The organism is Pseudomonas sp. JAI115, from assembly GCF_014200835.1.
Lineage (GTDB): Bacteria > Pseudomonadota > Gammaproteobacteria > Pseudomonadales > Pseudomonadaceae > Aquipseudomonas > Aquipseudomonas putida_A.
On sequence record NZ_JACHCY010000003.1, the window covers coordinates 230686 to 344489 of the forward strand.

General features: G+C 60.7%; 102 protein-coding genes and 4 tRNA genes (2 of these 106 only partly in view). 53 read left to right on the forward strand and 53 right to left on the reverse strand.

Annotated elements, in window-relative coordinates:
- The 10 genes from HDC30_RS09005 to HDC30_RS09050 all read right to left on the reverse strand — a co-directional run.
- On the reverse strand, nt 1-221 hold the 5' end (the start) of the coding sequence (locus tag HDC30_RS09005; RefSeq protein WP_183782440.1) for a sigma-70 family RNA polymerase sigma factor. It extends 313 nt beyond the left edge of the window; only the first 221 of its 534 coding nucleotides appear in the window; it begins with the start codon at nt 219-221; its stop codon lies beyond the left edge, outside the window.
- 228 nt (nt 222-449) lie between these two features.
- Nucleotides 450-971 (reverse strand): DUF3455 domain-containing protein, encoded by a 522-nt coding sequence (locus HDC30_RS09010; protein ID WP_027613866.1) that lies wholly within the window; start codon nt 969-971, stop codon nt 450-452.
- A 117-nt stretch (nt 972-1088) separates the two neighbouring features.
- Nucleotides 1089-2774 carry an ABC transporter ATP-binding protein gene (locus tag HDC30_RS09015; RefSeq protein WP_183782443.1) on the reverse strand — a complete coding sequence of 562 codons (1686 nt, stop codon included), beginning with the start codon at nt 2772-2774 and terminating at the stop codon, nt 1089-1091.
- Nucleotides 2775-2788: 14 nt separating this feature from the next.
- Entirely contained in the window at nt 2789-3811 is a 1023-nt protein-coding gene (locus HDC30_RS09020) for an ABC transporter permease (protein WP_134785930.1), read from the reverse strand.
- Nucleotides 3811-4875 (reverse strand): microcin C ABC transporter permease YejB, encoded by a 1065-nt coding sequence (locus tag HDC30_RS09025; RefSeq protein ID WP_183782446.1) that lies wholly within the window; start codon nt 4873-4875, stop codon nt 3811-3813. The genes HDC30_RS09020 and HDC30_RS09025 overlap by 1 nt, the downstream gene beginning before the upstream one ends.
- Before the next feature lies 1 nt (nt 4876).
- Nucleotides 4877-6742: an extracellular solute-binding protein gene (locus HDC30_RS09030; protein WP_183782449.1), complete on the reverse strand. Its 1866-nt coding sequence runs from the start codon at nt 6740-6742 to the stop codon at nt 4877-4879.
- Between the two features lie 229 nt (nt 6743-6971).
- Nucleotides 6972-9683, reverse strand: a complete 2712-nt coding sequence (locus HDC30_RS09035) for a TonB-dependent receptor (protein ID WP_183782452.1) — start codon at nt 9681-9683, stop codon at nt 6972-6974.
- Nucleotides 9684-9888: 205 nt separating this feature from the next.
- Nucleotides 9889-10290 carry a biopolymer transporter ExbD gene (locus tag HDC30_RS09040; protein WP_115990253.1) on the reverse strand — a complete coding sequence of 134 codons (402 nt, stop codon included), beginning with the start codon at nt 10288-10290 and terminating at the stop codon, nt 9889-9891.
- Nucleotides 10290-10997 (reverse strand): MotA/TolQ/ExbB proton channel family protein, encoded by a 708-nt coding sequence (locus HDC30_RS09045; protein ID WP_007966644.1) that lies wholly within the window; start codon nt 10995-10997, stop codon nt 10290-10292. The genes HDC30_RS09040 and HDC30_RS09045 overlap by 1 nt, the downstream gene beginning before the upstream one ends.
- 51 nt (nt 10998-11048) lie before the next feature.
- Nucleotides 11049-11873, reverse strand: a complete 825-nt coding sequence (locus tag HDC30_RS09050) for an energy transducer TonB (RefSeq protein WP_183782455.1) — start codon at nt 11871-11873, stop codon at nt 11049-11051.
- A gap of 1093 nt (nt 11874-12966) precedes the next feature.
- On the opposite strand from HDC30_RS09050, the gene HDC30_RS09055 reads away from it, so the two are divergent.
- Nucleotides 12967-13590 (forward strand): glutathione S-transferase N-terminal domain-containing protein, encoded by a 624-nt coding sequence (locus HDC30_RS09055; RefSeq protein ID WP_096797379.1) that lies wholly within the window; start codon nt 12967-12969, stop codon nt 13588-13590.
- A 155-nt stretch (nt 13591-13745) separates the two neighbouring features.
- Here the strand turns inward: HDC30_RS09055 and HDC30_RS09060 are convergent, their stop codons facing one another.
- Entirely contained in the window at nt 13746-14186 is a 441-nt protein-coding gene (locus tag HDC30_RS09060) for a CBS domain-containing protein (protein ID WP_027613875.1), read from the reverse strand.
- Nucleotides 14187-14515: 329 nt separating this feature from the next.
- On the opposite strand from HDC30_RS09060, the gene HDC30_RS09065 reads away from it, so the two are divergent.
- Nucleotides 14516-16876, forward strand: a complete 2361-nt coding sequence (locus HDC30_RS09065; protein ID WP_183782458.1) for a DNA polymerase II — start codon at nt 14516-14518, stop codon at nt 16874-16876.
- On the opposite strand, the gene HDC30_RS09070 is transcribed toward HDC30_RS09065, so the two are convergent.
- The 3 genes from HDC30_RS09070 to HDC30_RS09080 all read right to left on the reverse strand — a co-directional run bounded on the left by HDC30_RS09070 (nt 16841) and on the right by HDC30_RS09080 (nt 19488).
- The gene (locus HDC30_RS09070; RefSeq protein ID WP_007966638.1) at nt 16841-17311 is read right to left on the reverse strand and encodes a DUF1810 domain-containing protein; all 471 of its coding nucleotides are present in this window, start codon (nt 17309-17311) and stop codon (nt 16841-16843) included. The two genes, HDC30_RS09065 and HDC30_RS09070, sit on opposite strands and share 36 nt — an antisense overlap.
- 28 nt (nt 17312-17339) lie before the next feature.
- The gene (locus HDC30_RS09075; RefSeq protein WP_183782461.1) at nt 17340-18161 is read right to left on the reverse strand and encodes an aldo/keto reductase; all 822 of its coding nucleotides are present in this window, start codon (nt 18159-18161) and stop codon (nt 17340-17342) included.
- Between the two features lie 178 nt (nt 18162-18339).
- A complete protein-coding gene (locus HDC30_RS09080) occupies nt 18340-19488 on the reverse strand; it encodes an aldose epimerase family protein (RefSeq protein ID WP_183782464.1) in 1149 nt (382 codons plus the stop codon).
- A 234-nt stretch (nt 19489-19722) separates the two neighbouring features.
- Here HDC30_RS09080 and HDC30_RS09085 point away from each other — a divergent pair, with 234 nt between their 5' ends.
- The 3 genes from HDC30_RS09085 to HDC30_RS09095 all read left to right on the forward strand — a co-directional run bounded on the left by HDC30_RS09085 (nt 19723) and on the right by HDC30_RS09095 (nt 22879).
- Nucleotides 19723-20472: a hypothetical protein gene (locus HDC30_RS09085; RefSeq protein WP_097087767.1), complete on the forward strand. Its 750-nt coding sequence runs from the start codon at nt 19723-19725 to the stop codon at nt 20470-20472.
- 176 nt (nt 20473-20648) lie between these two features.
- Nucleotides 20649-21863, forward strand: coding sequence for an MFS transporter (locus HDC30_RS09090; protein ID WP_183782467.1), 1215 nt, complete (start codon nt 20649-20651; stop codon nt 21861-21863).
- A 230-nt stretch (nt 21864-22093) separates the two neighbouring features.
- Entirely contained in the window at nt 22094-22879 is a 786-nt protein-coding gene (locus tag HDC30_RS09095) for a sulfite exporter TauE/SafE family protein (protein WP_064586898.1), read from the forward strand.
- An 80-nt stretch (nt 22880-22959) separates the two neighbouring features.
- Here the strand turns inward: HDC30_RS09095 and HDC30_RS09100 are convergent, their stop codons facing one another.
- The gene (locus tag HDC30_RS09100) at nt 22960-23433 is read right to left on the reverse strand and encodes a GNAT family N-acetyltransferase (RefSeq protein ID WP_183782470.1); all 474 of its coding nucleotides are present in this window, start codon (nt 23431-23433) and stop codon (nt 22960-22962) included.
- A 209-nt stretch (nt 23434-23642) separates the two neighbouring features.
- On the opposite strand from HDC30_RS09100, the gene HDC30_RS09105 reads away from it, so the two are divergent.
- Nucleotides 23643-24215 (forward strand): DUF4174 domain-containing protein, encoded by a 573-nt coding sequence (locus tag HDC30_RS09105; protein ID WP_027613884.1) that lies wholly within the window; start codon nt 23643-23645, stop codon nt 24213-24215.
- A 139-nt stretch (nt 24216-24354) separates the two neighbouring features.
- Here the strand turns inward: HDC30_RS09105 and ampC are convergent, their stop codons facing one another.
- Complete coding sequence (gene ampC / locus HDC30_RS09110) at nt 24355-25521, reverse strand: class C beta-lactamase (RefSeq protein ID WP_183782473.1); 1167 nt, start codon at nt 25519-25521, stop codon at nt 24355-24357.
- Between the two features lie 160 nt (nt 25522-25681).
- Between ampC and HDC30_RS09115 the strand changes: the two genes are divergently transcribed.
- The gene (locus HDC30_RS09115; protein WP_183782476.1) at nt 25682-26554 is read left to right on the forward strand and encodes a LysR family transcriptional regulator; all 873 of its coding nucleotides are present in this window, start codon (nt 25682-25684) and stop codon (nt 26552-26554) included.
- A 132-nt stretch (nt 26555-26686) separates the two neighbouring features.
- Here HDC30_RS09115 and gudD read toward each other — a convergent pair whose 3' ends face one another.
- Entirely contained in the window at nt 26687-28030 is a 1344-nt protein-coding gene (gene gudD, locus HDC30_RS09120) for a glucarate dehydratase (RefSeq protein ID WP_096797760.1), read from the reverse strand.
- Nucleotides 28031-28064: 34 nt separating this feature from the next.
- Nucleotides 28065-29411 (reverse strand): MFS transporter, encoded by a 1347-nt coding sequence (locus HDC30_RS09125; protein WP_115990242.1) that lies wholly within the window; start codon nt 29409-29411, stop codon nt 28065-28067.
- A gap of 375 nt (nt 29412-29786) precedes the next feature.
- On the opposite strand from HDC30_RS09125, the gene HDC30_RS09130 reads away from it, so the two are divergent.
- Both HDC30_RS09130 and HDC30_RS09135 read left to right on the forward strand, forming a co-directional pair.
- A complete protein-coding gene (locus tag HDC30_RS09130) occupies nt 29787-30500 on the forward strand; it encodes a FadR/GntR family transcriptional regulator (protein ID WP_027613889.1) in 714 nt (237 codons plus the stop codon).
- Nucleotides 30501-30592: 92 nt separating this feature from the next.
- Complete coding sequence (locus tag HDC30_RS09135; protein WP_007965409.1) at nt 30593-30823, forward strand: hypothetical protein; 231 nt, start codon at nt 30593-30595, stop codon at nt 30821-30823.
- 136 nt (nt 30824-30959) lie between these two features.
- Here HDC30_RS09135 and HDC30_RS09140 read toward each other — a convergent pair whose 3' ends face one another.
- Nucleotides 30960-31853, reverse strand: coding sequence for a DMT family transporter (locus HDC30_RS09140; protein ID WP_103369506.1), 894 nt, complete (start codon nt 31851-31853; stop codon nt 30960-30962).
- Nucleotides 31854-31954: 101 nt separating this feature from the next.
- On the opposite strand from HDC30_RS09140, the gene HDC30_RS09145 reads away from it, so the two are divergent.
- A complete protein-coding gene (locus tag HDC30_RS09145; RefSeq protein ID WP_183782893.1) occupies nt 31955-32818 on the forward strand; it encodes a LysR family transcriptional regulator in 864 nt (287 codons plus the stop codon).
- A gap of 44 nt (nt 32819-32862) precedes the next feature.
- Here HDC30_RS09145 and yegQ read toward each other — a convergent pair whose 3' ends face one another.
- On the reverse strand, nt 32863-34197 hold the full coding sequence (gene yegQ, locus HDC30_RS09150; protein ID WP_183782479.1) for a tRNA 5-hydroxyuridine modification protein YegQ: 1335 nt from the start codon (nt 34195-34197) through the stop codon (nt 32863-32865).
- 192 nt (nt 34198-34389) lie between these two features.
- Here yegQ and HDC30_RS09155 point away from each other — a divergent pair, with 192 nt between their 5' ends.
- Complete coding sequence (locus HDC30_RS09155) at nt 34390-35076, forward strand: cysteine hydrolase family protein (RefSeq protein WP_183782482.1); 687 nt, start codon at nt 34390-34392, stop codon at nt 35074-35076.
- A 117-nt stretch (nt 35077-35193) separates the two neighbouring features.
- Complete coding sequence (locus HDC30_RS09160) at nt 35194-36255, forward strand: AI-2E family transporter (RefSeq protein ID WP_027613894.1); 1062 nt, start codon at nt 35194-35196, stop codon at nt 36253-36255.
- Here the strand turns inward: HDC30_RS09160 and HDC30_RS09165 are convergent.
- The 3 genes from HDC30_RS09165 to HDC30_RS09175 form a co-directional block, all read right to left on the reverse strand.
- Nucleotides 36252-36434, reverse strand: coding sequence for a hypothetical protein (locus tag HDC30_RS09165; RefSeq protein ID WP_027613895.1), 183 nt, complete (start codon nt 36432-36434; stop codon nt 36252-36254). The two genes, HDC30_RS09160 and HDC30_RS09165, sit on opposite strands and share 4 nt — an antisense overlap.
- A gap of 102 nt (nt 36435-36536) precedes the next feature.
- Nucleotides 36537-36731 carry a hypothetical protein gene (locus tag HDC30_RS09170; protein WP_047597446.1) on the reverse strand — a complete coding sequence of 65 codons (195 nt, stop codon included), beginning with the start codon at nt 36729-36731 and terminating at the stop codon, nt 36537-36539.
- Nucleotides 36732-36960: 229 nt separating this feature from the next.
- Complete coding sequence (locus HDC30_RS09175; RefSeq protein ID WP_007965394.1) at nt 36961-37311, reverse strand: hypothetical protein; 351 nt, start codon at nt 37309-37311, stop codon at nt 36961-36963.
- Nucleotides 37312-37568: 257 nt separating this feature from the next.
- On the opposite strand from HDC30_RS09175, the gene HDC30_RS09180 reads away from it, so the two are divergent.
- A complete protein-coding gene (locus HDC30_RS09180) occupies nt 37569-38387 on the forward strand; it encodes a shikimate 5-dehydrogenase (protein WP_183782499.1) in 819 nt (272 codons plus the stop codon).
- 216 nt (nt 38388-38603) lie between these two features.
- Nucleotides 38604-39122, forward strand: coding sequence for a cupin domain-containing protein (locus HDC30_RS09185; RefSeq protein WP_183782502.1), 519 nt, complete (start codon nt 38604-38606; stop codon nt 39120-39122).
- Between the two features lie 116 nt (nt 39123-39238).
- Here HDC30_RS09185 and HDC30_RS09190 read toward each other — a convergent pair whose 3' ends face one another.
- The gene (locus tag HDC30_RS09190; RefSeq protein WP_183782505.1) at nt 39239-39883 is read right to left on the reverse strand and encodes a YceH family protein; all 645 of its coding nucleotides are present in this window, start codon (nt 39881-39883) and stop codon (nt 39239-39241) included.
- 125 nt (nt 39884-40008) lie between these two features.
- Here HDC30_RS09190 and HDC30_RS09195 point away from each other — a divergent pair, with 125 nt between their 5' ends.
- Complete coding sequence (locus HDC30_RS09195; protein ID WP_007965386.1) at nt 40009-40518, forward strand: DUF1993 family protein; 510 nt, start codon at nt 40009-40011, stop codon at nt 40516-40518.
- A 241-nt stretch (nt 40519-40759) separates the two neighbouring features.
- Here HDC30_RS09195 and sstT read toward each other — a convergent pair whose 3' ends face one another.
- On the reverse strand, nt 40760-41992 hold the full coding sequence (gene sstT / locus HDC30_RS09200) for a serine/threonine transporter SstT (protein WP_098968087.1): 1233 nt from the start codon (nt 41990-41992) through the stop codon (nt 40760-40762).
- Between the two features lie 337 nt (nt 41993-42329).
- Here sstT and HDC30_RS09205 point away from each other — a divergent pair, with 337 nt between their 5' ends.
- Nucleotides 42330-43493, forward strand: a complete 1164-nt coding sequence (locus HDC30_RS09205; RefSeq protein ID WP_027613900.1) for an MFS transporter — start codon at nt 42330-42332, stop codon at nt 43491-43493.
- On the opposite strand, the gene nhaR is transcribed toward HDC30_RS09205, so the two are convergent.
- A complete protein-coding gene (gene nhaR, locus HDC30_RS09210; protein WP_097087795.1) occupies nt 43488-44387 on the reverse strand; it encodes a transcriptional activator NhaR in 900 nt (299 codons plus the stop codon). The two genes, HDC30_RS09205 and nhaR, sit on opposite strands and share 6 nt — an antisense overlap.
- A 153-nt stretch (nt 44388-44540) precedes the next feature.
- Between nhaR and HDC30_RS09215 the strand changes: the two genes are divergently transcribed.
- Together HDC30_RS09215 and HDC30_RS09220 are read left to right on the forward strand one after the other, a co-directional pair.
- Nucleotides 44541-44783, forward strand: a complete 243-nt coding sequence (locus HDC30_RS09215) for a hypothetical protein (RefSeq protein ID WP_007965379.1) — start codon at nt 44541-44543, stop codon at nt 44781-44783.
- A 29-nt stretch (nt 44784-44812) separates the two neighbouring features.
- On the forward strand, nt 44813-45562 hold the full coding sequence (locus tag HDC30_RS09220) for a TerC family protein (protein WP_183782508.1): 750 nt from the start codon (nt 44813-44815) through the stop codon (nt 45560-45562).
- A 73-nt stretch (nt 45563-45635) separates the two neighbouring features.
- Here HDC30_RS09220 and HDC30_RS09225 read toward each other — a convergent pair whose 3' ends face one another.
- Complete coding sequence (locus HDC30_RS09225; protein ID WP_183782511.1) at nt 45636-45803, reverse strand: hypothetical protein; 168 nt, start codon at nt 45801-45803, stop codon at nt 45636-45638.
- 232 nt (nt 45804-46035) lie between these two features.
- On the opposite strand from HDC30_RS09225, the gene HDC30_RS09230 reads away from it, so the two are divergent.
- From HDC30_RS09230 to HDC30_RS09240, 3 genes are all read left to right on the forward strand, one after another.
- Nucleotides 46036-46707 (forward strand): peptidase C39 family protein, encoded by a 672-nt coding sequence (locus tag HDC30_RS09230; protein WP_183782895.1) that lies wholly within the window; start codon nt 46036-46038, stop codon nt 46705-46707.
- 89 nt (nt 46708-46796) lie between these two features.
- Nucleotides 46797-47003 carry a DUF6021 family protein gene (locus tag HDC30_RS09235; RefSeq protein ID WP_183782514.1) on the forward strand — a complete coding sequence of 69 codons (207 nt, stop codon included), beginning with the start codon at nt 46797-46799 and terminating at the stop codon, nt 47001-47003.
- A 12-nt stretch (nt 47004-47015) separates the two neighbouring features.
- Complete coding sequence (locus tag HDC30_RS09240; RefSeq protein WP_027613905.1) at nt 47016-47222, forward strand: hypothetical protein; 207 nt, start codon at nt 47016-47018, stop codon at nt 47220-47222.
- A 53-nt stretch (nt 47223-47275) separates the two neighbouring features.
- Here HDC30_RS09240 and pbpG read toward each other — a convergent pair whose 3' ends face one another.
- Both pbpG and folD read right to left on the reverse strand, forming a co-directional pair.
- Nucleotides 47276-48214, reverse strand: coding sequence for a D-alanyl-D-alanine endopeptidase (gene pbpG / locus HDC30_RS09245; RefSeq protein WP_183782517.1), 939 nt, complete (start codon nt 48212-48214; stop codon nt 47276-47278).
- A 230-nt stretch (nt 48215-48444) separates the two neighbouring features.
- Nucleotides 48445-49299 carry a bifunctional methylenetetrahydrofolate dehydrogenase/methenyltetrahydrofolate cyclohydrolase FolD gene (folD, locus tag HDC30_RS09250; protein ID WP_003223627.1) on the reverse strand — a complete coding sequence of 285 codons (855 nt, stop codon included), beginning with the start codon at nt 49297-49299 and terminating at the stop codon, nt 48445-48447.
- A gap of 275 nt (nt 49300-49574) precedes the next feature.
- Here folD and HDC30_RS09255 point away from each other — a divergent pair.
- The 10 genes from HDC30_RS09255 (at nt 49575) to HDC30_RS09300 (ending at nt 58976) form a co-directional block, all read left to right on the forward strand.
- Nucleotides 49575-49651: transfer RNA gene (locus tag HDC30_RS09255), tRNA-Arg, on the forward strand.
- A 32-nt stretch (nt 49652-49683) separates the two neighbouring features.
- A tRNA-His gene (locus HDC30_RS09260) sits at nt 49684-49759 on the forward strand.
- 58 nt (nt 49760-49817) lie between these two features.
- Nucleotides 49818-49902 (forward strand) — tRNA-Leu (locus tag HDC30_RS09265).
- Between the two features lie 76 nt (nt 49903-49978).
- Nucleotides 49979-50054: transfer RNA gene (locus HDC30_RS09270), tRNA-His, on the forward strand.
- 398 nt (nt 50055-50452) lie between these two features.
- On the forward strand, nt 50453-51763 hold the full coding sequence (gene tig, locus HDC30_RS09275; protein WP_183782520.1) for a trigger factor: 1311 nt from the start codon (nt 50453-50455) through the stop codon (nt 51761-51763).
- A gap of 92 nt (nt 51764-51855) precedes the next feature.
- Nucleotides 51856-52491 carry an ATP-dependent Clp endopeptidase proteolytic subunit ClpP gene (gene clpP, locus HDC30_RS09280; protein ID WP_007951559.1) on the forward strand — a complete coding sequence of 212 codons (636 nt, stop codon included), beginning with the start codon at nt 51856-51858 and terminating at the stop codon, nt 52489-52491.
- Nucleotides 52492-52603: 112 nt separating this feature from the next.
- Nucleotides 52604-53887 (forward strand): ATP-dependent Clp protease ATP-binding subunit ClpX, encoded by a 1284-nt coding sequence (gene clpX, locus HDC30_RS09285; RefSeq protein WP_003223632.1) that lies wholly within the window; start codon nt 52604-52606, stop codon nt 53885-53887.
- Between the two features lie 163 nt (nt 53888-54050).
- Nucleotides 54051-56447, forward strand: coding sequence for an endopeptidase La (lon, locus tag HDC30_RS09290; RefSeq protein WP_183782523.1), 2397 nt, complete (start codon nt 54051-54053; stop codon nt 56445-56447).
- Nucleotides 56448-56595: 148 nt separating this feature from the next.
- The gene (locus HDC30_RS09295) at nt 56596-56868 is read left to right on the forward strand and encodes an HU family DNA-binding protein (RefSeq protein WP_008077714.1); all 273 of its coding nucleotides are present in this window, start codon (nt 56596-56598) and stop codon (nt 56866-56868) included.
- Nucleotides 56869-57104: 236 nt separating this feature from the next.
- The gene (locus tag HDC30_RS09300) at nt 57105-58976 is read left to right on the forward strand and encodes a SurA N-terminal domain-containing protein (protein WP_103369491.1); all 1872 of its coding nucleotides are present in this window, start codon (nt 57105-57107) and stop codon (nt 58974-58976) included.
- 567 nt (nt 58977-59543) lie between these two features.
- Here the strand turns inward: HDC30_RS09300 and HDC30_RS09305 are convergent.
- A complete protein-coding gene (locus HDC30_RS09305) occupies nt 59544-60746 on the reverse strand; it encodes an MFS transporter (RefSeq protein ID WP_183782528.1) in 1203 nt (400 codons plus the stop codon).
- 120 nt (nt 60747-60866) lie between these two features.
- Here HDC30_RS09305 and HDC30_RS09310 point away from each other — a divergent pair, with 120 nt between their 5' ends.
- A complete protein-coding gene (locus HDC30_RS09310; protein ID WP_183782531.1) occupies nt 60867-61766 on the forward strand; it encodes a LysR family transcriptional regulator in 900 nt (299 codons plus the stop codon).
- A 91-nt stretch (nt 61767-61857) separates the two neighbouring features.
- Nucleotides 61858-62745 carry a DUF2242 domain-containing protein gene (locus tag HDC30_RS09315; protein ID WP_183782535.1) on the forward strand — a complete coding sequence of 296 codons (888 nt, stop codon included), beginning with the start codon at nt 61858-61860 and terminating at the stop codon, nt 62743-62745.
- 388 nt (nt 62746-63133) lie between these two features.
- On the opposite strand, the gene HDC30_RS09320 is transcribed toward HDC30_RS09315, so the two are convergent.
- Together HDC30_RS09320 and HDC30_RS09325 are read right to left on the reverse strand one after the other, a co-directional pair.
- Nucleotides 63134-64174 (reverse strand): AraC family transcriptional regulator, encoded by a 1041-nt coding sequence (locus HDC30_RS09320; RefSeq protein WP_183782538.1) that lies wholly within the window; start codon nt 64172-64174, stop codon nt 63134-63136.
- A 3-nt stretch (nt 64175-64177) separates the two neighbouring features.
- Nucleotides 64178-65308 carry a carbon-nitrogen hydrolase family protein gene (locus HDC30_RS09325; protein ID WP_183782541.1) on the reverse strand — a complete coding sequence of 377 codons (1131 nt, stop codon included), beginning with the start codon at nt 65306-65308 and terminating at the stop codon, nt 64178-64180.
- 206 nt (nt 65309-65514) lie between these two features.
- On the opposite strand from HDC30_RS09325, the gene HDC30_RS09330 reads away from it, so the two are divergent.
- A complete protein-coding gene (locus tag HDC30_RS09330; RefSeq protein ID WP_183782544.1) occupies nt 65515-67554 on the forward strand; it encodes an FAD-dependent oxidoreductase in 2040 nt (679 codons plus the stop codon).
- A 227-nt stretch (nt 67555-67781) separates the two neighbouring features.
- A complete protein-coding gene (locus HDC30_RS09335; RefSeq protein WP_183782548.1) occupies nt 67782-68711 on the forward strand; it encodes a 1-aminocyclopropane-1-carboxylate deaminase/D-cysteine desulfhydrase in 930 nt (309 codons plus the stop codon).
- 161 nt (nt 68712-68872) lie between these two features.
- Here HDC30_RS09335 and HDC30_RS09340 read toward each other — a convergent pair whose 3' ends face one another.
- From HDC30_RS09340 to HDC30_RS09350, 3 genes are all read right to left on the reverse strand, one after another.
- Nucleotides 68873-69421 (reverse strand): cytochrome b, encoded by a 549-nt coding sequence (locus HDC30_RS09340; RefSeq protein WP_097088200.1) that lies wholly within the window; start codon nt 69419-69421, stop codon nt 68873-68875.
- Between the two features lie 192 nt (nt 69422-69613).
- Nucleotides 69614-70441, reverse strand: coding sequence for a phosphonoacetaldehyde hydrolase (phnX, locus tag HDC30_RS09345; RefSeq protein WP_096795690.1), 828 nt, complete (start codon nt 70439-70441; stop codon nt 69614-69616).
- A 141-nt stretch (nt 70442-70582) separates the two neighbouring features.
- Entirely contained in the window at nt 70583-71692 is a 1110-nt protein-coding gene (locus tag HDC30_RS09350; RefSeq protein WP_183782551.1) for a 2-aminoethylphosphonate--pyruvate transaminase, read from the reverse strand.
- 113 nt (nt 71693-71805) lie between these two features.
- On the opposite strand from HDC30_RS09350, the gene HDC30_RS09355 reads away from it, so the two are divergent.
- Nucleotides 71806-72666, forward strand: a complete 861-nt coding sequence (locus tag HDC30_RS09355) for a LysR substrate-binding domain-containing protein (protein WP_183782554.1) — start codon at nt 71806-71808, stop codon at nt 72664-72666.
- 96 nt (nt 72667-72762) lie between these two features.
- On the opposite strand, the gene HDC30_RS09360 is transcribed toward HDC30_RS09355, so the two are convergent.
- Nucleotides 72763-73635 (reverse strand): LysR family transcriptional regulator, encoded by an 873-nt coding sequence (locus HDC30_RS09360; protein WP_097088195.1) that lies wholly within the window; start codon nt 73633-73635, stop codon nt 72763-72765.
- A 270-nt stretch (nt 73636-73905) separates the two neighbouring features.
- Between HDC30_RS09360 and HDC30_RS09365 the strand changes: the two genes are divergently transcribed.
- Both HDC30_RS09365 and HDC30_RS09370 read left to right on the forward strand, forming a co-directional pair.
- Nucleotides 73906-75231 (forward strand): MFS transporter, encoded by a 1326-nt coding sequence (locus tag HDC30_RS09365; RefSeq protein WP_183782557.1) that lies wholly within the window; start codon nt 73906-73908, stop codon nt 75229-75231.
- A 70-nt stretch (nt 75232-75301) separates the two neighbouring features.
- On the forward strand, nt 75302-76693 hold the full coding sequence (locus HDC30_RS09370) for an FAD-dependent oxidoreductase (RefSeq protein ID WP_183782560.1): 1392 nt from the start codon (nt 75302-75304) through the stop codon (nt 76691-76693).
- A gap of 902 nt (nt 76694-77595) precedes the next feature.
- On the opposite strand, the gene HDC30_RS09375 is transcribed toward HDC30_RS09370, so the two are convergent.
- Complete coding sequence (locus tag HDC30_RS09375) at nt 77596-78981, reverse strand: type VI secretion system Vgr family protein (RefSeq protein WP_183782578.1); 1386 nt, start codon at nt 78979-78981, stop codon at nt 77596-77598.
- Between the two features lie 219 nt (nt 78982-79200).
- Here HDC30_RS09375 and HDC30_RS09380 point away from each other — a divergent pair, with 219 nt between their 5' ends.
- The gene (locus HDC30_RS09380) at nt 79201-79905 is read left to right on the forward strand and encodes a YebC/PmpR family DNA-binding transcriptional regulator (protein ID WP_027614601.1); all 705 of its coding nucleotides are present in this window, start codon (nt 79201-79203) and stop codon (nt 79903-79905) included.
- Between the two features lie 124 nt (nt 79906-80029).
- Here HDC30_RS09380 and HDC30_RS09385 read toward each other — a convergent pair whose 3' ends face one another.
- Together HDC30_RS09385 and zapE are read right to left on the reverse strand one after the other, a co-directional pair.
- Nucleotides 80030-81343: a protein kinase gene (locus tag HDC30_RS09385; protein ID WP_183782581.1), complete on the reverse strand. Its 1314-nt coding sequence runs from the start codon at nt 81341-81343 to the stop codon at nt 80030-80032.
- Nucleotides 81344-81556: 213 nt separating this feature from the next.
- On the reverse strand, nt 81557-82678 hold the full coding sequence (zapE, locus tag HDC30_RS09390) for a cell division protein ZapE (protein ID WP_183782595.1): 1122 nt from the start codon (nt 82676-82678) through the stop codon (nt 81557-81559).
- A gap of 305 nt (nt 82679-82983) precedes the next feature.
- Here zapE and HDC30_RS09395 point away from each other — a divergent pair, with 305 nt between their 5' ends.
- The 7 genes from HDC30_RS09395 to HDC30_RS09425 all read left to right on the forward strand — a co-directional run bounded on the left by HDC30_RS09395 (nt 82984) and on the right by HDC30_RS09425 (nt 89581).
- Nucleotides 82984-83487 (forward strand): spore coat U domain-containing protein, encoded by a 504-nt coding sequence (locus HDC30_RS09395; RefSeq protein WP_183782896.1) that lies wholly within the window; start codon nt 82984-82986, stop codon nt 83485-83487.
- Between the two features lie 104 nt (nt 83488-83591).
- Entirely contained in the window at nt 83592-84125 is a 534-nt protein-coding gene (locus HDC30_RS09400) for a spore coat U domain-containing protein (RefSeq protein ID WP_183782597.1), read from the forward strand.
- A gap of 20 nt (nt 84126-84145) precedes the next feature.
- A complete protein-coding gene (locus tag HDC30_RS09405; RefSeq protein ID WP_183782599.1) occupies nt 84146-84682 on the forward strand; it encodes a spore coat U domain-containing protein in 537 nt (178 codons plus the stop codon).
- A gap of 4 nt (nt 84683-84686) precedes the next feature.
- The gene (locus HDC30_RS09410; protein WP_183782601.1) at nt 84687-85187 is read left to right on the forward strand and encodes a spore coat U domain-containing protein; all 501 of its coding nucleotides are present in this window, start codon (nt 84687-84689) and stop codon (nt 85185-85187) included.
- A 34-nt stretch (nt 85188-85221) separates the two neighbouring features.
- Nucleotides 85222-86010, forward strand: coding sequence for a molecular chaperone (locus HDC30_RS09415; protein ID WP_183782603.1), 789 nt, complete (start codon nt 85222-85224; stop codon nt 86008-86010).
- A 245-nt stretch (nt 86011-86255) separates the two neighbouring features.
- Nucleotides 86256-88613 (forward strand): fimbria/pilus outer membrane usher protein, encoded by a 2358-nt coding sequence (locus tag HDC30_RS09420; protein WP_183782605.1) that lies wholly within the window; start codon nt 86256-86258, stop codon nt 88611-88613.
- Entirely contained in the window at nt 88610-89581 is a 972-nt protein-coding gene (locus HDC30_RS09425) for a spore coat U domain-containing protein (RefSeq protein ID WP_183782898.1), read from the forward strand. The genes HDC30_RS09420 and HDC30_RS09425 overlap by 4 nt, the downstream gene beginning before the upstream one ends.
- A gap of 124 nt (nt 89582-89705) precedes the next feature.
- Here HDC30_RS09425 and HDC30_RS09430 read toward each other — a convergent pair whose 3' ends face one another.
- Both HDC30_RS09430 and HDC30_RS09435 read right to left on the reverse strand, forming a co-directional pair.
- Nucleotides 89706-90461: an anti-sigma factor gene (locus HDC30_RS09430; protein ID WP_183782607.1), complete on the reverse strand. Its 756-nt coding sequence runs from the start codon at nt 90459-90461 to the stop codon at nt 89706-89708.
- Complete coding sequence (locus HDC30_RS09435) at nt 90458-90964, reverse strand: RNA polymerase sigma factor (protein ID WP_183782609.1); 507 nt, start codon at nt 90962-90964, stop codon at nt 90458-90460. The genes HDC30_RS09430 and HDC30_RS09435 overlap by 4 nt, the downstream gene beginning before the upstream one ends.
- A 157-nt stretch (nt 90965-91121) precedes the next feature.
- On the opposite strand from HDC30_RS09435, the gene HDC30_RS09440 reads away from it, so the two are divergent.
- Together HDC30_RS09440 and HDC30_RS09445 are read left to right on the forward strand one after the other, a co-directional pair.
- Nucleotides 91122-92216, forward strand: coding sequence for a catalase family peroxidase (locus tag HDC30_RS09440; RefSeq protein WP_183782611.1), 1095 nt, complete (start codon nt 91122-91124; stop codon nt 92214-92216).
- On the forward strand, nt 92213-92758 hold the full coding sequence (locus tag HDC30_RS09445; RefSeq protein WP_183782613.1) for a cytochrome b: 546 nt from the start codon (nt 92213-92215) through the stop codon (nt 92756-92758). Before HDC30_RS09440 ends, HDC30_RS09445 begins: the two co-directional genes overlap by 4 nt.
- Here HDC30_RS09445 and HDC30_RS09450 read toward each other — a convergent pair.
- The 3 genes from HDC30_RS09450 to HDC30_RS09460 all read right to left on the reverse strand — a co-directional run bounded on the left by HDC30_RS09450 (nt 92755) and on the right by HDC30_RS09460 (nt 96075).
- A complete protein-coding gene (locus HDC30_RS09450; RefSeq protein WP_183782615.1) occupies nt 92755-93954 on the reverse strand; it encodes an MFS transporter in 1200 nt (399 codons plus the stop codon). The genes HDC30_RS09445 and HDC30_RS09450 overlap by 4 nt on opposite strands.
- Nucleotides 93955-94103: 149 nt before the next feature.
- Complete coding sequence (locus HDC30_RS09455) at nt 94104-95255, reverse strand: carboxypeptidase family protein (RefSeq protein ID WP_183782617.1); 1152 nt, start codon at nt 95253-95255, stop codon at nt 94104-94106.
- Nucleotides 95256-95736: 481 nt separating this feature from the next.
- Nucleotides 95737-96075, reverse strand: a complete 339-nt coding sequence (locus HDC30_RS09460; protein ID WP_027614617.1) for a DUF6124 family protein — start codon at nt 96073-96075, stop codon at nt 95737-95739.
- Nucleotides 96076-96206: 131 nt separating this feature from the next.
- Between HDC30_RS09460 and HDC30_RS09465 the strand changes: the two genes are divergently transcribed.
- A complete protein-coding gene (locus HDC30_RS09465; RefSeq protein WP_027614618.1) occupies nt 96207-96866 on the forward strand; it encodes a LexA family transcriptional regulator in 660 nt (219 codons plus the stop codon).
- Nucleotides 96867-96905: 39 nt separating this feature from the next.
- On the opposite strand, the gene HDC30_RS09470 is transcribed toward HDC30_RS09465, so the two are convergent.
- The 4 genes from HDC30_RS09470 to HDC30_RS09485 all read right to left on the reverse strand — a co-directional run bounded on the left by HDC30_RS09470 (nt 96906) and on the right by HDC30_RS09485 (nt 102575).
- Entirely contained in the window at nt 96906-98855 is a 1950-nt protein-coding gene (locus HDC30_RS09470) for an acetyl/propionyl/methylcrotonyl-CoA carboxylase subunit alpha (RefSeq protein ID WP_183782619.1), read from the reverse strand.
- Nucleotides 98855-99670 (reverse strand): gamma-carboxygeranoyl-CoA hydratase, encoded by an 816-nt coding sequence (locus tag HDC30_RS09475; RefSeq protein ID WP_096795669.1) that lies wholly within the window; start codon nt 99668-99670, stop codon nt 98855-98857. The genes HDC30_RS09470 and HDC30_RS09475 overlap by 1 nt, the downstream gene beginning before the upstream one ends.
- A 120-nt stretch (nt 99671-99790) precedes the next feature.
- Nucleotides 99791-101398 (reverse strand): carboxyl transferase domain-containing protein, encoded by a 1608-nt coding sequence (locus tag HDC30_RS09480; RefSeq protein ID WP_139054542.1) that lies wholly within the window; start codon nt 101396-101398, stop codon nt 99791-99793.
- Nucleotides 101399-101411: 13 nt separating this feature from the next.
- Entirely contained in the window at nt 101412-102575 is a 1164-nt protein-coding gene (locus HDC30_RS09485; protein ID WP_007961115.1) for an isovaleryl-CoA dehydrogenase, read from the reverse strand.
- 359 nt (nt 102576-102934) lie between these two features.
- Between HDC30_RS09485 and HDC30_RS09490 the strand changes: the two genes are divergently transcribed.
- Nucleotides 102935-104632, forward strand: a complete 1698-nt coding sequence (locus HDC30_RS09490) for an AMP-binding protein (protein ID WP_096795667.1) — start codon at nt 102935-102937, stop codon at nt 104630-104632.
- 668 nt (nt 104633-105300) lie between these two features.
- On the opposite strand, the gene HDC30_RS09495 is transcribed toward HDC30_RS09490, so the two are convergent.
- The 3 genes from HDC30_RS09495 to HDC30_RS09505 form a co-directional block, all read right to left on the reverse strand.
- Nucleotides 105301-106200, reverse strand: coding sequence for a hydroxymethylglutaryl-CoA lyase (locus tag HDC30_RS09495; RefSeq protein WP_027614624.1), 900 nt, complete (start codon nt 106198-106200; stop codon nt 105301-105303).
- Nucleotides 106201-106348: 148 nt separating this feature from the next.
- A complete protein-coding gene (locus tag HDC30_RS09500; protein WP_027614625.1) occupies nt 106349-106750 on the reverse strand; it encodes a MerR family DNA-binding transcriptional regulator in 402 nt (133 codons plus the stop codon).
- A gap of 197 nt (nt 106751-106947) precedes the next feature.
- Nucleotides 106948-107877, reverse strand: coding sequence for a LysR family transcriptional regulator (locus HDC30_RS09505; protein WP_183782621.1), 930 nt, complete (start codon nt 107875-107877; stop codon nt 106948-106950).
- A gap of 157 nt (nt 107878-108034) precedes the next feature.
- Between HDC30_RS09505 and HDC30_RS09510 the strand changes: the two genes are divergently transcribed.
- A complete protein-coding gene (locus HDC30_RS09510) occupies nt 108035-109264 on the forward strand; it encodes an acyl-CoA dehydrogenase (protein ID WP_003223710.1) in 1230 nt (409 codons plus the stop codon).
- Between the two features lie 130 nt (nt 109265-109394).
- On the opposite strand, the gene HDC30_RS09515 is transcribed toward HDC30_RS09510, so the two are convergent.
- On the reverse strand, nt 109395-110729 hold the full coding sequence (locus tag HDC30_RS09515; protein WP_096795665.1) for a substrate-binding domain-containing protein: 1335 nt from the start codon (nt 110727-110729) through the stop codon (nt 109395-109397).
- Between the two features lie 188 nt (nt 110730-110917).
- Nucleotides 110918-111730, reverse strand: coding sequence for an exodeoxyribonuclease III (xthA, locus tag HDC30_RS09520; protein WP_095138861.1), 813 nt, complete (start codon nt 111728-111730; stop codon nt 110918-110920).
- Nucleotides 111731-112034: 304 nt separating this feature from the next.
- Here xthA and HDC30_RS09525 point away from each other — a divergent pair, with 304 nt between their 5' ends.
- Both HDC30_RS09525 and HDC30_RS09530 read left to right on the forward strand, forming a co-directional pair.
- A complete protein-coding gene (locus tag HDC30_RS09525; protein WP_007961094.1) occupies nt 112035-112685 on the forward strand; it encodes an N-acetyltransferase in 651 nt (216 codons plus the stop codon).
- A 66-nt stretch (nt 112686-112751) separates the two neighbouring features.
- On the forward strand, nt 112752-113804 hold the 5' portion of the coding sequence (locus tag HDC30_RS09530; RefSeq protein WP_027614631.1) for an autotransporter assembly complex family protein. 675 nt of this gene lie beyond the right edge of the window; the window shows 1053 of its 1728 coding nt (coding positions 1-1053); the start codon lies at nt 112752-112754; its stop codon lies off the right edge, out of view.

Here is a 113804-nt window from a genome sequence, read left to right on the forward strand (position 1 = left end):
GAACCGCGCGCCGGATCAAATTGCGCCGCACCGTTCCAGATCTTGATAAACGCCTCATGCACGATGTCTTCGGCCAGCGCCGTGTCACGCACCAGCCGTTTGGCCACGCCGAGCAGGCGCGGGCCTTCCTGCACGTACAAATCGCGCAGGGCCTGACGCTCGCCGCGGGCACAGGCAGCGAGGCGGGCTTCGTAATCAAACAGCGGTTCAGGGAAAGACATGAAGTGCAATCTAGCTCACATTCTTCAAACATCCAGACAACACAGTCTTCTACTGTGGGAGCGAGCCTTTGTGGTGAGGGGATTCATCCCCGACCGGCTGCACAGCAGCCGTAACCGTTGGTTGCGGTGAATGCCTGACTCCGCAGTTGCCGGATTTTGGGGCGCTTCGCGCCCCATCGGGGATGAATCCCCTCGCCACAAGTTCGCTCCCATAGGGACATCAAGGAACTAGTTCGCCGCCCAGAAAATGTAATCGGCCTGATATTTCACCACTTCCTGCTTGCCCTTGTTCGCCGCCGTGCATTCGCTGCCCGGCGCCACGCCGCCCTTGAGCGCGACACGCTGGATATAACTCACGCCGCTCATCGCGCCTTTGCCTTCAGCCGGGTTGGCCTTGACCAGTTGATAGGGCAGGTTGCCCGGGCTCGACGGAGCGACGGCCAATTGCGTGCCGGTGACTTTCGAACCGTCCTTGGCCTGCCAGGTGGCGGGCGGGCCGAAGTAGGTGCCGACCTGCTTGCCGCTGCGATCATTGAGCACCGCTTTCGGGCCGACGAAGGTCCATTCGGTCTGCCCGGCGGCATTGGGCTTGTCGCGGCATTCGTAAGTGATCTCGCCGACCCCGGTGGTTTCCATCGCGATCTTGTGGCCTTCCGGGACTTTGATCGCATCGGGATAGCTGCTTTGGGCGAAGGTTGTCGAGGACAGGGCGAGCAAACCGGTGAGGCCAATCAGTTGAGTGATGTTCATCAGTGTTATCTCCGAAAGGGGTAGACCGCTGACAGCCGAAGAGGGCTGTTACAGGGACTACCCGTGACGGAGGCGTTTGGATGCAGTGCCTGAAAAATATTTTTCAATCTCTGCAAATCAAAACTGTGGGAGCGAGCTTGCTCGCGAATGCGTAGTGTCAGTCGACTCATTTATATCTGCACCACCGCTTTCGCGAGCAAGCTCGCTCCCACAGGGGGCTTCAGCAGGCTTGAGGCCGGAGGCTTTCAGCAGTTCCTGGGTGTAGGGGTGGGTTGGCGCAGCAAAAATCTCCCGCGACGAACCCTGTTCCACCACCTTGCCATCCTTGATCACCAGCAAGTCATGGGCCAGCGCATGCACCACCGCCAGGTCATGGCTGATGAACAGATAGGTCAGCCCATGCTTGATCTGCAGTTGCCGCAACAGCTCCACCACTTGTTTCTGCACCGTGCGATCCAGCGCCGAGGTCGGTTCGTCGAGCAGGATCAGCGCCGGCTCCAGCACCAGTGCACGGGCGATGGAGATGCGCTGACGCTGGCCGCCGGAAAACTCGTGGGGGTAGCGATGACGGCTCTTGGGGTCAAGGCCGACTTCTTCGAGTACGCGAATCACTGCTGCTTCGCGCTCGGCCTCGGTGCCGATGCCGTGGGTCAGCAAGCCTTCGGCAATGATCTGCTGCACCGACATACGTGGGCTCAGGCTGCCGAACGGATCCTGGAACACCACCTGAATCTGTCGCCGCAAGGGGCGCATCAAGCGTTGATTGAGCAGGCTCAGCTGCTTGTTGCCGAAGCGGATATCGCCCTCGGATTCCACCAGCCGCAGGATTGCCTGGCCCAGCGTCGATTTGCCCGAACCGGATTCGCCGACAATCCCCAACGTTTTGCCGCGTTGCAGGCGGAAACTGACCCCGTCCACCGCTTTGATGTACGCCTGCGAACGACTCAACAACGCCTTGGGCAGTGGAAACCAGACCTTCAGATCATCGACTTCCAGCAGGTTGTGCTGGTACGGACTCGGCACCGGCGCACCGCTGGGTTCAGCCTCGATCAGCAAGCGGCTGTAAGGATGCTGCGGCGCGCGAAACAGGGTCTCGCAGTCAGCCTGTTCGACGATTTCGCCGTGGCGCATCACGCACACCCGTTGCGCGATGCGTCGCACCAGATTGAGATCGTGACTGATCAGCAGCATCGACATGCCGAGCCGCTGCTGCAACTCGATCAACAGTTCGAGAATTTTCTGCTGCACAGTCACGTCCAGCGCCGTGGTCGGCTCATCGGCGATCAGCAGTTCCGGTTCGTTGGCCAGTGCCATCGCAATCATCACCCGTTGCCGCTGACCGCCGGAGAGCTGATGCGGATAGGCCTTCAAACGCTGCAACGGCTGGCGAATGCCCACCAGTTCCAGCAGCTCCAACGTGCGCTCACGAGCGGCGCGTCCCTTGAGGCCCTTGTGAATCTCCAGCACTTCGCCGACCTGTCGTTCCACGCTGTGCAGTGGATTAAGCGAGGTCATCGGCTCCTGGAAAATCATCGCAATCCGGTTGCCGCGCAAACCGCGCATCTGCTGCTCGCTGGCGTGCAGCAAGTTCACCCCGTTATAAGCGATCGAACCGTTGCTGCTGACGGTTTTGCCCGGCAACAGGCGCAAAATCGAATGCGCCGTCACCGACTTGCCCGAGCCGGACTCGCCGACCAGCGCCAGACACTCGCCACGACGAATGTCGAGGTTCAGACCGTGCACCACTTCCTGCCCGGCGAAGGCGACACGCAGGTCGCGGATTTCAATCAGGTTGTCGCTCATGTCAGCTCCTCGGATCAAGATCGTGGATCAAACGCATCACGGCAAGCCTCACCGATGAATACCAACAACGACAGAATCAGCGCCAAGGCAAAAAATGCCGTCAGCCCCAGCCACGGCGCCTGCAGATTGCGCTTGGCCTGGCCGATCAGTTCGCCCAGCGAAGCGGTGCCGGCGGGCATGCCGAAACCGAGGAAATCCAGGGCGGTGAGGGTGGCGATGGCGCCGGTCAGAATGAACGGCAGGTAGGTCAGGGTGGAGGTCATCGCGTTGGGCAGGATGTGCCGCAACATCAGTTCGCTGTCGGTCAGCCCCAGCGCCCGAGCGGCTTTGACGTATTCCAGATTGCGTCCACGCAGGAACTCGGCGCGCACCACGTCCACCAATGCCAGCCAGGAAAACAGCGCCATGATCCCCAGCAGCCACCAGAAACTTGGCGAGACAAACCCGGACAAGATGATCAGCAGATACAGCACCGGCAGTCCCGACCAGATCTCCAGCACCCGTTGCCCAAGCAAATCCACCCAACCGCCGTAATAACCCTGCAGCGCCCCGGCAACGATGCCGACCAGCGCACTGATGCCGGTGAGGATCAGCGCAAACAGAATTGAAATCCGTGTGCCGAAAATCACCCGTGCCAATACGTCCCGCGCCTGATCGTCGGTGCCCAGCCAATTGCTCGAAGAGGGTGGGCTGGGTGCCGGTTCAGTCAGGTCGTAATTGACCGTGTCGTAGCTGAACGGGATCGGCGGAAACAGCATCCAGCCGCCCTGATCCTCGATCAGCCCGTGCACGTAAGCGCTGGCGTAATCCGGCTGGAACGGCAGTTCACCGCCGAAATCGGTTTCCAGGTATTCGCTGAGGATCGGGAAGTAGTAGGCGCCGTGGTAGCGGATCACCAACGGTTTGTCGTTGGCAATCAGTTCGCCACCGAGGCAGATCAGGCACAGGCCGAGGAACAGCCACAACGACCAGCGCCCACGGCGGTTGGCCTTGAACTGCGCGACCCGGCGCTGACCCAGAGGAGAAAGTGTGAACATCAGGCAGTCCTCGCCGAGAAGTCGATGCGCGGGTCGAGCAGGGTGTAGCAGAGGTCACCGATCAGCTTGATCAACAGGCCGAACAGGGTGAACAGGAACAACGCGCCGAACACCACCGGATAGTCACGCGACACCGCCGCCTCGTAACTCATGCGCCCGAGGCCGTCGAGGTTGAAGATGGTTTCGATCAGCAAGGAACCGGCGAAAAACACCTCGATCAGCGCCGAGGGCACCCCGGCCACCACCAGCAGCATCGCGTTGCGAAACACGTGGCCGTAGAGCACGCGGCGCTCGGTCAGACCCTTGGCCCGCGCGGTGATCACGTACTGGCGGCTGATCTCGTTGAGAAAGCTGTTTTTGGTGAGGATGGTCAGGGTAGCGAAACCGCCGATCACCAGTGCTGTAACCGGCAACACCAGGTGCCAGAGGTAGTCGCCGACCTTGCCCAAGGTGCTGAGGCTGTCGAAGTTATCCGACACCAGCCCCTGCACCGGGAACCAGTTGACGTAGCTGCCGCCGGCGAACACCACGATCAGCAGCATCGCAAACAGAAACGCTGGCATCGCATAGCCGATAATGATTGCGGTGCTGCTCCAGACATCGAACGCGCTGCCGTTGCTGATCGCTTTGCGGATGCCCAGCGGGATTGAAATCAGGTAGGTGATCAACGTTGCCCACAGGCCGAGCGACAACGACACCGGCAGTTTCTGCAGGATCAGATCGGTGACCTTGGCGCCGCGAAAGAAACTGCTGCCCAGATCCAGCTGGGCGTAGTTTTTCAGCATCAGCCACAGGCGTTCGTGCATCGGCTTGTCGAAGCCGTAGTGGTGTTTGATTTCCTCGATCAGCGCCGGATCGAGGCCACGGCTGCTGCGCCCGGCACCGCCAACCGCGGCGACTTCGCCACCACCGCCCATGCCGTGCCCGCCGAAACCTTGCAGGCGGGCAATGGCTTGCTCGACTGGACCACCCGGTGCGGCCTGCACGATGAGGAAATTGACCACCAGAATGCACAGCAGCGTGGGGATGATCAGCAGCAAACGTCGACTCAGATAACGCAGCATGTCACTGGCCCCCCGCGAGCTGGGTGTGCATCTGTTGCGTGGTCAACGGCTTGGCCGAGACCTCCCACCAGGTGTTGAGGCCTTCGTCGTACGCCGGTTGCACCGGCGGCATGCCGAAGCGGTTCTGATACACCGTCGGCGTGCCCTTGGAGTAGTAGTTGGGAATCATGTAGTAACCCCATTGCAGCACCCGGTCGAGGGCGCGGGCGTAATGCACCATGGCGTCGCGGGTGTCGGCCTTGACCAGCCCGTCGATCAGTTGATCGACCGCCGGGTTGGCCAGCACCATCGAGTTTGAACTGCCGACTTGCGTGGCACTTTGTGAGGCATACAGGCTGTACAACTCGCGGCCGGGGGAGACGATCGGATCGCCGCTGCGCGGGAAACTGGTGACGATCATGTCGTAGTCCCGGGCGTTGAGCCGATTGACGTATTGCGCCGAGTCGATCCGCCGTAGATTCAGGGTGATGCCGATCTGCGCGAGGGTGCGTTTGAACGGCAGCAGCATGCGGTCGAAACCGCCCTGACCGTCGAGGAAGGTGAACTCCAGAGGCTCACCGGCGGCGTTGACCAGTCGGCTGTGTTGCGGCGTCCAGCCGGCCTCGGCGAGCAGCTTGAGGGCTTGCAGCTGCTTGTCGCGGATGTAGCCGCTGCCATCGGTTTTCGGCGCCTGATACACCGTGGTGAACACCTCGTCGGGAATCTGTCCGCGCAACGGTTCGAGGATCTTCAATTCCTCGGCGTCGGGCAGGGCGGTGGCTGCCATTTCACTCTTGGGCCAGAAGCTGTTCTGGCGCACGTAGAAGCCGCGCATCATCTGCTTGTTGGTCCATTCGAAATCCCACAGCAGGCTGATCGCCTGACGCACGCGGCGATCCTGAAAAATCGGGTTTTGCAGGTTGAACACGAAGCCTTGAGCCGCGGTGGGTTTCTGCGGGGCGAGGATCGCCTGTTGCAAGCGACCGTCACGCAGTGCCGGGCTGTCGTAGCCGACCACGTAGCCGGACGAGGAAAACTCGCGGTTGTAGTCGAACGCCCCGGCCTGCAACAGCTGGCGCGCGACGTCGGTGTCACCGTAGAAATTCACCGTGAGCGTGTCGAAGTTGTACATGCCGCGACTGACCGGCAGGTCTTTGCCCCACCAGTCCGGGTCGCGCTGGAAACTGATGCTGCGTCCGGCATCGACTTTGCTCACGCGGTACGGGCCGCTGCCCAGCGGCGGTTCGAAGCCGCCGCCGTTGGCGAAATCGCGCGTCTTCCACCAGTGTTCGGGCACCACGCGCAGGGTCGCCAGGTCCAGCGCCAGGGTGCGGTTGAGGTTGTTCTTGAAGGTGAAACGCACCTGCCGTGGGTTTTCGATCAGCACGTCCTGCACGTCGGCGTACTGCTGACGATAACTGAGGCTGCCCTTGGTCATCAGCAGGTTGAAGGTGTAGCGCACGTCTTCGGCGGTGATCGGCGTGCCGTCGGCGAAGCGGGCGTTGGGGTTGAGGGTGAAGCGTACCCAGAGGCCTTCGGGATCGCGTTCCATCTGTTGCGCGACCAGACCGTAAACGGTGTAGGGCTCGTCGAGCGAACGGAACGCCAGTGGCGCATACACCCAGTCGTTGACCTGCACCACGGAAATGCCTTGATCGGCATACGGGGTGATGTAGTTGTACTGGCCGATTTCCATCGACGCACGACTGAGTGAACCGCCCTTGGGCGCGTCGGGATTGACGAAATCGAAATGCTCGAAACCCGCCGGATACTTCGGCGCCTCGCCGTACACCGTCAGTGCGTAGCTGCCGGCGGCCATTGCCGGCTCGGCGGCGCAGAGCAAAGCGCCGCCGAGCAGCAGGCCTGCCATGTTGCGCATGAATCTCATGAAGTTTTTCCTCTAAGCCCGAAAACACACTGGCAACGCTGAAAACTGTGGGAGTGCCCTGTGGTGAGGGGATTTATCCCCGACCGGCTGCGAAGCAGCCGCAAACCCATTGCATGCGGTGATTCTGGTCATCCGCAGTTCAGGTTTTGGGGGCGCTTCGCACCCCATCGGGGATGAATCCCCTCACCACAAAAGCTCAGTCACACAAAGGATGTGTCCAGCCCTGGGGTCAGAAGTGATACGTCATGCGCGCAAACAGCGTGCGGCCCAGCGGGTCGGTGTAACGCGGGTCATAGCCGCTCTGGAAGTTGTAGGCCTGGTTGGAGAACGGTGGGTTGCGGTCGAACATGTTCTTCATCCCGGCATCGACATCCAGCACCTTGCTGAAGGTGTAGCCGGCCGACAGGTCCCACACCGAATACGACGCCACGCGCGCATGGGTATCGCGGTCGTAGTCGTTGTAGCCGGTGGTGAAGCGGTTGGTCAGCGACGCGCGTGCAGCGCCGAAGGTCCAGCTGCCGGTGAGGTTGTGCTTCCAGCGCGCGATCACCCCGTCCCCTTCGAAGTCGCCGACCTTGTCGGTGAACGGGCCTTTGATGGTGCTCTGGAAGTCGTACTCGTCCACGTAGGTGCCTTGCAGGCCCAGACCGAACTGGCCGTAAGGGGTGTTCGGGAAGCGGTAATCCAGCGACACATCGACACCGTTGGTTTCGACGATGCCGAGGTTGGCGTTGCCGGTGACGATGTAGTTGAGCGTGCCATCGGCGTTGCGCACGAAGCGATCCGGGTAGCTGCCGGCCTGATCGAACACGGTGGATTCAGGGAACGGCTGGATCTGGTTGGAAATGTGAATCCACCAGAAATCCAGCCCCACCGACAGGTTGCTGACCGGCTGATAGACGAAGCCCAGCGTCACGTTGCGCGCCTTCTCCGGAGCCAGATCTTCATTGCCGCCGATCTGATTGAGGAACTGCTGGCCGCAATCACGCCCGCCGTTGCCGCCCGGTTGCACCACGCCACCGGTACACAGCACCGGGTCGTTGTAATAGCCCTGGGTGTAGGTGATGCTGCGCGGCGAATACAGCTCGTAGAGCGATGGCGCACGGAAGCCTTCGCTGTACGCGCCACGCACTACCAGCTCTTTGAGCGGCTGATAACGGAACGAGTATTTCGGGTTGGTGGTGCTGCCGAAGTCGCTGTATTTATCGTGACGCACAGCGGCGGACAGTTCGAGGCTGTCGAGCACCGGCACGTTGATTTCGGCGTACGCGGCTTTCACGCTGCGGTCGCCCTCGACGCTGCCGGCCGGGTCGATGCCGAGGCTCTGGATGTCACCGGCAAACTGTTCGAAGTCCTGGTGGAATTTCTCTTTGCGGTACTCGCCACCCAGCGCCAGACCGGCGGGGCCGGCACCGAACCAGTCACCGATCTCGCGGCTGACCCGCCCGTCGAAACCGGCCACGCGGCCGACGGCGGTGGAATAGGCGCCGTGATACATGGCCTGGTCGATGTACTGCTGACCGGCGGCCGATTGCGGGCCGAACGGGTTGAGCAGACCGCTGGCCAGGCCATCGATCATCGCCTGATCGCTGACATAACCGCTGGTGACGCTGGAGACGATTTTGTTCTGGTTGTACGAGGCGCCGACGTTGTAATCCCAACCGCCGACCAGACCGTCGAAGCTCAGGAGAAAGCGCTGGCTGGTGTTCTGGTCTTTTGATTCACGCGGGCCGGCGGCGGTTTCGCGCCAGTTGACATCGACCGGTTGCGTCGGGTCGAGGGCGAAGCCGGTCGGGCCGGGGGTGATGCCGTTGCCGGGGTAGTAGGGCGACGACGAGTCCAGGCTCAAACCGGTGAGCGGGGCCGGGCCGACAGCGGTGGCGTTGTTGTTGCGCGACCAGAAGTATTCGAGGTTGACGTTGTGGTCATCCGCCAGCTTGCCGGTGGTCTTGCCGAAGAACGACGTCTTTTCGGTTTGCGGAATCAGGTCGATGTATTCGCGGGTGCTGAAGCGGCACAAGCCGTCACGCGCCACCAGGTTCGGCCCGTTGCAATTGCTGTTGGCCAACGGGTTGGTGGCGTTGCCGTTCTGGCTGTAGTTGCCGGGGAATGCGGTGCCGGAGGTCTGGTCCAGGCCACGGCCGGGCACATAGTCGCGGGCGAAGGAGCGGTCGTTGGCGTCGAGGTTCTGCTGCTTGTTGTAGTTGAACACGCCGAGCACGTTGAAGCGGTCTTGCTCCAGATCGCCGTAGCCCCAACTGGCGCTCATGTCTTTGGTGGCACCGCCGCCGCTGTGGGTCGGGGTTTCGCCACCGAGGGTGAGCTGGCCGTCGGTCAGGGATTTTTTGGTGATGAAGTTGATCACGCCGCCGATGGCGTCGGTGCCGTACAGCGCTGATGCGCCGTCGCGCAGCACCTCCACGCGCTCGATCGCGGCAAACGGGATCATGTTCAGATCCACCGCGCCGCCGGCCGAGTTGGTGCCGGACAAGGCGTTGTTCGCCAGGCGTCGGCCGTTGAGCAGCACCAGCGTCTTGTTCGCGCCGATGCCGCGCATGTCGGCAAACGAAGCGCCACCGGTGGCGGCGCCGACCGAGCCGGCGCTGTTGTTGATCGACTGGCTGCCGGTGATCCGCTGCACCAGTTCGGCGGTGGTGGTCACGCCCTGTTTGCGCAACTCATCGGCCTTGAGAATGGTGATCGGCACGGCCGTTTCCGCATCGACCCGGCGAATCGCCGAACCGGTCACTTCCACCCGTTGCAGTTGCGTGGTCGGCGCCACCACCGTTGCCGCAGCGGGCACGGTGGCGTTGTCATCCTCGGCGGCTTGCACAGTCCCGGCGCCCATCCCCATGGCCACCAGATACAACGGAACAAAACGGTGGCGAGAGATCGTTGCCACCAAAGGTTTGAGCGTGAAGCGTGGAGTGTTCATCAGCATGGTTATTTCCGACTTTTTAGACGTTATCGAATTGGCCTTGTGAGCCCCTCATTGCTCCGCTATCGGTGATACCGCGTGCGGAAAACCACTTTCTTCAAGCAAGCCGATCCCCTCCGAACACGCTTGGCGTTTTTTCGGTCGGCTGATTGCGACGGGATTCTTCAGCGGTGCCGGGCGCGCTTCTCACGCGCGCCCGGCACCGCACTCAGTGGGTGGTCATCACCGAAATCTTGCTGATGCCCGAACGTTCGATGGACGCCATGGCCTTGGCCACCTGGCCGTAATTGACGGCGGAGTCGGCCTGCAACTGCACGCGAACTTCGGCGTCCTTGGCCTTGACCTCCTTGAGGCTGGCTTCCAAAGACTCCGGCGCCAGTTCGGTTTTCGCCAGGTAGAACTTGCCGTCCTGATCGACGCTGACCACCACCGGGTCTTTCTTTTCGGCGGGGGCGACGGCGTCGGTTTTCGGCAGGTTGACCTTGATCGCGTTGGTCATCAGCGGCGCGGTGACGATGAACACCACCAGCAGCACGAGCATCACATCCACCAGCGGCGTGACGTTCATTTCGCTGAGCACTTCATCGCTGTCTTGGGTAGAAAAGGACATCAGCTGGCCTCCCGCACGGCGGCTGTGGTTTTGCTGGCGATGGCCTGGCGGCTGATGGAGAACGCACTGCGCGAGGCGAGGGCGTCGAAGTCGTGGGCGAAGTCATCCATGTCTGCCGAGGCGAGTTTCAGGCGGCGCAGGAAGAAGTTGTAAATCAACACTGCCGGAACCGCGACAGCGATCCCCACGCCAGTGGCGATCAGTGCATGACCGATGGGGCCGGCGACCGCTTCAAGGCTGGCCGAACCGGTTTCGCCAATGCTTTGCAGGGCTTCCATGATTCCCCACACGGTGCCGAACAGACCAATGAACGGCGCGGTGCTGCCGATACTGGCGAGGATCGCCTGACCGTTTTCCAGCGAGCGGCGTTCCTTCTGAATCTGCTGGCGCAGGTTGCGCTCCAGGCGATCGGAACGGTTGATGGTGTGCGCCAGTTGTTGCGTGGTGCGCGGCGACTCTTCCACCAGCAAGGCTTCGAAGCCGCTGCTGGCGATGCGCGCCAGCGAGCCCGGATACTGGCTGGCGTGTTCGGCCGCGGTGAGCAGATCCGGTGCACCCCAGAAGGCTTTGCTGAACTGTTTGTTCTGGGCTTTCTGGCGCAGGTATTGCGCCGACTTGACCAGCAGGATCGCCCAGCTGACCACGGAAAACAGCACCAGGCCCCAGAGCACACCGGGGACAATCATCGAAGACAGTGAATTGTTCATCGCTACACCTCGCTTGCATTAAGTCGGTTGTGAGTTCGTCGGGTTGTGCCGTTATTGCGGCAATTTGAAATCGATGGTCTGGGTGGCGAAGCCGTCAATCGGCGTGTCACCGCGTTTGGCCGGAATGAACTTCCAGTTCTTTACCGCCGCGACGGCGGCGTCATCCAGTTGCGGCTTGCCGCTGGACTTGGTCACTGTCACCGAGCCGGCGCGACCGTTGGCCAGCACCTGAATGCGCAGCACCACGCTGCCTTCCCAATTGCGCCGCAGCGCCAGCGACGGGTATTCCGGCGGCGGGTTGCCAAGGCTGGCAAGGCCGGAAATCGCTGCCGATTCCTTGACCGGGCCAGGCGCGGCGGCCGGGGCTGGTGGCGCGCTCGGTGTCGCCGGCGCAGCGGGAGCGGCCGGTTGTGCCGGGGCGGGCGGAGCTTTCGGCAGCTCGACTTTCTTCACCGGTTTGGGCTTCTCGACCGGTTTCGGTTTTTCGATCGGCTTGGGTTTCTCTACCGGTTTTGGCGGTGGCTTGACCGCGTCTTCGTCTTCCACCGGTTGCTCCGGTTCGGGAGGAGGCGGCGGTGGCGGCGGGGGTGGCGGTTCCGGCGTGGGTGGCGCAGGCGGCGTCGGGCTGCTCAGCTCGACGGTCATTTCCGGAATCTGTGGCGGAGTCGGCAGTGGCTCGGGCCGGGTCTGCTGGAAAAACCACCAGGCGCCGCCGTGTATCAGCGCCGATACCGCCACCAGCAACAGCATTTGCTGTTTGTTCAACCCGCCGGGTTGCGAGGTATTGGCCGTGAAGGCTGGCCTGTCCGGTGACAGCGGGATTGGCGCTTCCCGTAACGACCCCGGCAGGGTTCTGTGCTTTACCGCATCGTTCATTAAAGCTCCCTCGGGTTGATGAAGGGCAATAAGGTGCCGTCCGAACATTGGGGTGATGTTCGAGTGGGTGGGTGTAACTTTCTTCAAGGTGTACGCAGGCCGATAGTTGAACTATCTATAGAACAGGGCTTGCTTACAGTTACTGGCTTAGAGCCATCGACTTCGAGTGTTCATTGGCCATTCCCTGGTTGTTCTTCTATTGCTTGAGATCAATGTTGGTGTCTCATGCTTGTGCTTTTTGCATGTAGCAACCGCTGTGCCAGATGTTGCCGAAATGTATAGGTCTTATTTCATCAGTGTTACCCATGTCGCATTTATATAAGTTTTGCCTTGGTCGTGTATTTCTCCGGCCAACAGTTTCCCGAAACTCCATTGAGTGGAGTTTTTTCAGAGGCGAGTCAGGCTCTACGCGGTATCACGCTGATCGGCGGGATAGAGCGGCGGCTTGGCTAACGGCCCGGGCACTTGCTGGTGCGCGGCGGACTGATTTGGTGCGGGTCTGTGTTTTAGCGGGTCACGGCGTATGTTCCTTGTTCTTGTTTAAATGAAATCACTGTTTCCAGTGCTGAATAATTCAACTCACTGGAGCCGTTTTGGTGCACTTGCAAAGTCGCTGAAAGTTATTGTCCGACAATCCCGCCTGCGTTCATTTAATACGGCGCTGGTGCAGGGATTTTTGCAGTTGTATTTAAAAAATAAATATCACGCCGTTGTCGGCGAAGCGTCATCGCCAATCAGAGTGTGTGGTCATGGAGTCAGGTAATAAAGTAGAGGCACTGGCCGCCGGGACTGTTCGAATGAACTCGGCGTTGTTGATAAACAAGCAAGCAGAGGCTGATGCGGCAGAGCGTTTGAAGATTCACGCGGTGAACTCCTTGTTGCCAGCTCGGATACGCGAACTTTTGGTTCGGTATCGCACCTTACAAGAACGCGGATAGCGTTCGATGATTGCTCTTGGTGCGGGATGGGCACCGCCAGCGCTGTTTTGCGAGGTTTGAATTCGCAAGTCGCGATTGCATGGGAAAAACGTGCCAAAGCGGATACACCCGCTATAAATAGGGCTACACAGATCTGTCGAGATCGAGGAGGGGGCATGTATCAACTGTACGGACATCGCAATTCAGGTGCCGCAGCCATTGAGGCAGCGCTGGAGTTATGCCAGATCGCCTATCGCTTTATCGATATCGAAGCCTCAAGCGAAGCCGCCGAGGCACTGGCGCGCCTCAATCCACTGAAGCAGGTGCCGACCCTGCAATTGCCCGATGGCAGTGCGATCACCGAGAGTGTGGCGATTCTGATTCATCTGGGCCTGAGTTTTCCCGAGTCCGGTCTGTTGCCGGCCAAGGCTGCCGATCGCGATCAGGCGATTCGCGGCATGGTCTACATCGCCAGCAATTGCTACGCGGCCATCGGTGTCATCGATTATCCCGAGCGCTGGTTGGTGATGCCGGACGAAGCCTCACGGCAGAACCTGATGGCCGGCGCGCGGGAGCGTTTGCACTGGAGCTGGGAAGTGTTTGCCGACCAGTTTTCCGCCGAGTTGTACCTGGACGACGAAACGCCCGGCGCGCTGGACGTGCTGGCGGCCGTGGTGACGCGTTGGGCGGGGAGCCGCGAACACCTGCGCCAGACCCGTCCGGGGTTTTATGCGTGGTTGCAGCGCATCGACCGGCACCCGGTGCTGGCACCGGTCTTCGCCCGGCATTGGCCGTCCTGATCACCCGATAAACCAAAATGTAGGAGTGAACTCTGTGGTGAGGGGATTTATCCCCGATGGACTGCGAAGCGGTCCCGGCTTTTCTGGGGGTGCTTCGCGCCCCATCGGGGATAAATCCCCTCGCCACAGGGCTCACTCCTGTAAGTGGGAAGGGTTTATTCCCCGCGAATGTACTGCTCCAACTGCTTGATCAGTTCCGCCTGCTCGGCAATTGCCTCTTTCACCAGGTCGCCGATCGACAGCAGACCGATCAGCTTGCCGTTCTCCACCACCGGCAAATGGCGCAGGCGTTTGTCGGACATGATGCCCAGGCAGGTGTCGACGGTCTGGTGGGTGTCCACAGTGATGACGTCCTTGACCATGATGTCGCGCACCGGTGTGCCCACTGACGAGCGCCCGTGCAGTACCAGTTTGCGTGCGTAATCACGCTCACTGATGATGCCGACCACTTTGTCATCTTCCATCACCACCAAGGCCCCGACGTTTTTCTCGGCCATTTTCATCAGCGCTTCGAGCACCATGTGACCGGGATCGATATGGTGCACTTCCTGATTTTTCTGATCTTTGAGCTTGAGCAGTTGGGCGACGGTCTTCATGGCGGTTACTCAGGTGTTGTCGTTGTTATTCAAGCATCGTAGACCCTTGCGCGCAGGGCAAGGTGGCAAAGCGGCAGATAGCACGCAAAAAACGTCATTTGCCGGTTTTTCCGGCTTAGCGCTAAACCTGTGGCGAGGGAGCTTGCTCCCGCTGGACTGCGTAGCAGGCCCAAACCCTGAGAATTCGGTTTGCCTGATACACCGAATTGCCTGGCTTTGCGACTGCTGCGCAGCCGAGCGGGAGCAAGCTCCCTCGCCACAGGGGATGGGGTTATCTCGGACGATGCCGCGTAGAATGCCCCTCTGATTCAATTCCTGAGGTTGTAGTGGTGGATTTACAGCAGGGCTTCGTCCTGACCCGGCATTGGCGCGATACCCCGGCCGGCACCGAAGTCGAGTTCTGGCTGGCGACCGACGCCGGGCCGCGCCGTGTGCGCCTGGCGCCGCAAACGTCGGTAGCGTTTATCCCCGCCGAACAGCGTGAAGCAGCCGAACGCCTGCTGCACGATGAAAAGAACGTCGAACTGCGCCCGCTGGCCCTGCAGGATTTCGAACATCGCCCGGTGCTCGGACTGTATTGCCAGCAACACGGCCAGTTGATGCGCCTGGAAACCGCGCTGTCCCGCGCCGGTGTCGATGTCTTCGAAGCCGACGTGCGTCCGCCCGAGCGCTACCTGATGGAGCGCTTCATCACTGCACCGGTGTTGTTCGGCGGTAGCGCCGACGCTGACGGCGTATTGCTCAACGCTCAACTCAAACCTGATCCGAATTACCGACCGCAACTACGGCTGGTCTCGCTGGATATCGAAACCACCGAAACCGGCGAGCTGTATTCCATCGCCCTCGAAGGCTGCGGCCAGCGTCAGGTGTACATGCTCGGCGCGCCCAACGGTGACGCGAGCATCATCGACTTCGACCTCGAATACTGCGACTCACGTACGCTGATCCTGAAAAAGCTCAACGACTGGTTCGCCCTCCACGACCCCGACGCGATCATCGGCTGGAACGTCGTGCAGTTCGACCTGCGCATCCTTCACGAACACGCGCGACGCCTCGGTGTGCCGCTGAAAATCGGCCGTGGCGGTGAGGAGATGCAGTGGCGCGAACACGGTAGCCGCACCCACTACTTTGCCTCGGCAGCGGGGCGCTTGATCATCGACGGCATCGAGTCGCTGCGTTCGGCGACCTGGAGTTTCCCCTCGTTCAGCCTGGAGAACGTCGCCCAGACCTTGCTCGGCGAGGGCAAGGCGATCGACAACCCGTACCAGCGCATGGATGAAATCAACCGCATGTTCGCCGAAGACAAACCGGCGCTGGCCAAGTACAACCTCAAGGACTGCGAACTGGTCACGCGGATCTTCGCCAAGACCGAACTGCTGACGTTTCTCCTTGAACGCGCCAGCGTTACCGGCCTGCCTGCGGATCGCAGCGGCGGCTCGGTGGCGGCGTTCACCCATTTGTACATGCCGTTGATGCACCGTCAGGGTTTCGTTGCGCCGAACCTGGGCACCAATCCGCCACAGGCCAGCCCCGGCGGCTTCGTCATGGATTCGCAGCCGGGGCTGTACGAGTCGGTGCTGGTGCTCGATTACAAGAGCCTGTACCCGTCGATCATCCGCACCTTTCTGATCGACCCGGTAGGCCTGATCGAAGGCTTGCAACACCCGGACGACGCCGATTCGGTGCCGGGGTTTCGCGGTGCACGTTTCTCGCGCACCCGGCATTGCCTGCCGTCGATTGTCGCGCGGGTCGCCGAGGGCCGCGAGACCGCCAAGCGCGAGCACAACGCACCGCTGTCGCAAGCGCTGAAAATCATCATGAACGCCTTCTACGGCGTGCTCGGCTCCAGTGGTTGCCGATTTTTCGATACGCGTCTGGCATCGTCGATTACCTTGCGCGGCCACGAGATCATGCTGCGCACCCGTCAGCTGATCGAAGCGCAGGGCCACGCGGTGATCTACGGCGACACCGATTCGACCTTCGTCTGGCTGCGTCGCGCGCACGGTCAGGAGGAAGCGGCACAGATCGGTCAGGCGCTGGTCAAGCACGTCAACGACTGGTGGCGCGAGCACGTGCGTGAGGAATACGGCCTGCAAAGTGCTCTCGAATTGCAGTACGAAACCCACTACAAACGTTTTCTGATGCCGACCATTCGCGGTGCCGAGGAGGGCAGCAAAAAGCGCTACGCCGGACTGGTGACGCGCGCCGACGGCAGTGACGAAATGGTCTACAAGGGCCTGGAAACCGTGCGCACCGACTGGTCGCTGCTGGCCCGGCAGTTTCAGCAGGAACTCTACGAGCGGATCTTCCAGCGCAAGCCGTATCAGGATTACGTGCGCGATTACGTGCGCAAGACTCTGGCCGGCGAGTTCGATGAACGACTGGTCTACCGCAAACGCCTGCGCCGCACCCTCGACGACTACGAACGCAACGTGCCGCCGCATGTGCGTGCGGCGCGGCTGGCCGACGATTACAACGCGCAGCACGGGCGCCCGCGGCAATACCAGAACGGCGGCTGGATCAGTTACGTGATCACCCTGGCCGGGCCGGAACCGCTGGAAGTGCGCCGCGCGGTGATCGACTACGACCATTACATCACCCGCCAGCTGCAACCGGTGGCGGACGCGATTCTGCCGTTCGTCGATGACGATTTCTCAACCCTGATCGGGGGACAACTGGGCCTGTTTTGAGTCCAGCAGTTGCAGGGTCCATTCATCGAGGATGCCGTGGAAGTAGCGCTCCAGCGCCTGAGCGAACGGGCAATCTTCGGCGCTGAACTGCGCAAACAGGGTCATCGAGGAGTGGAATTTCAGGTCGTCGGGGTGGCCGAAAATCTCGGCAATCGAGCGCTGACGGATGTTCAGCACCAGCTGCGTGCAGGTGCGCAGCCGCGCACCGAGCAGGTCGTGGGCCAGATAGGCCCGCGCCTCGTCGGCGGATTGAATGGCGAAGCGCCGGGACATTTCGCTGCCGCCCAGCCCGGCGAACTGCGGGAACACAAACCACATCCAGTGGCTACGCTTGCGCCCCTCGTCGAGTTCACGCTGGACCCGTTCGAACACCGGGTCCTGCGCCTGGACGAAACGCTGCAGATTGAACGGGTCGTACTGATCAGTGCTTCTCATGACGAAGCCCTCGCCAGCGCCCAGCGACTCAGACCATCGCCAGCCGCTGCTTGCGTTGTGGCGCTTTGAATACCTGGTCCAGCGCCGCCAGATCCCCGGCATCCAGTTGCAACTGCGCCGCTTGTGCATTGAGTTGCACATGTTCCGGTCGCACAGCCTTGGGAATCGCAATCACACCATCCTGACGCAGAATCCACGCCAGCGAAACCTGTGCCGGGGTCACGTTGTGACGAGCGGCAATCTGCTTGAGCACCGGTTCGGCGAGCATCGCGCCGCCCTGGCCGATCGGACAGTACGCCATCAACGGCATGCGCTGTTGTTGGCACCATGGCAGCAAGTCGAATTCGACGCCGCGCTCTTCCAGGTTGTACAGCACCTGATTGGTGGCGCAGGCAGGATTGGCCAGCTCTTCGAGATCATCGACGTCGAAATTCGACACGCCCCAACGGCCGATCTTGCCGTCCTCGCGCAGGCGTTCGAAGGCTTCGACGGTTTCTTCCAGCGGATACTGGCCGCGCCAATGCAGCAGATAGAGGTCGATGTAGTCGGTGTCGAGCCGGCGCAGACTGCGCTCGCAGGCTTGCGGGATGCCTTTGCGGCTGGCGTTGTGCGGATAGACTTTGCTCACCAGAAACACCTGATCACGCAGACCGGCAATGGCTTCGCCGACCACGCTTTCGGCACCGCCCTCGGCGTACATTTCCGCCGTGTCGATCAGAGTCATGCCGAGTTCGATGCCTTGGCGCAGCGCGGACACTTCACGCGGGTGCGCCGAGCGATCTTCGCCCATGCGCCAGGTGCCCTGGCCGATCACCGGAACCTGCACGCCTGCCAGTTCAAGGGTACGCATTCAAACCTCCTGTGCTGATGGTCATACCTTAGTGGGCAGCAGGATAGCGCAGGGGTTCCAATGGAGGTCGATGAACCTGTGGCGAGGGGATTTATCCCCGATGGGCACGCAGCGCCCCCAAGAAGCAGGGTTGCTGCGCAACCCATCGGGGATAAATCCCCTCACCACAAGGCAAGTGTTATTTCGCGGAGAACTTCAACACCACGCTGTGGCTGTAAGTCTGCCCCGGATCGAGACGCGTGCTCGGGAAGTCCGGCTGATTCGGCGCATCCGGATAGTGCTGCGTTTCCAGGGTAAACGCACCCCAGTGCGGATAGACCTTGCCACCCTTGCCCTTGACCGTGCCGTCGAGGAAGTTACTGGTATAGAACTGCACACCCGGCTCGCTGGTGAACAGCTGCAAATGCCGCCCTGACTGCGGATCGCTGACCTCGGCGGCGACTTTGCTCACATCACCTTTGGTATCCAGCACCCAGTTGAAATCGAAGCCGCCCTGTTTCGGCTCGGCGAATTTCAGCTGTGGGTGATCGGCCTTGATGTGCGTACCAATGGCGGTGGGTTTGGTGAAGTCCATTGGTGTGCCGGCCACTGGCGCCAGTTCGCCGGTCGGGATCAGTTTGTCGGTGACCGGGGTGTAATGGCTGGCGTGCAAGGTGGCCACCTGCTTGAGGATGTCGCCATTGCCGGCGCCGGCGAGGTTGAAGTAGCTGTGGTTGGTCAGGTTGAGCACGGTCGGTTTATCGGTGCTGGCCTTATAGTCGATGCGCAACTCGTTGCTGTCGGTCAGGCGGTAGGTCACTTCGGTGGTGAGATTGCCGGGGAAGCCCATTTCGCCGTCCGCCGACAGATAGGTGAGGGTCACGCCGACGGAATCCTTGTCCTTGGTTTCCTGCGCTTTCCAGACCTTCTTGTCGAAACCCTGAGTACCGCCATGCAAGGCGTTGGACTTGTCGTTCTGCGGCACCTGATAGCGCTTGCCGTCGAGTTCGAACGCGCCGTCCGCGAGTCGATTGCCGAAACGGCCGATGGTCGCGCCGAAATACGCTGTGCCTTTCTGGTAACCCTGGACATCGTCGAAACCGAGCACCACGTCAGCGGCTTTGCCGTGTTTGTCCGGCACCAGCAGCGATTGCAGGGTGGCGCCGTAGGTGATGACGGTCGCCTGCATGCCGTGACTGTTGCGCAGGATGTATTGCTCGACGGGCGTGCCGTCATTGGTTTTTCCAAAGGCTTTGTGTTCGGCGCTGAGGCCGGCCGCGTTGGCGGAGAGGGTGGCGATCATCAGGGACAGTCCGAGGCCGGAGAGCAGGTGACGTGATTGAAGCATGGTTGACCTTCCTTTTTGTTGTTGTTTTCAAAACAGGGTAATAGTCATGCTAATTGTGGGTTGAGTCAGAATTTATAGCCGGTTAAAGGTTTAGTGCAAATATAAAGTCATACTAAATAGTTGCCGAAGGTCGGGAAATCGTGCCAGCGCTGCACTTTTCCGGATTCGGCGGCTCTATCCATGGCCAGGATGCGGCGACGCCCGCCGCACAGGAATGCGCCCGTTCGAGAATTCATGCCGAGAGTTTTTCACCCGATCGCCCGATTTTTTCGCCGCCCGTGCCTGCTGCTGGCCTGTCTGTCATCGCTGTTTGTCAGCGGTTGCACGCACCAGACCGGCAACGGTTTCATCGCTCAGATGCGTGACGGTCAACCGCAGGAATTTCTGCAGACCAGCGTCGATCGCATGGCCACGTTGGCGATGCGCGACAACCTCAACAGCCTTTATCGCCTGATGGGCAAGCTGTATTTGCGCAACCCGGAAGAACTGCGCAAGTCGGGCTTCCTCGACATCAACACGGCGGTGAAACAGGTGCGCCTTGCCGTCGAGCAGCAGCAACCGTTACCGGTGTTGGGCGGGCGCAAAGATCTGGCGGCGCTCAGCTATGCGATGAGTCCGGAGTTTCTCGGGGATCGGGTCGGTGCGTTCATCTATGCCATCGGCAGCATGCTGGTCACCGCCCACGGCAATCGCATCGAGTTCTACATGACCGATGCAATCAACCCGACCTTCGTCCACAACGCCGCGCGCAACATCGAAAAAGCCACATGGATTCTGGCCCAGCGGCAGAACAAGGAGGGACAGCCGCTGCTGTTCTCCAACGAAATCTCGGAGGAGGGCAGCAACCTGAGTTTCGCCACCGAGTTCGGCAAGATCGTCGCGCGGCTCGACCTGCTGACGCAGATGCTCGATGAGCGCTACCGGCGCATTGGGTTGAATTACGCGCAGAGCCTGCTGTTCCTGAATTTCCTGCCGGTGCAGTAAGTGCGGAGATCCAATGTGGGAGCGAGCCTGCTCGCGAAAGCGATCTACCAGGCGCTGAATCTCTGATAGATCCACCGCATTCGCGAGCAGGCTCGCTCCCACATTGATCAAATTGTGCGTGGGATTTTTGTATACAATCCATCGCTACTATTGATCCAAAGGGAGCTGCACCTGTCATGACCGACTCCGCAAGCACCGACTTCAACCGTATCGACCGCGTCACCCGTGCAGAAAAACTGCCCTATGCCGCGTTACTGGCGTTCGCCATGACCGGCTTCATCGCCATCCTCACCGAGACCCTGCCGGCCGGGCTGCTGCCGCAAATCGGCGCCGGGCTTGGGGTCAGCGAAGTGCTCGCCGGGCAACTGGTGACGCTGTATGCGCTGGGCTCGATCGTCGCGGCGATTCCGCTGACCGTCGCCACCCGGGGCTGGCCACGGCGGCGGGTACTGCTGATGACGGTTGGCGGGTTCCTGGTGTTCAACACGGTGACCACGTTCTCCAGCCATTACGGCTTGACCTTGGCGTCGCGGTTCCTGGCCGGGATGGCGGCAGGGCTGTCGTGGGGAATCATGGCCGGTTACGCCCGTGGCATCGTGCCGGTGCACCAGCAGGGGCGGGCACTGGCAATCGCCATGCTCGGCACCCCGGTGGCGCTGTCGCTGGGCACCCCGGCGGGGACCTGGCTGGGCAACCTGATCGGTTGGCGCGCTTCGTTCGGGATCATGTCGGCGCTGGCGTTGGTGCTGGCGGCGTGGATTGTGCTGGCGGTGCCGGATCGTCCGGGTCAGGCCAGCGCCGAACGCCTGCCGTTGATGCAATCGCTGCGTCTGCCGGGCGTACGGCCGGTGCTGTTCGTGGTGCTGACCTGGATGCTCGGGCACAACATTCTCTACACCTACATCGCGCCATTCCTGATGCAGGCCGGGCTGGCCGAGCGCGTCGATCTGGTGCTGCTGGTGTTCGGCCTGTGTTCGCTGATCGGGATCTGGATCATCGGCCTGCTGGTGGACCGCTGGTTGCGCTGGCTGACGCTGATCAGCCTCGTGCTGTTTGCCGTGACCGCCCTGGTGCTGGCGCTGATATCCCCGTCGCCGTGGCTGATCTACACCTGCATGGCCGTGTGGGGCCTGTCGTTCGGCGGTTCGGCGACGCTGCTGCTGACAGCCGCGGCGGATTCGGCCGGCGAGCACGTGGACGTGGTGCAAGCGATGCTCACCACCTCTTGGAACGTGGCGATTGCCGGCGGCGGTCTGTTTGGCGGGTTGTTGCTGGATCGGGCGGGGGCGATGTCGTTTCCATGGGCATTGTTGATCCTGTCGCTGATCGCGCTGGCGACGGTGTGGATCAACCGGCATCACAGTTTCAAACCGGGCCGGCGCGTGCATTGATCTACCTGGCACCCTATAACCCCTGTGGGAGCGGGTTTGCTCGCGAAAAGGGCGTGTCAGTCGATAACTACGTGAATGACACACCGCCTTCGCGAGCAAGCCCGCTCCCACTCAGATAAAGGCGGTGTGGCTGGAAGGCATAACGATAGACCGCATCGATATATGTGGTTATATGAAAAATCGCTATGCTGCGGGCCAGATTTTTCCTGTCGTTTTTTCTGGACGTCTTAATGGAATTGGCAAATTTCGGCCTGGTGATTGCCGGGCTGGTGGTGGGTTTTATTGTCGGCATGACCGGTGTCGGCGGCGGTTCGTTGATGACGCCGATCCTGCTGTGGTTCGGTATCAACCCGGCAACCGCGGTGGGCACTGACCTGTTATACGCGGCCATTACCAAATCCAGTGGCGTGCTGGTGCACAAAAAGAACAACAACATCGACTGGGCCATCACCGGCTGGCTGACCCTCGGCAGCGTGCCGGCAGTCGCCATGACCCTGTGGTTTCTCAGCACCCTGCACACCGCGCCCGAGGCGATGAACGCGATCATCAAACAGGCCTTGGGCTTCGTGCTGTTCGCCACGGCGCTGGCGATTCTGTTCAAGAAGCGCCTGCTCGAATTCGCCCACAAACGCGCGGGCGGCAACTACAACCCGAGCGGCGCGCGCCTGAATGTGATGACAGTGATCACCGGGCTGATCCTCGGCACCATGGTTGCCCTAACCTCGATCGGCGCCGGCGCCCTCGGCACGGTCGCGTTGTTCATCCTCTATCCGCTGCTGCCAACCCGGCGCCTGGTCGGCACCGAAATCGCCCACGCCGTGCCGTTGACCCTGGTTGCGGGGCTGGGGCATGCGAGCATGGGCAATATGGATTGGGGCGTGCTGGGCTTTCTGCTGATGGGTTCGCTGCCGGGCATCTGGCTTGGCAGTCACCTGACCGGGCGCATTTCCGATGAATTGCTGCGCCCGTGCCTGGCGACCATGTTGCTGTTGATCGGCTATAAGCTGGCTTTCTGATTTAGGAGCTGCCGAAGGCTGCGATCTTTTGATCTTCGTTTTTACGATCAAGATCAAAAGATCGCAGCCTGCGGCAGCTCCTACGCTGCGGTATGAAGGATGTTGAATTTCATGACGGTCACCGGCAAATCCTCGTAGACCAGATCCTCGACCACCTCCCAACCCAACCCCGCATACAGCGATTGCGCAGCGTCGGTGTACAGATACAACTCAGTCACTCCCAGCGTCGCCGCCTCGGCGACGATCCTGTTGACCAGTTGCGAAGCAATTCCGCGTCCGCGTTCTTCGGCTTTCACGTAGACGCCCGCCAGCCACGGCGTCAGTTGCGGGCGGATCTTCATGTCGCTGTCGATCAGCAGCGCGCCACCGAGCAATCTGTCGTCTTCAATGGCCACCACCACGCTGGGAACCGCACCCTTGCCGCAGGCCGCGCGCATTCGCTCGGTGCGGGCTTCAAGAGTATCGCCGTCACGGAATTCGCCCCATTCCTTGAAATTGAGCGCAGCCAGTTCCTCAATCAAATGGGGGTGATCGCAAAGGTAGTCGATGTGCATGGGTTGAACTCCATTTCGTGGGCAGAACGACCACCCTAATGCGCTCATAAAAGGTAATCAAATCCGCGTCACGATTACGCCGATGCGGTTGCGCAATGACGCGGCTGACCTAAGCTTCTGACAAGGCGAAACATATTTGCCGGGCACGACCCCGGAACAATCGCCGCGATGCGCAATCATTAGAGCGTGGATATCAAAAGGAGATGCGCATGCTCATCAGGTCACTGACCCTGACACTCTTGCTGGCGATTGCCGGCCCCTTGTTCGCCGCTGACAATGACTCGCCCATAGCCGGGGATATGGGACGGGCCCGACCGTTGATCGTGATCGCCCAAAGCACCGTCGACCCGGTGTGGGTGGGGTTGAAAAAGTCGCTGGAAGATCCGGCGAACAAGAAGGGCGTCGCCGACCGCAACATCAAGGTCTACACCATCCTCAATATGGCCGGACAACTCGATGGCAAGGATCTCGGCCAGCAAGACACCATGGCTTTGCTGCGGTCGCTGAAACTCGGTGCCGGCGCGTATCCTAAAGTGTTCCTGCTGGGCAAGGACGGCGAAACCAAACTGTCGGCTTCTGGCGATGAAGCGAAATCGGTGGACCTGAAGAAAATCTTCGACACGGTTGACGCGCTGCCGGCCAGCGAAAAGGAAATCAGCGCACCGACGGTCGCTGAAACCAAGGCCACCGCCGCCGAACCGGCAGCCAAGAAAGGCGAGAAGGGCGCCAAGGCGAGCAAACCGGCGAAACCAAGCAAACCACCGGAAATGCCGGATGACTGATGGCATGGCCTGAATCAAAAAAAATGGGCGACCTCTGCAGGTCGCCCATTTTTATTGCCCGCCCAAAAAGATCGCAGCCTGCGGCAGCTCCTACATGGGATCGGTGTAGGAGCTGCCGAAGGCTGCGATCATTTGATTTTCAGTCGGCTAAAGCGCTGAGGATCGTGTGAGCAATCTTCACCCGCTCCGGAATCGGAAAGTTCTTGTTCGCCAGAATCACCACGCCGACATCCTTCGACGGCACAAACGCCACGTAGGTCCCAAAGCCACCGGTAGAGCCGGTCTTGTTGATCAGCACATTTTTCGCCTGCGGTTGTGGCGGGGTCAGCCATTGCACCTTGTGCGGCTGCATGGCCATTTCCGTGCTGTTGCCAGCCAGCAAGCGGTCGAGGCTGATCGGGTAACGGTACATTTCCCAACCCAGGCCCTGGGTCATGTCGCCGACGCTGTAATAACCGGTGTGGGTGTTGGCAATGGCTTGTTGCAGCGGCGTTTCAAGGCTTGCCGGTTTCAGGTTGGCCTGCACGTAACGCAGCATGTCGGCGGCGCTGGTTTTCACGCCGTAGGCTTCTGAATCCATGGCGCCCGGGGTGACGCGCACCGGTTGGTTGTTTTTGTCGTAGCCCTGCGCGTACAGGCTCATTTGCGCTTTCGGCACCTGCAGGTAAGTGTGTTGCAGGCCGAGTTTCGGCAGCAGGGTTTCGCTCATCGCCTGATCATATGACTGACCGAGGGTCTTGGCGGCCAGATAACCGAACAGGCCCAGGCTCGGGTTGGAATACAGGCGCTGGCTACCGGCCGGGAAGCTCGGTTTCCACTGTTGGTAGTAGCCGAGCATCTTCTCCGCCGAATCCCACTGGCCAGGGAATTGCAGCGGCAGGCCGCCGGCGCTGTAGGTACCCAGTTGCAGCACGCTGATGTTGTCGAAAGCGCTGCCCATGAGTTCTGGCCAGATCTGGCTGGCCTTGGTCGACAGGTCCAGCTTGCCCGTCGCCTGCGCATAGCCGGCCAGGGTCGCGGCGAAGGTTTTGCTCACCGAGCCGATTTCGAACAGGGTGTTTTCGCTGACTTTCTGCCCCGTGTCCTTGGCGGCGACGCCGTAATTAAAGTAATGCGGTTGGCCGTTGATGGTGATGGCGACGGCGAGGCCGGGGATGTTCTGCTGCTGCATCACCGGGGTGACGGCTTTGTTCACCAGCGCTTGCAGTTGCTCGTCGCCGGGTGTGGCGGCCATGCAAGCGGTGGCGCCGAAAAACAGGCCGAAAGCGCTGCAGGAAATGAATTTGCTCGGGGTGATGAAGGACATGAGTGAACCACTCTCCATGAGTGTTGAGGGTGATATCCCGCTACACTGCGGGCGATTTTGTTGTTGGGCAGCTGATCAGCGCCGACAATTTAGGCAGTCTGGCACTCGTCGACAAACGATGATATTTCGGATGAGCCATTAGAAAAATTTGGGACCAGGCATGATTCGACCTCAACTGCCGCTCAATGCACTGCGCGCGTTCGAAGCCTCGGCGCGGCATCTGAGCTTTACCCGTGCCGCCGTGGAGCTGTGCGTGACTCAGGCGGCGGTGAGCCATCAGGTGAAAAGCCTCGAAGCGCAACTCAACGTCACCCTGTTCAAACGCCTGCCCCGCGGGCTGATGCTGACCAGTGAAGGGGAAACCCTGTTGCCGGTTTTGACCACGTCGTTCGATCATATCGCGCAGATGCTCGAGCGGCTGGCCGGCGGTCAGTATCGGGAAATGTTGACCGTGGGTGCCGTCGGAACCTTTGCGGTCGGTTGGTTGCTGCCACGGCTGTCAGACTTTCAGGCGAAACATCCGCTCATAGATTTGCGACTGTCGACTCACAACAACCGGGTCGACGTCGCCGCCGAGGGGCTGGATTACGCGATTCGTTTTGGCGCCGGGGCGTGGCACGGCATCGAGGCAACGCGTCTGCTGGATGCGCCACTGTCGGTGTTGTGCGTGCCGGAAATTGCCCGGCAGTTGCATACCCCGGGCGATCTGCTGCAACAGCGCTTGCTGCGTTCCTATCGCACCGATGAATGGCCGGAATGGTTTCACGCCGCCGGCCTGGCGACCCACGCGGCGCCGCCGCAAAGCATTGTGTTCGACTCATCGCTGGCGATGATGGAGGCCGCGCTGCAGGGCAGCGGGGTGGCGTTGGCACCGCCGCTGATGTTCGCCCGGCAACTGGCGGCGGACGTGATTCGTCAGCCGTTTGCGATTGAAATCACCACCGGCAGTTATTGGCTGACGCGCTTGCAGTCACGGCCGGAGACGGCGGCGATGACGGCGTTCAAAAACTGGCTGCTGCAAATCTCTGCCTGACACAAATCCCCTCCTGTGGGAGCGGGCTTGCTCGCGAAGGCGGCGTGTCAGTCAACTCAAATATTGACTGATGCACCGCCTTCGCGAGCAAGCCCGCTCCCACAGGGACGGCAGTGGACTGCAAATCAGAATTCAGCGCACCAGACACGGCCGCTTGTTATCGAACGTCCACCCCGGTATCAAAAACTGCATCGCCACGCTGTCATCCCGCGCGCCGAGGCCCATGCCTTTGTACAGCTCATGAGCCTTGGCCAGTTGATCCATATCCAGCTCCACCCCCAGCCCAGGTTTCTGCGGCACTTGCACGCAACCGTCGACAATTTGCAGCGGAGCCTTGGTCAGGCGCTGGCCGTCCTGCCAGATCCAGTGCGTGTCGATGGCGGTGATGTCGCCCGGTGCCGCCGCCGCGACATGGGTGAACATCGCCAGCGAAATATCGAAGTGGTTGTTGGAGTGTGAGCCCCAAGTCAGGCCCCACTCATGGCACAACTGCGCGACACGTACCGAGCCTTGCATGGTCCAGAAGTGCGGGTCGGCCAACGGAATGTCCACCGACTGCAACTGAATGGCGTGGCCCATCTCGCGCCAGTCGGTAGCGATCATGTTGGTCGCCGTCTTCAGTCCGGTAGCGCGGCGGAACTCGGCCATGACTTCGCGCCCCGAGTAACCGTTTTCCGCACCGCACGGGTCTTCGGCGTAAGCCAGCACCTTATGTTGATCGCGGCACAGGCGGATCGCTTCTTTCAGTGACCAGGCGCCGTTCGGATCAAGCGTGATACGCGCCTCGGGAAAGCGTTCGGCCAGTGCCGTCACGGCTTCGATTTCCGCGTCGCCGCTAAGCACGCCGCCCTTGAGTTTGAAATCCTGGAAACCGTATTTCGCCTGCGCCGCTTCGGCCAGACGCACCACCGCCTCGGCGCTCATGGCCTTCTCGTGACGCACGCGGAACCAGTCGTTATCGGCGTCCGGTTCGCTGCGGTAGGCGAGGTTGGTCTCGCGTTGATCGCCGACATAAAACAGATAACCGAGCATCTTCACTTGATCGCGTTGCTGGCCTTCGCCGAGCAGCGCCGCGACCGGTACGTCGAGGTGTTGCCCGAGCAAGTCGAGCAGGGCGGCTTCGAGTCCGGTGACCGCGTGGATGGTGATGCGCAGGTCGAACGTCTGCAGGCCACGGCCGCCGGCATCACGCTCGGCGAAGGTCTGGCGCACCTGATTGAGGATCTTCTGATAGTTGCCGATTGTGCTGCCGAGCACCAGGCTGCGAGCATCCTCCAGCGTCTGGCGGATGCGCTCGCCACCGGGCACTTCACCGACGCCAGTGTGGCCGGCGTTGTCCTTGAGAATGACGATATTGCGGGTGAAAAACGGCCCGTGGGCGCCGCTCAGGTTGAGCAGCATGGCGTCGTGGCCGGCCACGGGAATCACCTGCATTTCAGTGATGATTGGCGCTTTGGCAGTGTCGTGTGCGGTCATGTTTTTATCCTAGTCAGCATCTTTAAAAAGGAAGTCATGCGTGCTTTGGCGCGGCCTCGGCCACGGCGAGGTCAGCAGCGGGTTTCGGGGTGGTGCGTGCAGCGAAGACGATGATCGCGGCGATGATCGAAGTCGCGGCCAGGCCATAGAGGCCGCCCTGAATCGAGCCGGTGTGTTCTTCGAGCAGGCCGAAGGTGGTCGGCGCGACGAAGCCGCCGAGGTTGCCCACCGAGTTGATCAGTGCGATCACTGCCGCGGCGATCCGTGCATCCAGATAGGCCTGCGGAATCGGCCAGAACAACGATGAGGCGGACTTGAAACCCAGCGCGGCAAAACAGATCGCGACAAAGGCGAAAATCGGCCCGCCGGTGGTGGACATGAACATCCCTGCTGCGGCGATCAACAACGCGGTGGCGACCCAGGCTTGCTGGTGCTTCCACTTGGCCGAGAAAGCGGCGAAGGCGTACATGCCGACGATCGACAGCAACCACGGGATCGAGTTGAACAGCCCGACCTGGAAGTCACTCATCTCACCCATTTTCTTGATGATGCTCGGCAGCCAGAACGTCGCGGCGTAGATCGTCAGCTGAATGAAAAAGTAGATCAGGCAGAACAGGATGATTTGCCGGTCCTTGAGCAGTTTGCCCATCGATGGACGGATCGGCGTCGCGGCTTCGCGGGCCTTCTGTTCATCGTCGATGGCGCTGACCAGTGCGTCCTGTTCGGCGCGGGTCAGCCATTTCGCGTCGTGGGGTTTGGCGTCGAGCCAGAACCACACAAACACGCACAGCCCCACGGAAAACATGCCCTCGATGAAGTACATCCATTGCCAGCCGTGCATGCCGAGGCCGTTGATCTGCAAGAGCAGGCCGGACAACGGGCCGGAGATCAGCGAGGCGACTGCCGAACCACTGAGGAAAATTGCAATCGCCTTGCCGCGTTCGGCGCCGGGTAGCCAGCGCGTGAAGTAGTAGATCACCCCGGGAAAGAACCCGGCTTCGGCCACGCCGAGCAGAAAGCGCAGGACGTAAAAGTGCGTTTCGTTCTGGATGAACGCCATGCCGGCGGCGACCAGGCCCCAGGTGAGCATGATGCGGGTCAGCCAGATACGCGCGCCGACTTTCTGCAAAAGCATGTTGGACGGCACTTCGAACAGCGCGTAACCGATGAAGAACAGACCGGCGCCGAAGCCGTAGGCGGCAGCCCCGATGCCCAGATCATGTTCCATGTGAGTGCGGACGAAACCGATGTTCACCCGGTCAATGTAGTTGACGATGAACATGATCACGAAGAGCGGCAGGACGTGGCGTTTCACTTTCGAGATGGCGGACGCGAGTGTCGAATCGACGCCCTCGTTCATCCCGGAGACGGAGGTTTTCACTTGGTTTTCTCCCACTGATTATTTTTATGCGGGGTAGGGCTGGGTGTTGCGTTGTTGATAGACATCATACAACTGAGATTTTTTGTCCTACAAGTGGGGGGGAGCGATTAAATTTGTCTGGTGGGTAGATTTCTTATTTCTTTTTAGTGATTTCCCCCCCACCCCCCGTTTTTATTGGGATAGATTGCTTGTGTCAGACGCGTTCCATGGTTTTTCATGTCAAGGTTCAAACAGATCAGCCACCGTGCCTACTCCGGTTTTTTTTCGTTTTATTGAGTGTTGTCATACAAGTTGAAGGCGGTTTCGGCGCTAAAATCGACTCGTCAGCCATCACGCAGTGCTACGATCGGCAAGCTCCGAAGACCGGAACCGAACATGCAAGAAGACCTCGACGCCCCCGCGCCCAAACGTGCGCACAACCTCGCACACGATCTGGTGGAAAAACTCACCCAGAGCATCCTGCTCGGCCGGCTGTCGCCCGGCGACAAGCTGCCGTCGGAGAACGCCATCGTTCAGGAACACCGCGTCAGTCGCACGGTCGTGCGCGAGGCGATTTCCAAGTTGCAGGCGTCGGGGCTGGTGGAGACGCGGCACGGCATCGGCACGTTCGTCATCGAGCGCGTCGCGGAGCAGGGCTTGCGCCTGAATGTCGACACCGCGCTCGGCGTGCGCAGCATTCTTGAATTGCGCATGGGCTTGGAGACCCAGGCTGCCGCGTTGGCCGCGCAACGGCGCAGCGAGCAGCAACTGCTGCAGATGCGCCAAGCGCTGGATGACTATCAGCGTCTGCTGGACAGCAATGACAGTTGTGTCGAGGCTGATCGACGTTTTCATCTGCTGATCGCTGAGGCCACCGGCAATGTCTGCTTCAGTGAAATCATGCAGCACCTGGGCAGCGCGATGATTCCGCGTCAGCGGCTCAACGCTGCCGAGCGTGGCGCGGCGGATCTGAGCAAGCTGGGGCAGTTGGCCCATCTGGAGCACGAAGCGATCCTGAATGCGATCAAGCGGCAGGATCCGGACGCGGCGCGCGCGGCCATGTGGCTGCACCTGACCAACAGCCGCGACCGCTTCAGTGCTCAAGGCTGATTGCCGTTGGTCTGCTCGATAGCACCGCCTGCGCAGGCACGCTTCCAAGCTGTATGGCCCGGGTTCTCCGGACCTCCTTGGTGAGGTGTGTCATGGCTAATGATTTGCTGTTTCAAGGTGGTGTGCTGCCGACCGATCCGACCCGTCCGGTACCCGGCACGGATGAGCCGACACTGGCCGATCACGATGCGCCGCCGGGCATGAGCCCGGGACGTGATCCGTTGAGTGATGCCGATCGGCCGGAAGACTGGAAGGACCCGGCGGCCGACGATGATGTGCCGCCGGCGGATGAGCCGACTCCGTTGTCGGATGACAGGCGCTGAGGCTAACCCGGCACGAGATATTTATAGTCTGCGCCGGCCCGTTCGCGAGCAAGCTCGCTCCCACAGGTAGAACGCATCCCCCTGTAGGAGTGAGCCTGCTCGCGATGGGGTCATCAGCCTCAGTAAAAAACCTCGATCAGACCTCAACCGGTCGACCCTCCACCCGCCGCTCCAGATTCAACGCCAGCACACTGATCAACACCACCGCCGACCCCGCCAGCACCATCAGCGTCGGTCGCTCGCCCAATCCCAGTGAAGCAATCCCCATCGCCGTCGGTGGTATCAGGTACAACGTCATCGTCGCCCGGCTCAAGTCCACATGTTTGAGCACAAAGCCCCAGGCCAGATAGGCCAGTGCACTGGGAAATACCCCCAGTGCCAGCACTGCCCACTGCACTCGCAGCGGCGCATTTACCACCGCCGCACCCAGTCCCGGCAGATAAATCAGCAACAGCAGCGTCCCCGACCACACCGCATAACAGGCCAGACTGAAGCCGTCATAACGCCGGGCGTGATGTTTTTGCAGGGCGAAGTAAATGCTCCATGACAGCGCCGCCAGCAGAATCAGCAAGCCATGCGCGTCGATCTGCCCCAGGCCCCGATCGGCGCTGACCACGATCACCACCCCGACCAGTCCCAGCAAGACGCAGCCCCATCGCCAGACACTGACCTGATCCTTGAACACGTAACGCGCCAGCAGCGTACTGAACAGCGGGCTCGACTGCGCCAGTACGCTGGAGGCGCCGGCACTGACGCTTTGCTGGCCGATGTTCAGCGCCACGTGATGCAGGCTGACCGCAAAAAATCCCAGGGCGAACAACAGCGGTACGTCGCGCCGTTGCGGCAGGCGAATACCCTTGAACGCTGCGATCACGGCCATGAACAACGACGCCAGCAGAAACCGCAGCAACGCCAGATGCCCGGGGTCGTAGGCTTGCAGGCCGATGTGAATGCCGGTGGGTGAATAGGCCCAGCAGCCGACCACGAAGGCCATGGCCAGAATGATTTTCAAGGGAGAAGGAGACGGCATGATCGGCGCACCGCAAGGGTTGATGCGCCGAGTATCCGGGCGGCGAACAAGTCTCCACAACTGACTTATACTGCACTGAATGTTCACTTTGAGTGATGAGTATGGAGTTGGCGCAGATTCGCATGTTCAAGACCGTGGCCGATGAGGGCAGCATTGCCCGCGCTGCGGAAAAATTGTGTTGTGTGCCGTCGAACATCACCGCACGGATCAAGGCGTTGGAAGCGGAACTCGGTGTGGCGCTGTTTCTGCGCGAGGGGCGCGGGCTGCGGATCAGCCCGGCGGGGCAGACGTTCCTCGCGTATGCCGAGCGGATTCTGGCGCTGACCGCCGAAGCCAAGCGCGCGGTGGATCCCGCCGCCGAACCGTCCGGCCCGCTGCGTATCGGTGCGATCGAATCCTCGGCCACCGGTCGTTTACCCCGACTGTTGGCCAAGTTTCACCAGCGCTATCCGCAGGTGGCGCTGGAATTGACCACTGGCACTTGGGGTCAGTTGCTCGACGACACCGTCAGCCATCGCCTCGACGGCGCCATCGTCGCGGTGGACGTCGAGCGTTCGCAACTGAAACGCACGCCGATGTACCGCGAAGAATTGCTGCTGATTGCCTCGACGTCATTCGGACCGGTGCGCGAGATCCACGATCTGCAGGACAAAACCGTGTTCATGTGGCCGCAGGGTTGCCCGTATCGGGCGGCGCTGGAGCACTGGCTGTTACGTCAGGGGCAGGCGCTGCCGATTGTCAGCCTGGCCAGTTATGGGGCGATTGTCGGTTGCGTGAGTGCTGGCGCCGGAGTGGCCTTGGTGCCTAAAGGCGTGTTCGAGCAATACGCCAAGGGCGCTGGATGCGTGGGGTATGAGTTTCCCGAACTGACGGCGATCGACAACCTGTTTTACTGGCACGAAAACGCCGGGGTACACCCGGCGCGTGAGGCGTTTGTGGCGATGTTGCGTGAAGAATTCCTCTGATCACATCCAACGCGCACCTGTAGGAGCTGCCGCAGGGGAGGGGGTCAAGGAGTCAGGTCGCGCATCAGCAGGCCAAAGCGCAAATCCACCGCATCCGGAATCGGCAAGTACACCGTGTGTCCATCCCCTGGCGCAACCTCGATCGCTTCACCCTTGGCACTCTGCAACTGGTGCAGATCGAAGTGGAAATTGCCCTTGGGCGTCATCAGTTCCAGATGATCGCCCAAGGCAAAACGGTTCTTCACTTTGACCTCGGCCAACCGGTCGCGGCGTTCGCCGGTGAGTTCGCCAACGAACTGCTGGCGCTCGGACACCGAGCTGCCGTTCTGATAATTCTGGTATTCGTCATGCACATGGCGACGCAGGAAACCTTCGGTGTAGCCGCGCTGGGCCAGTGATTCCAGATCGGTCATCAGACTGCGGTCGAACTCGCGCCCGGCCATCGCATCATCAATTGCCCGGCGATAGACCTGGGTGGTGCGCGCGCAATAGAAGTGCGATTTGGTCCGGCCCTCGATCTTCAGCGAATGCACGCCCATGCGCGTCAGGCGTTCGACATGCTGCACCGCGCGCAGATCCTTGGCGTTCATGATGTAGGTGCCGTGCTCGTCTTCAAAAGCGGGCATTAGTTCATCGGGGCGATTGGCTTCCTGCAGCAGAAACACCTGATCGGTCGGCGCGCCGATGCCCAGGGTCGGCTCCGGCTGGAAGGTCTGCACGATCTCGCCGAGCTGGTTTTCCGTGGCTTGCTGCGTCGAATACTTCCAGCGGCAGGCGTTGGTGCAGGTGCCCTGATTCGCGTCGCGCTTGTTCATGTAGCCCGACAGCAGGCAGCGCCCGGAGTAGGCCATGCACAGCGCACCGTGGACGAACACCTCCAGCTCCATGCCCGGTACCTGTTCACGGATTTCGCCGATTTCTTCCAGCGACAGCTCCCGCGACAGAATGATCCGGCTCAGCCCCTGTTGCTGCCAGAATTCGACGCTCGCCCAGTTCACCGTGTTGGCCTGCACCGAAAGGTGGATCGGCATCTGCGGGAAGTGCCGGCGCACCAGCATGATCAGGCCCGGGTCGGACATGATCAGCGCGTCCGGCGCCATCTCGATCACTGGCGCCAGATCCTTGAGGAAGGTCTTCAGTTTGGCGTTGTGCGGGGCGATGTTGACCACCACGTAGAAGCGCTTGCCCTGTGCCTGCGCTTCGCGAATGCCGAGGGCGAGGTTGGCGTGGTCGAATTCGTTGTTGCGCACCCGCAGGCTGTAGCGCGGCTGCCCGGCATAGACCGCGTCGGCACCGTAGGCGAAGGCGTAGCGCATGTTCTTCAGGGTGCCGGCAGGGGCGAGCAATTCCGGGGCGGCGAGGGGGAGGTCTGGCTTCATGGCGGCATCGGTCGCAAAAGCGCGGCAGGGTAGTGCAGTGGCAAGTGCGGTTTATTGATCTGGATCTACGTTTGAGTGCGTGGACTTTATCTGTGTAGAAAGCGCACAGATCATGTGCCGGTTTTACTGTGTTCGGTGCGGCGGTGGCTGCTTAAGATTCGCTTGTCAAATCAACCGAAGCAGGACTTTCCCATGCAGAACTTTACTCGCCGCTTTCTAACCGCTTGTGCATTTTCTGGGGTATTGGCCAGCAGCGCAGCGATGGCCGACAACCACCCGACCATTCGGGCAATGTCCGGCGCGACACCGGCTGATCATTTGCCAGCGGGCAAATCCGCACTGGTGGTGATCGATTTCCAGAATGAATATTTCAGCGGCCGGATGCCGATCCCGGACGGTGCCGCTGCCCTGGCGAAAACCCGTGAGCTGATCACTTTCGCCGACAGTCACAAGATCCCGGTGTATCACGTGCAGCACGTCGCGCCGGCCGGTTCGCCGGTATTTGCCATCGATGGCCAGACCGTCAAATTTCACCCGGACATGCAGCCGCGTCCGCAAGACGTGGTGCTGCAAAAGAGCACCGTCAGCGTGTTCGCCAGCACCGACCTTGACCAGCAATTGAAAAACGCCGGCATCCAGACCCTGATCATTTCCGGCCTGATGACCCACGCCTGTGTGGCGGGTGCCGCGCGGGACGCAGCGCCTTTGGGCTACAACGTGATTGTCGCGTCCGATGCCTCGGCGACCCGCGCCATCACTCGCGCCAACGGCGTGTCTATCGACAAGGATTCGCTGCACAAGGCCGCGCTGGCGGAAGTCGAAGACACCTTCGGCGACGTGTTGAGCACTGCGCAGATCGTCAAACTGCCGGTGCGCTGATTAGCCGGGCTGCATCGTCCAGGCAATCTATGCTCCATGAACAAAGATGGCACTCGCGCGCGCCCCGGCTGACTAAGGTTCGGGGCGTGCGAGACGCCTGACTGACATGGATCGGACATGAACGAAAAAACCCTGCAATTCAAATCCCTCACCGTGCTGTTGCTATTGGTGACGGTCGCCTTCATCTGGATTCTGCTGCCGTTCTACGGCGCGGTGTTCTGGGCGGTGATTCTCGGCATTCTGTTTGCGCCGATGCAGCGCAAGTTACAGCTCAAATTCGGCTGGCGGCGCAACCTGACAGCGCTCTGCACTCTGGGCATCTGCCTGGTGATCGCGATTCTGCCGGTGATCATCCTCAGCATCCTGTTGGTCCAGGAAGGCGCGACGGTGTACAACAACATCGAAAGCGGCCAACTGGACATCGGTGCCTATCTGGCACAGTTCAAACACAGCCTGCCCCCGTATTTTCAGCATTTGCTCGATCGCTTCGGCATGGGCGAACTCAACGGTCTGCGCGAGAAAATCGTCAAGGCGTCGATGCAGGGCAGTCAGGTGCTGGCCAGTCAGGCGTTCAGTTTCGGTCAAGGCACATTCGAGTTCGTGGTCAGCTTCGGCATCATGCTGTACCTGCTGTTTTTCTTTCTGCGCGATGGCGCCGAGCTGGTGCGCAAGGTACGCACCGCGGTGCCGTTGGAAGAGAGCCACAAACGCCGTTTGCAGTTGAAGTTCAATCGGGTGGTACGCGCGACGGTCAAGGGCAACCTGGTGGTGGCGGTCACTCAGGGCGCATTGGGTGGGGCGATTTTCTGGTTTCTCGACATCCCTAGTGCGTTGCTGTGGGCGGTGCTGATGGGCTTTCTGTCGCTGTTGCCGGCGGTGGGTGCGGGAATCGTCTGGGCGCCGGTGGCGGTGTACTTTCTGCTCAGCGGGATGATCTGGCAGGGCGTGGTGCTGGGGCTGTTCGGGGTGTTTGTGATCGGTCTGGTGGACAACGTGCTGCGCCCGATTCTGGTCGGCAAGGACACGCGCATGCCGGATTACATGATCCTCATCTCGACCCTCGGCGGCCTCGCGGTGTTTGGCCTCAACGGTTTCGTGATCGGGCCGCTGATCGCGGCGCTGTTCATGTCCAGTTGGGCGCTGTTCATCGAGACCAAACCGAAAGTCCAGTTGCCTTAAGCGTGGAATGGGCGGCTGACGATTTTCTGTGACAGGGCCTGCGCCGCGGGCAGTGAAGTGAGCGGGCCGCTGATCGGCTCGCCATCGCGCACCAGATACCAGCAGGCGAGCAATCCCGACGCTCTGAGCGATGCGGGAACAGCGCTGCCGATTACCGACATGATTTGAACCTGAGCCATGACAAGTACCTCCATCAATCTGTGGAGCTACCTTAGGGATTCGCTGCGCTCAGGGACAATCAACGCTTTCGATAGTGGTCATTGATCACAGTGAGGACTGCATCAGTCGACAACCTGGTCGAGCATGTGCACCACTTCGTGCTCATTGAGCAGGCCCTTGTGCACGAGATTCTCCGCCAGCAGCGAAAGAAACTTGGCGCAGCGGTGGCCTTCCAGGTGTTTCAGTTCAGTCAACGCGCTGTACACCTTGCTTGAAGTGCACAGGCCGACGATGCGGTGCGGATTTTGTGTAGGCATGGGTCGTCCTTGTTTTTATCAACCTGTTGTTTACGGACGGATTCAGATTGCGGTTCCGTCATGACAAATAGATGACCGTTCTGTGTTTTGCCCCCAACGGTCAAGTCCATCATGCCGACTTTAGCTGCTGGAACTGTCCTCACAGCGACCTTGGCGAGATTTTTTCAGACTCTGCCCGACCGACGGTCATAAAAAAGCCCCGCTATAAAGCGGGGCTTGTTGGTTGCGATTACCAGCGCGGACCACCGTAGTAGCCGTGTGGCCGGCCGTAGTAGCCGCGTGGTGGGCCGTAGTAGACCGGGCCAGGCACGTAGACCGGTTGTTGCACATAGACCGGGGCCGGCTGGTAGTAGACCGGTGGCGGCGGTTGTTGCACATAAACCGGTGCCGGTTGAGCGTAAACAGGCTGTTGCACGTAGACCGGCCGGTCCTGGTTGATCAACGCGGAGCCGATGATGGCCGAGCCGACGATCGCACCAAACACTGCCGGACCCTGCCAGCCACCGCCGTGGGCTTCTGCCTGACCTGTGATAGCGAATGCACCAATCAACAAGGCCACGATGGGGAGTTTACGAATCATGATAATTCCTCGGTTCTTCGACCCGGCGTCCGGGCCTGCACCAGGCCCAAAGTTGTCGCGGGGATACTTCTATGACAGCGAAATTCTGAAAATCAGCACAGCCGCTGGGTAAATTTTGTGTAAGGTCTGTACCGGCTTCTTTACCGGCAGGTCAAAGGGGCTCGCAGCCCGTTGCAGACAGGCGCTTATGATCGTCCAGAACCCGATGGAATGGCTAACTCCGTCCATCCGAAAGTCCGTTTTGAAGGAGAAGTTTCATGCAGATGAATCCCAACAAAGACACCCAGCTGTGCATGTCCCTGTCAGGGCGCCCCGGGAACTTCGGTCTGCGGTTTCATAACCATTTGTATGAGCAGTTGGGCCTGAACTTCTATTACAAGGCGTTCAGCAGTCAGGACCTGCCGGGGGCCGTTGGCGGGATTCGTGCGCTGGGGATTCGTGGTTGCGGGGTGTCGATGCCGTTCAAGGAAGCCTGCATCGCGCTGGTCGATGAGCTGGATGCGTCGGCAGCGGCGATCCAGTCGATCAATACCATCGTCAACACCAACGGCCATCTCAAGGCTTACAACACCGATTACATCGCCATCGCGCAATTGCTGGAAACCTACGCGGTACCGCAAGACACGACGTTTGCCCTGCGCGGCAGCGGCGGCATGGCCAAAGCAGTGGCGAGTGCCTTGCGCGATGGTGGCTACAAGAATGGCTTGATCGTTGCGCGTAACGAGCGCGCCGGGCGCGCATTGGCCGATTCGCTGGGCTATCGCTGGCAGGCGGAGCTCGGCGACGAGCGGCCGCAGATGCTGATCAACGTCACCCCGGTGGGCATGGACGGCGGGCCGGAGGCCGGGCAACTGGCGTTCGAGCCTGAAGTGATCCAGGCCGCCGACACGGTATTCGATGTGGTAGCGATTCCGTCGGAAACGCCGCTGATCGTGCGGGGGCGGGCCGAGGGTAAGAAGGTGATTACCGGGCTGGAGGTGATTGCGATCCAGGCGCTGGAGCAGTTTGTGCTGTACACCGGGATGCGGCCGAGTGAGGTGCAGTTTGCGGCGGCGGTGGCATTTGCCCGGAGCTGATGAGTTGTGCTGGCTGGGCGGGCCTCTTCGCGAGCAGGCTCGCTCCCACAGTTGAATTTTTGTCATGCACAGATTGTGTGTTCGCTGTAGATCCTCTGTGGGAGCGAGCCTGCTCGCGAAGGATGCACCACGGTCTCAAGCCAGACATCCATGCCTATACTGCCTCCCCAGCCAGCCCAGACTTGCCACCCACAAAAACCGTGACCGAGGCCCGCCATGCACCCACCCATCCTCAACCTGCACCAGGTCGAACTCGAATCCCTGCCAGAAGCGCTGGCTCCGGAAGGTGAAACCGCTGGTCGCTACCAGCAAAGTATGGCGCGCATCGGCCAGCAGCTTGGGGCACAGAAACTCGGCTATCGGTTGTACGCATTGCCGCCGGGCATGCGCGGCAGTCCGTTTCACAGTCATCGGGTCAATGAAGAGATGTTCTATGTGGTGGCCGGGGAGGGCGAGGTGCGATTAGGGGCTGAACGCTTTCCGATTCGCGCGGGCGACGTGATTGCCTGCCCGCCGGGCGGCCCGGAAACGGCGCATCAGATCATCAATACCAGCCATGCAGAGCTACGTTACCTGGCGGTCAGCACCCAGCAGCAACCGGATATATGCGAATACCCGGACTCCAACAAATATGCGGTGATGGACAACTTCAAGGTCGATGCCCAGGGCAATGCTTCAGGCTTTGTTGCCGTGGCGCGGCAGGCGGACGGGGTGGACTACTGGGATGGCGAATAACCCGTAGATCTCATGTAGGAGTGAGCCTGCTCGCGATGGCGGCCTGTCAGGCAATGAATTTTTGAATGAACCGGCGCGATCGCGAGCAGGCTCACTCCTACAGGGGATTGTGGTGATTATTCGAGACGCGCCAGGCGCTCTTCCAGTGCGGCAATTCGTGCTTCCAGCTCTTCAATGCGTTCAACTGACACACCGCTGGTCGAGCGTTCCCCAGGATTCTGCCGCGCCGCCAGGATCGCCTCGATATCTGCCGGATCGCCCAGCGCATGGGTGTAGCGGTCTTCACGCTGACCGGCCTGACGCGGAATCAACACCGCCAGTCCGCGCGCGATCAGGCGCTCAAGCTGATGCACCACTTGCTCGGCATCCTCGAAGTCGTGCATGCGGCCGCTGCGGGTCAGCAGCTCATTCACCGTCTGCGGGCCACGCAGGAACATCAGGCCAGTGAGAGTCACTTGGGCCGGCACCAGTTCCAGCGCCTTGTCGAGCTTGTGCTCCCAGCGGTCGGCGCGACTGCCCATGACCAGTTTGGCGTAACCGTGGCTTTCCAGCGCCCGCAGGCTCTGGCCAACCTGGCCTTGAGTCAGGTTCATCACCGGCTCGCGGCTGGTTTTCTGATTGCAGGCCAGCACCAGCGCATTGAGGGTCAGCGGATAGGTTTCCGGGCTGGTGGCCTGTTTTTCGATCAACGCACCCAGGATGCGGATTTCCGTGGCATTGAGCCGTGGTTCGTCGGTGGTGGTTGCAAGTTCGGTGGTCATCGCGCGTTCCCTCAGCAGTCGAAGGCGCCTAGCCTAATCCTTGGCTAACAAAAGGCAAGCCGTGTGGTCATCAAGCATGGCTATAATCGCCTCCACGTTCCACCCAGCCACTACACGAGACTGCCATGACCATTTCCCTGTACGCTGCATCCGTCCCGGTTTTTCAACAAATGCTCAACGCCCTGAGCGATGTCCTGAAAAAGGCTGAAGCCCACGCCACTGAGAAAAACATCGACCCGAACGCCTTCCTGCAAGCGCGCCTGTACCCGGACATGTTCCCGCTGGTGCGTCAGGTGCAGATCGCCGTCGACTTCGCCAAGGGCGTTTCCTCGCGTCTGGCCGAAGTCGAAATCCCGAAATATGACGACACCGAAACCACCTTCGCCGAGCTGCAGGCGCTGATTGCCAAGGTCCTGGCCTACATCGGCGAGATCAAGCCGGAGCAGATCAATGGCAAGGAAGGCATCGAGATTGTTACTCGTCCGGGCACCCCGAAAGAGAAGCGCTTCAGCGGCCAGGCTTACCTGCTGAGCTACGGTCTGCCGCAGTTCTTCTTCCACGTCACCACCACCTATGCGCTGCTGCGTCACAACGGTGTTGAAGTGGGTAAACGCGATTACATGGGCGCGTACTAAATCGTTAGAAGCCCTCACCCTAGCCCTCTCCCAGGGGGAGAGGGGACTGATCGCGTTGTTTGTTCGAGATACGCCGACTTGATCTATCGAGTTGAACTCAAGGCTTGAATGCGACAAAGATCGGCTCCCTTTCCCCCCTCGCCCCTTGGGGGGAGAGGGTTGGGGTGAGGGGGGAAAGATCTCGGCCACAAAAAAGCCCGCCAGGGTTCACACCTTGGCGGGTTTTTCATTGCAGCAATTGTTACGCAGTGCGCTGGGCTTTCGCCTCTTCACCCAGGCACGCCGCGGCGGTAAACAGCACATCGGTGGACGAATTCAACGCCGTCTCCGCCGAGTCCTGCAACACCCCAATGATGAAACCGACCGCCACCACCTGCATGGCAATCTCGCTCGGGATACCGAACAGGCTGCACGCCAGCGGAATCAGCAACAGCGAACCACCGGCCACGCCCGAGGCGCCACAGGCGCAGATCGCCGCGACGACGCTGAGCAGAATCGCGGTTGGAATGTCCACGGCAATCCCCAGTGTATGCACCGCTGCCAGGGTCAATACGGTGATGGTGATCGCCGCGCCGGCCATGTTGATGGTTGCGCCCAATGGGATCGAGACCGAGTAGGTGTCTTCGTGCAGGCCCAGGCGCTTGCTCAATTCCAGATTAACCGGAATGTTTGCCGCCGAGCTGCGGGTGAAGAACGCGGTGATCCCGCTTTCGCGCAGGCACTTGAGGGTCAGCGGGTACGGGTTGCGGCGCAGTTTCCAGAACACGATCAGCGGGTTCATCACCAGCGCGACGAACAGCATGCAGCCCAGAAGCACGCCCAGTAGATGCGCGTAACCGATCAGTGCGCCGAAGCCCGAGGTCGCGAGCGTCGAGGCCACCAGACCGAAAATGCCCAGAGGTGCGAAGCGAATCACCACGCGCACGATCAGCGTCACGCCATTTGACAGGTCGCCGAGCACTTCGCGGGTGGTGTCACCGGCGTGGCGAATCGCGACGCCCATGCCGATCGCCCAGGCCAGAATGCCGATGAAGTTGGCATTCATCAGCGCGCTGACCGGGTTATCGACCACGCTCAAAAGCAGACTTTGCAGCACCTCGGCGATGCCGCCTGGCGCGGTGACTGACACGTTGTCGGTGGATAACACCAGATGCGAGGGAAACGCCATGCTGGCAACCACCGCCACCACCGCCGCAGCGAATGTGCCGAGCAGATACAGAAACAGGATCGGCCGGATGTGGGTTTCCTGGCCGTGCTTGTGGTTGGCAATCGACGCCATCACCAGCACGAACACCAGAATCGGCGCCACGGCTTTCAGCGCCGAGACGAACACTTTGCCGATGAACGCCGAGCCTTTCGCCGCTTCCGGAGCGAACAGCGCCAGAGCGATACCGGCAATCAGGCCGATCAGGATCTGCGTGACCAGGCTGAGGTTTTTCAGGCGTTGCAATAGAGAAGGGGATGAAGCGGTCATAACGGCATCTCTGATTTTTTATAGGGTGCAAGGTTGCGTGAAACCGGTGATACATCGGGGGGCAGGTCACCGGCACGAACCGAAAGGGCTGACGCGCCATCAACGCTGTTAAACAGGCCGCTGAATAGGGTGTACGTTTTTCAGGGCGCGGACTTTATCACAGCGTAGGCGTTATCCTTCAGGCCTGTGACGATCTGCCACCGGATTGATCGGCAAGTCGGCAGGTTTGTGCAAGTCAGCCCGGAAACACTCTGTTAAGATTCGCCATCCTCATTTTCATAGTCTGCCAGCGGGCCTCTTGGTCATCGCTGGTGTCGTCGTTTTGCTGGAGTTGCTCATGCTGTTGCCCATTCTTCTGTTGTCCGCCGCCGGATTCACGGTGCTGACCACAGAGTTCGTCATCGTCGGCCTGTTGCCGGCCATTGCCCGCGACCTGGCGGTAACCATTCCGCAGGCCGGTTTGCTGGTGACTCTATTCGCTTTCACGGTGGCGATGTTCGGTCCATTTTTGACCGCGTATTTCGCCCGGTTCGAGCGGCGCAAGTTGTTCATCACGATTTTGATCATGTTCGGCCTGGCCAACACCGTTGCGGCGCTGGCGCCGAACATCTGGGTCATGGCCATCGCCCGGCTGATCCCGGCGCTCGGCCTGCCGGTGTTCTGGGCCTTGGCCAGTGAGACGGCGGTGGACATCGTCGGCCCGGATCACGCCGGCCGCGCGATTGCCAAGATCGGCTTCGGCATTGTTTGCGCGACGGTGTTCGGCATTCCGGTGGGCACCTTGATTTCCGATGCGTTCGGCTGGCGCAGTGCGTTCGCGATTCTGGCAGTGATCGCTTTCGCCAAGGCCTTGCTGCTGTTTGTTTACCTGCCGAAAACCAGTCTGCACCAGCATCAGGTCAGTTTCGCTTCGCAGTTCAAGATCCTGCGCAACCCGCTGATGATCGGCCATGTGCTGTTGTCGATTCTGGTATTCAGCGGCATGTTCACCGCTTATACCTATCTGGCCGACATTCTTGAGCGTCTGGCCGGGTTCAACGGTACGGTGGTTGGCTGGTGCCTGATGGGCTTCGGTGCGGTCGGGCTGATCGGCAACTCACTGGGCGGTCGCGCGGTGGATCGTCATCCACTGGGCGCCTCGGTGTTGTTCTGCGCGTTCATGATTGCCGGCATGGTCTCGCTGGTGCCGAACATTCACTCGACGGTGGGGCTGGCGGTGGCCATGGGCATCTGGGGTATCACCCAGGCTGCGTTGTTCCTGGTCAGCCATGTACGCCTGATGAAGGCCGCACCGGAAGCGCCAGCCTTTGCCGCCTCGCTGAATATCGCCGGGGCCAACCTCGGGATCGGCCTCGGAGCGATGATCGGCGGTCGAGTGATCGACAGTGCCGGCCTCGGCTTTCTGGGGTTCGCCGCTGCCGGGTTCATCCTGCTGTCGGTGTTCCTCGCCATGGTGCTGATGACGCTCAAGCCGCGCGAAGCGTGCGCCCAGACGTCATAACGCGGTAAACAGCTCGCGTCGGGCACCTTCGGTAATCGCAACGATGCCGGGGTGCTTGACCTTGCGCTCCACCGAAATGGCATAGAACGACTCGGTCACCGCGTCGGTCTGGCCAATCTCCTCGACGCCGTACTGGCGTTTGACTTCATCGGCAATCACGCTCGGGCCGATGAAAATCCCGCTGCCCGATTGGCCGAAGGCTTGCATCAGGGCGCTGTCATCGAACTCCCCGACGATTCGCGGCTGGATCTGCTGCTCGGCAAACCAGCGCTGCAAACGGCTGCGCACCACGGTTTCCGCGCCGGGGATCAACAGCGGTGCGCCGTTGAGGCTGCGCGGGAAATCCTGCCCGTATTGCGCTGCCAACTTCGTGGTGGCGAAGAAACTGATCCCGCATTCGCCGAGCTTCTGGCTGTAGCCCTTGATGTCAAGGTGCGACGGCATCGGGCTGTCGGAGATCACCAGATCCAGGCGCTGGATCGCCAGATCCGCCAGCAGGCGTTCGAGTTTGTCTTCGCGGCAGGTGATGCGTAGCGGCTCGTGCAACTCCATGGTCGGCGCAATCAGGCGGTAGACGATGGACTTGGGCACCACGTCCGCCACGCCGACGCGGAACAGGATCTGCTGCTCGTTGGGCTGGGCGCGCAGCATCAGCTCCAGTTCGCCGCCTAACTGAAACATCTGCTCGGCGTAGGGCAGGGCTTGGCGTCCGGCTTCGGTCAGCTCCAGTTGGCGGCCGACCCGTTGAAACAGTTCGATGCCGTAGGTTTGTTCGAGCAGCGAAATCTGCCCGCTGATGGTTTGTGGCGTGAGGTTAAGCTGCTCGCAGGCACGCACGATGCTGCCGGTTTTGGCGACCACCCAGAAGTAATGCAGTTGTCGGTAGTTGAGCATCGAGCCACGACCTCTGTTTTGAAGGTATTGGATTCGTAAAAACCGAAGTATAGCCGCTAAAAATACGAATTTTCCTGAACTGTTTGTCTCCCTAGAATGCCCAGCCATCGACGGGCGGTCTGTGACCCTGTCTGTTCATTCGAAGGAAGTCCCATGAAATACACAATTCCAGCGTTGATGTTTACGTCTTTACTGCTTATGGCCGGTTGCGATCAGGCCGAGAAAAGCGCCCAGCAGTTGATGGGCAAGGCCGCCGAAAGCGCCAAACAGGCGATCGACGACACGCACAAGGCTGCTGAACAAGCACTCAGCGACGCCACCGGCGGCCTGATCGAGAAAAAAGAAACACCGGAAAAAGACGCGGAAAAATCCGAATCTTCCTCCAAGACCATCTAAACCGTCTTACACAGAGTCAGGACTGACCCATGGAATATCTGTTAGAACTCGCCGCCAGCCCCGCCGCCTGGGTTGCTTTGGCCACACTGGTGGTGATGGAGATCGTGCTCGGCATCGATAACCTGATCTTTATTTCGATCCTGACCAACAAACTGCCCGTGCAGCATCGGCAGAAGGCGCGGCGCATCGGTATCGGCATGGCGCTGATTCTGCGTCTGGCCCTGTTGAGCACCATCGCCTTCATTGTGCAGTTGACTGCCCCCGTGATCGAAATCATGGGCCAGGCGTTCTCATGGAAGGACATGATCCTGATTGCCGGTGGTCTGTTCCTGGTGTGGAAAGCCACAACCGAGATCCATCACAGCATGAACCCGGCGCCGGAAGACCCGAAATCCGCGACATCGACCGTGACCTTGGGTTTTGCGGCTGCGATCGGTCAGATCCTGATGCTGGACATGGTGTTCTCGATCGACAGCATCATTACCGCGGTGGGCATGACTGAGCACTTGCCGATCATGGTGATCGCAGTGGTGGTCTCGGTAATGGTGATGCTGTTCGCGGCTGAACCGCTGGCCAAGTTCATCAACGACAACCCGACGGTGGTGATGCTGGCGCTGGGCTTCCTGATCATGATCGGCATGACGCTGATCGCCGAAGGCTTCGGCGCCCACGTACCGAAAGGGTATGTGTACGCGGCCATGGCGTTCTCGGCAGCGATTGAGGTGTTGAACATGATGTCGCGCCGGGCGAAGCAGAAGAAACTGGCGCAGCAGGCGTAAGCGCTGACCAGCCAAAAGCCCCCTGAGCGCCAAGCGTTCAGGGGGCTTTTTTATGGGCGGAACGTTTGCAGTATCAATGTGCGGTCGCGTGCCGTACGTTGTGCTTTTGCGGTTTTTCGACCGCCACAGGTGGCTGCGGGTGATGGTGGCGCCGCGAAATTCGCAGCACGCCCCATAACATGGCAGCGGCCACGGCCAGCCAGCCGGCGATCAGCATTACGATAGTCATGGTCAGGCTCATCAGTGCCTCCTCTTTGCCCTGCGTCGGGCACTCACTTTTTCAATTCGCTCTGTTTCAGTGACAGTCTAGACAATGGGGTGTTTCAGACTATTGACCAAAGGTCGGTAATGACCAATCAGTTCGCTCTATGCAAACGATCGGTCTGAGGTTTAAGGCTATACCGCAGGCCTGCGCCGCCCTATGATCGCAGGCGTTGCCGGAACACGATGACCGGCGTCTGACGAGAGTGATGATGGTGCAGGTATTTTCTCGATTGCGAGGGGCGTTGCTGGTGGCCGGTTGCGCGGCGGTGTTGGCAGGGTGTGCGGGCAGTGTCGCGCCGCAGGTCAAGCGTCTGCCGGAACGGGTCGAACTCAGCGGCACGTTCTATCGCGGCGAAGCCAATCAGAGTGGTCCGCAAGTGCTGGCCAGCCTGTTGTCGCAGCAAGGCATCATGATCACCCCGGGCCTGCTGGAAAAACCGTTGCATCTGCCGGGGGCACAGGATCAGTTGCAGCAGAATCTGCAGAACCTGGCCCGTGATTACGGCATGGTGGTCTACCCGCTGGACAAGAACCTGCCTGCCTTGTTGACTCAGGTGGCGGCCGGTTATCCGGTGATGGTGCGCTTCAGTGAAGGCTCGGCGTTCTGGGCTGAACCGCGTTACGCGATCCTTTCCGGTTATGACCGGCTGAAACAGAAGGTGCTGTTGCGCGCCGGGATGAATCGCCGCGAACTGATGAGTTTCAGTTCCTTTGAATCCGCCTTCGAAAAATCCGGCGGCTGGGCAGTACTGATCCAGAAACCGTCGCAGATTCCTGCCGAAGTCGACCGCCAGCGCTGGCTCAAGGCCGCGGACGAGCTGACGCAGGCCGGGCAGGAACGTGAAGCGGCGCAAGCCAGAAAGGCCTTGGCCGCACATTAAGGCTCCGTTCGTCATCAGCCGGGCACCCTCACGCCCGGCAGGCCTCTCACTGATAGAGCCCGAATGTGCGGGTGAATCAGGAGGCGAGCATGGCAGATTCCCCATCCCCGAAAAGCCCACACTCAAGCGAGCATTCGTCCGGTCATGATCTGGGTTTCGATCCGGATTCGCCGGATCTCGACGATCCGCAGGTTGATCCGGTCGGCCCCGCCAAGGCGCCGCGAGACGTGCAACCCGACGACGACAGCCAGCGACCGGCCAAGCCCTATGATCCGTTGGCCGATCTGAAACCCTGAAGTGAGGTGCGTATGAGTACCGATTCCAGCTTCGACGATAAAAAACCGGACAGCGTGCCGACCACGCCTGAGGACGACGTGGATCCTGTGCTGGATCCGGACAGTCCGCTGAGGGATCCGTTGGCACGGCCTAATGTGCTGACGCCGGAGCATCATCGTGATCCGAGTGCCGGTGATGGCATTCCCGATGACGAACAGATGCCGCTGCCCAATGACTGAGACGCAGGCAGTAAAAAGCCCCGAGATGCCGGGGCTTTTTATTGTTTCGCGAACTACTTGGAGGCTTCGACCACGCCGCTCTGGCGCGCCTTGAGGTTCTTTTCGGCCTTGTATTGTTGGGCCACTGCCGGAACGTTGGTGCTGCGTCCGGTTTCCATCCAGCTGCGGATACGGCTGGCATCTGCAAAATGCGTGTACTTGCCGAACGCATCGAGAATCACCAGGGCGACCGGACGATTGCTCATTCGCGTCACCAGCACCAGGCAATGACCCGCCGGGTTGGTGAAGCCGGTTTTAGTGATCTTGATGTCCCAGTCAGCCTTGTTCACCAAGTGATCGGTGTTGCGGAAACCCAGGGTGTAGTTGGGTTTGCGAAACGCTACGGTTTTTTCCTTGGTGGTGGTCAGCTCGCTGAGGATCGGATGCTTGCTCGCGGCGACCAGCAGTTTGCTCAAGTCGCGGGCGGTGGACACGTTGCGTTCCGACAGCCCGGTCGGCTCGACATAGTGCGTATTGGTCATGCCCAGCGCTTTGGCCTTGGCGTTCATTGCGGCGATGAACGCGGCGTAACCGCCTGGATAGTGATGCGCGAGGCTGGCGGCCGCACGGTTCTCCGAGGACATCAGGGCAATCAGCAGCATCTCGCGACGCGGCAGTTCGCTCTTCAGTTTGACTCGGGAGAACACGCCTTTCATTTCCGGCGTGTGGCTGATGTCGACGTCGATCCATTCGTCCATGTTCTGGTGCGCTTCAACTACCACCAGTCCGGTCATCAGCTTGCTCACCGAGGCGATCGGTACGATCACATCCGGGTTGCTCGAATAGATGACTTTATTGGTCTGCAAATCCATAAGCAGGGCGCTGCCGGAGGCGATCTTCAGTTGTGAAGCGTCGCGTGGCGCGGCGGTAGTTTCTGCGGCGTTGACCGTTGGCGTGACGAATGTGCCTGAAACAGCAAATAACAGGCTCAGGATCGAAAGACGAATTTTCACGCGGGCGAACTCATAAAGGTTGGATATTCCGTTAGCTTGTAACGGGTTATTTCTTCAAAGCGTCGCATTCTAGGAGTATGGCTGAAGATCTGTCGATGGTTGTTTGAATGACCTGAAAATCTCGTGAAAAGGCCTGTAAAAATAGGGGTTTCCGGCGAACGGTTAGTGTTTTTTCTCAGATACGAAAAACCCCGCACAAGGCGGGGTTCTTTTACTGCGCAAAAAACGTCTCAGGCGTGCAGGGTTTCTGCCGCGTAGAGGGTGTTTTCCAGCAGGCAGGCACGGGTCATCGGGCCAACGCCGCCGGGAACCGGAGTGATCCAGCCAGCGCGGGGCAGGGCGGTTTCATACACCACGTCACCGACCAGCTTGCCGTCGTCCTGACGGTTGATGCCGACGTCGATCACGATCGCGCCTTCCTTGATCCACTCACCCTTGACCAGTCCCGGCTTGCCGGCGGCGACCACCACCAGGTCAGCGCGACCGACGTGGCCGGCCAGGTCCTTGGTGAAGCGGTGGGTGACGGTCACGGTGCAACCGGCCAGCAGCAGTTCCATCGCCATCGGACGACCGACGATGTTCGACGCGCCAACCACCACCGCATCCAGACCATAAAGGTCAACGCCGGTGCTTTCCAGCAAGGTCATGATGCCCTTTGGTGTGCACGGACGCAGCAGCGGAATGCGCTGGGCCAGGCGGCCGACGTTATAAGGATGGAAGCCATCGACGTCTTTGTCCGGGCGAATGCGCTCCAGCAGTTTGGAGGCGTCCAGGTGCTCGGGCAGCGGCAGTTGCAGCAGCACGCCGTCGATGGCCGGGTCGTCGTTGAGGCGATCGATCAGATCGGTCAGCGCTTCTTGAGTGGTTTCGGAAGGCAGGTCGTAGGCTTGAGAGAGGAAGCCGACCTCTTCACAGTCTTTACGCTTGTGCGAGACATAAACCTGAGAGGCAGGATCGCTGCCGACCAGGATCACCGCGAGGCCGGGAGTGCGCAGGCCTTGCTGGCGACGCTCGGCAACTCGTTGGGCGATCTGCTGGCGCAGGCTGGCGGCGATCGATTTGCCGTCGATTAGTTGTGCAGTCATTGCGCGTGATTAACCATCGAGAGGGGAAAAAAAGAGAACGCATTCTCGCATGTCAGACGGTGAGGGCAAAGGCGCTTGGTCAGCAAATTCCCCTAACTCCTTTAATTAAATGAATTTTTTTCAAAAAGGATTTGACGACCTTGGGAGCGCTCTATACTATTCGTCGCACTTGTCGGGCACAGCCTAGCACTGGTTAAGAAGGTTGAGCGGAATTAGCGTTCTGCGAAGCTGGAAAGCATTTAGTTTGTAGTCCTCCAAGAGTACAGATTAATAAGGCGCCCGTAGCTCAGCTGGATAGAGCATCCGCCTTCTAAGCGGATGGTCGCAGGTTCGAGTCCTGCCGGGTGCGCCATTAGGCAGCTTTGGCACAAGTAGCGCGATATGGTGGGCGTAGCTCAGTTGGTAGAGCACGGGATTGTGACTCCCGTTGTCGTGGGTTCGATCCCCATCGTCCACCCCATATTTCGAAAGGCGCCAGATGTAACAATCTGGCGCCTTTGCTTTAAAAAGCTTCATCTGCGGATGTGGTGGAATTGGTAGACACACTGGATTTAGGTTCCAGCGCCGCGAGGCGTAAGAGTTCGAGTCTCTTCATCCGCACCAATTAAAGCTTCATTCATGCCGCAGGCCTGATGAAGTTCAGCAAAGAAGTTGAATGGCTTTTTTGTGACGCAATATGGTGGGCGTAGCTCAGTTGGTAGAGCACGGGATTGTGACTCCCGTTGTCGTGGGTTCGATCCCCATCGTCCACCCCATATTTCGAAAGGCGCCAGATTTAACAGTCTGGCGCCTTTTTTGTTTTACGGCTGGTGGTTTGTCGCGCAGCGTTTCGGGTCGAAGGGCAGGGCGTTTCGTCGTGTTCAGGGGCTTGCTGTCAGCGTGCCGACCGCCGGCCATGTTCGCGGGATCAGCCGTCAGGGAGATGGCTCGCAGTCTCTTCTATATATAGAAGCGGTTGAAGCAGAGCCTTGGCGTGATGGTCTTTATTCGTCTTCGAGGTGGAGTGCATTGCTGCATTCACACCTATAAATGGCCTGCTGTTTTTTTACCCGTTTTCAGTAGGGTGACTTCTTGAGTTTGACCCACTAGAATGCATGCCCTTGATTCTGGGGTCGGAAACGGCCGGCTAACGTCTGTGCAACGAGGAATATCCATGCAAGTTTCTGTTGAAAATACTACTGCTCTTGAGCGCCGCATGAGCGTCACCGTGCCGGCTGAGCGCATTGAGAGCCAGGTCAACAAGCGTCTGCAGCAGACTGCCCAAAAGGCCAAGATTGCTGGCTTCCGTCCAGGCAAAGTGCCAATGAGCGAAATCAAGCGCCGTTTCGGTGCTGACGCTCGTCAGGAAGCTGTTGGTGATGTCATCCAGTCCTCCTTCTACGAAGCCGTGGTTGAGCAGAAGCTGAACCCTGCCGGTTCGCCTTCGATCGAGCCGAAGTCGCTGGAAGCTGGCAAAGACCTGGAATACGTTGCCGTATTCGAAGTGTTCCCTGAGTTCACCATTGCCGGTTTCGACGGCATCACTGTCGAGCGTCTGAGCGCTGAAGTGGCTGACGCCGATCTGGACAAGATGCTGGACATCCTGCGCAAGCAGAACACCCGTTTTGAAGTGGCCGATCGTGCTGCTCAGAACGAAGACCAGCTGAACATTGATTTCGTTGGCAAGGTTGACGGCGAAGCCTTCGCTGGCGGCTCGGCCAAAGGCACTCAGCTGGTGCTGGGTTCCGGTCGCATGATCCCGGGCTTCGAAGAAGGCCTGGTGGGCGCTAAAGCGGGCGAAGAGCGCGTTCTGAACCTGACCTTCCCTGAGGACTATCAGAACCTGGACCTGGCCGGCAAAACCGCCGAGTTCACCGTGACGGTCAACACCGTTTCCGAGCCTAAGCTGCCAGAGCTGAACGAAGAGTTCTTCGCTCAATTCGGCATCAAGGAAAGCGGCATCGACGGTTTCCGCACCGAAGTTCGCAAGAACATGGAGCGTGAGCTGCGTCAGGCCATCAAGTCCAAGGTAAAAAATCAGGTAATGGACGGTCTGCTGGCCACCAACCCGATCGAAGTGCCGAAGGCTCTGCTGTCCAACGAAGTTGACCGTCTGCGTGTGCAGGCGGTTCAGCAGTTCGGTGGCAACATCAAGCCTGACCAACTGCCGGCCGAGCTGTTCGAAGAGCAAGCCAAGCGCCGTGTAGTGCTGGGTCTGATCGTGGCCGAAGTGGTCAAGCAATTCGACCTGAAGCCTGACGAAGCCCGCGTTCGCGAAATGATTCAGGAAATGGCTTCGGCTTACCAGGAACCTGAGCAGGTCGTGTCCTGGTACTACAAGAACGAGCAGCAACTGAACGAAGTTCGTTCGGTTGTGCTGGAAGAACAAGTTGTGGATACTGTTCTGCAGAAAGCTAGCGTGACCGACAAATCGGTCTCTTACGAAGAAGCGGTCAAGCCGGTAGAAGCTCCAAAAGCCGACTGATTGTTTTTGCGTTAAGAAGTACACACATAAGCCAGCCTTCGAGCTGGCTTATGCGTATTCAAGACATAACTATTTGGGAGTGACTGCAGAGCATGTTCCGTAATTCGTATATTCAGCAGAACTCTGATATCCAGGCCGCTGGCGGCCTGGTCCCGATGGTTGTCGAGCAATCTGCTCGTGGCGAGCGCGCCTATGACATCTACTCGCGCCTTCTGAAGGAGCGCGTCATTTTTCTGGTGGGTCCTGTAGAGGACTACATGGCCAACCTGATCTGTGCGCAATTGCTGTTCCTTGAAGCGGAAAACCCGGACAAGGACATCCATCTCTATATCAACTCCCCGGGCGGTTCGGTGACAGCGGGCATGTCGATCTACGACACCATGCAGTTCATCAAGCCAAACGTCTCGACGACGTGCATTGGTCAGGCGTGCAGCATGGGTGCATTCCTGCTGACGGCCGGTGCTCCAGGCAAGCGTTTCTGCCTGCCGAACTCGCGTGTGATGATTCACCAGCCACTGGGCGGTTTCCAGGGCCAGGCCTCTGATATCGAAATCCATGCCAAGGAAATCCTCTTCATTCGCGAGCGTCTGAACACGCTGATGGCCAAGCACAGCGGTCGTACGCTTGAAGAAATCGAGCGTGACACCAACCGCGACAACTTCATGAGTGCAGAAGCTGCGAAGGAATACGGCCTGATCGACGAAGTCATCAACCAGCGTCCTGCGTAAAATAAGCAGCTCAAAATAAGGTGGGTCGGCAGGTCCGACCACCAGCGGGCTTGAAAAAGCCCGCAATAGCCTTCATCTTGTGTTACAAGCCTATCGGATTTGGATCGAACGAATGACTGACACCCGCAACGGCGAGGACAACGGCAAGCTGCTCTATTGCTCCTTCTGTGGCAAAAGCCAGCATGAAGTGCGCAAATTGATTGCCGGCCCCTCGGTCTTTATCTGCGACGAGTGCGTCGACCTGTGCAATGACATCATCCGCGAGGAGGTGCAGGAAGCACAGGCCGAAAGCAGCGCGCATAAATTGCCTTCGCCTAAAGAAATCAGCGGCATCCTTGACCAGTATGTAATCGGTCAGGAGCGTGCGAAAAAGGTTCTGGCCGTAGCGGTGTACAACCACTACAAGCGCCTGAACCAGCGTGACAAGAAGGCTGACGACGTCGAACTCGGCAAGAGCAACATCCTGCTGATCGGCCCGACAGGCTCCGGTAAAACCCTGCTGGCCGAAACACTGGCCCGCCTGCTGAACGTTCCGTTCACCATCGCTGACGCAACCACCCTCACCGAGGCCGGTTACGTAGGTGAAGATGTCGAGAACATCATTCAGAAATTGCTGCAAAAGTGCGATTACGACGTGGAAAAGGCCCAGATGGGCATTGTCTATATCGACGAAATCGACAAGATTTCCCGCAAGTCCGACAACCCGTCGATCACCCGCGATGTTTCCGGTGAAGGCGTGCAGCAGGCCTTGCTCAAGTTGATCGAAGGCACGGTCGCTTCCGTTCCACCGCAAGGTGGTCGCAAGCATCCGCAGCAGGAGTTCCTGCAGGTCGACACCCGTAACATCCTGTTCATCTGCGGCGGTGCGTTCTCTGGTCTGGAAAAGGTTATCCAAAACCGTTCCACCAAGGGCGGCATCGGTTTCAACGCAGAAGTGCGCAGCAAGGAAGAAGGCAAGAAAGTCGGTGAATCCCTGCGTGAAGTCGAGCCTGACGATCTGGTCAAGTTCGGTCTGATCCCGGAATTCGTCGGTCGTCTGCCGGTTCTTGCGACGCTGGACGAGCTCGACGAGGCTGCGTTGATGCAGATCCTCACCGAGCCGAAAAATGCTCTGACCAAACAGTATGCCAAGCTGTTCGAGATGGAAGGCGTGGATCTGGAGTTCCGGACCGACGCACTGAAGTCGGTCGCCAAGCGGGCCCTGGAACGTAAAACCGGTGCCCGTGGCCTGCGTTCGATTCTCGAAGGTGTGCTGCTCGACACGATGTACGAAATCCCTTCGCAGTCTGAAGTGAGCAAAGTCGTCATCGATGAAAGCGTGATTGAAGGCAAGTCCAAGCCACTGTATATCTACGAAAACAGTGAGCCGACGGCCAAGGCAGCGCCGGACGCGTAAGCGTCCACACTGCCGGAACAAAGAAGGGGCCTTCGGGCCTCTTTTTTTTTATGTCGTTTTTTACATCCGCTTTGCGCTTGTTTTTTTTCAAGGCAGCCCCCATCTTGGTTTCAAGTTTAATTCCATCTGATTACGGCCATATGGCCGCCGTAGAGGCGAAATCATGAAGACAACCATCGAATTGCCTCTCCTGCCATTGCGTGATGTCGTGGTGTATCCGCACATGGTTATCCCGCTGTTCGTGGGGCGCGAGAAATCCATCGAAGCCCTCGAGGCCGCGATGACGGGCGACAAGCAGATCCTGCTGCTGGCCCAGAGAAACCCGGCTGACGATGATCCCGGTGAAGAAGCTCTCTATCGCGTAGGTACTATCGCCACTGTGTTGCAGCTGCTGAAGCTGCCGGACGGCACCGTCAAGGTTCTGGTCGAAGGCGAGCAGCGTGGCGCTGTAGAGCGCTTCAGCGAAGTCGACGGGCATTGCCGCGCCGAAGTCTCGCTGATCGACGAAGTCGACGCCGCCGAGCGCGAATCCGAAGTGTTCGTGCGCAGCCTGCTGTCGCAGTTCGAACAATACGTGCAGTTGGGCAAGAAGGTCCCGGCTGAAGTCCTGTCGTCGCTCAACAGCATTGAAGAGCCGGGTCGTCTGGTCGACACCATGGCCGCGCACATGGCGCTGAAAATCGAGCAAAAGCAGGAAATCCTCGAAATCATCGATCTGTCGGCCCGGGTCGAGCACGTGCTCGCCTTGCTGGATGCCGAAATCGATCTGCTGCAAGTTGAAAAACGCATTCGCGGCCGCGTCAAAAAGCAAATGGAGCGCAGCCAGCGCGAGTACTACCTGAATGAGCAGATGAAGGCCATTCAGAAAGAGCTGGGCGACGGTGACGAAGGTCACAATGAAATCGAAGAGCTGAAAAAGCGCATCGATGCTGCCGGCCTGCCGAAAGATGCCTTGGCCAAAGCCACCGCCGAGCTGAACAAGCTCAAGCAAATGTCGCCGATGTCCGCTGAAGCCACCGTGGTGCGCTCCTACATCGACTGGCTGGTGCAGGTGCCGTGGAAGGCGCAAAGCAAGGTACGCCTCGACCTGGCGCGTGCTGAAGACATTCTCGACGCCGATCACTACGGTCTCGAAGAGGTCAAGGAGCGCATCCTTGAATACCTCGCCGTGCAGAAGCGCGTGAAGAAGATCCGTGGCCCGGTGCTGTGCCTGGTGGGTCCTCCTGGCGTGGGTAAGACCTCGCTGGCAGAGTCGATTGCCCACGCCACCAACCGTAAATTTGTGCGTATGGCCCTCGGTGGCGTGCGTGATGAAGCGGAAATTCGTGGTCATCGTCGGACTTACATCGGTTCGATGCCAGGAAGATTGATTCAAAAGATGACAAAAGTGGGTGTGCGCAACCCGCTGTTCCTGCTCGATGAAATCGACAAAATGGGCAGCGACATGCGTGGCGACCCGGCGTCGGCGTTGCTGGAAGTGCTCGATCCGGAGCAGAACCACAACTTCAACGATCACTATCTGGAAGTCGATTACGACCTGTCCGATGTGATGTTCCTGTGCACCTCGAACTCGATGAACATCCCGCCGGCATTGCTGGACCGGATGGAAGTCATTCGTCTGCCGGGCTACACCGAAGACGAAAAGATCAACATCGCCGTAAAGTACCTGTCGCCCAAGCAGATTGCCGCCAATGGTCTGAAGAAAGGCGAGCTGGAATTCGATGAAGAAGCGATCCGCGACATCATCCGTTACTACACCCGTGAAGCCGGTGTGCGTGGCCTTGAACGTCAGATCGCCAAAGTCTGCCGCAAGGCTGTGAAAGAACATGCGCTGGAAAAACGTTTCTCGGTAAAAGTGACAGCTGACCTGCTGGAACACTTCCTCGGTGTGCGCAAATTCCGCTACGGTCTGGCCGAACAGCAGGATCAGATCGGACAGGTGACTGGCCTGGCGTGGACGCAGGTGGGCGGCGAATTGCTGACCATCGAAGCGGCTGTGGTACCGGGCAAAGGTCAACTGATCAAGACCGGTTCGTTGGGCGATGTAATGGTCGAATCGATCACTGCGGCGCTGACCGTTGTGCGCAGCCGTGCCAAAAGCCTGGGCATTCCGCTGGACTTCCATGAGAAGCGCGACACGCACATTCACATGCCGGAAGGGGCGACCCCGAAAGACGGTCCGAGCGCTGGTGTAGGCATGTGCACCGCACTGGTTTCGGCATTGACCGGGATTCCGGTGCGCGCCGATGTCGCCATGACCGGCGAAATTACCCTGCGTGGCCAAGTGTTGGCGATTGGTGGTCTGAAGGAAAAACTGCTCGCGGCTCACCGTGGCGGAATCAAGATTGTGATTATTCCGGAAGAGAACGTGCGCGATCTCAAGGAGATTCCTGACAATATCAAGCAGGATCTGCAGATTAAACCGGTTAAATGGATTGACGAGGTCCTGCAAATTGCGCTGCAATACGCGCCGGAGCCCTTGCCGGATGTGGCTCCGGAGATAGTTTCCAAGGACGAAAAACGTGAGTCTGATTCAAAGGAAAGAATTAGCACGCATTAATACGTTTTTGCCTGGGGGGCTTCCTTGACAGCTTTTTAGAGCCCTTGTTATAAAGCGGCTCTTAAGTGTCTGTAGGCCATTCAGCACTCGTTTTTGCTTTCACCAAAAAACTTAGAATCATCTCAAAATAGATATAAGGGGACTTAGAGTGAACAAGTCGGAACTGATTGATGCTATCGCTGCATCCGCTGATATCCCGAAAGCTGCTGCTGGCCGTGCGCTGGACGCTGTAATCGAATCCGTCACTGGCGCTCTCAAGGCTGGCGACTCCGTTGTTCTGGTTGGTTTCGGCACTTTCTCCGTGACTGATCGTCCAGCTCGCGTTGGTCGTAACCCACAGACCGGCAAGACGCTGCAAATCGCTGCTGCTAAAAAGCCAGGTTTCAAAGCCGGTAAAGCACTGAAAGAAGCTGTTAACTAAGTTAGTTTGTTTCAGGTTTTTACCCATCCGGGTCGGGGTCATGCCTGACTTGGCAGCGGAGCGGTAGAGCAGGTCGCTGGAACAGCCGCCTGTAACGCCGGGATCGAGGGTTCGAGCCCTGTCCGCTCCGCCAGTTACGAGAAGGCGCATCCTCGGATGCGCCTTTCTTCTATCCGGATTCTACCCACGCTCCACGGTTGCCTAATTTTTGAAGTTCAACCGTTTCTGGGGGACGCATGCTGCAGAATATCAGGGACAATTCACAAGGCTGGATTGCCAAGACCATTATCGGGGTCATCGTTGCACTGATGGCTCTGACCGGTTTCGATGCCATTTTCAAGGCCACGACGCACACCAACGATGCGGCCAAGGTCAATGGTGAAGAAATCAGCCAGAACGAGCTGAGCCAGGCCGTTGACATGCAACGCCGTCAGCTGATGCAACAACTGGGCAAGGACTTCGATGCTTCCTTGCTTGACGAAAAAATGCTCCGCGAATCGGCCCTCAAGGGTCTGATCGATCGCAAGCTGCTGCTGCAAGGCGCAGAACAATCGAAATTCGCTTTCTCCGAAGGTGCACTGGATCAGGTGATCCTGCAGACCCCTGAATTCCAGGTGGACGGCAAGTTCAGCTCCGAGCGCTTCGACCAGGTGATTCGTCAACTGGGCTACACCCGCATGCAATTCCGCCAGATGCTGGCTCAGGAAATGCTGATCGGTCAGTTGCGCGCCGGTGTTGCCGGTAGCGGCTTCGTCACCGACGCCGAAGTGCTGGCCTTTGCCCGTCTGGAAAAGCAGACCCGCGATTTCGCTTCGCTGAACGTCAAGGCCGACCCGGCCGCGGTCAAGCTGACCGACGATGAGGTCAAGGCTTACTACGACGAGCACGCCAAGGAGTTCATGACCCCTGAGCAAGTGGTCGTCGATTATGTCGAGCTGAAGAAGTCTTCGTTCTTCGACCAGGTTGCGGTCAAGGATGAAGACCTGCAGGCGGCGTATCAGAAAGAGATCGCCAACCTGTCGGAACAGCGTCGTGCTGCGCACATCCTGATCGAAGTCAACGACAAGACCACCGACGCTCAGGCCAAGGCGAAGATCGAAGAAGTCCAGGCGCGTCTGGCCAAGGGCGAGAAATTCGAAGCGCTGGCCAAGGAGTTCTCGCAGGATCCGGGTTCGGCCAACAATGGCGGTGACCTCGGTTTTGCCGGTCCTGGCGTCTATGACCCAGCTTTCGAAAAAGCCCTGTACTCGTTGAACAAGGACCAGGTGTCCGAGCCGGTGCGTACCGACTTCGGTTACCACCTGATCAAGCTGCTGGGTGTTGAAGCGCCGGAAGTTCCGACCCTGGCCAGCCTGAAAGACAAGTTGACCCGCGAGCTGAAGACTCAACAGGTCGAGCAGCGTTTTGTCGAGGCGACCAAGCAACTGGAAGACTCGGCGTTCGAAGCGTCTGACCTGGCCCAGCCTGCGGCAGATCTGAAACTGACTGTGCACACCACCAAGCCATTCGGCCGTGAAGGTGGTGAAGGCATCGCCGCCAACCGCGCGGTGGTGACGGCTGCGTTCAGTCAGGAAGTGCTGGAAGAAAACGCCAACAGCACCGGTATCGAGCTGGACCCGGAAACCGTGGTCGTGCTGCGTGCCAAGGAACATCTGAAGCCTGAGCAGTTGCCACTCGAAGCGGTGAACACGGCGATCCGTGCCCAACTGACCAAAGAGCACGCCAGCGCTGCGGCCAAGACCAAGGCTGACCAGTTGATTGCTGGTCTGCGCGATGGCAAGACTGCACTGGACAAGGCGGTTGACGGCCAGAACTGGAAGGTTGTGACGGCGGCGACCCGTGCTCAGGAAGGGGTTGACCCGACTGTGCTGCAGGCGTTGTTCCGCATGCCGAAACCGGCAGCCAAGGGCAAGCCGACGTTCAGCAGCGTGACCTTGCAGGACGGTAGTCTGATGATTGTGCGTCTGGACGGTGTAAATGAAGCGGTAGCGCCGACTGATGAAGAGAAGGCGCAGTACCGTCGTTTCCTGGCTTCGCGTGAAGGTCAGCAGGATTTTGCGGCGTTCCGTAAGCAGTTGGAGAGTCAGGCGGACATCAAGCGGTATTGATGGTTGACTGAGTGGTAACTGGAAAGCCCCGATCTTATGGTCGGGGCTTTTTTTATGGTTGAGATTTGGGTGTATATCCGTTGCTTCGGGTGCTGCCGCTGGCGGTTTCGCTCTTACAGCGAGTCACTTTTCCAGACGCCGAAAAGTAACCAAAAGGCTTGGCCCCGGCGTTCGGCCCTCGCCGTGGCTCGGTTTCCTTCGTTACGGGATTCATCCGGGGGCATCGCCTCCGGTTTGCTTCGCTGCACCTCCTCTCGATGTGTTTGGCTTCGCCAAACGTCGCTGCGCTCCTTCCCCCGGATAAACCCCTCCACTCAGCCTGCCGATGGGGCCGGCACGGCAAGATCAAGAGCTTTCGGCGAGCTGACACTCGGCCCGTGTAGGAGCTGCCGAAGGCTGCGATCTTTTGTCTTTTGATCTTTTGATCTTGATCTTGTGGGAGCTGGCTTGCCAGCGATGGCGGCCTGTCAGGCGACCAATCTCTGCCTGCCCACCTCAATCCCTGTGGGAGCGAGCCTGCTCGCGAAGGCGGTTGATCGGTCAACCAATCCGCGACAGGCAAACCCATCACCTCACCCCCGTGAACCCATGACCTCGCGCAATGAGCGCCGCATACAAGGTCAAAACCAGCAACCCCACAACAACCCACGGAAAACCCCCAACCCCCAGACTCCCCAGCAGCAAACCACCCGCCAAACCACCCCCGGCAATCCCGACATTCCACAGGGTCACCAGCATCGACTGCGCCGTATCGGCAGCATCTCCAGCGGTTTTCGCCGAGGCAGTCTGCAGCAGCGAAGGCATCGCACCAAACGCCAATCCCCACACGGCGACGGCGAGGTAGACCACGGTCGCCGATTCTCGCCACAGGCCCAAGGCGATGGCGGAGAGCATGAACAGCAGCGTGCTGATCAGCATCAGTTCGCGCAGCCAGTGATCGATCAGGCTGCCGACGATCCACAGGCTCAGCACTGAGGCGAGGCCGAACACCAGCAGCACCCGGTCGATATCGCTGGCCAGTCCCGACGGTTGCAGGAACGGTGCGATATAGGTGTAAAGCAGGTTGTGGGCGATCACGTAGGTCAAGGTCACGAACAACACCGAGCGTACGCCGGGCAGGGTGAAGACCTGACGTAGGGGCAGGCGTTTTCCTGCGTGTTCTCCGGCAAAGTCCGGCACTTGCCAGCGCACCCAGATCACCAGCAACAGCGTCAGCGCAGTCATGATGGCGAAGCTCAGGCGCCAGCCCACCAGAGTGCCGAGTAGCGTGCCGGCCGGGATGCCCAGCGAGAGTGCCAGCGGCGCGCCAAGCATGGCGACGGTGATCGCTCGGCCTTGCAGGTGTGGGGCAACCATGCGGCTGGCGTAGCCTGCCAGCAACGCCCACAGCAGCCCGGCAAATATCCCGGCGAGCAAGCGTGCGGTCAAAGTCAGCCAGTACCATTCCGACACGGCGGTGGTGCTGTTGGCGATGGCGAAGCCGCCGATGGCTGACAGCAGCAATGGCCGACGACGCCAGCTGCGGGTGACGATGGTCAGCGGGATGGCGGCGAGCATCGAGCCAATCGCGTACAGGGTGACCAGTTGCCCGATCAGTGCCTGGGAGACATTCAGCCCCGCGCTCATTTGTGGCAGCAGGCCGGCGGGCATGGCTTCGGTCAGCACCGTGATGAAACCGGCGGTGGCCAGGGCCAGCAGGGCGCCGAGGGGCAATCGTTCGCGGGTGTCGACTGGCTGGGTGAGGGCCGAGGTCAGTTGTGCGTCGTTCATGAGTCAGCGTCCATGTGCCGAAGTGGGTGAAGGCCATAGGCTAGGGCGCTGCGCAGTGGAGAAAAATGGGTTACGGTTCCGAACATATCGGACACGGATGTCGTGAATCGGAGGGGCGGAATGGACAGTCTGGGCAGTATTTCGGTGTTTGTTCAAGTCGCCGAGACCCGCAGTTTTACCGAGGCTGGGCGGCTGCAGGGCGTGTCGTCTTCAGCGGTGGGCAAAAGTATCGCCCGGCTGGAGGCGCGATTGGGCGTGCGGCTGTTTCATCGCACTACCCGCAGCATCACCCTGACCAGCGAGGGCGCGCTGTTCCTCGCACGCTGTCGCAAAATTCTCGCCGAGGTGGAAGCCGCCGAGTTCGAACTTTGCGATTCCGCCTCGCAGCCCCATGGCAAACTGCGCATCAGCCTGCCGCAGGTGCACGGGCTGGTAATGCCGGTGATGAATGAGTTCATGGCGCTGTACCCGCAGATCGAGCTGGATCTGGACCTGACTGATCGCATGGTCGACGTGGTCGAGGAGGGCTTCGATGCGGTGATTCGTACCGGTCAGCCACGAGATTCACGGCTGATGGCGCGGCCCTTGGGCGAGTTTCACATGGTGCTGGTGGCGAGCCCGCTGTATCTGCAACAGCACGGCGTGCCGCAAATTCCCGCCGATCTGGCGGAGCACGCCTGCTTGCGGCACACCTTTCATGCCACCGGCAAGCTGGAGCCATGGCCATTGACTGGCGAGGAGGGCGCGCCGGAGCCGAGCTTGCCGACGCGGCTGGTCACTACCTCCATCGAAGCCGTCCATCATGCGGCGCTGGCAGGGATGGGTATCGCTTGCCTGCCGGATTTCATGACCCATGAGGATGTGGCGCAGGGGCGCTTGCAGCGAGTGCTGGATGCGCATATGAAGCACACCGGTCAGTTCTGGGTATTGTGGCCCTCCAGTCGCCATGCCACCGCCAAATTGCGCGTCTTCATCGATCACTTGTCGCTGCGACTTTTTCCGGCAAACAAGGGTCAATAGGGTTGTAACGGCTTTAAGACACAATCCATGCGCCGCAGGGCAACGTTCTGTTGCACAATACGCCCCGGACTGTTTTTCCTCAGGATGTTCAATGTTGATTTCAACTCCCATGCGTGTCGTTGGGTTGGCGCTGTTGTTGACCGCTGTTGCTGGCTGTTCGAAGGACAAGCCGATCTATGAGCATGAGAACTTCGATGATTCCGGCACGTTCTCGCGCAATTATCCGGTGGCCGACACCGCGAGTTGCGAGGCGGCCCGTCGTGCGTTGCTCAGCCAGGGCTACATCATCACCAGCAGTGACCCGAAACTGGTCAGTGGCCACAAGAGTTTCCAGCAGACCGGGGAAACCCACCTGGAAATCAGCTTCAACGTGGTGTGTGCCGAAGATGGCAGTGCCAAGCACCATGCCACGGTGTTCGCCAATGCCCTGCAGGATCGCTACGCGTTGAAGAAGACCAACAACTCCGCCAGTCTCGGGGTTGGCGTATTGGGTTCGGTGTCGATGCCGATCGGCTCATCCGACGATTCGATGGTCAAGGTGGCCAGTGAGACCGTGACCTCGCAGAAGTTCTACGAGCGGTTCTTCACGCTGGTTGAGTTGTTCCTGCCAGCCGATGCGAAGAAAGCCGCGCACATCGAAGAAAAACCCAAGACCGATCTCGGTGTGCCTGAGCCCAAGCCTGCCGCTGTAGCGCCGGTTACACCTGCACCGGCGGTAGAGGCAACGCCTGCACCGCCGCCAGCCGGGATTGTCGAGCCTGCCCAAAACATGACGCCGGCAGCCCCGGCAGCGACCCCGGCCCCCGCTCCGGTTGCGCCGACGCCAACGGGTTCTGAGCCAGTGGTGCCGCCGGCCGAGTCAGCGCCGATCACCCCGGCACCGAGTGCAGAGCCTGCACCGGCTACCGAAACGATCACGCCGCCGGCCAACCCGACCAATATCCCGCCGCCATCGGAGCCGATTCCGGCGATGCAGTAACACACACACACACATCCCATGTGGGAGCGGGCTTGCTCGCGAAAGCGGAGTATCAGTCAATGTATATGTTGATTGACACTGCGCTTTCGCGAGCAAGCCCGCTCCCACATTTGTTTTGTGGTGTACTCAAATCTCGTTACATTCCCCCGACAAAAATCCTGCGATAAATTCCTGACCACCTGCTACGTTTTATTCATGAAGGCGGGATGTCACTTTTCCTTCATACGGGCACGATAGGCTCGAGGCACTGGTCAGTTGACCGGGCTATTTTCAAACGGGCAGCAGGGGGATCACACGATGGATGACTATCAAGAAGAACTGCTCGAATACCAGGCATATGAACTGGATCAGCCAGAGCCGGCCGAAGACGCCACCGAGTTGTAAGGTGTCAGGCTGTTTTGCGGTGACTGCGGCGAAACTCGCCGGGGGTCTGGCCGCTCCAGCGCTTGAAGGCGCGTTGAAACGCCTCGGCTGAAGCAAAGCCCAGCAGGTAGGCGATCTCGCCGAACGCCAGTTCGGTGTCGCGGATGTAGGTCATCGCCAGATCACGGCGGGTGTCATTGAGGATCGCGCGAAACTGCGTGCCTTCCTCGGCCAGTTTGCGCCGCAACGTCCAGGTCGGCAGCTTCAGGCGCGCCGCCACTTCTTCCAGGTCGGGTTCCCGGCCACCATTGAGCAACGGCCCCAACAGCTGAGTGATGCGTTCACGCAGGCTGCGGGTGCGGGTCAATTGCTCTAGTTCCCGTTCACACAATTGCAGCAGATGCCGCCAGGTACTCGGGCAGTGCTCGGGATTACGCTGTGCGAGGCTGTTCAGGTTCAGGCGCAATTGATTGCGTTCGGCGCCGAACTGGATTGGGCAGTCGCCCAAGACGTTGTAGGCGTCGCGATAGTCCGGCGCGTCAAATTCGATCTCGATGCGCTCGGCGCGCAGTGGCTCGCGACCGACGCTGGACAGCTGATGCAGCCAGCCGGCGATGATCGAATCCACTACAAAACGGTTATAGGCGTTGTACGGGCTGATCGAATAGAAGCGCAGCCACGCGCCATGAGCGTCTTCGTGAAAACTCGACTGCCCGCGATAGTTGGAGCCGTACAGCGGCTCGAAGCGGATCAGACAACGGGCGGCCTCGCGCACGGTCGGCGCCTGCGCGGCAGTGACCCCGGCGAGCCCGGCCTGACTCAAGCGGCTGAGCTGGCCCATGCGCAAGCCCAGTGCCGGATCGCCGGTCAACTGAATCGCGCTGTGCCCCAGACGCATGTAGCGCGGAATCGACAACCGCGCGCCGGCCTCGGCCAGTCGTGCGGCATCCAGTCCGTATTGTTCAAGCAGCGGTTGCGGATCGGTGCCATGGCTGCGCACGGCATCAGCGAGGCTGTGCACGAAACCTACCGACAGATCCCCCAGACGCATCGGCAGCGGCTTCATGGCTTACAACCAGATGTTCAGCAGACGCGCGCCACGGGCTTCGCCATCGGCGAATTGCTGGCCGTTGCTGCTGAGGAAGCTTTGCCCCGAACCGGGCTTGTCCCAGAACTGGCCGCGCAGGAACACGCTCATGCCGGCGATCGCACGGCTGCTCGGTGGCTGTGCGGTCAGTGTCAGGCGATGCCAGGCCTGACCTTCACTGATTTCTCCGGGCTTGAGGCTGACCGACCCCGGTGTACTCGAACCCTTATAGCCGGCCCACGGCTGATCCCAGGCACCGTGGCCGACGACGAAGGCCGGCACCGCCACCAGTTGCGCACCTTGCTCGTCGAGTCGGCGATAGTTGTCGGGGTACCAGCTGTCGCTGCCGATCAGCACACCCAGACGCCCGGCCGGGGTCTCGACTACGTTGATCGCGTGCTCGTCTTCGCTTCCGATCACATCGCGCTGTTCGAAGATCGGGTGCATCTGCCGCTGTGGCTGGCCCAGCGGTACGCCATCGCTACCGAACACCACGCTGCTGTTGAACAGCGCGCCGCTGCCGGGCTTGAGTTGGCCATCACGAATGCTCGGTTCGGGCAGGACGATGGAACCGGCCACCAGTGTGACGTGGAATTCCTTGGCCAGACCACCGAATAACGTCTGGTAATCCTTGGCCATGGCTTTGGACTTCATCCGCAGATGGGCGTCGTCGAGGCGATTTTCGCCCTTGGCAGTGAGCCAGGCGCGGGCGAACAGCAACGGATTGCTCGCCGCCAGCCAGTTCATCGCTTCGACCAGGGTCGGCGCCTGGTAGAGCTCGTCTTTCTCGCCGCTGATCATCAGCCAGGTGCCGACATGCTCGGGCAGTACCACCACGGTTTTTTCGTTGAGCAGCCCCTGATCCTGTGCCTGCTGCAGATAGGCCGCGAGTTTGCGGTGCAGGCGTTCCGGGCTTTGGTAGTCGGTGGGAAACAGTTCCGGCTGGATGCCCAGCAGATTGCCGCGGTCGGCGGGCGTGCCCTGATCGACCGCCAGTTTGATGCGCAGGTCCGACAGGTAATGCCCCGCCGGCCGGTCCGCCGCCCACATGGCGTAGGTGGTCAGAGCGGCAACGATGGCCATGGAGAAAAACAGATACAGAAGTTTGCGCATGAAAACCAACAACAGCCGGGTACAGGGTGTGGCGACTAGGGTAGGGCGCATGCCGGCACTTGCCAAGGGGCGCTGCGCATTTGGATCAATAAGTTGTCAGTTTCGGTCATTGAGTGACAGCAGTGCGACTCTTAGTCTGTCGAACATGACTGACGGGGGACGCAGAGCTCCCGCAATTTCCGTGATCGCACGTTGTGGAGTTACCGATGACCGCCGCTCATTACCCGCACCTGTTGGCCCCGCTGGACCTGGGATTCACCACGCTGCGCAACCGCACCCTGATGGGTTCGATGCACACTGGCCTTGAAGAAAAACCGGGTGGCTTCGAACGCATGGCGGCGTACTTCGCTGAGCGTGCCCGTGGCGGCGTCGGCCTGATGGTCACCGGCGGTATCGGCCCGAACGATGAGGGCGGCGTGTACTCCGGCGCAGCCAAGCTGACCACCGAGGAAGAAGCGCTCAAGCATCGCATCGTCACTCGCGCAGTGCACGAGGCGGGCGGCAAGATCTGCATGCAGATCCTCCACGCCGGGCGTTATGCCTACAGCCCGAAACAGGTGGCGCCGAGTGCGATTCAAGCGCCGATCAACCCGTTCAAGCCCAAAGAGCTGGACGAGGAGGGCATCGAGAAACAGATCAGCGATTTCGTCACCTGCTCGGTACTGGCGCAGAGCGCCGAGTACGATGGCGTGGAAATCATGGGCTCGGAAGGTTATTTCATTAACCAGTTCTTCGCCGCGCACACCAACCACCGCACCGACCGCTGGGGCGGCAGTTATGAAAACCGCATGCGCCTGCCGGTGGAAATCGTCCGTCGCGTACGCGAAGCAGTCGGGCCGAACTTCATCATCATTTTCCGTTTGTCGATGCTTGATCTGGTCGAGGGCGGCAGCAGCTGGGAAGAGATCGTGACCCTGGCCAAAGCCATCGAGCAGGCCGGCGCGACCATCATCAACACTGGCATCGGCTGGCACGAAGCGCGGATCCCGACCATCGCCACCAAGGTGCCGCGCGCGGCGTTCAGCAAGGTCACCGCCAAACTGCGTGGTTCGGTGAACATTCCGCTGATCACCACCAACCGCATCAACACCCCGGAAATCGCCGAGCAGATCCTCGCTGAAGGCGATGCCGACATGGTCTCGATGGCACGGCCGTTCCTCGCCGATCCGGACTTCGTCAACAAAGCCGCAGAAGGCCGCGCCGACGAAATCAACACCTGCATCGGCTGCAACCAGGCGTGCCTCGATCACACCTTCGGCGGCAAACTCACCAGTTGCCTGGTCAACCCGCGTGCCTGCCATGAAACCGAGCTCAACTATTTGCCGGTGCAACAGATCAAGAAGATCGCCGTGGTCGGTGCCGGCCCTGCCGGTCTGTCCGCCGCGACCGTGGCCGCCGAGCGCGGTCATCAGGTAACCCTGTTCGATTCGGCCAGCGAAATCGGCGGCCAGTTCAACATCGCCAAGCGTGTGCCGGGCAAGGAAGAATTCTTCGAAACCTTGCGCTACTTCAAGCGCAAGCTGCAGACCACGAATGTCGAGGTGTGCCTGAACACCCGTGTCGACGTGGCGAAGCTGGTCGAGGGCGGTTACGACGAAATCATCCTCGCCACCGGCATCGCACCGCGTGTGCCGGCGATTCCGGGCGTGGACAACGCCAAGGTGCTGAGCTATCTGGACGTGATCCTCGAGCGCAAACCGGTGGGCAAGCGCGTCGCGGTGATTGGCGCGGGCGGTATCGGTTTCGACGTCTCCGAGTTCCTCGTGCACCAAGGCGTGGCCACCAGTCTCGATCGCACCGCGTTCTGGAAAGAGTGGGGCATCGACACCCATCTGGAAGCCCGTGGTGGCGTGGCCGGGATCAAAGCAGCGCCGCACGCGCCGGCTCGCGAAGTGTTCCTGTTGCAGCGCAAGAAAACCAAGGTCGGTGATGGCCTGGGCAAGACCACCGGCTGGATTCACCGCACCGGTCTGAAGAACAAGCAGGTGCAGATGCTCAACAGCGTCGAATACCTGAAAATCGACGACGAAGGCCTGCACATCCGCATCGGCGAAACCGGCGAGCCGCAAGTGCTGGCGGTGGACAATATCGTGATCTGCGCCGGCCAGGATCCACTGCGCGATCTGCAGGAAGGTCTGGTCGCGGCGGGGCAGAACGTGCACCTGATCGGCGGCGCCGATGTGGCGGCGGAGCTGGATGCCAAGCGCGCGATCAATCAGGGGTCGCGTCTCGCCGCTGAACTTTAACCACCACGAATCCCCCCTGTGGGAGCGAGCCTGCTCGCGAAAGCGGAGTGTCAGCCAATACACATGTCGACTGACACGACGCCTTCGCGAGCAGGCCCGCTCCCACAGTGGTTTGGCGGTGTGCGCAACATTTATGGATGGCGCGGATCCTGTAGGAGTGAGCCTGCTCGCGATGGCGTCCTGTGAGCGACTAGAATGCCGGCTCTGCCTCGAATGATCAGTCGCCCATGCTTCTTCCTCCCGCCAACTGGCTACCCCAAGCCCCCCTCGAATTGCTTCAATTCGACTGGCTCACCAACGCCGGAATCGAGGTCGCCATCCTGCGACTCGACCAGATCGACCCGCTGATCAGCGGCAACAAATGGTTCAAACTCACCGAACACCTCAAAGCTGCCGACCGCGCCGGCGCGCAGGGCATCATCAGCCTGGGTGGCGCGCATTCCAATCATCTGCATGCGCTGGCGGCGGCTGGCAAGCGTCTGGGTTTCGAAACCGTTGGGCTGTTGCGTGGCCATCCACAGCAGACGCCCACGGTTGAGGACCTGCAGGCGTTCGGCATGCAACTGCACTGGCTCGGTTACGGCGGCTATCGGGCGCGGCATGAGCCCGGCTTCTGGGAGCCTTGGCAGGCGCAGTTCCCGAATCTGCACGCAGTGCCAGAGGGTGGCGGCGGATTGGCCGGTGCCTTAGGCTGCAAAGCGCTCAAGGAGCAGGTGATCACCACGCAACTGAAGAATCTGGGCTGGAGCGATTTCCACGGCTGGTGGCTGGCGTGCGGCACCGGGACGACTCTGGCAGGGTTGGTACTCGCCGAGGCGGGAGAGCGTGCGGTGTACGGCGCGCTGGCGGTGCCGGAGGATCATGGCGTGGCGGCGCAGGTGGAGGCGATCGTTCGGGAGACGGATATGGCAATGACGAATTACGCATTGTTCGACGCGAGCCGGGGTGGTTTTGCCAAGGTTGATCCGGTGTTGCTTGAGTTCATCGAGAGCACTGAGCACAGTAGCGGCGTTCCGTTGGAGCCGCTGTATACCGGCAAGGCTTTGTTGATGCTCAAGGAGCAGATTGAGGCCGGCAGATTTGAGCCAGGCACCCGGTTGATCTTTGTTCATACCGGCGGTTTGCAGGGGCGCCGCGGATTCACTTCCTACAGTTGAACTTCTGTGGCGAGGGAGCTTGCTCCCGCTCGGCGGCGCAGCCGTCGTCGATTCAGCGAATACAGTTTGCCTGACAGTCCAGATTTTCAGGATTCAGGTCTGCTGCGCAGCCCAGCGGGAGCAAGCTCCCTCGCCACACGGGAAATTTACCGAGTTGGTGTTCAACCGCGCTTGGGCATCATCCGCAGCAAGGTGTTATCGCCCACCACATAATGGTGATACAGCCCCGCCAGCGCATGCAGGCCGATCAGCCAGTAGCCGATGTTGCCGATCAACACGTGCCAGTGCTCCACCTGTTTGGCGAACGCCTTGTCTTCATGAACCAGCAGCGGCAGATCGAAGCCGTAGAACATCACCTGATGCCCCTCGGCGCTGGTGATCAGCCAGCCGAGAATCGGCATGCTGATCATGAACAGGTACAACAACCAGTGCATCACCCGCGCCAGCAGGGTTTGCCACTGCGGCGAGGCCGGGAAGATTTTCGGTGCCGGGCCGATGCTGCGCGCTACGAGGCGAAACCACACCAGCACGAACACGGTCAGGCCGAGCATGTAGTGCACTTCGCGGATCAGTGAGCGGCCGCCACTGCCTTTGGGAAAAATCCCGCGCAACTCCATGCTGGCATACACCAGGATCAACAGGACCAGCATCAGCCAGTGCAGCAGCACGGACACGGTGCTGTAGCGGGATTCGGAACTTGTCCACGGCATACGGTGTTTCCTCACAGATCAGGGTCGCCACGTGCCGTTCTTGTGCGACGGCATGCTTTAACTGTAATCCCCTTTGGCAGATTTGCCTGAGGCTGATCGGAGTTTCACTGCGCTGAGTCAGGGCTTTAGCCAAAAAAAACGCCAGTGTCGCGAAGACCCTGGCGTTTTTTGTTGTTTTGAGAAAAGGCGTGATCAGCTCGATTGTGGCATTTCACCGTTGGCCAGACGCTTGTTGATGTCGGCAATCACTTCCGGCAGGTCGCTGATGGTGTCGATCATATAGTGCGGACGCGAATCGGCGAACAGCGCGTGGATGCGTTTGCGTTCGCTGGCCAGTTCGTCGCTGCCCAGCGCCCGGTAACCGGCATAGTCCAGGCCCAGTGCGTTGCCCGAGCAGATCAGCGCCACGGTCCACATCCCGGCGCGACGGCCTTCGAGGATGCCCGGTACGGTGTCGTCGATCTTCACGCAGGCCGCGACATCATCGATGCCCAACGCAATCACGTTGGCCAACGCCTGGGCCGGCCATGGGCGACCGTTCGGCACTTCGTCGGTGGCGACCACGTGGTCGGCAATGTAGCCGTTAGTGGCAGCGAGGGCCACGACCTTGTCCATCACCTGTTTCGGGTAGCCGGAGCAGGAGCCGATCTTGATCCCTTGCTGGCGCAGGTTGGCGATGGTTTCCAGTGCGCCGGGAATCAGCGCCGAGTGCTCGGCGATTTTCTCGATCTGCAGCGGCATGAAGCGGTTGTAGATCGCGGTCACGTCATCATCGGTCGGGGTGCGGCCGAAGGCTTTGCGATAACGCTCGGCCACTTGTGGCTGATCGCACAGGGTACGAATGTGATCCCACTTGCCCATGCCCATCGGGCCACGGGCCTCTTCGATGGAGACCTGAACGTCGAATTCGGCGAAGGCTTCAACGAAGATCTGCGTCGGTGCGAACGAGCCGAAATCGACCACGGTGCCGGCCCAGTCGAGGATGGCGGCTTGCAGTTTGTTTGGGTTGGTGTAGTTCATGGCAATCAATTCCTGAGTTGGCAATACGGTTCAAAACTGTGGGAGCGGGCTTGCTCGCGAATGCGGCGGCACATTCAACATTGATGGCGGCTGACACTCCGCCTTCGCGAGCAAGCCCGCTCCCACAGGTATCGTGGTGATTCAAATATCGAGCACTTCCATCTCGCGCAGCACTTCACCCACTGCCGCCACGGCCTGGCGCATTTGGTCCGGGTTGACGTGGCCGATGCAGCCGACGCGGAAGGTTTCGACCTGGGTCAGTTTGCCGGGGTAGAGGATGTAACCCTTGGCCTTGACCCGTTCGTAGAAGTCCTTGAACTGGTAACGCGGGTCTTGCGGGGCATGGAAGGTGGCGATGATCGGAGCCTGGATCGCCGCCGGCAGGAAGCTGCGCAGGCCGAGCTTGCCCATCTCTTCCATCAACGCCTGACAGTTGGCGGCGTAGCGCGCATGGCGAGCGGGCAGGCCACCTTCTTCGTTGTATTGCAGCAACGCTTCGTGCAGCGCCGCGACCACGTGGGTCGGCGGGGTGAAGCGCCACTGGCCGGTCTTCTGCATGTAGCTGTGCTGGTCATGCAGGTCCATCGCCAGCGAGTGCGAATTGCCGGCGGCAGCAGCCAGTGATTCCTTGCGCGCGAAGACAAAACCCATTCCCGGCACGCCTTCCAGACACTTGCCCGAGGCGGCGATCAGCGCATCGAACGGGACTTTTTGCGCGTCCACCGGCAACGCGCCGAACGAGCTCATGGCATCGATGATCAGGCGTTTGCCGTGTTGCTGCACGACGTCGGCGATTTCCGGCAACGGGTTGAGGATGCCGGTGCTGGTTTCGCAGTGGATCAGCGCGACATGAGTGATGTCGCCATCGGCGCGCAGCAGACGATCGACGTCGGCAGCGGTGGTCGGTTCGTCTTCGGCGGTTTCGAAGGTGCTGAACGAGCGGCCGAGCACTTCGCAGATCTTCGCCAGACGCTTGCCGTAGGCACCGTTGATCAGCACGAGGATTTTGCCGTCACGCGGTACCAAGGTGCCGATGGCGGCTTCGACAGCGAAGGTGCCGCTGCCCTGCAAAGGCACGCAGTGGTGAGTGGCGGCGCCGTTGAGGATTGCCAGCAATTGCTCGCAGAGGCTGGCGGTCAGTTGATTGAAGCGGTCATCCCATGACCCCCAGTCGACCATCATTGCCTGGCGGGTGCGGGCCGAGGTGGTCAACGGGCCGGGAGTGAGCAGGATGGGTGCGGCAGTACTCATTCGTGTGTCCTCGCGATAGCGCTGTGGGATGAAGCTACGGGGCATACGTTGCAATTCGGCGGTCTATCAATCAAATTGTTTGTTGTTATGCCAGCCATCAGTGAGGGTTATCCATGAATCTGTTCCAGCTGCGCGCCTTCGACGCCGTGGCCCGGGAAGGCAGCTTTACCCGCGCCGCCGCGCGCCTGTTCATCAGTCAGCCGGCGGTCACCGGACACATCAAGGCGCTGGAGGAGCACTACCAGATCACCTTGTTGCGTCGCACCGCACGCCGGGTGGAACTGACCGAGGAGGGCACCAAACTGGCGGCGATCACCCGCGCGATGTTCGGTCTGGCCGAAGAAGCGCAAACCCTGCTCGAAGCCAATCGTCAGTTGCTCACCGGGCGCCTCGAAGTGGCGGCGGACGGTCCGCACATGGTCATGCCGATGCTCGCCAGCCTGCGTGCGCGCTATCCCGGAATCACGGTGAACCTGCGTCTGGGCAATGCGCAGGAAACTCTCGCCGCGCTGTTGTCCGAGCATGCGGACGTGGCGGTGCTGACCGAGGTCGAACCGCGCAAGGGCCTGCATCTGCAAGCGTTGAGCGAATCGCGGATCTGCGCGCTGGTGCCGGCGGCGCATGCGTGGGCGCAGCGTGCCGGCGAAGTGAAGCTCAAGGAGCTGGATCAGGTGATCATGGTGTTGCGCGAGCCGAGTTCGATCACCCGCCGTACCTTTGATCAGGCGTGTGCGCAGGCGGCGGTCATTCCGCGAGTGTTGCTGGAACTGGATAGCCGTGAGGCGGTGACCGAAGCGGTGGCGGCGGAGCTGGGGGTGGGCGTGGTGTCTTCGGTGGAGGTCAGCCATGACCCGCGGGTGGTGGCGATTCCGATCGTCGGCGACGGGTTGGTCAATCGGCACATGATTGGCTGCATGGAGCGGCGGTGGGAGTTGCGCCTGATTCAGGCGTTCTTCGGTCTGGCGCCAGGCTGATACACCGTGGTGCGTCCTTCGCGAGCAGGCTCGCTCCCACATTGGAATGCATTTCAACTGTGGGAGCGAGCCTGCTCGCGAAGGGACCAGACCGGTTTACCCAAGACTCTCGCGCACCATCTCGAGAAATGTCGCCACCACCCGCCGCGAACTCTGCTCGCGCAAGCACACCAGCGTCTCGGTCAACCGCCGGGTGCAATCGGTGATCGGCAACGCACACACCCGCGAATCCGCGCCAAACTCCGCCGCCGACACCACCCCCACACCAATCCCCACCACCACCGCCTCGCGCGCGGCTTCCCGGCCCTCGACCTGGATTGCCGGACGAATGCGAAAACCGGCGCGGGCCATTTCCTCTTCCAGGGTCTGGCGGGTCACCGAGCCGTGCTCGCGCAGCACCAGTGGCGTGTCATCGAGATCGGCCAGACAGATCGACTCGCGCTCGGCCCACGGGTGATGTCGCGAAACGAACGCCACCATCGGGTCGTTACGCAGCGGCACGCACAGCAGACGTTCATCAGTGACATCACGCCCGAGCAGCGCCAGATCGGCCTGATAGTTGAACAGACGAAACAGCGATTCATCGGTGTTGCCGGTCTCGATCTTCACGCTGATCCCCGGATACCGCTCGCAGAACCGCGCGATCTGCGGCAGCACGTGTATCGGTGCGTCCACTGCGAGAATCAGGCTGCCAGTCTGCAACGCCTGGGATTCCTGCAGCAGTTCCTGGGCTTCAGCCTCGATCACAAACAGCCGTTGAGTGATCGCCAGCAGTCGCTCACCGAGATCGGTCAGGCGCACCGAACGCTTGTTGCGATGGAACAGCAACACACCAAAACGCTCTTCGAGTTTGCGCACCTGGTCGGAAATCGCCGGTTGCGTGAGAAAAAGCCGTTCGGCGGCTTTGGTGAAGCTTCCATGGACGGCCACGGCGTGGAAGGCTTTGAGCTGGGCGTGGGACACCGACATGCAGCCTCCAGTAACAAGCTGAGCTTATGTGTGAAATACGATAAATCGATTTTATTTATTAAACAGTAATTGCTTTGATCCGCTCACGCCAGCGCTGACTGTCCGCTCGGACAGCAGCGTCGGCGATGAGCCTGTGCGTGCAACAACAGGACTCATCTGACCGCTATCGCCATCAGGGATGGGGCGCTGGCGCAGTGCTCAACAATAAAAAACACAGGCGTTTACTTAACGATTCTGCCGGCACACTCACACCCTGAGGTCAGAACCACAATGAACAAGCACATCGGCACCATTGCGCGTTGGCGCATGCAGATTTTCGCTGTCACCTGGCTCGCGTACGCCGCTTTCTATTTCACCCGCAAAGCGTTTTCGGTGGCCAAACTGGGCATCGCCGAAGACCCGACCTTCATGCTCGACAAGATGGCCATGGCCAACCTCGATGCGATCTATCTGGCGGCCTACGCCATCGGCCAATTCACCTGGGGTATGCTTGCCGACCGTTTCGGCCCGAGGGTCGTGGTGCTTGGCGGGCTGCTGATTTCCGCTGGTGCGGCATTGGTGATGGGTAGCTTTGCCACCTTGCCGATCTTCGCCACTTGCATGCTGATCCAAGGGTTGGCGCAGTCCACCGGCTGGTCGGGATTGTGCAAAAACCTCGGCAGTTTCTTCCCCGCCGAGCAGCGCGGGCGGGTGCTCGGTCTGTGGAGCTCCTGCTACGCGTTTGGCGGTCTGGTGGCCTCGCCGTTCGCCGGCTGGTGGGCGTATACGCTGATGGGCACCTGGCACGCGGCGTTCATTTCCAGCGCGGCAGTGGTCGCGGTGGTGGCGGTGTTGTTCTTTATTTTTCAGCGCAACAAACCGGAAGACGTCGGCCTGCCGGCGGTGGAGCCGGAGCCGGAACTCAGTGCCGCAGAAACCGAAGCCAACAGCAAGCTCAGTGTCTGGGAGCCGTTGAAGGAAATCCTGCGCAACCGCACGGTGCTGGTACTGGGCCTGGCGTATTTCATGTTGAAACCGGCGCGTTACGCGATTCTGTTGTGGGGGCCGGTGATCGTCTTCGAGCAGATGCCAAGTGTCGGCAAGGTCGGCGCGGCGATCATTCCCACCTCGTTTGAACTGGCCGGTCTGCTCGGGCCGATCATGATCGGCCTGGCCTCGGACAAACTGTTCGGCGCCCGGCGCATGCCGGCCTGCGTCCTCAGCCTGCTGGCGCTGACCGTGACGTTGGCGCTGTTCATGGGTGCGTTGCACACCGGCAGCGTGATGCTGGTGGTGGCGCTGCTGTTTGTCATGGGCCTGACCCTGTACGGGCCGGACTCGATGATCAGCGGCGCCGCGGCCATCGACTTCGGCAAGGCCAAGGCCGGCGCCACGGCGGCCGGCTTCGTCAACGGCTGCGGCTCGGTCGGCGCGGTGCTCGGCGGATTGCTGCCGGGTTACTTCGATTCGGTGACGGTGTTCATCGTCTTCGCCGGCTGCGCATTGTTCTCGGCGCTGGTGCTGATTCCGCACTGGAACAGCCGCCCGGTCGGGGTGATGGAACCGCGCGCGGCCATTCCCAATTGCCCACTGACCATCAAACCCCTGCGTAACTGAAACCCTTGCCTCGCGGCCTGCTGCGGCGTTCGCGGCAGGCTGTGTCGTGGCCATCTGACTGGAGAATCCCATGCGACCGTTTTGGCTAGAGCAAGCCTTGCAGGCCGACCCATCCGCGACGTGCTCGTCGCTGCAAGGCGAAGTGCGCACTGACGTGTGCATCGTCGGCGGCGGCTACACCGGGTTGTGGACGGCGATCATGCTCAAGCAGCAGAACCCGGAACTCGATGTGCTGCTGATCGAAGCCGACATCTGCGGCGCCGGTGCCAGTGGGCGCAACGGTGGGTGTGCGTTGTCGTGGTCGGCCAAGTATTTCACCCTCGAGCGCCTGTTCGGCGTCGAGGAGGCGGTGCGTCTGGTCAAGGAATCCGAGCGCAGCATCCACGCCATCGGCGAGTTCTGCGAACAGTACGGCGTCGATGCCGATTATCGCCTCGACGGCACGCTGTACACCGCCACCAACAAGGCGCAGGTCGGTTCGACCGACGCCGTGATCGCGACGCTGGAGCGTAATGGAATCAACTCCTTTACCCAACGCCCGGTGGCCGATGTGCAGCGCATGGCCGGTTCCAGCAAGCATCTGGAAGGCTGGTTCTCGCCAGCGGCGGCCAGTGTGCAGCCGGGCAAACTGGTGCGCGGGCTGCGTCGGGTGGCGTTACAACTGGGCGTGAAGATCCACGAAAACACGGCGATGACCGGCCTGGAGGAGGGCCGTCCGGCGCGTATTCACACCGCTGGGGGCTGCGTGATAGCCGACCGTGTGGTACTGGCGATGAATGCGTGGATGGCCCGGGCGTTTCCACAGTTCGAACGTAGCGTGGCGATTGTCTCCAGTGACATGCTGATCACCGAGCCGCGCCCGGATCTGCTGCAGAAAATCGGTTTGACCAGCGGCGTTACGGTGCTCGATTCGCGGATTTTCGTGCACTACTACCACAACACGCCGGACGGCCGGATCATGCTTGGCAAGGGGGGGAATACCTTCGCGTTTGGCGGGCGGATGCTGCCGGTGTTCGATCAGCCTTCGCCGTATGCTGGGTTGCTCAAACGCAGTCTCGGCGACTTCTTCCCGGCGTTTGCCGATGTAAAGATCGACGCAACGTGGAATGGGCCGTCGGATCGATCGGTCACCGGGTTGCCGTTTTTCGGGCAGATGAGTGCCAGTGGCAATGTGTTTTATGGCTTTGGTTATTCCGGCAGTGGCGTCGGGCCTTGTCACATGGGCGGGCAGATTCTTGCCTCGTTGGTGCAGGGGCTTGATAACCCCTGGACACGTTCGCCGTTGGTGAACGGGCCGCTGGGGTATTTTCCGCCGGAGCCGATTCGGTATCTGGGGTCGTTGATGGTGCGTAATGCGATTCGGCGCAAGGAGCGGGCTGAGGATCATGGGCGGCGGCCGCGGCATCTGGATGTGCGGTTGGCGAAGTTTGCGGCGGCGGCGGGGAAGGCTGACAAGGGGTGATTGGGGGCTGGCGAGCGCTGCGTTCTTTTGGGTTACCGAGTACATATCCGTTTCTGCGGTAACGGCTTCTTATGGTTTCGCTCTTACAGCGACTCACTTTTCCAGACGCCGAAAAGTAAGCAAAAGGCTTGGCCCCGGCGTACGGCCCTCGCCTAGGCTCGGGTTCCTTCGTTACGGGATTCATCCGGGGGGCAGCGCCTCCGGTTTGCTTCGCTGCACCTCCTCTCGCTGTGTTTGGCTGCGCCAAACGGTCGCTGCGCTCCCACCCCCGGATAAACCCCTCCACTCAGCCTGCCGATGGGGCCGGCACGGCAAGATCAAGAGCTTTCGGCGAGCTGACACTCGGCCATTTGAGTGGTGAAAAGCATGCGCTTGGCTTTAGCTTTCCTGTAGGAGCTGGCCTGCCAGCGAAGGCGGCCTACGAGCCGACCAGCCTCCAACTGCCCGCACCCAATCCAACTGTGAGAGCTGGCTTGCCAGCGATAGCAATCTCCCAGTCGACCAATCTCCAACAGCCCGCACCCAATCCAACTGTGGGAGCTGGCTTGCCAGCGATAGCAATCTCCCAGCCGACCAATCTCCAACAGCCCACACCCAATCCACTGTGGGAGCGGGCTTGCTCGCGAAGGCGGCCTCCCAGACGACCCACCTCCAACAGCCCACACCCAACCCAACTGTAGGAGCTGGCTTGCCAGCGATAGCAATCTCCCAGCCGACCAATCTCCAACAGCCTACACCCAATCCAACTGTGGGAGCGGGCTTGCTCGCGAAGGCGGCCTGCGAGCCGACCCACCTCCAACAGCCCGCACCCAATCCAACTGTGGGAGCTGGCTTGCCAGCGATAGCGACCTCACAACCACCCAGTTTCTTCCAGGTGTACTCAATGCCAATGTCTGCGGCGCTTAGGGATCGGCACCGTGCAGCAGCCAATCGAGCAACAGGCTGCTGTCGCGCGGTGGTGGTGTTTCACTCGGTGGCGCGGGACGCGTGTTGGCGAGGCACAGAATCGGTCGATCCGGGTCGCTGTCGAGGAAGCTGACCCACACCTCACTGCCGGCGCGGGGCAACTGGTGGGTGGCGAGCCGGCCGGCGCCGGTCAGTGCGATTGGCAGCCACAGGCATGCAGACTCAGTTGTCTGCGCCGGCCAGAGGTTGACGCCAATGCGCCCGCGATCATCCAGTTGCGCGGGCTGGCCGGGCGATCCCAGCACTTGTGCCAGATGGTAGCCGCCGATGTTCGGGCGCGGCTGTGCCAATGGCGGGCGAAAATCGCTTGACCAGGGCAGGGCAGTGAAGTCGTTTCGATAGCGATGCACATCAGTGGTCGGGTCGAGGATCGAGGGGTGCTGGCCCTGGTGGTGCAGTTCGGTGATCAGCCATTGTTCATTGAAGGTATTGATCGGATGCTCGCTGATCTGTAACAGATGCCCGCTGCGCAACGCGCTGCAATCGCAGGTGCCCCGGATCGAGCGCGTCTGACAGCGCTGGCGCTGCAGATGGCGACGGCTGCGTTGTTCGGCGTGACGCTGTTCGCCCGACAGGTTCTGCGGCGTGAGCGGGGGCACGGGATGATTGGCCGCGTCGGCGGCGATGGCCTCTTGTCCACGGTTGCGAATGCCGTGCGCGGCCATCAAGGGTGGCGCGTCATGGCGCTGAAACAGCGTGCTGACACGCGGTGACGGCGTGTCGTCGGTGATGCCAAACGGTACCGGCAATGGTTCCTGCGGCAGACTGAGGTTGTCATCGGCAAATATCAACACATGCCCGTTCGGGTGATGCTCGAAGTGATAGTGGATGCCTTCCTCCTCACACAGCCGTTGCACGAAGGCCAGGTCGCTTTCCTCGTACTGGATGCAAAAGGGCCGCGGCGGGTATTGGCCGACGCTCATTTCGATCCGGTAACTGTCCGCCGGCAATTCATATTCGCCGAGCAATTGCGCGAGGATCGCCGGCACGCTCGTTTGCACGAAGACCCGGCGCCGGGGCGGCTGGTCCAGACTCAGCAGCAGCGGGACGAGGATCAGCCGGTAGCCGATGCGGTGGCTGGCGCGATGCTCGCAACTGACGCTGTGGATCAGACCGTGGATCCCGTGATCGGCGCCCAGGCGCAGGAACGCCGGTTGGCGCAGCAGACTGCCTGGGGGCAACGCCGGTGCCAGACCGATCATTTCAATCTCGAAGCGAAACGGCTGATTGAGTGCTTCCTTGCCACTGAAACGCAAGACCGGCAGGCACAGCGGGCCGTCGGTCAGGGTCAGGGTGAACGGGCTTTCCTTATCATTGAGCATTCGTACGGGCTCTGTGGGCAATACGGACGGCAGAGGGTACGAAAACGCGAGCACGAATGGTCATGGCTGGTGGGCTTTTCAGAATCGCCCTACAAGTCGTGGTGACGATGTCGATTCAACAATGATTTTTTTGGTCGATTGCCGACTTTAGGCCGTATAAACTTGGCGCCACGCGTCGGCCAATAGATGTCTCGGCGCCACAGATCAAGAGAGTGAGTAATGGGCGCACAGTGGAAGGTTAAACACAAAGAAGCGGCAGCCAACGCCAAGGGCAAGATCTTCGGCAAACTGGTGAAAGAAATCACCATCGCTGCCCGCAACGGTGCCGATACCGCCACCAACGCACACCTGCGTCTGGTGGTCGAGCAGGCCAAGAAAGCCTCGATGCCCAAGGAAACCCTGGACCGCGCCATCAAGAAAGGCGCCGGCCTGCTGGGCGAAACCGTGCAGTACCACCGCGTGACGTACGAAGGTTTCGCACCGCATCAGGTTCCGTTGATCGTCGAGTGCGTCACCGACAACATCAACCGCACCGTCGCGGAAATCCGCGTGGCGTTCCGCAAGGGTCAACTGGGCGCTTCCGGTTCGGTGGCCTGGGACTTCAACCACGTCGGCATGATCGAAGCGTCGCCGGACACCCCGGACGCCGATCCGGAAATGGCCGCGATCGAGGCCGGTGCCCAGGACTTCGAGCCGGGCGAAGAGGGCGCGACCCTGTTCCTGACCGATCCGACCGACCTCGACGCCGTGCAGAAAGCCCTGCCTGAGCAGGGCTTCACGGTGCTGTCGGCCAAACTCGGCTACCAGCCGAAGAACCCGGTCAGCGGCCTGAGCGCCGAGCAGATGGCTGAAGTTGAAGCGTTCCTCGAAGGCCTCGACAACCACGACGACGTGCAGGACATGTTTGTCGGTCTGGCGGGCTGATTTGCTGCAAAGATAAACTGTGGCGAGGGAGCTTGCTCCCGCTCGGCTGCGCGGCAGTCGTTGTTTTTGGGACGGCTTTGCCGTCCAGCGGGAGCAAGCTCCCTCGCCACAGGATTTGCGTCAGTTACAGCGTTTCCAAGACCTCGATCACTTCGCTGAACCCCGGCCGCGCCAGCACGTCCGGCTGACAGCAACGCTGTTCCAGCGCCTCCAGCACCTCGCGTTGTTCATCGCTCAACCCCGAGTCGACGCGCGCCAGCAATTCCCCGAGCAGAACCCCGAACGCCCGCACTTCGATGCGTTGCAGGGCCCGGGTTTCCAGGTTGTCGGTGGTGGCATGGAACGACGCCGCGCCGAAATCCCCGAGCAAGCAATCGCCCTGATCGTTCAGCAGAATGTTGTGGCCGTAGAGGTCGCCGTGGGTGATGCCCTGTTGATGCAAGTGCTCGGCCGCCGAAGCGATGCCCTTGGCAATGTTCAGCGCCACTTCGGCACTGAAGCGGCAGTCCTCGGCATACACATCCCGCGAGCAGCTCGCCAGGCTCGGCAATGCCGCGAGGTTGCGAAAGCTTGGGTCGATCAGTTGCATCACCAGCCCCTGTTGGCCATCGGGATGCCCGTGAATACGGCCTTCCACGCGGATCAGGTTCGGGTGCAAGCCCGCGGTGATGCAGGCGTTCATCTCGTGCAGCGGCGAACCGTCGCTGGTCATTTCACCTTTATAGAGCTTCACCGCGACCGGCACCTGCGAGCCGTCGGCGCGCTGCCACTGCGCCCGGGAAATCACCCCCGAGGCGCCTTCGCCCAGGCGCTGTTCCAGACGCAGCGCCGACCAGTCGATCAGCGGCGTGGCTTCCAGCGCGGCGGCATCGGCTTCGGTTTCCAGCGGATTGCCGGCATACGCCAGCCAGGTCAGGCTCGGCAGGGTCAGTAGCCACTGCGGCAGTTCACGCATCTGGTTGGCGGCGATGCGGATCAGCTCCAGGCGATGGCACTGGCTCATTGAGGCGGGCAGCGCTTGCAGGCGATTGCCGGCCAGCAGCAGTTTTTGCAGATACGGGCGCTCACCCAGTTCGACGGGCAGGCTTTCGATGCAGTTGTCGGTCAGGATCAACCAGCGCAGCAGCGGTGGCAGTGCTGCGCCCGGCACGTGGCTGATGCGGTTGGCCTTGAAGCCGATCATCGTCAGCGCCGCGCATTTTCCGACGCATTCCGGCACCTCGGTGAAGTGGTTGTCCGAGCAGAACAGAATGCGCATTCTGGTCAACCGATGCAGGTCGTCCGGCAGACTGCTCAAGGCGTTGCCGCTGAGGTTGAGCACCTCCAGCGTATCGGCCAGCTCGAAAATCTCCCGGGGGAACTCGGTCAGGCCGCAAGATAGATCCAGCCGGGTAATGCCCGACAACTCGCCGGCGCGCAATTGAGCAAGGGTGTGCATGGGGATGTTCACTATCAAGGGAAAGAAGCGCCGGGCGCTCGGAATGGGCGACATGATAACGGCAACGCCGGGATTTGCACTGATCTGAACTGGAGGCCCCTTTAATTCCTGTGGGAGCGAGCCTGCTCGCGAAGGCGGAGTGTCAGTTGGCGAAATATTGGCTGACAGGACGCTTTCGCGAGCAGGCTCGCTCCCACAAGGGACTTGGGTGGGTCAGTGGATTTCCTGCAACTGCCCCAGACGGCTGCGGGTGCGGGCCAGGTCGATGGCATTGCCGCCAAGCGCTTCGCGCAGTGGAAAGTGGCTGAGCAGGGTCAGGTGTTTGTCCTGGTCGTAGAGCACGTCGATCAGGTTGATGAAGCGCTGTTGCGCGGCGATCGAGCACTCACCCAGTTCCGGCAGGTCGTCGATGATCCAGTGGTCGAAACGCCGACACAGCTCCAGATAATCCATCACTGCCGTTGGTTGCTCACACACATCGTTGAAGGTGAAACCGACGGTGCGGCCTTCGCACAGCCGTGCCTGCAGGTGCCGGATGCCCACCGGCAAGGCAATCGCCGGCGCGTCCTGCGGCGGCAGGCTCAAGGCCTGGCGCTGGATCGCGGTGGCCGGCCACACATAGTGGCCCTGGGTGAACAACTGATGCGCATGATTGCTCGCCTGACTGCGGTAATCATGCGGGCCGCCGACCTCCATCACTTGCATTCGGGCGTTGATCAAGTCGATCACCGGTTTGAAGCGCGCGTGATAGAGCGGGTTGGGTAGCAAGCCTTCCGGTGGATAGTTGGAGGTCACCAGCAGCAGGATGCCGCGCTGGAACAAGGCCTTGAACAGGCGGGTGATGAGCATCGCATCGCCGATGTCATGCACATGAAATTCGTCGAAACACAGTACCCGGCAGTCGTGTAACAGCTCATCAAGGGTCACGGCGAGGGCGTCGTCCTGTTCGCGATGCTCGAACATGCCCTGATGCAGACGGGCGAAAAATGCATGGAAGTGCACGCGCTGCTTCTGCGCGGTGGGCAGAGCCTGGAAAAAACCTTCGAGCAGCCAGCTCTTGCCACGTCCGACCGCACCATACAGGTACAGGCTCGGCGGCGTTTGCGGTTTGGCGCCGAACAACAGGCTGGCCTGCTGCGCCATGCAATCGATCACCCGCTGCTGGCTGTGGCTGAGGGTGTAACCCTGGCCGTGGGCCTTGTGCCGGAAATAGTCGCGGATCGACTGGGCATTCGCGTCATGCCCGGCATGCGCGGGCCGGCCCTTGGCGAACCAGCGGCGCAGCGCCGACCAGCGCAGGGTCAGTGGCGATCGTTTGGGCGCTCGAGAGGGCACAGTGCAGTTACTCCGTGTTCATCAGACCGGCGCCCGGGAGCGCGGCGCCTTAGTGTAACCAGAGGCTGCGCCCGGCTTCCATCGCGGCTCGTTGACAGTGGGCGATCACTGAACAAATTTGTGCGGGACGTACAGCTATTTTCAGCGATGTAATTCGCCGTGTTGCCAAACTTTCGAAACATATCCCGGCAGATCCATGGATCCAATCGACTGGCGGATTCGTCGTCCGTTGCTACCCTGAAACACAGTAATGTCATCCAGGATGTTCCCTCACAAGGAATGGGACAGTGATTGTACGTGTGGTGATGGGCCTGCTCGGGGTGCTTGGGGCCTCGGTGCATGCGGCGGATCTTCAGGTCGAAGTCCGCGTTGACGTGCAGCGTGGCTGCCAGTTGATCGGCCAGCAGCGTGAGGCAGGTATTGAACAGCTGGGCGTGTTGGATTTCGGCAGTGCTGCGCGTCTCGATGATCCGACCGGGCCACTGGGTGCGGCGCTGATTAATCAGCGTCTGCCGCGCCTGGAGTGCAACCCCGACACGCCGTATCAACTGCGGGTCGACGGTGGCCTGCATGGTGGCGTTGGCGAGGTTCGCTACATGGCGGGGGCGGCGGGGAGCCAGCCGATTCCATATCGGCTTTATCAGGACGCGGCGCGCCGGGTGCCGCTGGTGGTGGACGTGCCGGTCAGCGGCCGGGTGCCGGACACCGGCACGGTGGAACTGCCGCTGTACGCGCGGATCGAGCGCCTGGCGCAGGTGCCGCAGGTCAGCCGCTATTCGGATCTGGTCAAGGTCACCGTGACCTGGTGAGTGCAAAATTTCAGGCAATTCGCTGGAGGCGGATTGCGCAGGGAAGGGGCGTTCAATGCTGAACGCAAGGTAGGCAGGCATCCTGAAGGAGTAGGACGGACGCAATGACAGGCAAGCACTGGATGGTTATCGCCACGGGTACGCTGCTGTTGCTCGCTGACGACGCACAGGCGGCGATCAGTGGGCAGATCAATGCGCGGCTGATCCTGATCGCCGGGTGCGAAGTCACCAACAGCGCCACCCCGGCGATCCCGGTGAGCAATCTGGGCACCCTCGATTTCGGTCAGCAGGGGCCAACCTGGAACGCGCCGATCAAGGCCAGTCTCGACGGCGACAGCAGCGGCAAGCTGAATGTCGCCTGCAACCCTTCGGTCACCGGTTTCACCGTCACCATCGACGGCGGCAGCCACGGTGACGGCACCACCCGCCGCCTGAGCAACGGGCGTCAGACCCTGCCTTATCAACTCTTTCTGGATGCCTCCGGCAGCCAGCGCTACAGCATCGGTCAACAACACAATTTCGCTGTCACCAGCGGTGCGCAAATACCGATTCCGGTGTTTGGCTCGGTGGTGGCGAATACCCGCGTGGTTCCGGCAGGTGTCTACACCGACACGCTGACGGTGACGCTCGACTGGTAACCCCGTAGAGGACGGACACCATGCGCAAGTTTGCATCAAGGATAGGTTTGTCGTTGCTCGGCATGACGCTGGTTTCCAGTGCCCACGCCGCCACCACGGTCACCGGCCAGATCACCGCCAGCCTGACCCTGATCAGCAGCTGTCAGGTCAATGGCGCCGGCGGCTCCACGGGCCTGAACTTCGGTGCGCTGAACTTCGGTACCGCCAACAGTCTGTTCACCACCGCCAGCGGGCAAGTGCTCGGCGGTGGCGGCGGGGCGTTGTCGATTCTCTGTTCCAGCGGCACGACCCCGGTGGTCAAGGTGCGCGCCGGTGCTCACGACGGGCAGTCGCCGGGCGGTGCTCGTGCGTTGTACGACGGTGTCGCCAACTACGTGCCGTACGATTTCTACACCGATGCCGGGCATTCGCAACTGCTGCCGATCGACGGCACGATCAACCTGGCGACCAGCACTGGCGTGGCGCAGACGGTGAATATCTACGGTCAGGCGGTGGGCAAGGCTGGACTGCCGGCCGGGACTTACACCGACACCGTCGCTGTTGAACTGACGTTCTGATGCCATGCGCCGCCAGGGCTGTGCCGCGCTGCTCCTGCTCTGTGCGGGCAGTGTGCCGCTGCCACTGGGGGCGGCGACCAGCCAGAGCTTTCAGGTCAGCGCGACCGTCACGCCGGGGTGTCTCGTAGTCGGCGGGGTGTCGAATTACGGCGGGCTGAATTTCGGCTCGCGCTCGGCCCTCGCGACGGGAACGGTGCAAGTGGCATTGACCGGCGGCGTGCAGTTGCAGTGCACGCCGGGGGTGGCACTGAACATGACGGTCGATGGCGGCCAGTACAACAGCAGCGGTCGGCATATGCAGATCAACAGCGGCAGTGCGCGGGTGGCGTATGCGCTGTTTCGCGATGCGGCTTACAGCCAGAGCCTGGGCATCGGCCAGAGCGTGGCGGTGGCCTATAGCGATGCGAACAACATCAGCCTGCCGATTTACGGCCAGGCGCAATTGCCGGGCAATCAGCCCGGGGGGACGTACAGCGACGTGTTGCAGGTGCAGCTGTCGTGGTAAAGCGACATTTGAATGGCCGACAAGGAGCAGGTTCATGGGGGCAGTTACGTCTGGGCATTCGTTGTTGCAGGGCGCGTTGCTGGCGCTGGTCATGCTCGGGGCCGGCCATGCGCAGGCCGCCAGCTCGGTGCTGATCTGGCCGATCGATCCGGTGCTGGAGGCCGATCAACAGGCCAGTGCGCTATGGCTGGAAAACCGTGGCACGGAAACCGCCAACCTGCAGATCCGTGTGTTCGGCTGGAGCCAGAGCGGTTTTGCAGAGCAATACCAGAATCAGCGCGACGTGATCGGCAGCCCGCCGGTAGCGAAGATCGAGCCAGGACAAAAGCAACTGGTGCGTCTGACCCGGACCAGGGAGGTGCCGCCGGGGCAGGAACTGGCCTACCGGATCATCATCGACGAAATCCCTTCCGCCCAGCCGCCGGCTGCCGAGGGCGGCAAAACCGCGGCCGCAATTCGTTTCCAGATGCGCTATTCGGTGCCGTTGTTTGCCTACGGCGCGGGGCTGTGGAGCAAGGAAGACAGCACCCGCCCGCGTGACCCCAAAGGTATCGGTGTGCCGCAGCTGAGCTGGCGCACGGTGGCGGTGGACGGTCGGCCCTATGTCGAGGTGCGCAATCAGGGCGCGGTGCATGCGCGGCTGACCGATGTGGTGATCAAACAGGGCGGGCAGAGCAAACCATTGGCCGAAGGCCTGCTCGGTTATGTGCTGCCGGGAGCAGTGATGCGCTGGCCGGCACCGGGGCCGTTGGCCAGTGAGTCGGCGTTGCAGGTGCGCGTCAATGGTGGGGCGCAGGTGCAGAGCATTGCGCCGGGACGCTGAAAAAGGAGCCAATGCCGAGTGGACTTTTGTGGCGAGGGAGCTTGCTCCCGCTGGGTTGCGAAGCAGCCCCAAGCCGTGTCAGGTAGTCCGCTCAAACAGTTCTGACGACGGCTGCGCCGCCGAGCGGGAGCAAGCTCCCTCGCCACAATGAATGCATCGTGTCGTCAAAATTCCAGAGAAAGATAACTGGCTTTGGCAAGAGTGGTATCAGGAGGATCAAGTCCATTGACGGACGTAAAGCGTGTATGAGTCCGGGATGGGCTCGACGTATTCAGCGTCCGTTGTGGCTCATGACTGGCGCGTGTTGCCTGATGTTCGTTGATCCATCGGGGGCCGGCGAACTGCCGCCACCGCCCAGCGGCATGGAGGCCGTGAGTGATGCACAGTTGTTTCTGGAGTTGGTGGTCAATCAGATGAACACCGGGCGGGTGGTGGCGGTGCAGCAGCGTGACGGCCATCTGTTTTTGCCGGCCAGCGTATTGGCTGAAACCGGGATGAAATTGCCGGGCAATCCTGGTGCTGAAGTTGCTCTCGACGGCCTGCCTGGACTGCACAGCGAATACGACAGTGTCGGCCAGCGCCTGCTGCTGGTGGTGCCACCGCAGTGGCTGCCGGATCAGTTCATCGGTAATCGCGAGAACTATCCGCGCACCCCGGCGCTGAGCAGTTTCGGCGCGTTGTTCAACTATGACCTGTACCTCAACGACACCGACGATGCCGGCACTTATCTGGCGGCGTGGAACGAGGTGCGGCTGTTCGATAGCTGGGGCACGTTGTCCAACACCGGGCAGTACCGGCGCACCTTGTCCGGCGATTCGGTCAGCACACTGGACAACGGCTACCTGCGCTACGACACCACCTGGCGTTACTCCGACGACGAGCGAATGCTCACCTACGAGGGCGGGGACGTGATCAGTGGCGCCTTGCCGTGGAGCAACTCGGTGCGTCTGGGCGGTGTGCAGTTCTCGCGGGACTTTGCCGTGCGTCCGGATCTGGTCACCTATCCGCTGCCGCAGTTCGCCGGTGAGGCCGCGGTGCCGTCGTCGGTGGATCTGTTCATCAACGGCTACAAGTCGAGCAGCACCGACCTGCAACCGGGGCCGTATACCCTGACCAACATTCCCTTCATCAACGGCGCCGGGGAGGCGGTGGTGGTGACCACCGATGCGCTGGGGCGGCAGGTGTCGACCACGGTGCCGTTCTATGTCACCAGCAGTCTGCTGCAAAAAGGCCTGAGTGATTTCTCGGTGGCGGCCGGTACGTTGCGCCGCGATTACGGCTTGAAGGACTTCAGCTATGGCCCCGGCGTGACTTCCGGCAGCCTGCGCTACGGTGTCAGCGACAGCTTCACCCTGGAAAGCCACGCCGAAGCGGCTGACTCGCTGACCCTCGGCGGCATCGGCGGCAATTTGCGCTTGGGCAATTTCGGCGTACTCAACAGCGCCATCAGTCAGAGCCGATTCGACGGCGACGGCGGCGAGCAGTTGAGTCTCGGTTATCAGTACAGCAGCCAGCGCTACAGTTTTTCCTGGCAGCGCCTGCAGCGCCGCGATCAGTACGCCGACCTCAGCGTGATCGACAGCCCTTATATCAGCCTCAGCCGGCGCAGCGAGCAGGCGACCCTGAGCGTCAACCTTGAGCGCTGGGGCAGCCTCGGTGCCGGCTATTTCGATGTGCGCGCGGCGGACGATTCACGCACGCGTCTGCTCAACCTGAGCTGGAGCAAGCCGCTGTGGCGCAACAGCAGCTTCTATCTGTCGGCCAACCGCGAGATCGGCGACAGCCACTGGGCAGTGCAGGCGCAACTGGTGATCCCGTTCGATCTGCGCGGCAGCCTGGCGATCAGCAGCGAGCGCAGCAAGACCGGGCAGAGTCAGCAGCGGGTCAATTACAGCCGCTCGGTACCGACCGAGGGCGGGGTCGGTTTCAATCTGGGTTACGCCAAGGGTGATGGCCCGGATTATCGTCAGGCTGATGTGACCTGGCGTCTGCAATCTGTGCAGTTGCAGGCCGGGGTCTACGGCACGTCCGAGGCCGAGACCCGTTGGGCCGATGCCAGTGGCTCGCTGGTGTGGATGGACCGCCAGGTGTTCGCCGCCAATCGCATCGACGACGCGTTTGTGGTGGTCAGCACCGATGGTTTCGCCGACATTCCGGTGCGCTACGAAAACCAGCAGGTCGGTCAAACCGATAAAAACGGCCACTTGCTGGTGCCGTGGAGCAGCGCGTACTACCGCGGCAAATACGAAATCGATCCGCTGAATCTGCCGGCCAACGTGCGCAGCCCCAACGTCGAACAACGCATCGCCGTACGCCGTGGCAGCGGTTATTTGCTGGAGTTTCCACTGACCCGGGTGATCGCTGCGAGTATTGTGCTGGTGGATGCGCAGCAGCGTGAATTGCCATTGGGCGCGGGCGTGCTGCACGAGCAGAGTGGCGCGCGCACGGTGGTCGGTTGGGACGGCTTGGTCTATCTGGAAAACCTCCAGGCGCAGAACTCGTTGCAGGTGACGCTGGCCGACGGCAAGACCTGCAACGCGCAATTCGCCGTGGACATGCAGCAAAGCCAGGTGCCGCTGATCGGCCCGTTGGTGTGCCAGTGAATGCGGTGCGGATCTGCCTGTGTCTGGCGCTGCTGCTGCCGGGGGTGGCGCAGGCCTTGTGTTCGGTGGTGAGCACCACGCCGGCGGCATTCGGCTCAATCAGTTCGATTGCCGTGCGCACCACGACGCAGCCCAGTTCCACGCTCAATGCCGGGTTGAGTTGTACCGGTTCGCTGTTGTCATTGCTGACCAGCAACGACCATTTCTACGCCACCATCACCTCGACCCAGAGTGGTTTGCTCGGGCCGACCGGCGACGTCATCGGCTACACGATCTACGCCAACAACAGCACCAGCTACCCGGTCACCCGTGGCAGCGCCTTCGACTTCGCCCGTAACGGCATTATCGATGCCTTGGGATTGCTCAACGGCACCACCCCGAAAACCGTGCCGCTGTATCTGGGCACGACCATTGGCAGCAACGTCGCCGCCGGGGTCTATACGGAAACCCTGAGCATTTTCTGGAACTGGAATTACTGCTCCGGGATCGGCATCGGCAGTGTTTGTCTGGGGCGCGACATCAATAGCGGTACCGCGACGTTGACGGTGAACCTGACCGTGTCCAACGACTGCACGATTACTGCGCCGAACATTGCCTTTGGCAGTGCACCGGTGATCAGCGCTTTTACCCCGGTGACCGGGCAGACCATCAACCTGGCCTGTACCAAGGGCAGCGCCTACACCGTCGGTTTGAGCGACGGGCAGAACCCGGTCAGTGTCGGCGGTCGGCGGCGGATGATTTCCGGAAGTAATTATCTGGCCTACGACATCTTCAAAAGCGCCGGGACTACTCGTTGGGGCAGTGTCGGCAGTGCGCGCCGGTCGAGCACTGACGCCGAGGTCAATCCAGGAAATGGTCTGGGCACCGGGAGCCAGATCTTCAACTACAACGCGAAGATCTACACCGATCAGACCACACCGCCGGCGGGGACGTATTTGGACAATGTGGTGCTCGATGTAGGGTTCTGACTCATACGATGACCCCTGTGGGAGCGGGCTTGCTCGCGAATACGGTGTGTCATTCAGCAATGATGGTGACTGATCTACCGCTTTCGCGAGCAAGCCCGCTCCCACAGGGGGATTGGCGCAGTTTTCACAATGGCAGTGACTGCCTCAATTGCTGTACCGCCGGCGAATCCGTCGGGCTGACCATCGCATAGTTGTACCCGCCACCGGACCAGTAATCGGCCTGCAGATCGCCGTCGCTGCGACTGCCGCGTGGCAGGAAGGTGTTCTTCGGCCCCGGTGGCCGCACGTAGAAACTGACCTTGTGGCCGCTGCGATCCTCATACACCACCATCGCCGCCGGGCCTTCATCGGTGCTGAGCAGGCGGCCACTGACCGGTTTGAAACCGGCGGATTTCAGATCCGGCAAGCGACTGGCCTGGGTGAAATAGCGGTCGAGCCAATGCTGCATGTCGCCGTCACTGTCGACTTTGTAGTCCGCCGGCAAAATCCCTTGCTGGGCGATCAAACGATAGGCCTGCAAGGCATCGGTCATCGGCAGCATGGAAGAGCGCACGAGGGTCATTTCCCGCGCCTGCCAGCCACTGAAACCGCCGATGCCGACCGCGATCAGCAACACCGCCGCGCTGGCCAGGTGACGACGCGACTGACGTTTGAGGCGCTGGCGAATCAGCGTGGGATCGAGTTCCGGATTGGCCGGTTGCTGCAAGGCACCGCCCAGGACTGCGCGCAACAACTGGGCGTCGTGCTGCCAGGCGCGCACCTGCGCGGCGGCTTCCGGGTGAGTGGTCAGCCAGGTGTCGACCAGACGCCGGTCGGCCTCGTTGAGTTGATGGTCGACGTACGCGTGCAGGTCACGCTCACTGGGAGGCATGCTGATCATTTGAGTATCCGCAAAGAAGGGCTGCTGATTTCGCCGTCGCTGAGTTGGCGCAAGGCCTGGCGGGCGCGGGACAGGCGCGACATCACCGTGCCTGTGGGGACGTCGAGGATGTCCGCGACTTCCTTGTAGCTCAGGCCTTCGACCGAGACCATCAGCAACAGCGCGCGTTGTTCGCTGGGCAGGCGATCGAAGGCTTGCAGGGTCGATTGGGCGAGCACGGTGCGTTCGACCGAGGGTTCGGCGTCATCGCGCCCGGTGAAAAATTCGAGCATCCGCGCATAACGGCGCGAGCGTCGGTGGGCGTCGAGAAACTGCCGATAGAGGATCGCGAACAGCCATGCGCGCACATCACCCTCGGCGCGTTTCGCGCTCCAGCCGGACAGGGCCCGCTCGAGGCTGGCCTGCACCAGATCGTCGGCGCTGCTGCTGTTGCGGGTCAACGACACGGCAAAGCGGCGCAATCTGGGAATGATTTCTCTCAACTGTTCGTCGAATTCGCTCATGAATTTCTACTAGTCACTACGCTGCGGACTAGGGAGACGTCTGCCGTTCGAGGTTATTCCACGTTCGGAAAAATAAATACCGGGCCATGGAATAAATCCTGATGGGGTGCGTCTTGCTGATTCTTCCTACTTGTGGCCGATGGCCCTGGAGTTATTCATGGTTGATCGCACTTCACCGCCGGGCAGGTCGTCGCGCCCGCCCTTGAGTGCCGCGAGCACAGTGTTGCGCCTGACGGCGATTGCCGTGGTGGTTGCCGCTGTCGCCGGGGCGTTTGCCTACGTGCACGGTAACCTTGACCCACAACGTCTGACGCCCAAGGCGCTGGTCGATGTGCTGGAGAAAAACAACGGCGTGCATCCCGGGTTTCGGCGTAACCACGCCAAGGGCGTGTGCGTGATCGGGCATTTCGAGAGCAGTGGCGAGGCGCGGGCGTTTTCTTCGGCGCAGGTGTTCAACGAGGCGCAAACCCCGGTGGTCGGGCGTTTCGCATTGCCGGCGGGGAATCCCTACGCCCCGGACAGCAGCGTGCCGATCCGCAGTCTGGCGCTGCGTTTCACCCAGGCCAACGGTCAGCAATGGCGCACCGGGATGAACAGCATGCCGGTGTTCCCGGTCGGCACTCCAGAGGCGTTCTATCAATTGCAGCAGGCGCAGTCGCCGGACCCGGCCACGGGTAAACCGGATCCGTCGAAAGTGCCGGCATTCTTCGCCGCGCACCCGGAAGCCGTGCCGTTTTTGACGTGGGTGAAGAGCGCCAAACCGTCGGCCAGCTATGCCACTGAAACCTACAACAGCGTGAATGCGTTCTATCTGGTCAACGCCAGTGGGCAGAAGCAGGCGGTGCGCTGGAGTGTCACGCCACTGGCGCGCGATGCCGCCGGAGCCTCGGCGCCGGAGGGGGCGGATTTTCTCGAGAAGGATCTGGTGCAGCGTCTGGCCGAGGGGCCGTTGCGCTGGCAGTTGAATATCACCCTGGCCAACCCCGGTGATCCGGTGAACGATGCCAGCAAAACCTGGCCCGAGGGTCGCAAGGTGATCAACGCCGGCACGCTGGTGCTGGAGAAGACTCAGCCGCAGCTCAGCGGCGAATGCCGCGACATCAACTACGATCCGCTGGTGCTGCCGGCCGGTATCGAAGGTTCCGACGACCCGCTGCTCGCCGCGCGTTCCGCCGGTTACGCCGATTCCTATCTACGGCGAACCAGTGAAGTCAGCCAATTGCCCGCCGCCAGACAGGAGGCTCGCCCATGAGCACGCAACCGACTCATTTCGCGCTGTTGGCGCGGCTGCTGCACTGGTTGATGGCGGTAATGATCATCGCCATGTTGTTCATCGGCGCCGGCATGGTTACTTCGGTTTCACAGCGGCATGAATGGCTGATTCATCTGCACAAACCATTGGGGATCGCGATTCTGTTGCTGGTGGTCGTGCGCCTGTTGGTGCGGTTTTCCACTCGACAGCCGCCGCTGCCGGCGGATCTGCCGGGCTGGCAGGTGATGGCGGCCAAGGCTTCGCATGTGTTGTTGTACGCCTTGATGCTGGTGCTGCCGCTGCTCGGTTGGGCGATGATCAGTGCCTCGGGGGAGCCGGTGATGCTCAGCAATACCTTGCAGTTGCCGTCGATCCTGCCGGCCGATGCGCAAGTGTTTGCCCTGCTGCGCAAGGCGCATGGCTATCTGGCGTACCTGTTGTTCCTCACCGTGCTGTTGCACCTGGCGGCGGCGCTGTTCCATGGTTGGGTGCGCCGCGACGAGGTGCTCGACAGCATGTTGCGCGGTCGCGATCGCGACTAACCCGTCTGTGTGGCGCACCGCTGCGGTGCGCCACTTCTCAGGGTCAGCCACCAATAACCCAGCGCCACTGCGTTGATAACGGCGCCAAGCAGACACACGCCGGTCCAGCCGGCCCAGGCGTACATCGCCGTCGAGGTAATCGAACCCAATGCACTGCCGATCGAATAGAACAGCATGTAGCCGGCGGTGAGGCGGCTTTGCGCTTCGGGGCGCACGCTGTAGATCATGCTCTGGCTGGTGACGTGTACGGCCTGCAAGCCCAGATCGAGGGTGATCACGCCGAGCAACAGCGCCCACAGCGAGGACTGGGTGAGGGCGATCGGCAGCCACGAGGCGAGCATCAGCAGCAGCGACAGACCGCTGACCCATTGGCCCAGACCGCGATCAGCCAGATGTCCGGCCCGCGCGGCGGCGAGTGCACCGGCGGCGCCGGCCAAGCCGAACAGGCCAATTTCGCTATGGGATAACGACAGCGGCGGGGCGGCCAGCGGCAGCACCATCGGCGTCCACAGCACCATGGCGCTGGCAAAGATCAGCAGCGCGAGAATCGCCCGTTGCCGCAGCACCGGCTCTTGCCGGAACAGACTGAACACCGAAGCGATCAGCGCGCCGTAACGGCTTGCGGGCTGCGCGGCTTCATTCTTGGGCAAGACGCGCAACAGCAGCAGTGCCATCAGCAGCGTCAGCCCCGCCGACAGCAGATAGATCGCGCGCCAACCGGCCAGATCAGCCATGACCCCGGCAATGGTGCGGGCGAGCAGAATGCCGACGACGATGCCGCTGGTGACGACGCCGACCACCCGGCCGCGTTGCGCCGGGATCGCCAGGGTCGCGGCGTAGGCCACCAGCACTTGCGTCACCACTGCGAGCAAACCGGTCAGGGTCATGCCGAGCAGCAACCATACGCTGCTGGGCGCCAGCGCGATCATCAACAGCGCGGCGGCCGAGAGCAGGGTCTGGGTGACGATCAGCCGCCGTCGGTTGAGCAGGTCGCCAAGTGGCACCAGCAATACCAGGCCAATGCCGTAGCCGATCTGCGTCAGGGTAATGACAATGCCGATGGTTGCCGGCGACATGGTGAACGCCTCGGCCATGGCGTCCAGCAGCGGCTGCGCGTAATACACGTTGCCCACGGCCAGACCGCAGGCAATGGCGAACAGCAGTACCACGCTGCTTTTGAGAGGTTGAGGTTGCATACCCTGATTCCTTTTTGGGTTTCAAATTAAAACCAGAATCACGGTAAGCATTCTGGTTTTAATTTGCAACCTTGTTGGTCATGGCGTGTGATTGCGCAAAAAAAAGATCGCAGACATAGCTGCGATCTTTGGGTAGAGCGGGGGAAGGATCAGCGCAGGGTATCGACCATGTCGGCGATGGTGGTCAGCACGTCCTTGCCCAACTGTTTCGAGCGCTTGCCCGACCAGCCCGTTTCTTTGTTCGGATGGTCATCGTGATCCTTGAACGGCATTTCCAGGGTCAGCGACAGGCAGTCGTATTTCTGGCCGACCGCGTTGCAGGCCAGGGTCATGTTGGCCTGACCCGGTTCGTCGCGGGTGTAGCCATATTTGGTCTGGAAGTCTTTCGTGGTGTGCTTGAGGTGCGTGCGGAAATGCTCTTCGAGCTTCTCGATGCGCGGCGTGTAACCTGGGTTGCCTTCGCAACCGGCGGTGAACACGTGGGGAATTTCTTCATCACCGTGTACGTCGAGGAACAGATCGACGCCGTACTTTTCCATCTGCTGTTGTACGAAAAGTACCTCTGGGCTGATGTCCTGACTGGCGCTCCGCCAGGCGCGGTTCAGGTCCTGGCCCATGGCGTTGGTACGCAAATGCCCGTGGAAGGCGCCGTCCGGGTTCATGTTCGGCACGAGATACAGATCGGTGCTGGCCAGCAGCTTGTTCAGCACCGGGTCGTCGTGGCGCTCCAGGCGTTCGATCACGCCTTCCATGAACCATTCGGCCATATGTTCGCCCGGGTGCTGTTGCGCGATGATCCAGACTTTGCGCTGGCCTTCGGCGCCGCTGCCCTTGCGCAGCAGCTGAATGTCACGACCCTCGACGCTTTTGCCGGTGGCCAGCAGTTCGGTGCCGGCCTTGGTCAGCGCTTGCTCGATCAGCCAGTCGTGACGACCTCGGCTGTAGGGTTCGAAGTAGGCGAACCAGGCGTGGGTCTGCTCGGCTTCGAGGCAAAAGCGCAGGCTGTCGCCTTCGAAACTGGTAGGAATACGAAACCAATTGACGTGGTCGTAGGAAGCGACGGCCTGATAGCCGGTCCAGGCTTTGTTGTAGGAGGATTGGCTGGCGTTGACCAGGCGAAACCAGTGTTCCTGATGAACATGCAGGCCGCTGGCCTTGAAGTGGAACCACTGGAAGTGAGCGCTCCGGGTATCCGGGCGAATGGCCAGAACCGGGTTGAGCGGATTGGAAATATCGATGACTTGAATGTTGCCGCTGTCGAAGTTGGCGCTGATGTCGAACGAAGATTTGGCCACGGTCATAATCGGTTCCTGAATATGATTTTTATGGCGGCTACTTTACACGCAAGACTGGGGTGAAACCGAGGGAAATTGCGGGTTGCGGTGGGGGGCGTCTTCCGTGACGCGCAAGCAGCTTAGAGACTGTGCGATTGATTCTCAAGTGCTAATTGTCATTAGTTTGCCCCAATCGGGCCGGGCTTTGCTTGCCAAGCGATATTCTTTTGATATTATCCGCGCCATCGAATTTGCAGCACCCAAAGACTTCATTAGCCTGAAGCCATAAGCCCGAAAAACGGGCAAAAAAAGACCCGGCAAAAAGCCGGGTCAAAAACCGTGATTAGCCTGATGAGGAGATAGTCCAGAAGACCGACCTAAGGTCTCTGGTCCATCGACTGATCTCGCGACCAGCTGCTTGCAATAATAATCATTATCATTTGCAAGTCAAATGTTTTTATCTGCGCGATCGGAAAATTCTTTCCTGTCCGTCCGCTTCCCATGTTCGTCAGAGCTGTTCGCCATCAATTGAATGGTCGACCATCGCTCGCGCCATATCCACCATATGCACCACCGAAAATGCCAGGTCGCGGCTCGCGCCCTGCAGGTTTTCTGCTGCCTTGAAGGCTGTGGCCGCTGCACAGCGCAACAGATCCGACGCGTGCACGAGGGCCTCTTCGCCGCTGAGATGGCGTTTTACATTGAAAAATCGCTCCTCGACCTCGGGTTCTGAAACAGCTGGTTTCAAGTAATAGTCCAGTGCTCGCTGCGCTGCCGCGTTGCCTTGAGGGGAGGTGAACGTGGTGTCCATTTGCAGATCGGGCAAGTCTTTGCTGCTGATATTCATGGTGAAGGGTCACTCCTTGTTCGATTGAAAGTCCGTGCTTCCAGCATAGTACGATGCGTAGTTGTGACGAGGATTTAAATACTACAATATGTGTTTTGCCGGCCGAAGGCGGGGCAAGTAAGGTGCCGCACATGGATAAATGGATTGAGTTGGTCAAGGCCAAGATGAGTGAACTCAAAATCACTCAAACAGAGCTCGGAGAGCGCGTCGGCATGTCCCAGGGCGGGATCGGCCATTGGCTGAACAAACGTCGCGAGCCGGGTATTACGGAAATGAACCGCGTATTGCAGGCGCTGGGGATGGACTTCCTTGAAGTGGTGCTGGTGATTCGCGAGCCGCAGGAGACCGACGATGACGAGATGCCGCTGGCGCAGAAGTACAACCCGTATTTCCGCTATCCGGTCAGCGATTGGCACACGCCGTGCGAATCGCGTGAGAGTGCAACCGCCGCTTACGCCCCGTCACATGACAAGCAGCGCTTCGAACTGACGGACTATCACGCCCGTGGCGCAGCGTTCTGGCTGACCGTGACGGGAAATTCGATGACCGCACCTTCAGGTCAGAGCATCGCCGAAGGCATGCTGATCCTGGTGGACCCGGAGGTGGAGGCGCTGCCCGGCAAACTGGTGATCGCCCAGTGGCAGGGCTGCGACGAAGCGATCTTCCGCAAGCTCGACGAAGAGGGCGGCCAGCGTTATCTGGTACCGCTCAATCCGACCTGGCCCAAAGCCCTGTTCACCGATGAGTGTCGAATCATCGGCGTGGTGGTTCAGGCCACGGCGCGTTTCTAGTCAGATCGATCCTCGCTCGGCGTAGGATCGATCTCCCATTTACTCGGCTTCCAGTTCCACCAAAGCGCTGCCTTCGCCGACCATTTCGCCTTCCTGGCAATACAGCGCTTTGATCACTCCCGCATGGGGCGCGCGAATGCTGTGCTCCATCTTCATCGCCTCCAGCACCACCAGTTGCGCACCGGCCTCGACCGATTGCCCGGCCTCCACCAACACCCGCACGATGCTGCCGTTCATAGGCGCAGTCAGACCGCCCTGATGGCTGTGGCTGGCGTCGACGGCGCTGATTGGGTCGAACATCTGAATACGCCGCAACTCGCCTTCCCATTGCAGGTACAGCGAATCGCCCTGACGAATGGCACGCAAGTTGCGACGTACGCCATCGTGCTCGACGACCAATGCTTCATCCGACAGTTTGGCGTTGTCGGTGCTGCCCAAGGTCAACGCCCGATCCTGACCTTCGCAGCTCAAGTGCAAGGTGACTTCCGCCGGCAACCCTGCGCGCAACCCGCTGTTCAACGCCCACGGCGAACCCAGGTCATCCGCCCGAACAGCGCCCGGCAGACTCTGCGCGAAAGCCTGTGCTGCGGTCTGCCAGAACTCATCGCTCAGCTCACCCGGAGCGGGCAGCAGCGTTTCCTGATAACGCGGAATAAACCCGGTATCCAGCTCCGCGGCGGCAAACGCGGGATGCGCGATGATCCGCCGCAGGAAGTTGATGTTGGTCTTCAAGCCGCCAATCGCGAACTCATCAAGCATGCTCAACAGCCGTAGGCGCGCCTGCTCGCGATCTTCGCCCCAGGCGATCAGCTTGCCGAGCATCGGGTCATAGAACGGCGAAATTTCATCGTCTTCTGCAACCCCGCTATCCACCCGACGCCCCGGTCCGGCGGCCGATTCACGGTAAAGCTCCAGACGTCCGGTGGCGGGCAGGAAATCATTCGACGGATCTTCGGCATACAGGCGCACTTCAATCGCATGGCCATTGAGCGGCACCTGATCCTGGGTGATCGGCAGCGCTTCACCGCGCGCCACACGAATCTGCCACGCCACCAGATCGAGGCCAGTGATCGCTTCGGTGACCGGGTGCTCGACCTGCAAGCGCGTGTTCATCTCCATGAAGAAGAATTCGCCACGCGCATCGAGCAGAAACTCGACGGTGCCGGCACCGACGTAACCGATCGCCTGCGCCGAACGCACGGCCGCTTCGCCCATGGCGCGGCGCAGTTCCGGGGTCAGGCCCGGGGCCGGGGCTTCTTCGACGACCTTCTGGTGCCGGCGCTGGATCGAGCAATCGCGCTCGTTGAGGTACAGGCAGCTGCCGTGCTGGTCAGCGAACACCTGGATTTCCACGTGACGCGGCTTGAGCAGGTATTTCTCCACCAGCATCCGCGAATCGCCGAACGACGACTGCGCCTCACGCTGCGCCGAGGCCAGCGCTTCGGCCAGTTGGCTGACGTCCTCAACCACTTTCATACCTTTGCCGCCGCCACCGGCCGTGGCCTTGAGCAGCACCGGATAGCCAATGCGTGCGCAGGCATCGCGGAAGGTTTCGAGATCCTGCGCCTCGCCGTGATAGCCCGGCACCAGCGGCACACCGGCGGTTTCCATCAGCGCCTTGGCTGCGGATTTGCTGCCCATCGCGTCGATGGCCGAAGCGGGCGGGCCGAGGAAAATCAGCCCGGCCTGTTCAATGGCACGGGCGAAGCCGGCATTCTCCGACAGGAAACCGTAACCCGGGTGAATCGCCTGCGCGCCGCTGGCCTTGGCCGCTGCGATCAGTTTGTCGATTTGCAGATAGCTGTCGGCGGCTTTGCTGCCCCCGAGATCAACGCGGATATCCGCCTCCCGGCTGTGCCGCGCTTCGCGGTCGGTGGCACTGTGCACGGCGACGGTGGTCAGGCCCAAGGCCTTTGCGGTACGCATGACCCGGCAAGCGATTTCGCCACGGTTAGCCACCAGCAGGGTGGTGAGAACAGGTGCGCTCATCAACGCGGCTCCTTGGTGGTGGTTGCGGTTTGCCAGCTCGGTGCACGTTTTTGCAGGAAGGCGCGCAAGCCTTCCTGGCCTTCAGGGCTGACGCGGATGCGCGCGATGGCGTTTTCGGTGTAGCGGCGCAGCGCCGGGGTCAGCGCGCCGTTACCGACTTCGCGCAACAGATCCTTGCTGGCGCGCATCGCGGCCGGACTGTTGAGCAGCAGATTGTCGATCCATTGCTCGACCGCTTGATCGAGTTCGGCAGCCGGGTAGCTGTCGGACAACAAACCGATTTCTCGCGCACGCTGCCCGCCGAAGCGCTCGGCAGTCAGCGCATAACGACGCGCGGCACGTTCGCCGATGGCCTGCACCACGAACGGACTGATCACCGCCGGCGCCAGGCCGATGCGCACTTCCGACAGACAGAATTGCGCGTCATCGGCGCCGATTGCCATGTCGCAGCAACTGATCAGCCCCAGCGCGCCGCCGAACGCCGCGCCCTGCACCACGGCCACGGTCGGGATTTTCAGCTTGGCGAGGTTGTACATCAGCTCCGCCAGTTCGCGGGCATCGTCCAGGTTGGTGTGGTAATCGAGTTCGGCCGATTGCTGCATCCACGCCAGATCGGCGCCGGCGCTGAAATGCTTGCCACGCCCGCGCACCAACAGGAAACGCAGGCTGGCGTCGCTGGCAACCTTGTCCAGTGCGAGGATCAGTTCGCGGATCATTTCGGCGTTGAACGCGTTGTTCTTTTCCGCACGGTTGAGCCACAGGGTGGCGAAACCCCGTGGATCGTTCTGCAGTTCAAGGGTGTTGAAATCGCTCATATTCATCCGTCTCCACGGTTTCTGTGGGAGCGGGCTTGCTCGCGAAGACGGTCTGTCAGTTGCGGATACGTTGACTGATACACCGCTTTCGCGAGCAAGCTCACTCCCACAAAAAAAGCATCACATCCGGAACACGCCGAAGCGGCTAGGTTCGATAGGCGCGTTTAACGACGCGGACAAGGCCAGGGCCAGCACATCACGGGTCTGCGCCGGGTCGATGACGCCGTCGTCCCATAGGCGTGCGCTGGAGTAGTAGGGGTGACCCTGCTCTTCGTACTGGTCGAGGATCGGCTGTTTGATCTCGGCTTCCTGCGCGGCGCTGAAGGCCTGGCCGCTGCGTTCGGCCTGCTCGCGCTTGACCTGCACCAGCACACCCGCCGCCTGCTCGGCACCCATCACGCCGATGCGCGCATTCGGCCACATCCACAGGAAGCGCGGATCGTAAGCGCGGCCGCACATGCCGTAGTTACCGGCGCCGAAGCTGCCGCCGATGATCACGGTGAATTTCGGCACTTTGGCGCAGGCCACAGCGGTCACCAGTTTGGCGCCGTGTTTGGCGATGCCGCCGGCCTCATATTTCTGGCCGACCATGAAGCCGGTGATGTTCTGCAGGAACAGCAGCGGAATGCCGCGCTGGCAGGCCAGTTCGATGAAGTGCGCGCCTTTTTGCGCGGCTTCGGCGAAGAGGATGCCGTTGTTGGCGAGGATCGCGATCGGGTAGCCATGCAGATGCGCAAAACCGCACACCAGCGTGGTGCCGAACAGCGCCTTGAATTCATCGAACACCGAACCGTCGACCAGCCGCGCAATCACTTCGCGCACATCGAACGGCTGCTTGGCGTCGGCCGACACCACGCCATACAACTCGTCGCTGGCGTACAGCGGCGCAATCGGCGTGCGTTGTTGCACCTCGCCGAGCTTGCGCCAGTTAAGGTTGGCGACGCTGCGGCGGGCGAGGGCGAGGGCGTGTTCGTCGCTCTCGGCGTAATGGTCGGCCACGCCGGAAATCTTGCAGTGCACATCGGCACCGCCGAGGTCTTCAGCGCTGACCACTTCTCCGGTCGCGGCTTTCACTAAAGGTGGGCCGGCGAGGAAGATCGTTGCCTGATTGCGCACCATGATTGCTTCGTCCGCCATCGCCGGCACATAGGCACCGCCCGCGGTGCACGAGCCCATGACCACGGCGATTTGCGGAATGCCCATGGCGCTCATGTTGGCCTGGTTGAAGAAGATCCGGCCAAAGTGCTCGCGATCCGGGAACACTTCGTCCTGACGCGGCAGGTTGGCGCCGCCCGAGTCCACCAGATAGATGCATGGCAGGCGGTTCTGCTGGGCGATGGTCTGCGCGCGCAGGTGTTTTTTCACGGTCAGCGGGTAGTACGAGCCACCTTTCACCGTCGCGTCGTTGGCGACGATCATGCACTCGACGCCTTCGACCCGGCCGATCCCGGCAATCACCCCGGCGGCTGGCACGTCTTCGCCGTACACCGCGTGCGCGGCGAGCTGGCTGATCTCGAGAAACGGCGAGCCCGGATCGAGCAGACGATTGATCCGCTCACGCGGCAGCAATTTACCGCGCGAGGTGTGCCGTTCCTGGGCTTTCGCGCCGCCGCCCTGCGCCACTTGGGCGAGCAGGGTGTGCAGCGCGTCGACCTGTTCAAGCATCGCCGCGCTGTTGGCGGCGAACTCCGCTGAACGGGGATTGAGCTGGGTATGCAGGATAGCCATGTGCAGCTCCGTTTTAGCGGGTTTCGTTGAACAGTTCGCGGCCGATCAGCATGCGCCGGATCTCACTGGTGCCGGCGCCGATTTCGTAGAGCTTGGCATCACGCAGCAGACGCCCGGCCGGGAATTCGTTTATGTAGCCGTTACCGCCGAGAATCTGGATCGCGTCGAGGGCCATTTGCGTGGCGCGCTCGGCGGTGTAGAGGATCACTCCGGCGGCGTCCTTGCGCGTGGTTTCGCCACGCTCGCAGGCCTGGGCCACCGCATACAGGTAGGCGCGGCTGGCGTTGAGCTGGGTGTACATGTCGGCGACTTTGCCCTGGATCAGCTGGAATTCGCCAATGCTCTGGCCGAACTGCTTGCGATCGTGGATGTACGGCACGATCAGGTCCATGCACGACTGCATGATCCCGGTCGGGCCGCCGGACAGCACCACGCGTTCATAATCGAGGCCACTCATCAGCACTTTCACGCCGCCATTGAGCACGCCGAGGATATTTTCTTCTGGCACTTCGACGTCATCGAAGAACAGCTCGCAGGTGTTGGAACCGCGCATGCCGAGCTTGTCGAACTTGTTGCTGCGGCTGAAGCCTTTCCAGTCGCGCTCGACGATGAACGCGGTGATGCCGTGCGGGCCTTTTTCCAGGTCGGTCTTGGCGTAGATCACGTAGGTGTTGGCGTCAGGGCCGTTGGTGATCCAGGTCTTGCTGCCATTGAGCACGAAGCGGTCGCCGCGTTTGTCGGCGCGCAGTTTCATCGAAACCACGTCGGAGCCGGCGTTCGGCTCGCTCATGGCGAGTGCGCCGACGTGTTCGCCGCTGATCAGCTTCGGCAGGTATTTGGATTTCTGTTCGTGGTTACCGTTGCGGTTGATCTGGTTGACGCAGAGATTGGAGTGCGCGCCGTAGGACAGCGCCACGGAAGCCGAGCCGCGGCTGATTTCTTCCATCGCCACCACGTGCGCCAGGTAACCCAGACCCGCACCGCCGTACTCTTCCGGCACGGTGATGCCGAGCAGGCCCATGTCACCGAATTTGCGCCACATGTCGGCCGGGAACAGGTTGTCGCGGTCGATCTGCGCGGCGCGTGGGGCAATCTGATCGGCGACGAAGGACTGAACCTGATCGCGCAGCATGTCGATGGTTTCACCGAGGGCGAAGTTCAGGGATGGGTAGCTCATGGGTCACCTTTTGGCTTTTTTGTAGGGTGGGGAGGGCGGTCGAGCGGCTCTCACCTTTACGTTAACGTAAGCCTGTGACGAATGGCTGTCAATCACCCTTTACGTTAACGTCAACTTGAGCGAGAGTAGGGGCAGTTCAGGATTGAAAGCGGAGTGCTTTTGGTGGGAGCGGGCTTGTGTGGTGAGGGGATTTATCCCCGATGGTTGGCGAAGCCGACCCAAAACCTGTGAATGCGGTTCAACAGGAAAAACTGAGGGTGCGCTTCGCACACCATCGGGGATGAATCCCCTCGCCACAGTTGACTCCCGCCAAGAGCAAAATCCCGGTAAACCCACTAATAAAGACAATAGGGGTAGTCATGGATCAACCCAGTGCAAACCCGCAGCGCAGCTACACCCGTGGCTCACAGGACAAAGCCTTGCTGGCGATGACCATCGGGCAGAAGTTCGATCAGACTGTCGCGCAACACCCGTACGGCGAGGCGCTGGTCGTAAGGCATCAGCAGTTGCGTTATACCTGGCAGCAACTGGCCGATAGCGTCGACCTGCACGCCAGAGCCTTGCTGGCGCTGGGTTTGCAGGCGGGAGATCGGCTCGGCATCTGGGCGCCGAACTGCGCGCAGTGGTGCATCACGCAAATCGCCACGGCGAAGATCGGCGTGATCCTGGTCAACATCAACCCGGCCTACCGCAGCTCCGAACTGGAATACGTGCTCAAGCAGTCCGGTTGCCAGTGGCTGGTGTGCGCCGGCGCTTTCAAGTCCTCCAACTACCACGCCATGCTGCAAGGGCTGGTACCGGAACTCGCCGAGCAATCCATCGGCCATTTGTGCAGCGAACGTCTGGCGGATTTGCGCGGGGTGATCAGCCTCGACGCACAGCCACCGTCGGGCTTCCTGCCGTGGTTGCAACTGGCCGATCTGGCGAGCAGTGTTTCGCCCGAACAACTGCGTGAACGCAGCGACAGCCTGCACTTCGATCAACCGGTGAACATCCAGTACACCTCCGGCACCACCGGTTTCCCCAAGGGCGCGACCCTCAGTCACTACAACATCCTCAACAACGGTTACATGGTCGGCGAAAGCATCGGCCTGACCCCGAGCGACCGCCTGGTGATCCCCGTGCCGCTGTATCACTGCTTCGGCATGGTCATGGGCAACCTCGGCTGCATCACCCACGCCAGCACCATGATTTATCCCAACGACGCGTTCGACCCGTTACTGACCCTGCAAACCGTCGCCGAAGAACAAGCCACCGGCCTCTATGGCGTGCCAACCATGTTCATCGCCATGCTCGATCAGCCGCAGCGGGCCGAGTTCGACCTGTCGACCCTGCGCACCGGGATCATGGCCGGCGCCACTTGCCCGATCGAGGTAATGCGCCGGGTCATCAGCGAGATGCACATGAGCGAAGTGCAGATTGCCTACGGCATGACCGAGACCAGTCCGGTGTCGCTGCAGACCGGACCCAACGATGAACTTGAACTGCGCGTCACCACCGTCGGCCGCACCCAGCCGCAACTGGAAAGCAAAATCATCGACGAGGCGGGCAACCTGGTGCCGCGCGGCACCATCGGTGAGCTGTGCACCCGCGGTTACAGTGTGATGCTCGGTTACTGGAGCAACCCGCAAGCCACGGCCGAAGCCATCGACGAGGCGGGCTGGATGCACACCGGCGATCTGGCGAGCATGAACGATGAGGGTTACGTGAACATCGCCGGGCGCAACAAGGACATGATCATCCGTGGTGGCGAGAACGTTTATCCGCGTGAGCTGGAAGAGTTTTTCTTCACCCACCCGGCGGTGGCGGATGTGCAGGTGATCGGCATTCCGTGCTCGCGTTACGGTGAGGAGATTGTTGCCTGGATCAAGTTCCACCCCGGTCACAATGCCACCGAACAAGAGCTGCAAGCGTGGTGCAAGGAACGCATCGCGCACTTCAAGACGCCGCGTTACTTCAAGTTTGTCGAAGAGTTTCCGATGACGGTAACGGGCAAGATCCAGAAGTTCAGGATGCGGGAAATAAGCATCGAAGAGCTACGCGAAAAGCAAGCCTGACGAAGATCAAATGTGGGAGCGAGCCTGCTCGCGAATGCAGTGTGTCATTCAGCGCAGATGTGTCTGATACACCGCTTTCGCGAGCAGGCTCGCTCCCACAAGGGATGCGCAGTGAAAACAGGAATCACAGAAAGCACAAAAGGGAGCCGAAGCTCCCCTTTAATTTTGTCGTCGCGTGCTCTTTTATTATTATTGAGGGGCGGTCTGTTGTTGTTTTTGGCAACCGTGGCCCTTTACCGCTGTTTTTGGCGACCCCCATCCGGGGTCAAGAGCAAACGTATTTTTTTGAGCGCTGATCTGCTTTCTCGTTAAACGATCCAACCGATTCGGGAGCTACCTGAAGGTAGTTTTATTGTTCTCTGCCCGGTTGCGGGTCATTCCGAGGAATACCCTGAAAAGCACACCTTCTCCAAAAAAATCTGTTAGCTGCGTCTCTGCCGTGTTGTTTTTGTTATGTCAGAGTCGGTACGTCTTATTTTTATTGGTTTGCTGCTTTTTATTCTTGTTATGCCATAGAGATAGCAGAAGCCGTGCCAACTTTTTAAAACCCTTGTAAATCAAAGGTTTGAGATTTTTGAAGGATTTTTCCTTCAGGGCAAACCAGACAATTTGTTTCCGTGTTACTCGACTACGCCCACGTTTCCGACGCAGCGGTAACACCTTCGCCCTCACTGGGCGTTACGGGCCTTGGCCACACGCGAACCGCTCGGGCGACCGAGCACCGCGCTGATCTGCTGACCCGCCGCAATCAAGGCGTCCAGGTCGATACCGGTCTCGATGCCCAGGCCGTTGAGCAGGTACACCACGTCTTCGGTGGCGACGTTACCGCTCGCGCCTTTGGCGTACGGGCAGCCGCCGAGGCCGGCGATAGAGCTGTCGAACACCGCGATGCCTTCCAGCAGGCTGGCATAGATGTTGGCCATCGCCTGGCCGTAGGTGTCGTGGAAGTGCCCGGCGAGTTTTTCCCGTGGCACTTGCGCCGACACCACTTCGAACAGCCGCCGGGTCGCGCCGGCGGTGCCGGTGCCGATGGTGTCGCCGAGGGACACTTCGTAGCAGCCCATCGCATACAACTCGCGGGCGACCATCGCCACTTGTTCCGGTGCGACCTCGCCTTCATAAGGGCAACCGAGCACGCAGGACACGTAACCGCGCACGGTAACGCCGTGCTGTTTCGCGGCCTCCATGATCGGTGCGAAGCGCGCCAGACTTTCGCTGATCGAGCAATTGATGTTGCGCTGCGAGAACGCCTCGGACGCCGCGGCGAACACCGCGACTTCTTTCACACCGGCCGCCAGTGCATCTTCAAAACCGCGCAGGTTCGGCGCCAGTGCGCCGTAGGTCACGCCGGGTTTACGCTGGATCTGCGCAAACACTTCGGCGGATCCGGCCATCTGCGGCACCCATTTCGGCGAGACAAAACTGCCGACTTCGATATAACCAAGGCCGGCGGCGCTCAGGGCGTCGACCAGTTGCACCTTGTCAGCCACGCTGATCGGTTGGGCTTCGTTCTGCAGGCCATCGCGCGGGCCGACTTCGATCAGGCGTACTTGGGAGGGGAGGGACATGGGATTGACCTGCTCATTTTCGGAATTACATGAGGTCCCTGTGGGAGCGGGCTTGCTCGCGAAGGCGGTGTATCAGATACAAAATTTGTCGCCTGACACTCCGCCTTCGCGAGCAAGCCCGCTCCCACAGGGAATGAGTTGTGGCTGATTACTGCGCTATCTGCTGGCTCTTCAGCGTCTGCTCCAACGCCTGCACGCAGCGTTCTTCAGCGGTATCGAGTTCCAGCTTCATCTGTTCGATGTCGAGCAACTGCTGCTCGAGCTGTTCGCGGCGCTCGCCGATTTTTGCCAGCATGCTGTTGAGCTGTTTGGTGTTACCGCTGGACGGGTCATAGAGCTCGATCAGCTCACGGCATTCGGCCAGGGAGAAACCGATGCGCTTGCCGCGCAGGATCAGCTTCAGGCTGACCTTGTCGCGCGGCGAGTAGATGCGTTCCTGGCCACGACGCTCGGGGCTGAGCAGGCCTTGTTCTTCATAAAAGCGGATCGCCCGGGTGGTGATGTCCAGCTCGCGGGCGAGGTCGGAAATGCTGTAGGTCTGGCTGCTCATGAAAGCGCTCGGAAAAAGGTCTTGGCGCTAAGCTAATGGCGAGTTGACGTTTACGTCAAGGTTCAAGATGTATGGTGTGAGGGATGGCCTCTTCGCGAGCAGGCTCGCTCCCACAGTTGATTGCATGTCATCTGAAGAAGCGCGATCGAATGTGGGAGCGAGCCTGCTCGCGAAGAACGATAACGCGGTTGCCAGCCTTACACTTTGTCGAGCTTCTTCTCCTGCGCCGCCACCTGCTGGCACAACTCGATGATCTGCTCGCGCATCCAGCGATTGGCCGGGTCCTGGTCGGTGCTTTCATGCCAATACAGGTGAGTCTCCAGCGGCGGCACGTCGTTGACCGGCAGGTTGAACGCATGCAAGTCATTACGCCGGGCAAAGCGCTCGGGCACCGTCATCACCATGTCGGTCTGCTGCATGACCTGCGACGCCATCAGATAATGCTGCGAGCGCAGGGCGATCTTGCGCTGAATGCCCATTTTGCCCAGCGCCAGATCCACGTAGCCCAGCCCGCTGCGGCGGCTGGAGATATGGATGTGGGTCAGCGACAGATAATCATCCAGCGACAGTTTCTCCTTGCTCGCCAGCGGATGACCCTTGCGCATTGCACAGACGTAGCGGTCTTCCATCAGCTTGACGTGGCGCACCTGCGGGTCGGTGTTGAGCGGCGCATCGACGGCGAAATCCAGACGCCCGGCGGCGAGTTCCTTGGTGGTCTCACGGCGTTTCGACAGAAAGCTTTCGATGATCACCGTCGGCGCCAGTCGCCGCAGGCGCTGGAACAGCGGCGGCAGGATTACCGCCTCAGTCAGGTCGGTCATGCTGATGCGGTAAGTCTTCACCGCCTGCGCCGGGTTGAAGATCCGGCTCTCCTGCACCGACACCCGCAGCAGCGACAGCGCGTTGCGCACCGGGCCGATGATGTTCTGTGCCATCGGCGTCGGCACCATGCCCTGGGCGGTGCGCACGAACAGCGGATCGTTGAAGGTCTCGCGCAACCGCGCCAGCGCGTTGGATACCGCCGGCTGGGTAATCCCGACAATCTGCCCGGCGCGGGTCAGGTTGGCTTCGGTGTAGATCGCGTCGAAGACGATGAAAAGGTTGAGGTCGACCTTACTCAGATTCATAACGCGGCTTCTCTTGTTCTAGGGGCTGACGATCAGCGGATCATATATCGGTGATGAATGTTTATACACGCCGAGAATAGGCTAGGTAAATTATCCGCGCTGTTCTAGCATCGATTGCATGATCTGAACAACCTCTGCCTAAAGAAGGTAATTGCTCATGGATTTCGCTTATTCGCCCAAGGTGCAAGAACTGCGTGAGCGCGTGACCGCGTTCATGGACACTTACGTTTACCCGGCCGAAGCCGTGTTCGAACGCCAGGTTGCCGAGGGTGATCGCTGGCAGCCGACCGCGATCATGGAAGAGCTCAAAGCCAAGGCCAAGGCTGAAGGGCTGTGGAATCTGTTCCTGCCTGAGTCGGAACTCGGCGCTGGCCTGACCAACCTTGAATACGCACCGCTGGCAGAAATCATGGGCCGCTCGCTGCTGGGGCCGGAACCGTTCAACTGCTCGGCGCCGGACACCGGCAACATGGAAGTGCTGGTGCGCTACGCCAACGAAGAGCAGAAACAGCGCTGGCTCGAACCGTTGCTGCGCGGCGAGATCCGCTCGGCGTTCGCCATGACCGAGCCGGACGTGGCCTCGTCCGACGCCACCAACATGGCCGCCCGCGCCGTGCGTGATGGCGACGAGTGGGTGATCAACGGCAAGAAATGGTGGACTTCCGGCGCCTGCGATCCGCGCTGCAAGATCCTGATCTTCATGGGCCTGAGCAACCCCGACGCACCGCGCCATGCGCAGCACTCGATGATCCTCGTGCCGGTCGATACCCCCGGGGTGAAAATCGTCCGTCCGCTGCCGGTGTTCGGCTACGACGATGCACCGCACGGCCACGCCGAAGTGTTGTTCGACAACGTGCGCGTGCCGTACGAAAACGTCTTGCTCGGTGAGGGCCGCGGCTTCGAGATCGCTCAGGGTCGCCTCGGCCCAGGGCGGATTCACCACTGCATGCGCTCGATCGGCATGGCTGAACGTGCGCTGGAATTGATGTGTAAACGCTCGGTGAGCCGCACCGCGTTCGGCAAGCCATTGGCGCGTCTGGGCGGTAACGTCGACAAGATCGCTGACTCGCGGATGGAAATCGACATGGCGCGCCTGCTGACCCTGAAAGCGGCGTACATGATGGACACCGTCGGCAACAAAGTGGCGAAGAGCGAGATCGCGCAGATCAAGGTTGTCGCGCCGAACGTGGCGCTGCGGGTGATCGACCGGGCGATCCAGATCCACGGCGGGGCCGGGGTTTCCAACGATTTCCCGCTGGCCTATATGTACGCCATGCAGCGCACCCTGCGCCTGGCCGACGGCCCGGACGAAGTGCACCGCGCGGCGATCGGCAAGTTCGAGATCGGCAAGTATGTGCCGAAGGAAATGCTGCGCAGCGGTCATTAAGACCGCGTCGCCGGCTTCGCGAGCAGGCTCGCTCCCACATTAGACCGCATACCAAATGGAAGAATGCGATCACTGTGGGAGCGAGCCTGCTCGCGAAGGGGCCTGCCCATTCAGTCCATCAACATCGGATTCAATACACCCAAACCTCAACCCGCCGATTCTTGATCCTGCCTTCATCCGCACTGTTCGCCGCCACCGGCATCAACGCGCCAAACCCGCGCACTTCGCGCATCACCACGCCGTTCTTCACCAATTCACGGCGCACCGCCATCGCCCGCAGCTTTGACAGCAGGTCGGCGCGGGCCGGATCGTCTTTCTCGTCGCCAAACCCCACCAGCGTCACCGCGCGCTCGGTCTTGTCGTGGCGCTGTATATAGTCGAGCACCCGCGCCAGATCCTGCCGCGCCTTGTTGTCGAGGCTGGCGCTGCCTTCCTCGAAACGGAAATTCACCGTCAGACGCTGGGCATGGCGGCTGAGGGATTGATAACCCTCGGGCATCAGCGCATTCGGTGTCACGGTCATCGCGTGCACGGTCTGGCTGATGAAGCCGTTGGCCGCGACAATCTTCTGGCCCTGTGGGCTTTGCGCAAACGCCACCAGTGCCGATGCCCACGGATTCTGGTTGCCCGGCGGCAGATAAAAGAACAGGCGCCGCGACAGCGGATAGTCCTCAGTGGCAATCAGGCTGTTGAGCGGCAACATCGATTGCGATGCGCCGTCGGCAATCGCCACGGCTTTGGCCTGACGCACATACGGCAGACCGATGAAACCGATACCCTGCGGATCACTGCTCACCGCGTCGGACAATTGCTCGCTGGATTCGAAGCGTTTCGCACTGGAACTCAGACTTTTCCCACGCCGACCCAGCACCAGTTCCTTGAACGTGTCGTAAGTGCCGGACTGATCATCCCGCGCATATAAATGAATCGCGCCGCCGCGACCGCCGAGGTCTTCCCAGGTTTTCACCTCACCGCTGAAGATCCGCGCCAGTTGCTCGGTGTCCAGTTGCTGCAGTGGGTTGCCGGGGTGAAGGATGATCGCCAGACCGTCGATGGCAATCACCTGCTCGGCGGCGGCGCTTTTCAGATCGCCGAGCGCTTGCAGGCTGAGCAGTTCGCTGTCCTTGATCGGTCGGGAGGAGGCGGCGAGGTCGGCACTGGCGCTTTTCAGCGCGGTGAACCCGGTGCTGGAACCGTGGGCGGCGACTTCAATCACCACCCGTTTGCCTTGGGCAGTCTGGCCGACGATGTGTTGTTCGTTGGCGGCGTCGGGGTTCTCGCGGTGAATTTTCAGCAGGCCCTGGTCCTGCAGAAAGCCTTCAACCAACGCCGGGCCAAGGTCGGCGCCAATGGTGTTGGAACCCTGAATGCGCAACGCCGGGCCGTTTTCAGGGATGGGCAGGGTGGCGGCACTGACCGTCAGCCATGCACTCGACAGAAAAGCGAACAGAACACGCAGGGTCATGCCGGCACCGAATCAAGCCAAGGGGATTGCCGGGGAGATTAAGTCAGGCGCATGACCAAAACATGACAGTGATCCAATGTAGGAGTGAGCCTGCTCGCGATGGCGGAGTATCAGCCAATAAACACATCGACTGATCCACCGTCATCGCGAGCAGGCTCACTCCTACAAGGTTCTCTTAAAGCTTGAGATCAGGCCAGTTCAAGCCAGATCGGCGCATGATCCGACGGTTTTTCCATGCCGCGCAGTTCATAGTCCACGCCCGCATCCTTGACCCGCGGCAGCAAGCCGTGGGAGGCGAGGATCACGTCGATGCGCAGGCCACGTTTCGGTTCGTCTTCAAAACCACGGCTGCGATAGTCGAACCAGCTGAACATGTCGGTCACGTCCGGGTTCAAGTGGCGATAGCTGTCGGTCAGGCCCCAGTTTTTCAGGCGGGCCATCCACTCGCGCTCTTCCGGCAGGAAGCTGCATTTGCCGGTTTTCAACCAGCGCTTCATGTTGTCCGGGCCGATGCCGATGTCGCAGTCCTCCGGGGAAATGTTCACATCGCCCATCACCACCAGCGGCTGCTCGTTGTGGAACTGGCTTTCCAGCAGGGTTTGCAGGTCGCTGTAGAAGCGTTGCTTGGCCGGGAATTTGGTCGGGTGGTCGCGGCTTTCGCCCTGCGGGAAGTAGCCGTTCATGATGGTCACCGGCACGCCATTGGCGTCGGCGAAAGTGCCCCAGATAAAGCGGCGCTGTGCGTCTTCTTCATCGCTGGCGAAGCCTTTGTGGATCGCAATCGGTTCTTTGCGCGAAAGCAGGGCGACGCCGTAATGGCCTTTCTGACCGTGGAAATAAACGTGGTAGCCCAGCGCACGCACTTCTTCCAGCGGGAACTGGTCGTCGTGGACCTTGGTTTCCTGCAGGCCGATCACGTCCGGCTGATGCTTTTCGATCAGCGCTGCCAGCTGATGCGGACGGGCGCGCAGTCCGTTGATGTTGAAGGAAACAATCTTCATGGTCGGCAGTCCTGGCAAAAGGGCGATGCTAGCTGACATGTGGGATGGGGGCCAGTGTGGGGTGGGAGAAATCATTTTCATCTGTGGGATGTGGGTTGCCCGAGCTGACGCCATCGCGAGCAGGCTCGCTCCTACAATTGGAATGCGTACCCCCTGTAGGAGTGAGCCTGCTCGCGATGGCGGCCGCCCAGTCGATGAAGATCCCGAGTTGGTCTATACCTGTGGGGAACTGCGCCACCGGCAAAAGGTTCGTACCATCAAGAGCGCAGTCATTTGAGCCGCGCCCCGGGGGAGAATCACCGTTATGCCTGAAACCCAGACCGCCATCGCCGACATCCACATGCTCGACCGCGGTTACTCGCGCGAAGCCCGATCGCTGCTGTATCAGGCCTATCGCCACGAGCCGACCTTCGGTTACCTGTTCGAGGCCGAGCGGCCGGGCTACGAGCAGCGCGTGCGGGCCACGGTGCGGGAACTGGTCAAACAGCACTTTCTGCAGGATCAGCCGGCCATCGGCCTGTTGGTCAACGACCGGCTGATCGGCATCGCCCTGATCGCGCCGCCGCAACGGCGTCTGGGGATCACCGAAAGTTGGGCATGGCGCCTGCGCATGGTGCTCAGCACCGGATTCCGCTGCACCCGGCGCTATCTGGAATATCACGATGCGGTGGCCGCCTGCGTGCCCAGCGATTCGGTGCACATGCTGCCGCTGCTGGGGATTCATCCGCAGTTTCAGGGCAAACACTTCGGCGAGCAGTTGCTGACCGCGGTGCACAACTGGTGCGCAGTGGACGAAACCTCGCAAGGCGTGGTGCTCGACACCGGCAACCCGCGTTACCTGGAATTCTATAAACGCCAAGGCTACGAAGAGATCGGCGAAGTGGCTGTTGGCCCGGTGCGCGAGCACGTGTTTTTCCACGCCAATCCGCAGGTGTTACAAACTGCAACGGCTTAGCCATAGAACTTTTTCGGAAATTTCCTGTTCTATCACGCTCCCAAGCCCGTGATAGCATCCGCGCCTATGAAGTTTCCAGGAAGATTTACCAGTGGCGTGCTCATGCTGTTAACCAGCTGCGCGGCGCTGGCGCAAAGTGAATTGGACGTGCGGATCAAACCGTCCAACGACGAACTCAAGGCCAATATAGAAGGTTATATCGGCAGCCTCGGCGACCGTGACGAACAAGCCTTGCTGCGCTTCAGTCGCGGGGCCGAGGAGCAGGCGCGCAAAGCGGCGCAGGCCTTGGGTTATTACCAGCCGCAGATCGACAGTGACGTGAAGGGCGGCGAAAAACCGCGCTTGGTGCTGAACATCGATCCTGGCGAGCCGATTCGTCTGCGCAACGTCACCATCCGCGTCGACGGGCCTGCCGCCTCCCTCAAATCCTTTCGTGTGCCGAGCAGTGACACGCTCAAGTCCGGCGCCGTGCTCAACCATGGGCGTTATGAAGACGCCAAACGCCTGATCCAGAACCAGGCCTCGCGCTTCGGCTTTTTCAGTGGCCATTTCACCAGCCAGAAACTTTTGGTCGACCCGCGTGCCGGGGTGGCCGACGTTGAATTGATCTACGACAGCGGCCCGCGTTATGCGCTGGGCAAAGTCAGTTTCGAGGGCGATACGCCGTTCGACGAAGACCTGCTGCAACGCATGGTGCCGTTCAAGGCTGGCGATCCGTATGACTCCGAGCTGATCGCCGAACTCAACCGCGACCTGCAATCGAGTGGCTATTTCGAAGGCGTGCGCGTCGATGCGGCGCCGACGGCGGCGAAAAACGATGTGATCCCGGTCGACGTCAAACTCGACACCCGCAAACCACGCACCATGGGCCTGGGCCTCGGTTATTCGACCGACGTCGGCCCACGGATCAAGGCCAACTGGACGCGCCACTGGGTCAACCCGCAGGGCGACAGTTACGGCTGGGAAGCCGAGTTGTCGGCGCCACGGCAGAACGTCGGGTTGTTCTATGACATCCCGCTCGACCCACCGCTGACCGACAAACTGCGTTGGGCCGGTGGTTATCAATTTGAAAACATCGACGGCTCGGACACCCTGAGCAAGCTGCTGACCTTCGGCCCG

Excerpts from the sequence above, each read along its gene's own strand:
- HDC30_RS09485 (WP_007961115.1), bottom strand. The coding sequence starts at position 102,575 with ATGAGCTACCCATCCCTGAACTTCGCCCTCGGTGAAACCATCGACATG.
- HDC30_RS09365 (WP_183782557.1), top strand. The coding sequence starts at position 73,906 with ATGAACAAGCACATCGGCACCATTGCGCGTTGGCGCATGCAGATTTTC.
- HDC30_RS09330 (WP_183782544.1), top strand. The coding sequence starts at position 65,515 with ATGACCGCCGCTCATTACCCGCACCTGTTGGCCCCGCTGGACCTGGGA.
- HDC30_RS09475 (WP_096795669.1), bottom strand. The coding sequence starts at position 99,670 with ATGAGCGATTTCAACACCCTTGAACTGCAGAACGATCCACGGGGTTTC.
- HDC30_RS09180 (WP_183782499.1), top strand. The coding sequence starts at position 37,569 with ATGCAGATGAATCCCAACAAAGACACCCAGCTGTGCATGTCCCTGTCA.
- HDC30_RS09030 (WP_183782449.1), bottom strand. The coding sequence starts at position 6,742 with ATGAGATTCATGCGCAACATGGCAGGCCTGCTGCTCGGCGGCGCTTTG.
- HDC30_RS09385 (WP_183782581.1), bottom strand. The coding sequence starts at position 81,343 with ATGCACACCCTTGCTCAATTGCGCGCCGGCGAGTTGTCGGGCATTACC.
- HDC30_RS09395 (WP_183782896.1), top strand. The coding sequence starts at position 82,984 with ATGGGCCTGCTCGGGGTGCTTGGGGCCTCGGTGCATGCGGCGGATCTT.
- tig (WP_183782520.1), top strand. The coding sequence starts at position 50,453 with ATGCAAGTTTCTGTTGAAAATACTACTGCTCTTGAGCGCCGCATGAGC.
- HDC30_RS09045 (WP_007966644.1), bottom strand. The coding sequence starts at position 10,997 with ATGAACAATTCACTGTCTTCGATGATTGTCCCCGGTGTGCTCTGGGGC.
- HDC30_RS09335 (WP_183782548.1), top strand. The coding sequence starts at position 67,782 with ATGCTTCTTCCTCCCGCCAACTGGCTACCCCAAGCCCCCCTCGAATTG.
- HDC30_RS09225 (WP_183782511.1), bottom strand. The coding sequence starts at position 45,803 with ATGAGCCTGACCATGACTATCGTAATGCTGATCGCCGGCTGGCTGGCC.
- HDC30_RS09420 (WP_183782605.1), top strand. The coding sequence starts at position 86,256 with ATGAGTCCGGGATGGGCTCGACGTATTCAGCGTCCGTTGTGGCTCATG.
- HDC30_RS09325 (WP_183782541.1), bottom strand. The coding sequence starts at position 65,308 with ATGCGCAAACTTCTGTATCTGTTTTTCTCCATGGCCATCGTTGCCGCT.
- HDC30_RS09375 (WP_183782578.1), bottom strand. The coding sequence starts at position 78,981 with ATGCTCAATGATAAGGAAAGCCCGTTCACCCTGACCCTGACCGACGGC.
- HDC30_RS09040 (WP_115990253.1), bottom strand. The coding sequence starts at position 10,290 with ATGTCCTTTTCTACCCAAGACAGCGATGAAGTGCTCAGCGAAATGAAC.
- HDC30_RS09515 (WP_096795665.1), bottom strand. The coding sequence starts at position 110,729 with ATGACCCTGCGTGTTCTGTTCGCTTTTCTGTCGAGTGCATGGCTGACG.
- HDC30_RS09155 (WP_183782482.1), top strand. The coding sequence starts at position 34,390 with ATGCAGAACTTTACTCGCCGCTTTCTAACCGCTTGTGCATTTTCTGGG.
- HDC30_RS09055 (WP_096797379.1), top strand. The coding sequence starts at position 12,967 with ATGTATCAACTGTACGGACATCGCAATTCAGGTGCCGCAGCCATTGAG.
- HDC30_RS09305 (WP_183782528.1), bottom strand. The coding sequence starts at position 60,746 with ATGAACGACGCACAACTGACCTCGGCCCTCACCCAGCCAGTCGACACC.
- HDC30_RS09370 (WP_183782560.1), top strand. The coding sequence starts at position 75,302 with ATGCGACCGTTTTGGCTAGAGCAAGCCTTGCAGGCCGACCCATCCGCG.
- HDC30_RS09380 (WP_027614601.1), top strand. The coding sequence starts at position 79,201 with ATGGGCGCACAGTGGAAGGTTAAACACAAAGAAGCGGCAGCCAACGCC.
- HDC30_RS09015 (WP_183782443.1), bottom strand. The coding sequence starts at position 2,774 with ATGAGCGACAACCTGATTGAAATCCGCGACCTGCGTGTCGCCTTCGCC.
- phnX (WP_096795690.1), bottom strand. The coding sequence starts at position 70,441 with ATGAACTACACCAACCCAAACAAACTGCAAGCCGCCATCCTCGACTGG.
- HDC30_RS09505 (WP_183782621.1), bottom strand. The coding sequence starts at position 107,877 with ATGAATCTGAGTAAGGTCGACCTCAACCTTTTCATCGTCTTCGACGCG.
- HDC30_RS09215 (WP_007965379.1), top strand. The coding sequence starts at position 44,541 with ATGAAATACACAATTCCAGCGTTGATGTTTACGTCTTTACTGCTTATG.
- HDC30_RS09025 (WP_183782446.1), bottom strand. The coding sequence starts at position 4,875 with ATGCTGCGTTATCTGAGTCGACGTTTGCTGCTGATCATCCCCACGCTG.
- HDC30_RS09070 (WP_007966638.1), bottom strand. The coding sequence starts at position 17,311 with ATGAGAAGCACTGATCAGTACGACCCGTTCAATCTGCAGCGTTTCGTC.
- lon (WP_183782523.1), top strand. The coding sequence starts at position 54,051 with ATGAAGACAACCATCGAATTGCCTCTCCTGCCATTGCGTGATGTCGTG.
- HDC30_RS09465 (WP_027614618.1), top strand. The coding sequence starts at position 96,207 with ATGGATAAATGGATTGAGTTGGTCAAGGCCAAGATGAGTGAACTCAAA.
- ampC (WP_183782473.1), bottom strand. The coding sequence starts at position 25,521 with ATGTCCTTCATCACCCCGAGCAAATTCATTTCCTGCAGCGCTTTCGGC.
- HDC30_RS09175 (WP_007965394.1), bottom strand. The coding sequence starts at position 37,311 with ATGATTCGTAAACTCCCCATCGTGGCCTTGTTGATTGGTGCATTCGCT.
- HDC30_RS09115 (WP_183782476.1), top strand. The coding sequence starts at position 25,682 with ATGATTCGACCTCAACTGCCGCTCAATGCACTGCGCGCGTTCGAAGCC.
- HDC30_RS09240 (WP_027613905.1), top strand. The coding sequence starts at position 47,016 with ATGAGTACCGATTCCAGCTTCGACGATAAAAAACCGGACAGCGTGCCG.
- HDC30_RS09320 (WP_183782538.1), bottom strand. The coding sequence starts at position 64,174 with ATGAAGCCGCTGCCGATGCGTCTGGGGGATCTGTCGGTAGGTTTCGTG.
- sstT (WP_098968087.1), bottom strand. The coding sequence starts at position 41,992 with ATGACCGCTTCATCCCCTTCTCTATTGCAACGCCTGAAAAACCTCAGC.
- nhaR (WP_097087795.1), bottom strand. The coding sequence starts at position 44,387 with ATGCTCAACTACCGACAACTGCATTACTTCTGGGTGGTCGCCAAAACC.
- HDC30_RS09400 (WP_183782597.1), top strand. The coding sequence starts at position 83,592 with ATGACAGGCAAGCACTGGATGGTTATCGCCACGGGTACGCTGCTGTTG.
- folD (WP_003223627.1), bottom strand. The coding sequence starts at position 49,299 with ATGACTGCACAACTAATCGACGGCAAATCGATCGCCGCCAGCCTGCGC.
- HDC30_RS09410 (WP_183782601.1), top strand. The coding sequence starts at position 84,687 with ATGCGCCGCCAGGGCTGTGCCGCGCTGCTCCTGCTCTGTGCGGGCAGT.
- HDC30_RS09095 (WP_064586898.1), top strand. The coding sequence starts at position 22,094 with ATGGAATTGGCAAATTTCGGCCTGGTGATTGCCGGGCTGGTGGTGGGT.
- HDC30_RS09140 (WP_103369506.1), bottom strand. The coding sequence starts at position 31,853 with ATGCCGTCTCCTTCTCCCTTGAAAATCATTCTGGCCATGGCCTTCGTG.
- HDC30_RS09310 (WP_183782531.1), top strand. The coding sequence starts at position 60,867 with ATGGACAGTCTGGGCAGTATTTCGGTGTTTGTTCAAGTCGCCGAGACC.
- HDC30_RS09100 (WP_183782470.1), bottom strand. The coding sequence starts at position 23,433 with ATGCACATCGACTACCTTTGCGATCACCCCCATTTGATTGAGGAACTG.
- HDC30_RS09315 (WP_183782535.1), top strand. The coding sequence starts at position 61,858 with ATGTTGATTTCAACTCCCATGCGTGTCGTTGGGTTGGCGCTGTTGTTG.
- HDC30_RS09135 (WP_007965409.1), top strand. The coding sequence starts at position 30,593 with ATGGCTAATGATTTGCTGTTTCAAGGTGGTGTGCTGCCGACCGATCCG.
- HDC30_RS09190 (WP_183782505.1), bottom strand. The coding sequence starts at position 39,883 with ATGACCACCGAACTTGCAACCACCACCGACGAACCACGGCTCAATGCC.
- HDC30_RS09205 (WP_027613900.1), top strand. The coding sequence starts at position 42,330 with ATGCTGTTGCCCATTCTTCTGTTGTCCGCCGCCGGATTCACGGTGCTG.
- HDC30_RS09440 (WP_183782611.1), top strand. The coding sequence starts at position 91,122 with ATGGTTGATCGCACTTCACCGCCGGGCAGGTCGTCGCGCCCGCCCTTG.
- HDC30_RS09525 (WP_007961094.1), top strand. The coding sequence starts at position 112,035 with ATGCCTGAAACCCAGACCGCCATCGCCGACATCCACATGCTCGACCGC.
- HDC30_RS09490 (WP_096795667.1), top strand. The coding sequence starts at position 102,935 with ATGGATCAACCCAGTGCAAACCCGCAGCGCAGCTACACCCGTGGCTCA.
- HDC30_RS09220 (WP_183782508.1), top strand. The coding sequence starts at position 44,813 with ATGGAATATCTGTTAGAACTCGCCGCCAGCCCCGCCGCCTGGGTTGCT.
- HDC30_RS09035 (WP_183782452.1), bottom strand. The coding sequence starts at position 9,683 with ATGCTGATGAACACTCCACGCTTCACGCTCAAACCTTTGGTGGCAACG.
- HDC30_RS09445 (WP_183782613.1), top strand. The coding sequence starts at position 92,213 with ATGAGCACGCAACCGACTCATTTCGCGCTGTTGGCGCGGCTGCTGCAC.
- HDC30_RS09360 (WP_097088195.1), bottom strand. The coding sequence starts at position 73,635 with ATGTCGGTGTCCCACGCCCAGCTCAAAGCCTTCCACGCCGTGGCCGTC.
- HDC30_RS09060 (WP_027613875.1), bottom strand. The coding sequence starts at position 14,186 with ATGAAGACCGTCGCCCAACTGCTCAAGCTCAAAGATCAGAAAAATCAG.
- HDC30_RS09235 (WP_183782514.1), top strand. The coding sequence starts at position 46,797 with ATGGCAGATTCCCCATCCCCGAAAAGCCCACACTCAAGCGAGCATTCG.
- yegQ (WP_183782479.1), bottom strand. The coding sequence starts at position 34,197 with ATGAAGCCAGACCTCCCCCTCGCCGCCCCGGAATTGCTCGCCCCTGCC.
- clpX (WP_003223632.1), top strand. The coding sequence starts at position 52,604 with ATGACTGACACCCGCAACGGCGAGGACAACGGCAAGCTGCTCTATTGC.
- HDC30_RS09405 (WP_183782599.1), top strand. The coding sequence starts at position 84,146 with ATGCGCAAGTTTGCATCAAGGATAGGTTTGTCGTTGCTCGGCATGACG.
- HDC30_RS09460 (WP_027614617.1), bottom strand. The coding sequence starts at position 96,075 with ATGAATATCAGCAGCAAAGACTTGCCCGATCTGCAAATGGACACCACG.
- HDC30_RS09435 (WP_183782609.1), bottom strand. The coding sequence starts at position 90,964 with ATGAGCGAATTCGACGAACAGTTGAGAGAAATCATTCCCAGATTGCGC.
- HDC30_RS09340 (WP_097088200.1), bottom strand. The coding sequence starts at position 69,421 with ATGCCGTGGACAAGTTCCGAATCCCGCTACAGCACCGTGTCCGTGCTG.
- HDC30_RS09020 (WP_134785930.1), bottom strand. The coding sequence starts at position 3,811 with ATGTTCACACTTTCTCCTCTGGGTCAGCGCCGGGTCGCGCAGTTCAAG.
- HDC30_RS09300 (WP_103369491.1), top strand. The coding sequence starts at position 57,105 with ATGCTGCAGAATATCAGGGACAATTCACAAGGCTGGATTGCCAAGACC.
- HDC30_RS09480 (WP_139054542.1), bottom strand. The coding sequence starts at position 101,398 with ATGGCTATCCTGCATACCCAGCTCAATCCCCGTTCAGCGGAGTTCGCC.
- HDC30_RS09145 (WP_183782893.1), top strand. The coding sequence starts at position 31,955 with ATGGAGTTGGCGCAGATTCGCATGTTCAAGACCGTGGCCGATGAGGGC.
- HDC30_RS09430 (WP_183782607.1), bottom strand. The coding sequence starts at position 90,461 with ATGATCAGCATGCCTCCCAGTGAGCGTGACCTGCACGCGTACGTCGAC.
- HDC30_RS09195 (WP_007965386.1), top strand. The coding sequence starts at position 40,009 with ATGACCATTTCCCTGTACGCTGCATCCGTCCCGGTTTTTCAACAAATG.
- HDC30_RS09415 (WP_183782603.1), top strand. The coding sequence starts at position 85,222 with ATGGGGGCAGTTACGTCTGGGCATTCGTTGTTGCAGGGCGCGTTGCTG.
- HDC30_RS09130 (WP_027613889.1), top strand. The coding sequence starts at position 29,787 with ATGCAAGAAGACCTCGACGCCCCCGCGCCCAAACGTGCGCACAACCTC.
- HDC30_RS09050 (WP_183782455.1), bottom strand. The coding sequence starts at position 11,873 with ATGAACGATGCGGTAAAGCACAGAACCCTGCCGGGGTCGTTACGGGAA.
- HDC30_RS09495 (WP_027614624.1), bottom strand. The coding sequence starts at position 106,200 with ATGTCCCTCCCCTCCCAAGTACGCCTGATCGAAGTCGGCCCGCGCGAT.
- HDC30_RS09010 (WP_027613866.1), bottom strand. The coding sequence starts at position 971 with ATGAACATCACTCAACTGATTGGCCTCACCGGTTTGCTCGCCCTGTCC.
- HDC30_RS09470 (WP_183782619.1), bottom strand. The coding sequence starts at position 98,855 with ATGAGCGCACCTGTTCTCACCACCCTGCTGGTGGCTAACCGTGGCGAA.
- HDC30_RS09080 (WP_183782464.1), bottom strand. The coding sequence starts at position 19,488 with ATGCTTCAATCACGTCACCTGCTCTCCGGCCTCGGACTGTCCCTGATG.
- HDC30_RS09090 (WP_183782467.1), top strand. The coding sequence starts at position 20,649 with ATGACCGACTCCGCAAGCACCGACTTCAACCGTATCGACCGCGTCACC.
- HDC30_RS09510 (WP_003223710.1), top strand. The coding sequence starts at position 108,035 with ATGGATTTCGCTTATTCGCCCAAGGTGCAAGAACTGCGTGAGCGCGTG.
- clpP (WP_007951559.1), top strand. The coding sequence starts at position 51,856 with ATGTTCCGTAATTCGTATATTCAGCAGAACTCTGATATCCAGGCCGCT.
- xthA (WP_095138861.1), bottom strand. The coding sequence starts at position 111,730 with ATGAAGATTGTTTCCTTCAACATCAACGGACTGCGCGCCCGTCCGCAT.
- HDC30_RS09350 (WP_183782551.1), bottom strand. The coding sequence starts at position 71,692 with ATGAGTACTGCCGCACCCATCCTGCTCACTCCCGGCCCGTTGACCACC.
- HDC30_RS09075 (WP_183782461.1), bottom strand. The coding sequence starts at position 18,161 with ATGCGTACCCTTGAACTGGCAGGCGTGCAGGTTCCGGTGATCGGCCAG.
- HDC30_RS09185 (WP_183782502.1), top strand. The coding sequence starts at position 38,604 with ATGCACCCACCCATCCTCAACCTGCACCAGGTCGAACTCGAATCCCTG.
- gudD (WP_096797760.1), bottom strand. The coding sequence starts at position 28,030 with ATGACCGCACACGACACTGCCAAAGCGCCAATCATCACTGAAATGCAG.
- HDC30_RS09450 (WP_183782615.1), bottom strand. The coding sequence starts at position 93,954 with ATGCAACCTCAACCTCTCAAAAGCAGCGTGGTACTGCTGTTCGCCATT.
- HDC30_RS09105 (WP_027613884.1), top strand. The coding sequence starts at position 23,643 with ATGCTCATCAGGTCACTGACCCTGACACTCTTGCTGGCGATTGCCGGC.
- HDC30_RS09165 (WP_027613895.1), bottom strand. The coding sequence starts at position 36,434 with ATGGCTCAGGTTCAAATCATGTCGGTAATCGGCAGCGCTGTTCCCGCA.
- HDC30_RS09170 (WP_047597446.1), bottom strand. The coding sequence starts at position 36,731 with ATGCCTACACAAAATCCGCACCGCATCGTCGGCCTGTGCACTTCAAGC.
- HDC30_RS09160 (WP_027613894.1), top strand. The coding sequence starts at position 35,194 with ATGAACGAAAAAACCCTGCAATTCAAATCCCTCACCGTGCTGTTGCTA.
- HDC30_RS09085 (WP_097087767.1), top strand. The coding sequence starts at position 19,723 with ATGCCGAGAGTTTTTCACCCGATCGCCCGATTTTTTCGCCGCCCGTGC.
- HDC30_RS09500 (WP_027614625.1), bottom strand. The coding sequence starts at position 106,750 with ATGAGCAGCCAGACCTACAGCATTTCCGACCTCGCCCGCGAGCTGGAC.
- HDC30_RS09355 (WP_183782554.1), top strand. The coding sequence starts at position 71,806 with ATGAATCTGTTCCAGCTGCGCGCCTTCGACGCCGTGGCCCGGGAAGGC.
- HDC30_RS09455 (WP_183782617.1), bottom strand. The coding sequence starts at position 95,255 with ATGACCGTGGCCAAATCTTCGTTCGACATCAGCGCCAACTTCGACAGC.
- HDC30_RS09230 (WP_183782895.1), top strand. The coding sequence starts at position 46,036 with ATGGTGCAGGTATTTTCTCGATTGCGAGGGGCGTTGCTGGTGGCCGGT.